The organism is Thermus kawarayensis JCM 12314 (assembly GCF_055393575.1).
Map to the genome: position 1 here is coordinate 112,172 of NZ_AP043757.1, position 110,474 is coordinate 222,645.

The 110,474-nt window shown below is 67.8% G+C and carries 104 protein-coding genes and 10 pseudogenes (2 of these 114 running past the window's edge); 61 read left to right on the forward strand and 53 right to left on the reverse strand.

Annotated features, from left to right (window positions below):
- The 5 genes from ACZ5RK_RS11810 to ACZ5RK_RS11830 form a co-directional block, all read right to left on the reverse strand.
- Positions 1-540 carry the beginning of a hypothetical protein gene (locus ACZ5RK_RS11810; RefSeq protein WP_464910185.1) on the reverse strand. The gene continues 642 nt to the left of window position 1, outside the view, so 540 of the gene's 1,182 nt are visible here — the first part of the coding sequence; the start codon lies at positions 538-540; the stop codon falls past the left edge of the window.
- Positions 537-1,925: a hypothetical protein gene (locus ACZ5RK_RS11815; protein ID WP_464910186.1), complete on the reverse strand. Its 1,389-nt coding sequence runs from the start codon at positions 1,923-1,925 to the stop codon at positions 537-539. The genes ACZ5RK_RS11810 and ACZ5RK_RS11815 overlap by 4 nt, the downstream gene beginning before the upstream one ends.
- A 115-nt stretch (positions 1,926-2,040) precedes the next feature.
- Entirely contained in the window at positions 2,041-2,403 is a 363-nt protein-coding gene (locus ACZ5RK_RS11820) for a DUF5615 family PIN-like protein (RefSeq protein WP_464910187.1), read from the reverse strand.
- Between the two features lie 8 nt (positions 2,404-2,411).
- Positions 2,412-2,630, reverse strand: coding sequence for a DUF433 domain-containing protein (locus tag ACZ5RK_RS11825; RefSeq protein WP_054647619.1), 219 nt, complete (start codon positions 2,628-2,630; stop codon positions 2,412-2,414).
- A gap of 381 nt (positions 2,631-3,011) precedes the next feature.
- Positions 3,012-3,851, reverse strand: a complete 840-nt coding sequence (locus ACZ5RK_RS11830; protein ID WP_464910188.1) for a metal ABC transporter substrate-binding protein — start codon at positions 3,849-3,851, stop codon at positions 3,012-3,014.
- Between the two features lie 128 nt (positions 3,852-3,979).
- Between ACZ5RK_RS11830 and ACZ5RK_RS11835 the strand changes: the two genes are divergently transcribed.
- The 7 genes from ACZ5RK_RS11835 to ACZ5RK_RS11865 all read left to right on the forward strand — a co-directional run bounded on the left by ACZ5RK_RS11835 (position 3,980) and on the right by ACZ5RK_RS11865 (position 10,122).
- Positions 3,980-4,726 (forward strand): sugar phosphate isomerase/epimerase family protein, encoded by a 747-nt coding sequence (locus ACZ5RK_RS11835; protein ID WP_464910189.1) that lies wholly within the window; start codon positions 3,980-3,982, stop codon positions 4,724-4,726.
- A gap of 79 nt (positions 4,727-4,805) precedes the next feature.
- On the forward strand, positions 4,806-5,456 hold the full coding sequence (locus ACZ5RK_RS11840) for a hypothetical protein (protein ID WP_464910190.1): 651 nt from the start codon (positions 4,806-4,808) through the stop codon (positions 5,454-5,456).
- A 97-nt stretch (positions 5,457-5,553) separates the two neighbouring features.
- The gene (locus ACZ5RK_RS11845; RefSeq protein WP_464910191.1) at positions 5,554-6,456 is read left to right on the forward strand and encodes a carbohydrate ABC transporter permease; all 903 of its coding nucleotides are present in this window, start codon (positions 5,554-5,556) and stop codon (positions 6,454-6,456) included.
- Complete coding sequence (locus ACZ5RK_RS11850; protein WP_464910192.1) at positions 6,449-7,264, forward strand: carbohydrate ABC transporter permease; 816 nt, start codon at positions 6,449-6,451, stop codon at positions 7,262-7,264. The genes ACZ5RK_RS11845 and ACZ5RK_RS11850 overlap by 8 nt, the downstream gene beginning before the upstream one ends.
- Before the next feature lie 8 nt (positions 7,265-7,272).
- A complete protein-coding gene (locus ACZ5RK_RS11855) occupies positions 7,273-8,586 on the forward strand; it encodes an ABC transporter substrate-binding protein (protein WP_054647445.1) in 1,314 nt (437 codons plus the stop codon).
- An 83-nt stretch (positions 8,587-8,669) separates the two neighbouring features.
- Positions 8,670-9,404: a 5'/3'-nucleotidase SurE gene (gene surE, locus ACZ5RK_RS11860; RefSeq protein ID WP_464910193.1), complete on the forward strand. Its 735-nt coding sequence runs from the start codon at positions 8,670-8,672 to the stop codon at positions 9,402-9,404.
- Positions 9,397-10,122: a glycosyltransferase family 2 protein gene (locus ACZ5RK_RS11865; RefSeq protein WP_464910194.1), complete on the forward strand. Its 726-nt coding sequence runs from the start codon at positions 9,397-9,399 to the stop codon at positions 10,120-10,122. Before surE ends, ACZ5RK_RS11865 begins: the two co-directional genes overlap by 8 nt.
- A 142-nt stretch (positions 10,123-10,264) precedes the next feature.
- Here the strand turns inward: ACZ5RK_RS11865 and ACZ5RK_RS11870 are convergent, their stop codons facing one another.
- From ACZ5RK_RS11870 to ACZ5RK_RS11885, 4 genes are read right to left on the reverse strand one after another with little or no spacing between them, the layout of a single operon-like run.
- Positions 10,265-11,509, reverse strand: a complete 1,245-nt coding sequence (locus tag ACZ5RK_RS11870) for an esterase-like activity of phytase family protein (protein ID WP_464910195.1) — start codon at positions 11,507-11,509, stop codon at positions 10,265-10,267.
- A 9-nt stretch (positions 11,510-11,518) separates the two neighbouring features.
- On the reverse strand, positions 11,519-12,220 hold the full coding sequence (locus tag ACZ5RK_RS11875; RefSeq protein ID WP_464910196.1) for a CHAD domain-containing protein: 702 nt from the start codon (positions 12,218-12,220) through the stop codon (positions 11,519-11,521).
- The gene (locus ACZ5RK_RS11880; protein WP_464910197.1) at positions 12,217-12,702 is read right to left on the reverse strand and encodes a SixA phosphatase family protein; all 486 of its coding nucleotides are present in this window, start codon (positions 12,700-12,702) and stop codon (positions 12,217-12,219) included. The genes ACZ5RK_RS11875 and ACZ5RK_RS11880 overlap by 4 nt, the downstream gene beginning before the upstream one ends.
- Before the next feature lie 4 nt (positions 12,703-12,706).
- Entirely contained in the window at positions 12,707-14,224 is a 1,518-nt protein-coding gene (locus tag ACZ5RK_RS11885; RefSeq protein ID WP_464910198.1) for a Ppx/GppA family phosphatase, read from the reverse strand.
- Between the two features lie 12 nt (positions 14,225-14,236).
- Here ACZ5RK_RS11885 and ACZ5RK_RS11890 point away from each other — a divergent pair, with 12 nt between their 5' ends.
- The 12 genes and pseudogenes from ACZ5RK_RS11890 to ACZ5RK_RS11945 all read left to right on the forward strand — a co-directional run bounded on the left by ACZ5RK_RS11890 (position 14,237) and on the right by ACZ5RK_RS11945 (position 29,156).
- Positions 14,237-16,054 (forward strand): polyphosphate kinase, encoded by a 1,818-nt coding sequence (locus ACZ5RK_RS11890; RefSeq protein WP_464910199.1) that lies wholly within the window; start codon positions 14,237-14,239, stop codon positions 16,052-16,054.
- Between the two features lie 54 nt (positions 16,055-16,108).
- Positions 16,109-17,059, forward strand: a complete 951-nt coding sequence (locus ACZ5RK_RS11895) for an extracellular solute-binding protein (protein WP_464910200.1) — start codon at positions 16,109-16,111, stop codon at positions 17,057-17,059.
- A complete protein-coding gene (locus ACZ5RK_RS11900) occupies positions 17,056-18,519 on the forward strand; it encodes an ABC transporter permease family protein (RefSeq protein ID WP_464910201.1) in 1,464 nt (487 codons plus the stop codon). The genes ACZ5RK_RS11895 and ACZ5RK_RS11900 overlap by 4 nt, the downstream gene beginning before the upstream one ends.
- Positions 18,513-19,442 carry an ABC transporter ATP-binding protein gene (locus ACZ5RK_RS11905; RefSeq protein ID WP_464910202.1) on the forward strand — a complete coding sequence of 310 codons (930 nt, stop codon included), beginning with the start codon at positions 18,513-18,515 and terminating at the stop codon, positions 19,440-19,442. Before ACZ5RK_RS11900 ends, ACZ5RK_RS11905 begins: the two co-directional genes overlap by 7 nt.
- Positions 19,443-19,479: 37 nt before the next feature.
- Complete coding sequence (locus tag ACZ5RK_RS11910) at positions 19,480-20,748, forward strand: ABC transporter substrate-binding protein (protein ID WP_464910203.1); 1,269 nt, start codon at positions 19,480-19,482, stop codon at positions 20,746-20,748.
- Positions 20,736-21,650 carry a carbohydrate ABC transporter permease gene (locus ACZ5RK_RS11915; protein ID WP_464910204.1) on the forward strand — a complete coding sequence of 305 codons (915 nt, stop codon included), beginning with the start codon at positions 20,736-20,738 and terminating at the stop codon, positions 21,648-21,650. Before ACZ5RK_RS11910 ends, ACZ5RK_RS11915 begins: the two co-directional genes overlap by 13 nt.
- On the forward strand, positions 21,643-22,455 hold the full coding sequence (locus ACZ5RK_RS11920; RefSeq protein ID WP_464910205.1) for a carbohydrate ABC transporter permease: 813 nt from the start codon (positions 21,643-21,645) through the stop codon (positions 22,453-22,455). The genes ACZ5RK_RS11915 and ACZ5RK_RS11920 overlap by 8 nt, the downstream gene beginning before the upstream one ends.
- Positions 22,452-23,243 (forward strand): YmdB family metallophosphoesterase, encoded by a 792-nt coding sequence (locus tag ACZ5RK_RS11925; protein ID WP_464910206.1) that lies wholly within the window; start codon positions 22,452-22,454, stop codon positions 23,241-23,243. The genes ACZ5RK_RS11920 and ACZ5RK_RS11925 overlap by 4 nt, the downstream gene beginning before the upstream one ends.
- Positions 23,244-23,304: 61 nt before the next feature.
- Positions 23,305-23,954: pseudogene (locus ACZ5RK_RS11930) on the forward strand (IS607 family transposase).
- Positions 23,932-24,360: pseudogene (locus ACZ5RK_RS11935) on the forward strand (IS200/IS605 family accessory protein TnpB-related protein); the annotation flags it as partial. The pseudogenes ACZ5RK_RS11930 and ACZ5RK_RS11935, both read left to right, overlap by 23 nt.
- 670 nt (positions 24,361-25,030) lie before the next feature.
- Complete coding sequence (locus tag ACZ5RK_RS11940; RefSeq protein WP_464910318.1) at positions 25,031-25,312, forward strand: transposase family protein; 282 nt, start codon at positions 25,031-25,033, stop codon at positions 25,310-25,312.
- The gene (locus ACZ5RK_RS11945; RefSeq protein ID WP_464910207.1) at positions 25,299-29,156 is read left to right on the forward strand and encodes a choice-of-anchor U domain-containing protein; all 3,858 of its coding nucleotides are present in this window, start codon (positions 25,299-25,301) and stop codon (positions 29,154-29,156) included. The genes ACZ5RK_RS11940 and ACZ5RK_RS11945 overlap by 14 nt, the downstream gene beginning before the upstream one ends.
- A gap of 57 nt (positions 29,157-29,213) precedes the next feature.
- On the opposite strand, the gene ACZ5RK_RS11950 is transcribed toward ACZ5RK_RS11945, so the two are convergent.
- Positions 29,214-29,927 carry a hypothetical protein gene (locus ACZ5RK_RS11950; protein WP_464910208.1) on the reverse strand — a complete coding sequence of 238 codons (714 nt, stop codon included), beginning with the start codon at positions 29,925-29,927 and terminating at the stop codon, positions 29,214-29,216.
- A gap of 109 nt (positions 29,928-30,036) precedes the next feature.
- On the opposite strand from ACZ5RK_RS11950, the gene ACZ5RK_RS11955 reads away from it, so the two are divergent.
- Together ACZ5RK_RS11955 and ACZ5RK_RS11960 are read left to right on the forward strand one after the other, a co-directional pair.
- Entirely contained in the window at positions 30,037-30,327 is a 291-nt protein-coding gene (locus ACZ5RK_RS11955; RefSeq protein WP_464910209.1) for a CopG family transcriptional regulator, read from the forward strand.
- A complete protein-coding gene (locus ACZ5RK_RS11960) occupies positions 30,324-30,770 on the forward strand; it encodes a type II toxin-antitoxin system VapC family toxin (protein ID WP_464910210.1) in 447 nt (148 codons plus the stop codon). The genes ACZ5RK_RS11955 and ACZ5RK_RS11960 overlap by 4 nt, the downstream gene beginning before the upstream one ends.
- Before the next feature lie 30 nt (positions 30,771-30,800).
- Here ACZ5RK_RS11960 and ACZ5RK_RS11965 read toward each other — a convergent pair.
- A pseudogene (locus tag ACZ5RK_RS11965) lies at positions 30,801-31,056 on the reverse strand (IS701 family transposase); the annotation flags it as partial.
- A 110-nt stretch (positions 31,057-31,166) separates the two neighbouring features.
- On the opposite strand from ACZ5RK_RS11965, the gene ACZ5RK_RS11970 reads away from it, so the two are divergent.
- Positions 31,167-33,395, forward strand: a complete 2,229-nt coding sequence (locus ACZ5RK_RS11970; RefSeq protein WP_464910211.1) for a COG1470 family protein — start codon at positions 31,167-31,169, stop codon at positions 33,393-33,395.
- 16 nt (positions 33,396-33,411) lie between these two features.
- Here ACZ5RK_RS11970 and ACZ5RK_RS11975 read toward each other — a convergent pair whose 3' ends face one another.
- Positions 33,412-33,657, reverse strand: a complete 246-nt coding sequence (locus ACZ5RK_RS11975) for a hypothetical protein (protein ID WP_464910212.1) — start codon at positions 33,655-33,657, stop codon at positions 33,412-33,414.
- A gap of 151 nt (positions 33,658-33,808) precedes the next feature.
- Between ACZ5RK_RS11975 and ACZ5RK_RS11980 the strand changes: the two genes are divergently transcribed.
- Together ACZ5RK_RS11980 and ACZ5RK_RS11985 are read left to right on the forward strand one after the other, a co-directional pair.
- Positions 33,809-34,930, forward strand: a complete 1,122-nt coding sequence (locus ACZ5RK_RS11980) for a DUF1800 domain-containing protein (protein ID WP_464910213.1) — start codon at positions 33,809-33,811, stop codon at positions 34,928-34,930.
- 9 nt (positions 34,931-34,939) lie between these two features.
- Positions 34,940-36,097, forward strand: coding sequence for a DUF1501 domain-containing protein (locus tag ACZ5RK_RS11985; RefSeq protein ID WP_464910214.1), 1,158 nt, complete (start codon positions 34,940-34,942; stop codon positions 36,095-36,097).
- A gap of 3 nt (positions 36,098-36,100) precedes the next feature.
- On the opposite strand, the gene ACZ5RK_RS11990 is transcribed toward ACZ5RK_RS11985, so the two are convergent.
- Both ACZ5RK_RS11990 and ACZ5RK_RS11995 read right to left on the reverse strand, forming a co-directional pair.
- Positions 36,101-36,301, reverse strand: a complete 201-nt coding sequence (locus ACZ5RK_RS11990; protein ID WP_054647865.1) for a Sec-independent protein translocase subunit TatA/TatB — start codon at positions 36,299-36,301, stop codon at positions 36,101-36,103.
- 41 nt (positions 36,302-36,342) lie between these two features.
- Complete coding sequence (locus ACZ5RK_RS11995) at positions 36,343-36,456, reverse strand: response regulator transcription factor (RefSeq protein ID WP_464910215.1); 114 nt, start codon at positions 36,454-36,456, stop codon at positions 36,343-36,345.
- 196 nt (positions 36,457-36,652) lie between these two features.
- Between ACZ5RK_RS11995 and ACZ5RK_RS12000 the strand changes: the two genes are divergently transcribed.
- The 4 genes from ACZ5RK_RS12000 to ACZ5RK_RS12015 all read left to right on the forward strand — a co-directional run bounded on the left by ACZ5RK_RS12000 (position 36,653) and on the right by ACZ5RK_RS12015 (position 39,532).
- Complete coding sequence (locus ACZ5RK_RS12000) at positions 36,653-37,171, forward strand: sigma-70 family RNA polymerase sigma factor (protein WP_054647863.1); 519 nt, start codon at positions 36,653-36,655, stop codon at positions 37,169-37,171.
- Positions 37,168-37,800, forward strand: coding sequence for an anti-sigma factor (locus ACZ5RK_RS12005; protein WP_464910216.1), 633 nt, complete (start codon positions 37,168-37,170; stop codon positions 37,798-37,800). Before ACZ5RK_RS12000 ends, ACZ5RK_RS12005 begins: the two co-directional genes overlap by 4 nt.
- Before the next feature lie 632 nt (positions 37,801-38,432).
- Positions 38,433-39,206, forward strand: a complete 774-nt coding sequence (locus tag ACZ5RK_RS12010; protein ID WP_464910217.1) for a cupin domain-containing protein — start codon at positions 38,433-38,435, stop codon at positions 39,204-39,206.
- Entirely contained in the window at positions 39,203-39,532 is a 330-nt protein-coding gene (locus tag ACZ5RK_RS12015) for a cupredoxin domain-containing protein (RefSeq protein WP_054647849.1), read from the forward strand. Before ACZ5RK_RS12010 ends, ACZ5RK_RS12015 begins: the two co-directional genes overlap by 4 nt.
- 825 nt (positions 39,533-40,357) lie before the next feature.
- Here ACZ5RK_RS12015 and ACZ5RK_RS12020 read toward each other — a convergent pair.
- Positions 40,358-41,311: an IS110 family transposase gene (locus ACZ5RK_RS12020; protein WP_464910218.1), complete on the reverse strand. Its 954-nt coding sequence runs from the start codon at positions 41,309-41,311 to the stop codon at positions 40,358-40,360.
- Positions 41,312-41,506: 195 nt separating this feature from the next.
- Here ACZ5RK_RS12020 and ACZ5RK_RS12025 point away from each other — a divergent pair.
- Positions 41,507-41,662: pseudogene (locus ACZ5RK_RS12025) on the forward strand (IS701 family transposase); the annotation flags it as partial.
- 209 nt (positions 41,663-41,871) lie between these two features.
- On the forward strand, positions 41,872-42,798 hold the full coding sequence (gene speB, locus ACZ5RK_RS12030) for an agmatinase (RefSeq protein ID WP_464910219.1): 927 nt from the start codon (positions 41,872-41,874) through the stop codon (positions 42,796-42,798).
- On the opposite strand, the gene hutH is transcribed toward speB, so the two are convergent.
- From hutH to ACZ5RK_RS12175, 29 genes and pseudogenes are all read right to left on the reverse strand, one after another.
- On the reverse strand, positions 42,790-44,310 hold the full coding sequence (gene hutH / locus ACZ5RK_RS12035) for a histidine ammonia-lyase (RefSeq protein ID WP_464910220.1): 1,521 nt from the start codon (positions 44,308-44,310) through the stop codon (positions 42,790-42,792). The two genes, speB and hutH, sit on opposite strands and share 9 nt — an antisense overlap.
- Complete coding sequence (hutI, locus tag ACZ5RK_RS12040) at positions 44,301-45,479, reverse strand: imidazolonepropionase (RefSeq protein WP_464910221.1); 1,179 nt, start codon at positions 45,477-45,479, stop codon at positions 44,301-44,303. Before hutI ends, hutH begins: the two co-directional genes overlap by 10 nt.
- Complete coding sequence (gene hutU / locus ACZ5RK_RS12045) at positions 45,476-47,131, reverse strand: urocanate hydratase (protein ID WP_464910222.1); 1,656 nt, start codon at positions 47,129-47,131, stop codon at positions 45,476-45,478. The genes hutI and hutU overlap by 4 nt, the downstream gene beginning before the upstream one ends.
- A 3-nt stretch (positions 47,132-47,134) precedes the next feature.
- On the reverse strand, positions 47,135-47,833 hold the full coding sequence (locus ACZ5RK_RS12050) for an ABC transporter ATP-binding protein (protein ID WP_464910223.1): 699 nt from the start codon (positions 47,831-47,833) through the stop codon (positions 47,135-47,137).
- Positions 47,820-48,569, reverse strand: a complete 750-nt coding sequence (locus tag ACZ5RK_RS12055) for an ABC transporter ATP-binding protein (RefSeq protein ID WP_464910224.1) — start codon at positions 48,567-48,569, stop codon at positions 47,820-47,822. Before ACZ5RK_RS12055 ends, ACZ5RK_RS12050 begins: the two co-directional genes overlap by 14 nt.
- A complete protein-coding gene (locus ACZ5RK_RS12060; RefSeq protein WP_464910225.1) occupies positions 48,566-49,378 on the reverse strand; it encodes a branched-chain amino acid ABC transporter permease in 813 nt (270 codons plus the stop codon). The genes ACZ5RK_RS12055 and ACZ5RK_RS12060 overlap by 4 nt, the downstream gene beginning before the upstream one ends.
- Positions 49,379-49,391: 13 nt before the next feature.
- Positions 49,392-50,255, reverse strand: coding sequence for a branched-chain amino acid ABC transporter permease (locus ACZ5RK_RS12065; protein ID WP_464910226.1), 864 nt, complete (start codon positions 50,253-50,255; stop codon positions 49,392-49,394).
- 9 nt (positions 50,256-50,264) lie between these two features.
- Positions 50,265-51,386, reverse strand: coding sequence for an ABC transporter substrate-binding protein (locus tag ACZ5RK_RS12070; RefSeq protein WP_464910227.1), 1,122 nt, complete (start codon positions 51,384-51,386; stop codon positions 50,265-50,267).
- Complete coding sequence (locus tag ACZ5RK_RS12075; RefSeq protein WP_054647232.1) at positions 51,383-52,090, reverse strand: GntR family transcriptional regulator; 708 nt, start codon at positions 52,088-52,090, stop codon at positions 51,383-51,385. Before ACZ5RK_RS12075 ends, ACZ5RK_RS12070 begins: the two co-directional genes overlap by 4 nt.
- 66 nt (positions 52,091-52,156) lie before the next feature.
- Positions 52,157-52,981: pseudogene (locus ACZ5RK_RS12080) on the reverse strand (IS3 family transposase); the annotation flags it as partial.
- A gap of 656 nt (positions 52,982-53,637) precedes the next feature.
- Positions 53,638-54,582, reverse strand: a complete 945-nt coding sequence (locus ACZ5RK_RS12085) for an IS3 family transposase (RefSeq protein ID WP_464910228.1) — start codon at positions 54,580-54,582, stop codon at positions 53,638-53,640.
- A 5-nt stretch (positions 54,583-54,587) separates the two neighbouring features.
- Positions 54,588-54,869, reverse strand: coding sequence for a transposase (locus ACZ5RK_RS12090; RefSeq protein WP_464910229.1), 282 nt, complete (start codon positions 54,867-54,869; stop codon positions 54,588-54,590).
- A gap of 42 nt (positions 54,870-54,911) precedes the next feature.
- Positions 54,912-55,454: a hypothetical protein gene (locus ACZ5RK_RS12095; RefSeq protein ID WP_464910230.1), complete on the reverse strand. Its 543-nt coding sequence runs from the start codon at positions 55,452-55,454 to the stop codon at positions 54,912-54,914.
- 3 nt (positions 55,455-55,457) lie between these two features.
- Complete coding sequence (locus ACZ5RK_RS12100; protein WP_464910231.1) at positions 55,458-56,012, reverse strand: LemA family protein; 555 nt, start codon at positions 56,010-56,012, stop codon at positions 55,458-55,460.
- Positions 56,013-56,218: 206 nt separating this feature from the next.
- Positions 56,219-58,924, reverse strand: coding sequence for an ATP-binding protein (locus tag ACZ5RK_RS12105; RefSeq protein ID WP_464910232.1), 2,706 nt, complete (start codon positions 58,922-58,924; stop codon positions 56,219-56,221).
- A 12-nt stretch (positions 58,925-58,936) separates the two neighbouring features.
- Entirely contained in the window at positions 58,937-59,320 is a 384-nt protein-coding gene (locus tag ACZ5RK_RS12110; RefSeq protein ID WP_054647064.1) for a HepT-like ribonuclease domain-containing protein, read from the reverse strand.
- Positions 59,317-59,640: a nucleotidyltransferase family protein gene (locus tag ACZ5RK_RS12115; protein ID WP_464910233.1), complete on the reverse strand. Its 324-nt coding sequence runs from the start codon at positions 59,638-59,640 to the stop codon at positions 59,317-59,319. The genes ACZ5RK_RS12110 and ACZ5RK_RS12115 overlap by 4 nt, the downstream gene beginning before the upstream one ends.
- Positions 59,641-59,698: 58 nt before the next feature.
- Entirely contained in the window at positions 59,699-62,491 is a 2,793-nt protein-coding gene (locus ACZ5RK_RS12120) for a DUF1156 domain-containing protein (protein WP_464910234.1), read from the reverse strand.
- On the reverse strand, positions 62,484-62,921 hold the full coding sequence (locus ACZ5RK_RS12125; RefSeq protein ID WP_464910235.1) for a hypothetical protein: 438 nt from the start codon (positions 62,919-62,921) through the stop codon (positions 62,484-62,486). Before ACZ5RK_RS12125 ends, ACZ5RK_RS12120 begins: the two co-directional genes overlap by 8 nt.
- 60 nt (positions 62,922-62,981) lie before the next feature.
- The gene (locus tag ACZ5RK_RS12130; protein WP_464910236.1) at positions 62,982-64,679 is read right to left on the reverse strand and encodes an ATP-binding protein; all 1,698 of its coding nucleotides are present in this window, start codon (positions 64,677-64,679) and stop codon (positions 62,982-62,984) included.
- Between the two features lie 32 nt (positions 64,680-64,711).
- Positions 64,712-68,023 carry a helicase-related protein gene (locus ACZ5RK_RS12135; RefSeq protein ID WP_464910237.1) on the reverse strand — a complete coding sequence of 1,104 codons (3,312 nt, stop codon included), beginning with the start codon at positions 68,021-68,023 and terminating at the stop codon, positions 64,712-64,714.
- Positions 68,024-68,288: 265 nt separating this feature from the next.
- Entirely contained in the window at positions 68,289-68,435 is a 147-nt protein-coding gene (locus ACZ5RK_RS12140; protein WP_464910238.1) for a hypothetical protein, read from the reverse strand.
- A 25-nt stretch (positions 68,436-68,460) separates the two neighbouring features.
- On the reverse strand, positions 68,461-69,675 hold the full coding sequence (locus tag ACZ5RK_RS12145) for a hypothetical protein (RefSeq protein WP_464910319.1): 1,215 nt from the start codon (positions 69,673-69,675) through the stop codon (positions 68,461-68,463).
- Between the two features lie 59 nt (positions 69,676-69,734).
- Positions 69,735-70,612: pseudogene (locus ACZ5RK_RS12150) on the reverse strand (ParB/RepB/Spo0J family partition protein).
- Complete coding sequence (locus ACZ5RK_RS12155) at positions 70,609-71,574, reverse strand: ParA family protein (RefSeq protein WP_464910239.1); 966 nt, start codon at positions 71,572-71,574, stop codon at positions 70,609-70,611. Before ACZ5RK_RS12155 ends, ACZ5RK_RS12150 begins: the two are co-directional and overlap by 4 nt.
- 56 nt (positions 71,575-71,630) lie before the next feature.
- A complete protein-coding gene (locus ACZ5RK_RS12160; RefSeq protein WP_464910240.1) occupies positions 71,631-72,086 on the reverse strand; it encodes a hypothetical protein in 456 nt (151 codons plus the stop codon).
- Positions 72,083-73,138, reverse strand: coding sequence for a DUF3137 domain-containing protein (locus ACZ5RK_RS12165; protein WP_464910241.1), 1,056 nt, complete (start codon positions 73,136-73,138; stop codon positions 72,083-72,085). Before ACZ5RK_RS12165 ends, ACZ5RK_RS12160 begins: the two co-directional genes overlap by 4 nt.
- A 3-nt stretch (positions 73,139-73,141) precedes the next feature.
- Positions 73,142-73,696 carry a LemA family protein gene (locus ACZ5RK_RS12170; protein WP_054647877.1) on the reverse strand — a complete coding sequence of 185 codons (555 nt, stop codon included), beginning with the start codon at positions 73,694-73,696 and terminating at the stop codon, positions 73,142-73,144.
- A 42-nt stretch (positions 73,697-73,738) separates the two neighbouring features.
- Positions 73,739-74,227 (reverse strand): annotated as a pseudogene (locus ACZ5RK_RS12175) (ParB/RepB/Spo0J family partition protein); the annotation flags it as partial.
- Between the two features lie 572 nt (positions 74,228-74,799).
- Here ACZ5RK_RS12175 and ACZ5RK_RS12180 point away from each other — a divergent pair.
- The 11 genes and pseudogenes from ACZ5RK_RS12180 to ACZ5RK_RS12230 all read left to right on the forward strand — a co-directional run.
- Positions 74,800-75,384: pseudogene (locus ACZ5RK_RS12180) on the forward strand (transposase); the annotation flags it as partial.
- A 141-nt stretch (positions 75,385-75,525) separates the two neighbouring features.
- Entirely contained in the window at positions 75,526-76,569 is a 1,044-nt protein-coding gene (xylF, locus tag ACZ5RK_RS12185; protein ID WP_464910242.1) for a D-xylose ABC transporter substrate-binding protein, read from the forward strand.
- A gap of 58 nt (positions 76,570-76,627) precedes the next feature.
- Entirely contained in the window at positions 76,628-77,836 is a 1,209-nt protein-coding gene (locus ACZ5RK_RS12190) for a sugar ABC transporter permease (protein ID WP_464910243.1), read from the forward strand.
- Positions 77,833-78,582: an ATP-binding cassette domain-containing protein gene (locus tag ACZ5RK_RS12195; RefSeq protein ID WP_464910244.1), complete on the forward strand. Its 750-nt coding sequence runs from the start codon at positions 77,833-77,835 to the stop codon at positions 78,580-78,582. Before ACZ5RK_RS12190 ends, ACZ5RK_RS12195 begins: the two co-directional genes overlap by 4 nt.
- Before the next feature lie 178 nt (positions 78,583-78,760).
- Positions 78,761-79,825 (forward strand): ROK family protein, encoded by a 1,065-nt coding sequence (locus ACZ5RK_RS12200; protein WP_464910245.1) that lies wholly within the window; start codon positions 78,761-78,763, stop codon positions 79,823-79,825.
- Positions 79,826-80,989, forward strand: coding sequence for a xylose isomerase (xylA, locus tag ACZ5RK_RS12205; RefSeq protein WP_464910246.1), 1,164 nt, complete (start codon positions 79,826-79,828; stop codon positions 80,987-80,989).
- Positions 80,986-82,455, forward strand: coding sequence for a xylulokinase (gene xylB, locus ACZ5RK_RS12210; protein WP_464910247.1), 1,470 nt, complete (start codon positions 80,986-80,988; stop codon positions 82,453-82,455). The genes xylA and xylB overlap by 4 nt, the downstream gene beginning before the upstream one ends.
- Entirely contained in the window at positions 82,452-83,453 is a 1,002-nt protein-coding gene (locus tag ACZ5RK_RS12215) for a M24 family metallopeptidase (RefSeq protein ID WP_464910248.1), read from the forward strand. Before xylB ends, ACZ5RK_RS12215 begins: the two co-directional genes overlap by 4 nt.
- Complete coding sequence (locus ACZ5RK_RS12220; protein WP_464910249.1) at positions 83,447-84,487, forward strand: Gfo/Idh/MocA family protein; 1,041 nt, start codon at positions 83,447-83,449, stop codon at positions 84,485-84,487. The genes ACZ5RK_RS12215 and ACZ5RK_RS12220 overlap by 7 nt, the downstream gene beginning before the upstream one ends.
- Positions 84,480-85,202, forward strand: a complete 723-nt coding sequence (locus tag ACZ5RK_RS12225) for an SDR family oxidoreductase (RefSeq protein ID WP_464910250.1) — start codon at positions 84,480-84,482, stop codon at positions 85,200-85,202. The genes ACZ5RK_RS12220 and ACZ5RK_RS12225 overlap by 8 nt, the downstream gene beginning before the upstream one ends.
- Before the next feature lie 140 nt (positions 85,203-85,342).
- A complete protein-coding gene (locus ACZ5RK_RS12230; protein WP_464910251.1) occupies positions 85,343-85,957 on the forward strand; it encodes a bifunctional 4-hydroxy-2-oxoglutarate aldolase/2-dehydro-3-deoxy-phosphogluconate aldolase in 615 nt (204 codons plus the stop codon).
- On the opposite strand, the gene ACZ5RK_RS12235 is transcribed toward ACZ5RK_RS12230, so the two are convergent.
- Positions 85,935-86,702 (reverse strand): IclR family transcriptional regulator, encoded by a 768-nt coding sequence (locus ACZ5RK_RS12235; RefSeq protein ID WP_464910252.1) that lies wholly within the window; start codon positions 86,700-86,702, stop codon positions 85,935-85,937. The genes ACZ5RK_RS12230 and ACZ5RK_RS12235 overlap by 23 nt on opposite strands.
- An 86-nt stretch (positions 86,703-86,788) precedes the next feature.
- On the opposite strand from ACZ5RK_RS12235, the gene ACZ5RK_RS12240 reads away from it, so the two are divergent.
- The 18 genes and pseudogenes from ACZ5RK_RS12240 to ACZ5RK_RS12325 all read left to right on the forward strand — a co-directional run bounded on the left by ACZ5RK_RS12240 (position 86,789) and on the right by ACZ5RK_RS12325 (position 101,522).
- Positions 86,789-87,754 carry a C4-dicarboxylate TRAP transporter substrate-binding protein gene (locus tag ACZ5RK_RS12240; protein WP_464910253.1) on the forward strand — a complete coding sequence of 322 codons (966 nt, stop codon included), beginning with the start codon at positions 86,789-86,791 and terminating at the stop codon, positions 87,752-87,754.
- A gap of 38 nt (positions 87,755-87,792) precedes the next feature.
- A complete protein-coding gene (locus tag ACZ5RK_RS12245; RefSeq protein WP_054647035.1) occupies positions 87,793-88,254 on the forward strand; it encodes a TRAP transporter small permease in 462 nt (153 codons plus the stop codon).
- A 2-nt stretch (positions 88,255-88,256) separates the two neighbouring features.
- Entirely contained in the window at positions 88,257-89,540 is a 1,284-nt protein-coding gene (locus tag ACZ5RK_RS12250; RefSeq protein ID WP_464910254.1) for a TRAP transporter large permease, read from the forward strand.
- Positions 89,537-90,241 carry an SDR family oxidoreductase gene (locus ACZ5RK_RS12255; protein ID WP_054647036.1) on the forward strand — a complete coding sequence of 235 codons (705 nt, stop codon included), beginning with the start codon at positions 89,537-89,539 and terminating at the stop codon, positions 90,239-90,241. Before ACZ5RK_RS12250 ends, ACZ5RK_RS12255 begins: the two co-directional genes overlap by 4 nt.
- Positions 90,238-91,272: an Ldh family oxidoreductase gene (locus ACZ5RK_RS12260; RefSeq protein WP_464910255.1), complete on the forward strand. Its 1,035-nt coding sequence runs from the start codon at positions 90,238-90,240 to the stop codon at positions 91,270-91,272. Before ACZ5RK_RS12255 ends, ACZ5RK_RS12260 begins: the two co-directional genes overlap by 4 nt.
- A complete protein-coding gene (gene kdgK / locus ACZ5RK_RS12265) occupies positions 91,265-92,194 on the forward strand; it encodes a 2-dehydro-3-deoxygluconokinase (RefSeq protein ID WP_464910256.1) in 930 nt (309 codons plus the stop codon). The genes ACZ5RK_RS12260 and kdgK overlap by 8 nt, the downstream gene beginning before the upstream one ends.
- Before the next feature lie 9 nt (positions 92,195-92,203).
- A complete protein-coding gene (locus tag ACZ5RK_RS12270; RefSeq protein WP_464910257.1) occupies positions 92,204-92,923 on the forward strand; it encodes an SDR family NAD(P)-dependent oxidoreductase in 720 nt (239 codons plus the stop codon).
- Between the two features lie 92 nt (positions 92,924-93,015).
- Positions 93,016-93,591, forward strand: coding sequence for a TetR/AcrR family transcriptional regulator (locus ACZ5RK_RS12275; RefSeq protein WP_464910258.1), 576 nt, complete (start codon positions 93,016-93,018; stop codon positions 93,589-93,591).
- Positions 93,578-94,714 carry an acyl-CoA dehydrogenase family protein gene (locus tag ACZ5RK_RS12280; RefSeq protein WP_464910259.1) on the forward strand — a complete coding sequence of 379 codons (1,137 nt, stop codon included), beginning with the start codon at positions 93,578-93,580 and terminating at the stop codon, positions 94,712-94,714. Before ACZ5RK_RS12275 ends, ACZ5RK_RS12280 begins: the two co-directional genes overlap by 14 nt.
- Positions 94,715-94,724: 10 nt before the next feature.
- A complete protein-coding gene (locus ACZ5RK_RS12285; RefSeq protein WP_054647037.1) occupies positions 94,725-95,180 on the forward strand; it encodes a MaoC family dehydratase in 456 nt (151 codons plus the stop codon).
- Positions 95,177-95,530: a PaaI family thioesterase gene (locus ACZ5RK_RS12290; RefSeq protein ID WP_464910260.1), complete on the forward strand. Its 354-nt coding sequence runs from the start codon at positions 95,177-95,179 to the stop codon at positions 95,528-95,530. Before ACZ5RK_RS12285 ends, ACZ5RK_RS12290 begins: the two co-directional genes overlap by 4 nt.
- Positions 95,531-95,565: 35 nt before the next feature.
- On the forward strand, positions 95,566-97,170 hold the full coding sequence (locus tag ACZ5RK_RS12295) for a long-chain fatty acid--CoA ligase (protein WP_464910261.1): 1,605 nt from the start codon (positions 95,566-95,568) through the stop codon (positions 97,168-97,170).
- Positions 97,170-97,931 carry an SDR family oxidoreductase gene (locus tag ACZ5RK_RS12300; RefSeq protein ID WP_054647038.1) on the forward strand — a complete coding sequence of 254 codons (762 nt, stop codon included), beginning with the start codon at positions 97,170-97,172 and terminating at the stop codon, positions 97,929-97,931. Before ACZ5RK_RS12295 ends, ACZ5RK_RS12300 begins: the two co-directional genes overlap by 1 nt.
- A gap of 491 nt (positions 97,932-98,422) precedes the next feature.
- A pseudogene (locus ACZ5RK_RS12305) lies at positions 98,423-99,007 on the forward strand (transposase); the annotation flags it as partial.
- Between the two features lie 78 nt (positions 99,008-99,085).
- On the forward strand, positions 99,086-99,691 hold the full coding sequence (locus ACZ5RK_RS12310; protein WP_464910262.1) for a TAXI family TRAP transporter solute-binding subunit: 606 nt from the start codon (positions 99,086-99,088) through the stop codon (positions 99,689-99,691).
- Between the two features lie 20 nt (positions 99,692-99,711).
- Positions 99,712-100,956, forward strand: coding sequence for an IS256 family transposase (locus tag ACZ5RK_RS12315; protein ID WP_464910263.1), 1,245 nt, complete (start codon positions 99,712-99,714; stop codon positions 100,954-100,956).
- A gap of 88 nt (positions 100,957-101,044) precedes the next feature.
- Positions 101,045-101,206, forward strand: a complete 162-nt coding sequence (locus ACZ5RK_RS12320; RefSeq protein WP_464910264.1) for a hypothetical protein — start codon at positions 101,045-101,047, stop codon at positions 101,204-101,206.
- Between the two features lie 103 nt (positions 101,207-101,309).
- On the forward strand, positions 101,310-101,522 hold the full coding sequence (locus ACZ5RK_RS12325; RefSeq protein ID WP_464910265.1) for an integrase core domain-containing protein: 213 nt from the start codon (positions 101,310-101,312) through the stop codon (positions 101,520-101,522).
- A 38-nt stretch (positions 101,523-101,560) separates the two neighbouring features.
- Here ACZ5RK_RS12325 and ACZ5RK_RS12330 read toward each other — a convergent pair whose 3' ends face one another.
- The gene (locus ACZ5RK_RS12330) at positions 101,561-102,514 is read right to left on the reverse strand and encodes an IS110 family RNA-guided transposase (RefSeq protein ID WP_464910266.1); all 954 of its coding nucleotides are present in this window, start codon (positions 102,512-102,514) and stop codon (positions 101,561-101,563) included.
- Between the two features lie 188 nt (positions 102,515-102,702).
- Between ACZ5RK_RS12330 and ACZ5RK_RS12335 the strand changes: the two genes are divergently transcribed.
- Both ACZ5RK_RS12335 and ACZ5RK_RS12340 read left to right on the forward strand, forming a co-directional pair.
- Complete coding sequence (locus tag ACZ5RK_RS12335) at positions 102,703-103,053, forward strand: hypothetical protein (RefSeq protein WP_464910267.1); 351 nt, start codon at positions 102,703-102,705, stop codon at positions 103,051-103,053.
- A 117-nt stretch (positions 103,054-103,170) separates the two neighbouring features.
- Positions 103,171-103,990 (forward strand): annotated as a pseudogene (locus ACZ5RK_RS12340) (IS1634 family transposase); the annotation flags it as partial.
- On the opposite strand, the gene ACZ5RK_RS12345 reads toward ACZ5RK_RS12340, so the two are convergent.
- The 7 genes in view from ACZ5RK_RS12345 to ACZ5RK_RS12375 are tightly spaced (at most 53 nt apart) and all read right to left on the reverse strand, a layout consistent with a single transcriptional unit that may run on beyond the window.
- Positions 103,975-105,444 (reverse strand): NAD-dependent succinate-semialdehyde dehydrogenase, encoded by a 1,470-nt coding sequence (locus ACZ5RK_RS12345; RefSeq protein ID WP_464910268.1) that lies wholly within the window; start codon positions 105,442-105,444, stop codon positions 103,975-103,977. The pseudogene ACZ5RK_RS12340 and the gene ACZ5RK_RS12345 overlap by 16 nt on opposite strands.
- A 53-nt stretch (positions 105,445-105,497) precedes the next feature.
- Positions 105,498-106,622, reverse strand: coding sequence for a zinc-dependent alcohol dehydrogenase family protein (locus ACZ5RK_RS12350; protein WP_464910269.1), 1,125 nt, complete (start codon positions 106,620-106,622; stop codon positions 105,498-105,500).
- Entirely contained in the window at positions 106,594-107,283 is a 690-nt protein-coding gene (locus ACZ5RK_RS12355) for an ABC transporter ATP-binding protein (RefSeq protein ID WP_464910320.1), read from the reverse strand. Before ACZ5RK_RS12355 ends, ACZ5RK_RS12350 begins: the two co-directional genes overlap by 29 nt.
- Positions 107,283-108,026 carry an ABC transporter ATP-binding protein gene (locus tag ACZ5RK_RS12360; RefSeq protein WP_464910270.1) on the reverse strand — a complete coding sequence of 248 codons (744 nt, stop codon included), beginning with the start codon at positions 108,024-108,026 and terminating at the stop codon, positions 107,283-107,285. Before ACZ5RK_RS12360 ends, ACZ5RK_RS12355 begins: the two co-directional genes overlap by 1 nt.
- Positions 108,010-108,948: a branched-chain amino acid ABC transporter permease gene (locus ACZ5RK_RS12365; protein ID WP_464910271.1), complete on the reverse strand. Its 939-nt coding sequence runs from the start codon at positions 108,946-108,948 to the stop codon at positions 108,010-108,012. Before ACZ5RK_RS12365 ends, ACZ5RK_RS12360 begins: the two co-directional genes overlap by 17 nt.
- Positions 108,945-109,844, reverse strand: coding sequence for a branched-chain amino acid ABC transporter permease (locus tag ACZ5RK_RS12370; protein WP_464910272.1), 900 nt, complete (start codon positions 109,842-109,844; stop codon positions 108,945-108,947). Before ACZ5RK_RS12370 ends, ACZ5RK_RS12365 begins: the two co-directional genes overlap by 4 nt.
- Positions 109,841-110,474: the end of an ABC transporter substrate-binding protein gene (locus ACZ5RK_RS12375; protein WP_464910273.1), read on the reverse strand. The gene runs 638 nt beyond the window's last position; 634 of the gene's 1,272 nt are visible here — the last part of the coding sequence; the start codon falls outside the window, past its right edge; it ends in the stop codon at positions 109,841-109,843. The genes ACZ5RK_RS12370 and ACZ5RK_RS12375 overlap by 4 nt, the downstream gene beginning before the upstream one ends.

The following is a 110,474-nucleotide window of genomic DNA, read 5'->3' on the forward strand; positions in this document are numbered from 1 at the left end:
GTAGCCCAGGAAGCGGGTCCCGCCCGTGTCGGCGACCCCTCCCGGGGCGTACCACTCCAGGAACCGGGAGGGGTAGAGGCCCGCGCTGGCCAGGCTGTGCATGGTGAACCCCGCCAGGAGGAGGAGGGCCAGGCTCACGTACCCCACCCCCGCCACGTTGCCCCTGAGGTAGAGGACGTAGAGGAGGAGGTAGGCGAGGGCCACCACGGGGATGAAGAGGGTGGTCCAGAGCCCCATGAGGGTGGTGGCGGTGTACCAGGCGGGGTCGTAGATCACCTGCACAAAGAGCAGGGGGGCGATGCCCATGGTGATGCCCAGGCCCGTGGCCTGCACCGAGAGGCGCACGGCCACCTGGGCGAGCCTCCGCCAGTTCTCCTCGGGGCGGCGGAGGCCGTAGAGGCCCAGGAAAAGGCTCCCCACGGCGGCGGTCACGAAGAAGATGTGGAGGACATAGGTCACCACCAAGAGCACCTGCAGGACTGCCGGGTGAATGGGGGCCCCCAAGGGGTCCCGCATGGCGAGAAGGGCTTCCGGGCTCATCGCTTACCTCCCTCGGCCTGACCGTAGTACTGGCGCACGAACTGCTCCAGATAGGCGGCCATGTAGTCCCGCTCCTCCGGCGTGCCCACCACGGGGTGCATGTAGGGGAAGCCCCCTATGGCCTCGAGGTAGGCCCGGATCTGCTCCTTGCTGGTCATCCCCCGGCGGGCCAACATGACCGCCAGGGGGCGCATCCCGCCCAGGAAGGCCGTCTTCTGGCTCACCGTGTGGCAGCTGGAGCACTCCAGGACCACCAGGGCCCGGCCCGCCTCCACCGGGTTCACGCCCCCGGCCTCCATCCCCGCGGCCAGGGCGGCGGGGGCCACGGCGAAGGGCAGGTGCTTGAGCACCCCTTCCTGGTTGAGGAGGGGCTCCTCCGCCTTGATCCCCCTGGCGGGGAGGTCGGCGTAGCGGATCTGGTTGGAGGCCATGTAGCCGTAAATGATGTCGGGCTTGCGGAGGACCTCCCGCGTCCGCTCGGCGCCGAAGAGGCCCAGGAAGGCCAGGGCCAAGGCGGCGTAGGCCACCGGGGGACGGGCGGCCAGGTGGGGCCGGACCAGGGCCAGGACCAGGACCAGGAAGGTGGCCAGGACCCCCACCGCCATCTTGACGAAGAAGACGGGCTGGATGGCCTGGGGCAGGCGGAGGAGGGTCTTGGCGTGGTCGTGCAGGCTCGGCACGTACCAGAAGAGGACCAGGGCCACCCCCGCCACCAGGCCCACCAGGCCCACCCGTCCCGCCAGGGGCACCACCTCCTTCCTGGCGGGGTGGTCCTTGGGGAGGCTACCCGCCACCAGGAGGGCGTACAGGGCGGTGAGGGCGAACATGAGGCCGAAGCGGGCGAAGAGCATGGGCCAGAAGGAGGGGTTGTAGAAGCCATCCAGGCTCACCCCGGTTTGCAGCCAGGCCCCCGGGGTCAGCTTGAAGCCCAGGATGCCCACGATGATGGCCAGGGTGCCGCTGGCGGCCAGGGCGAGGATGAGGCCGATGCGGGCGTGGGTCTTGGGGCTCACCCGGCCGAAGGTGTAGTAGTAGACGGCGATGCCGAAGACGTCTATGATGAACCAGAACCACTCCGAGGCCCAGTAGAAGACGAAGTTGTGGATGAGGGTGGAGATGCCCCGGGGGTTGCTGGCGGTGACGGAGAACCAGATGCCCACCCCGAACATGGCCCCCAGGGTGTAGGCGAACATGAGGAGCCTCAGGGCCGAGGCCTTCAGATAGTCCGTGAGGTAAGGCTTGCCTTCCAAGAGGGCCTTCCGCTCCACCCACCAGTTGAACCAGGTGGCGGCCACGGTGACGTGGGAGAAGAGGACGTGGGCCACGGCGATGAGGGCGACGATGAAGGCGGAGTGGATGACGAACCCTTCCCAAACCGGATACACTCCAGGACCTCCTTTCCGGGGCCAAACCCCCGAGGGGCAGGCCCCTCGAGGACCATGGTGGGACAGGGGGGAGGGACATCCGTACTTTACCGTGGCCCCGGGAACGAACCCGGGGCTACGAGGAGGGTTGGTCCAGAGGCAGACGCCGCACCCGCACCCTCCGGTCTTCCACCACCACCAGGGCCCCGGCCAGAAGGTCCTCCTCTAGGCCCCTTAGGACGGCCAGGAGGCGCGGTCCCACCGCCTGAGGCCGCAGGTCCCCGGTGGAGAGGACAACGCTAGGGCGGCGGCCCTTGCCCAGGGCGAGCAGGGTGCCCATGTCTTGGTCGTGGGTCAGGAGCACATAGCCTCCCTCGGCGGCGGCCTCGAGGAGCCTCTCGTCCGGGGCCGTGAGGGGGCCCAGGGCCGACCAGTGCACCGTCTCCACCCCCCGCTCCCGGAGGAACTCCACCCACCTCGGCGTGAGGTTCACGTCCACCAAGAGCTTCAGACGGCCACCCCCCGCTCGTCGGCGAGGTAGGCGGCGTACTCCAGGGCGGCGTCTATGTCCTCCCGCTCCAGGTAGGGGTAATCGCGGAGGATCTCCTCGGGGGTCTGGTGGCGCAGCAGGGTAAGGATGGTCCCCACCGTGATCCGCATGCCCCGGATGCAGGGCCTTCCCCCCATGACCTGGGGGTCAAAGGTGATGCGCTCGCGCCAGCCCACGGCCCCATTGTAACTGCGCGAGCCACGGATGGCCGAAGCCGTCAGCTTCCCCGAGATACGGGCTTCGCCCCTGACACGGGCACGGCACTGGCGGTCTTCCCCCCGCCGACGCCCCGTAGGCCCGCTGAAGGACCACGCGGGTGAAGGGGTTTTGCTGCCCCGGCGGTGCTACGGGAGCTGTGGTAGAGCTGAGGAAAGCGGTGGCCGAGGCCCTTGAGAGGCTGCGGGAGCGGATGGGGCAGGGGGTGTCGCAAGGTCTATGCGTGGGCACTTAGCTTAACCGGGCGTCCCCCGCGCCCAGCTTTCCACGGTGGGACGGGGGGGAGGGACATCTGTACTTTACCCTGGCCCCGGGAACGAACCCGGGGCCACGGGTGGCCCTCAGGGCAGGCTCCGGGCGAAGGCCTCCGCCACCCTGCGAAGGAGGGTGGGGTAGTCCCCAGCCCCCTCCCCCAGGACATCCACCAGCACGGGCTCGAGCCCCAGGTTCCGGGCCACGGCCACCCCCTGCTCCTTGGCGGCCAGGGGGATCAGGAGGTGCCGCACCCCGGCCTCCCTGGCCACCCTTTGGGCCTCGGCCACCGCCCTGGCGCTGATGTCCGGGGAGTCCGGGTTGGGGACGATGTTGTAGAGGACCTTCACCCCGTACCGGGAGGTGAAGTAGCGCAAGGGGTTGCGGAAGGTGATGACCCCCGGCCCCTTGCGGCCCTGGAGCAACCCGGCCACCTCCCGGTCCAGCCGCGCGAGCTCCGCCTCGAGGCGGGCGGCCCGGGCGCGGTAGACCGCCCCGGCCGCGGGGTCGGCCTGGGACAGGGCCTCCACCAAGGGGGGAAGGGCCTTGGCCATGAGGAGGGGGTCCAGCCAGAAGTGGGGGTCCGGGCCGGCGGGGGTCTTTATGAGGCCGCTTCCCAGGGCCTCGGCCAGCACCACCACCGGGGTCTTCAGGCTGTTGGGCCGCACCACCTTCTCCAGAATCCAGTCGTCCAGCCTGGCCCCGTTGGCCACCACCAGGCGGGCCCCGGCCACGGCCTGCACCTGGGAGGGGGAGGGGTTGAAGACGTGGGGGTTGGCGGAAGGGGGCACCAGGACGCTCACCCCCACCCGGTCCCCCACCAGGGACCGCAGGAAGAGGCCGTGGGGATGAATGGTGGCCACCACCGCGGGCTTCTGGGCCAGGGCCAGTCCCAAAGCCATCAGGAGCGCAGGAAGCGTTCTCCGCATGCTTCACCTCCGCCCGTTACCCCGTGGGGGTATAGGGCGGTCCGATGATAAAGCAGATGAAAACGCATTGTCAATATCCTTGGCCCGCCCCTGACCCCCCCATGACGGAAGGGCCCTAGGGTGGGGGCATGGACCTCCGCGTCGCCCTCCCCTTGGGGCAGGTCCTGGACCGGCTTCCCCGCCTTAAGGCGCTGGGGCTGGGCCTGGAGGTTTACCTGGAGCCCGCCCTCCTGGAGGAGGACGCCCTCTTCACGGAGCTGGCGGGAAGGCTTTCCCTCCCCCTCTCGGCCCACCTCCCCTTCTGGAACCTGGACCTGCTCTCCCCGGACCCGGAGGTGCGGGGCCTCACCTTAAGGCGTCTCCTCTTCGGCCTGGACCGGGCGGCGGAGCTCGGGGCGGACCGGGCCGTCCTCCACTCCGGCATCCCCCACGGGCGCACCCCGGAGGAGGCCCTGGAGCGGGCCCTGCCCCTGGCCGAGGCCCTGGGGCCGGTGGTGCGGCGGGCCCGCGCCCTGGGGGTGCGCCTCTTCCTGGAGAACACCCACGAGCCCCACCCCGAGGCCCTGAGGCCCGTGCTGGAGGCCTACCCGGGGGAGTTGGGCTTCTGCTTTGACGCCGCCCACGCCCGGGTCTTCAGCCTGGCCCGGGACCCCGAACCCTGGCTCGCCCTCTCCCCCGGGCACCTGCACCTCAACGACACCGACGGGGTCCACGACCGCCACTGGAACCTGGGCCGGGGGGTGCTGGGCCACGGGGCGTGGCTCGGCCCCTACCTGGACCGGACCCTGGTGCTGGAGGTGAGGGAGGAGCCGGAAGCCTCCCTGCTCTTCCTGAGGGAGATGGCGGGGGCGGCCCCCGGGGAGAGGGCAGGGTGAGCCGGGCCACTTTTACCCTACCCGGGTAAAGTATATGGTGGAAATGGGGACAAACGTCCCCGCGAAAAAGGAGGAACCCATGAAGCGCGTTATCGGACTGCCCATAAGCCTGTTGCTCATGGCCTTCGGCGGCGCCCAGGCCCAGGGCCTCTCCCTGGGCGAGCACCTGGTCCTCCGGGGCTACACCGGGCAGGCCTTCGGCAAGGCCATGGCCGAGGTCCTGGGCCTGAAGAGCGTCCACGTGCTCACCAACAACACCTCCATCTGCGCCGCCCTGGTGGGGGCCATGGGGGCGGGCTACCTGGACGCGGAGAACAGGCGGCGCATGGCGGCCACGGTCCTCTCCGCCCCCGCCGAGGTGCCCCCCCTCTCCCCCAAGGAGGAGGCCGTGGCCCTCATCTACGGTGGCCAGGCCACCCCGGAGACCAACTACGGCCTCACCCTGGAGTCCCTGCGGGCCCTGGCCCGGGCCAACTACCCCGGGGCCCTCTTCTTCCACCTCCGCATCTGGGCTCCCGGCTTCGTGGCCAAGGCCGCCCAGGAGGACGCCCAGGTGGCCCGGTACCTGGCGGGCAAGAGCAACCTCTACGCCGTGACGGCGGACCTGAACGCCAAGGTGGTCCGCCTGTGGCAGGTGGAGGTGAAGGAGGGCAAGCAGACCCCCGTGAAGGAGCTCGGGGCCATCCCCCTGAACCCCGTCTGGGAGGACCTGCTCCGCCGCTCCCTCTGAGCCCCACGGGCCACCCCCCCGGGGCCCGTCCCCGGGGGCTTTCCCTTTTGGGCCCATGACGCCCCTCTGACAGCGGGCCCCTAGGGTGGGGGACGGTATGGCCGTGGCCCTGAGCAAGGTCCGCCTTCGGGGAGGAGGGGCCTCCCTCGAGGCCCTCCCCTTCCTCCTCCCCGCCTACGGCCTCTTCCTCCTCTTCATGATCCTCCCCGTGCTGGAAGCCCTGTGGCTCTCCCTGCACCGCGAGGACCTCTTCGGGCGGGGCCGGGAGTGGGCGGGCCTGGGGAACTACCTCGAGGCCCTCTCCCGCCCGGAGTTCTGGAAAAGCGCCCTCCTCACCCTGAAGTTCGCCGCCATCGTGGCCCCCCTGGAGCTCCTCCTGGGCCTCCTCGCCGCCCTCCTAGTCTACCGGCCCTATCCGGGGGTGGCCCTCTTCCGCACCCTCTTCTTCCTCACCACCGCCGTGCCCACCGCCGTGGCCGCCGTGGCCTGGGGCTGGTTCCTGCACCCCGTGGGGGGGTGGGCCAACCAGGCCCTGAAGGCCCTGGGGCTTCCCCCCCAGCCCTGGCTCACCTCCACCGAGCTCGCCCTCCCCACCCTGGCGGTGATCACCGCCTGGGCCGGGGTGGGCTTCACCGCCATCCTCCTCACCGCCGGGTTGCAGAGCATCCCGGAGGAGGTGCTGGAAGCGGCCACCGTGGACGGGGCCGGGCCTCTCACCCGCTTCTTCCGCATCACCCTGCCCCTCCTCTCCCCCACCCTCTTCCTGGTGGGCCTCCTCCTGGTCCTCAAGAGCCTCACCGCCTTCGGCCAGATCCACCTCCTCACCCGCGGCGGCCCGGCGGAAAGCTCCACGGTCCTCATCTACCGGGTCTACCAGGACGCCTTTTTCAACTTCCAGGTGCCCCTGGCGGCGGCGGAGGCCCTCCTCCTCTTCCTGGTCCTCCTCCTCCTGGCCGCCCTGCAGTTCTGGCTCCTGGGCCGGAGGGTGCACTATGCGTAGCCTCAGGAAGCTCCTCCCCACCTACCTCCTGGCGGGCCTCTACGCCTTTCTCCTGGTCCTCCCCCTCCTCACCCTCCTCTCCGCCAGCCTGCGGAGCGAGGCCGACCTCTACGCCCCGGGCCTCCTTCCCCCTGAACCCAGCCTGGAACCCTACCGGGAGGCCCTGACCAAGTACCCCCTGGCCCGCTTCCTCCTCAACAGCCTCCTGGTCTCCACCGCGGTGACCCTGGGGGTCCTGGCCACCAGCCTCCTCGCCGCCTACGCCCTGGCCCGGATGCGCTTCCCCGGCCGGGAGGCCCTCTTCGGGCTGGCCGTGGCCCTCCTCCTGGTGCCGGGGGAGGCCACCTTCCTCCCCCTCTACCTCCTGGTGGACCGGCTGGGCTGGCTGGACACCTACCTGGCCCTGGCCGTGCCCTTCCTGGCCAGCCCCCTGGGGGTCTTCCTCCTCCGCCAGTTCCTCAGGACCATCCCCGAGGACTACTTCGACGCCGCCCGCATAGATGGGGCGGGCCACTGGCAGATGCTCCGCCACGTGGCCCTGCCCCTCACCGCCCCGGCCCTGGGGGCCCTGGCCGCCCTCACCTTCATCGGCACCTGGAACATGTACCTCTGGCCCCTGGTGGTCACCAAAAGCCGGGAGATGCAGACGGCCCAGATCGCGGTGAACTTCATCCTCAACGAGGAGGTGGCCCGCTGGAACGTGGTGGCCGCGGGGGCCATCCTGGTCCTCCTCCCCACCCTGTTGGCCTTCCTGCTCGCCCAAAGGGCCTTCGTGCGCGGCATCGCCCTGGGCGGGCTGAAGGGTTAGGAGGTTATATGGCGAGGCGAATCTGGCTAAAGGCGGCTCTTTTCCTGGCCCTCACCCTGGGCGCGGCCCAGGCCCAGAGGCTCACCGTGGAGTTCTGGCACTCCATGGGCGGGGTCCTGGGGGAGGCCACCGAGGCCCTGGTGAAGGACTTCAACGCCAGCCAGGACCGGGTGCAGGTCAAGGCCCAGTACGTGGGGAGCTACGACGACGGGATCAACAAGCTCCTGGCGGCCCTGCGGGCGGGGCGGGGCTACCCCCACGTGATCCAGATCTACGACATCGGGGCCCGCATGATGGCGGACTCCGGCGCCGTGGTGCCCCTGGAGGACCTGGCCCGCAAGGACGGGTTTGACCTGGACCGCTTCCTGCCCCAGCCCCGGAACTACTACACCATAGAGGGCAAGCTCTACGGCCTCCCCTTCAACTCCTCCAACCCCATCCTCTACTTCAACATGGCCGCCTTCCAGGAGGCGGGGATCCCCTTCAAGCCCACCTGGACCCTGAAGGACCTGGAGGAGGCCGCCCGCAAGCTCACCAAGAAGGACGCCCAGGGGCGCACGGTGCGCTACGGGCTCTCCATTCCCATTGATTCCTGGTTCGTGGAGCAGATCTCCTACAACTCCGGGGAGTACTTCTGCAACAACGAGAACGGCCGAAAGGCCCGGGCCACGGCGGTGACCTTCGACAACCCCGCGGCGGTGGCCTTCCTGGACATGTACGCCCGGCTGGTGCGGGAAGGGGTGGCGGCCAACACGGGCCGCACCTGGGCGGACTCCCAGAGCCTCTTCGCCCAGGGACAGGCGGCCATGGCCAGCTACTCCACCGCAAGCCTCACCGGGGTCCTGCGCCAGATCGGGAACCGCTTCCCCTTGCGCACCGCCTACTTCCCCTACCTGAAGGAGCGCAACGGGGTGGCCATCGGCGGGGCCGCCCTCTACGTCCTCAAGGGCTTCCCTGAGGCGGAGACCCAGGCCGCCTGGAGCTTCGTCCGCTTCCTCCTGGAGCCCAAGACCCAGGCCAAGTGGCACCTGGCCACGGGCTACTTCCCGGTGGTGAAGGGGGTGGCGGAGCTCCCCGAGGTGCGCCAGGCCCACGTGCGGCAACCCAACTACACCACCGCCATCCAGCAACTGGCCACCAGCAAGGTGAACTACGCCAGCGCGGGCTGCCTCATGGGCTCCTTCCCCGAGATCCGCCAGTACGTGCAGGCGGCCTGGGAGGAGGCCCTGAAGGGTAAGCCCGCCGGGCAGGCCCTTAAGGAGGCCAAGGCCAAGGCGGACGCCGCCCTGGAACGGTACAACCGGAGCGCCTCCACCCGCTAGGGGTCCCGGGGCGGCAAGGCCCCCCTTCCCGGGGGGCTTCCTTTCTTGACCCCCTCCTGACGGGGAGGGTTTAAGGTGGGGGCATGCGGATCCTGGTGACCAACGACGACGGCATCTACAGCCCCGGCCTTTGGGCCCTGGCCGAGGCCGCCTCCCAGTTCGGGGAGGTGGTGGTGGCCGCCCCCGACACGGAGCAGAGCGCCACGGGCCACGCCATCTCCATCGCCCACCCCGTGCGGGCCTACCCCCACGCCTCCCCCCTGCAAAACCCCTACTTCCCCGCCTACCGGGTGCGGGGGACCCCCGCGGACTGCGTGGCCCTGGGCCTCCACCTCTTTGACCCCGTGGACCTGGTGCTCTCGGGGGTGAATCTAGGGAGCAACCTGGGCCACGAGATCTGGCACTCGGGCACCGTGGCCGCCGCCAAGCAGGGGTACCTCTTCGGCCTCCCGGCGGCGGCCTTCAGCCTGGCCTTGAACGGGGAGAACCCGGACTTCCAGGCCCTCCGCCCCTGGCTTCTGCGCACCCTGGAAACCCTCCTCCGCCTGGAGCGGCCCTTCCTGGTAAACGTCAACTTCCCCCCGAGGCCCAAGGGCCTCCTCTGGACCCGCCAGTCGGTGCGGACCTACGAGGGGGTGGTGGTCCCGGGGGCGGACCCCATGGGCAGGCCCTTCTACTGGTTCGCCGCCCGGCCCGTGCGCCAGGCGGAGGAGGGGACGGACCGCTGGGCGGTGGAACAGGGCTTCGTCTCCGCCACCCCTTTACGGCTGGACCTCACCGACGAAACCCGCCTCCAGCCCACCCTGGCCCATGATTAGCCTGCTCATCCCCACCCGGGGGAGGCCGGCCCTCCTCCGGGAGGCCCTGGCCTCCCTGGGGCGCCAGACCTTTTCCCGGTTTGAGGCGGTGGTGGTGGACGACGGGGCGGGGGAGGGCCTAGAGGTGGTGGCCTCCTCGGGGGACCCCCGCTTCCGGGCCTTCCCAAACCCGGGGCGGGGCCAGGTGGAGGCGCGGCAGAGGGCCCTGGAGGTGGCCCGGGGGGAAGTGGTCCTCTTTCTGGACGACGACGATCTCCTCCTGGACCCCGCCTACCTGCACCGGGTCTGGCGGGTCCTCTCCCGGGAGGAGGCGGTGGTCTACGGGGAGGGGGCGCTCCTCCTCCCCCAGGAGGAGCTCCCCTTCCGCCCCGGGGAGGTGGGGGGGTGGCTTCTGAGGGAAAACCGCCTCCTGGCCTCGGGCACTGCCCTCCGGAAGAAGACCCTTCTGGACCTGGGGGGCCTGGACGGGGAGATGGGGGACTACTGGGACTGGGACCTCTGGCTTAGGGCCTACCAGGCGGGGCTTCCCTTCCGCTACCTGCGGGGCCGGAACCTGGGGATCAGGGTCCACGGGCAGAACCAGAGCTACGGGGCCCGCCGGGAGGAGCGGGCCTTCTTCCTGAAAAGGCTCGAGGCGAAGCACGGGCTGGGCCCCCTGGTCCTCAAGGACCACCTCTCCTTGGCCTTGGAGGGCTTGGGGGAGCGGCCGGGGTCCTGAGTACCGAAAGCCAGAGCGGGGGCCCCAAAAGGGCTTTCCTGGGCATTGGGGTAGGGGCTTGGTGGCAAAACCAAAGGGCCCCAAGGGGGGCCCTTCATGTTGCAGAGCCAGGGCGCGGGCCTCTGGGCGCCCGCCAGGGCGTCTAGCGAAGCCTCTGGGGGAGCCGCACCAGCCAGAGGCGGTTCGGGCCCTCCTGGCCGGTGATGGCGAAGTCGTTGTCGTCCATGAGGGCCATGGTCTGGCCGTCCTCCAGAAGGGCCAGGCCCTCCAACTTGTCCGTGTCCACCTCGGGAAGCCCCCAGGTTTCCAGGAGGAGACGCCGCTCGGGCAGGGCGATCCCCTTGGCGGCGTAGTCCACCCCTGCCTTGTCCAGCTCGGGGCTTTCCCCCTCGGGGTGGCCCAGGAGGTTGGTGGCCCGGGCGAAGTCCACCACGAAGATGCGGGCCCCGCCCTCGGCCCGCTCCAGGAGGAGGATCCGCTCGTCCCCGAGCCAGGCGGCGGCGCTGAACTTCATGTCCCGAGGGCGGTTGGGCTTGGGGTAGGCCTTGGGGTCGGAGAAGGGCACCAGGTACATCCCCGTGACCCGGACCCGGAGGGGGTCGGCCACGTCCAGGCGGACCGCCCGCGCCACCAGGCTCCGGTCAAAGCCGGGGTCGGAGGTGGGGCCGATGGGGCTTTGCAGGAGGGCCCAGGCGGTCTTGCCGTCCCCCGAGAGGGCCAGGTTCTCCAGGCCCCGGTTGTTGCGCCGCAGGGCGAGGACGGAGGGCAACACGTCCCGCACGGGATAGCTGGCCCCCGGGCGGAGGCCCTTGGGCGTGTAGCGCATGAGGACCCGGCCCCAGGGGTCGGCATACACCAGGGAAGGGGAATGCTCCTCCACCAGCCAGAAGCCCCCACCGGGGGCCACCGCCACGTCCTCCGTGTCCAGGCCGTCGGGGTCCAGGGGGAGCCGCTCCCGGCAGGCCTTGTCGGCGAAGGGGATGTCCTCGCTGGGGCGGTTGGGCAGCCCGGTAAGGGGCTTGCCCCCCAGGTTCCTGAGGAAAAGGGTCTTCTCCAGGAGGATGGCCCCTTCCCCCAGGCGGAAGAAGGCCAGGGTGGGGGCGAAGCGGGGCAGGGGGAAGAACTTGCCCCCGGGGCAGTCCCCGTTGGGGCCGCGGTCGGTAAGGCCCACGAAGCGCCCGTTCCCCAGGTAGAAGAGCCCGGAGCCCAAGGAGGGCCGCTGGGCCGTGGGCCAGCCCCCCTTCAGGGCCGCCTCCACCTCTTGGGGGGAGAGGAAGGGGTTCAGGGCCTGGATGGGCGTGGGGGGCAGGGTGTGGACCCCCACCACCCGGGGTTCTTGGGCCAGGGCCAGCCCTAGGAGGAGAGAAGCCAGGACAAAACGCCTCATGCCCGGAGGCTAGAGGGCTTCCGTCAGCTCAAGGTCAAGGGCCTCGAGGGCCCGGCGCCAGGCCTCCTCCCGGGCCCTCTCCACCTCGGCCAGGAAGCGCCGGGCCTCGAGGTCCCGCCCACCTCCCAGGTAGGCCAGGAGGAGGCTTCGCAGGACCTCCAGGTCCCCGAAGGCTCCCAGGGCCTCCTGTGCCGCCTTTTCCCACCGGGTGGGGGCCCCCAGGAACTCCTTGGCGTAGCGCACCCGCCGCAGGGCCCGCCGGTAGGCGTGGAGGGCCTCCGGGCCGGGATTCCGGGAAAGCTCGCGGAACCTCTCCCCAAGCCGCGCCTCCAGGCGGGCAAGCCGCTTCCGGGCCCGCCCCCGGTCCAGGGGAGGGAGAACCCCTAAGGCCCGCACCAGGGCCTCGAGCCAGGGGGAGGCCAGGAGGCCGGAAAGCTCCCCCCGGGCCCTCCGGAGCTCCTCCCGCAAAAAGGCCGAGAACCCCTGGGGAAGGGGCCTGGACAGGGCCACCTCCAGGTCCCGCACCCGCCCCGCCCCCCGCACCAGGAGGCGGAGGTCGTCCCGCAACACCCGGAAGCCCAGGAGGTAGAGGTAGACCTCCAGGCGCCGCCCCGCCACCCGCACCTGGTGCACCCCCTCGGGGTCCTCCCCGGAGAGGGCCAGGGGAAGGTGGCGGAGGAGGTGGTCCAGGAGGGGGCCAGGACCCTTCACCGCCGGAAGACCTTGGGGGGGATGAGGGCCTTCAGGGCCATGCCCCCGGGCCTGGGCACCCCCTCCAGCCAGGCCACCCCTCCCTTCTTGAGGACGAACCGCCCCTCCCCCCCGGCCGGGGCGGGGTCCCCCAGGAGGAGCCAGGCCAGGAGCTGGGAGAGGTAGGGCTCGTGCCCCACCAGGGCCACCCGGCCCTCCCCCGGGATCTCCCGCAAAAGCTCCTCCGAGGGCGGAAGGGCCAGGTGGGGGGTCACCCGGCTCTCCCCCTCCAGAAGGTCGGCCAGAAGCTCCGCCGTCTCCAGGGCCCGGCGCTTGGGGCTGGTGAGAAGAAGGGTGAACTCCACCCCCAGGGCCTCGAGGCCCCGCACCACCTTGCGGAAGCGGCGCACCCCCTTGGGGGCGAGGGGCCTCCGGTCGTCCGCCTCCTCCCCCTCACCCTCCGGGGGCAGGGCCAGGGCGTGGCGCACCAGGAAGAGCTCCACGGGTTCATTCTACCCCGGCCCAGGCCACCTCCAGGGGCCGCCCGAAGGCCTCCTGGAAGAGCCCTGCCTGCTTCTCCGCCTCCAGGCGCTCGGCCCAGGGATCGGCCTCCGCCTCCAGGAGGAGCCTCACCCGCTCCCCCACCTCCACCCGTACCCCCCGCACCCGCCCCGAGCGGGTGCGCTCCAGCATCTCGGCCAGGCGCAAGAGGGCGGAGAGGCGCTTCAGGCGCTTGCCGTCCCCCCTCTGGAAGAGGGCCCGGAAGGGGCCCGCCTCGGGGTTTCCCCGGCGGTGGTAGCGCACCAGGAGGGCGAGAAGGGCCTGTTCCCGGTGGGAGAAGCCGAAGAGGGCCTCGGAGAGGACCAGGTAGGCCCCGTGCTTGTGGTGCTCGTGGTAGCCGATGTGCATGCCGATGTCGTGGAGGTGGGCGGCCTCCAGGAGGAGCCTTTCCTCCTCCGCCCCGTAGCGGTGGAGGGGGGAAAGGCCCCGGAAGAGCGCCTGGGCCAGGGCCTTAACCCGGTCGCGGTGGGCCTGGGAAAAGGGGTAGCGGAGGAACAGGTTCTCCACGGCGAAGGCCCTGGGGTCCTGGAGGAGGTGGGGCTCGGGGAGGAGGCGGGTGAGGAGGACCCCCTCGCGGAGGCCCACCCCGCTCACCCAGAGCCCGGGGGCCCGGAGATGGCGGAGGAGGGCCCGGAGGAAGGCCAGGGTGGCGGGAAGGGTGCGGGCCCGGTCGGGCTGCAGGCCCGGAAGCTCCTGCCTCGCCCTCTGGGGAAGGCGGAGGAGGTCCCCGGCCAGCTCCTCCACCGCCTCCCTGGGCAGGTAGTAGCCGTGGAGCAGGTCCAAGGGGTACCCGCGGCGCCTCTGGTGGAGGCGGGCCACGGCCCGCAGGTTCCCCCCGAGGCCCACCAGGGGAAGCCCCCTTTCCAGGGAGAGGGCCCTCAGGTACCCTTCCACGGCCCGCTCCAGGGCCCGGACCTCCTCCCTGCCCGGGGGGTCGGAGACCAGGAAGCCCTCGGTGAGCCGGAGGGCCCCCAAGGGAAGGGCCCGGCCCCAGAGGAAGCGGCGTCCCGCCATGAGGGAGACCTGGGCGCTCCCGCCCCCCTGGTCCACCACCAGGGCCTCCCCCAGGGGGAGGGCGTTGGCCACGGCCAGGACCCCGAGGCGCGCCTCCTCCTCCCCGGGAAGCACGCGGGGAGCCAGGCCCAGGCGGGAGGCCTCCTCCGCCACCAACCGGCCGTTGTCCGCATCCCTCACCGCGCTGGTGGCCAGGACCACCACCTCCTCGGGGGCCACGGCCCGCAGGAAGTCGGCGAAGGCCCTAAGGGCTTTCCTCCCCCGCTCCAGGGCGGCCTCGGCGATGCGGCCCCGGGCCAGTCCCTCCCCCAGGGCCACAGGCTCGCGGAGCTCGTCCAGAATCCGGAAGGAGCGCCCCGGCTCGTACCCGTAGAGCACCAGGCGGAAGGTGCCCGAGCCCAGGTCCAGGACCCCCAGGGTCCTGACCGTCCCCTGACTTTCCCCCGGCATATCCTTGAGCAAATGCGCCTCCCTCCCGAGCAGAGCTGGCTCCAGTTTAACCGCCGGGTCCTCCTCCAGAGCACCCGGCCGGACTTCCCCCTCCTGGAGAGGATGCGCTTCCTCGCCATCTGGAACCGAAACCTGGACGAGTTCTTCGCCGCCCGCATCGCCAAGCCCTTCCTGAAGGCCCGGGGAAGCCCCGAGCACCGGGCCCTCCTGGCCGAGGCCAAGGCCCAGGCCCTCCTGGCCCAGGAGCGCTACGAGGCCCTATTGGAAGAGGCCTCGCCCCGCCTCGAGGTCCTGCCCCCCGAGAAGCTGGACGAGCTGGACTGGCTCTACTTCCGGGTCTACCTGGCAGAGGTGGTGGCTCCCAAGACCGACCTCATCCCCTGGGAGGTGGCCGCCGACCTCAGCCACGGGGCCCTTTACTTCGCCTCGGAGGACCACCTGGTGCGCCTGCCCCAGGAGCTTCCCCGCCTCCTGCCCGTGCCGGGGCGGGAGGGCACCTACGTGCGCCTGGGGGCCCTCATGCGGGCGCGGAGCGACCTCTTCCTGCCAAAGCCCGCCCCCCTCTACGAGTTTCGGGTTCTGAGGCTCTTGGAGAGCGAGCGGGCCCGGGCGGACTGGGACGAGCTGGCGGAGAGCCTCGAGGCCCGCCAGGAGGGGACCCCTACCCTCCTGGTGGCGGAGCGGGGCTTTCCCCAGGCCTGGCTCCGCCGCCTCCGGGAGGCCCTGGGCCTGGGGGAGGAGGAGGCCCTCACCCTTCCCCCGCCCCTGAACCTGGCCCTGGTGGAGCGCCTGGTGGCCGAGGGGCCCCCCGAGTGGCGCTTCCCCCCTCTGCGCCCCTCCCGGCCCAAGGCCTTCCTCAAGAACCCCCTGCATCGCCTCAAGAGGAAGGACCTCCTCCTCTACCACCCCTGCGAGGACTACGGGGCCGTGGAGCGCTTCGCCCAGATGGCCCTGGAGGCGGAGGAGATCTGGGCCACCCTCTACCGCATCGGGGAGGAAAACGCCCTGGCGGAGGCCCTCCTCGAGGCCGCCCGCCTGGGCAGGAAGGTCCACGTCCTCCTGGAGGGCCGGGCCCGCTTTGACGAGCTCTTGAACCTCTCCTGGTACCTGCGCTTCCTCCGGGCCGGGGTGAGGGTCCTGCCCCTCCCCGAGCGCAAGGTGCACGCCAAGGCCCTCCTCCTCCTCACCCGGGAAGGGGGGTACGCCCACCTGGGCACGGGCAACTACAACCCGCAAAACGGCCGCCAGTACACCGACTTCTCCCTCTTCACCGCCCGGGAGGAGGTGGTTCGGGATCTCCTGGCCTTCTTCCAGGCCATGGCCCGGGGAGAGGCCCCCAGGCTCCACCTCCTGGCCACCGGGGAGGCCATCCGGCGCCTCCTCCTGGAGGCCATAGAAAACGAGGCCCACCCCGAGGGACGGATCCTCCTCAAGTTCAACCACCTCACGGACCCTGGGGTGCTGGAGGCCCTGGCCCGGGCGGCGGAGAAGGGGGCCCGGGTGGACCTCCTGGTCCGGAGCACCCTCACCCTCCTGCACCCCCGCTTCCGGGTGAGGAGCCTGGTGGGCCGCTTCCTGGAGCACGCCCGGGTGGCGGCCTTCCGGAACGGGGGGAGGTGGCGGGTCTACCTCACCAGCGCCGACGCCATGCCCCGGAACTTCCAAGACCGTTTTGAGCTCCTCTTCCCCCTGCTGGACGAGGAGGCCAGGGGGAAGACCCTGCGGGTGCTGAAGCGACAACTCCGGGACGGGCGGAACGCCTTCCTCCTGACCCCCGAAGGGGCCGAGCCCCTCTGGGACCAGGGGAAGGACGGGCAGGGGTGCCGGTGAGGCCGCCTCAGGGGGGATGACCGTCCCCTGACACCGGGGCCGTATGCAGGAGGCGTGCGCGCCTGGGCCTTTCTCCTCCCCACCGGCCTTTTCCTCCTGGCCTTCACCTACCTTCCCGCCCTCAGGATCCTCGTGGAGGGCTTCCCCGCCCTCCCCCGGCTCCTCATCCCGGAGAACGGGAACGCCCTCCGCGTAACCCTTCTCTACACCCTCCTCACCGTGCCCCTCTCCGTCCTGGTGGGCCTCCTCGCCGCCTTGGCCCTGGAGGGGGAGGGCCGCCTCCGCCAGGCCGTGCGGGCCCTGGTCTTCCACCCCGTCCTCCTGCCCGCCCGGGGCCTCCTTCGGCGGGTACCCCTCACCACGCCGGGCTATCCCGCCCAGCACGCCCCGGGAGGCGGGCTCTACTACGAGGTCCGCCTCCTCTACAACGCCCTCGGGATAAACCGGAACCGGGTGGCCAGGCCCCCCGCAACCTGGCAGGACCTCCTCAGGCCCGAGTGCCGGGGCCTCGTGGCCATGCCCGACCCCAACTTCTCCGGGGCCGCCCTGGCCACCCTGGGCACCCTCTCGGCCCGCTACGGGCTGGGCTTCTTTGGGGGGCTCAAGGCGAACGGCCTCCGGGTGGAGCAGTCTAACCCGGTGCTCCAGCAGAAGCTCGCCCGGGGGGAGTACGGAATCGCCCTCACCACCGACTTCGGCCTCCGGCAGGAGGTGGCTAAGGGAGCCCCCTTGGAGGTGGTCTACCCCAAGGACGGGGCCATCCTGGTCCCCACCCCGGTGGCCGTTCCCACCTGGGGCAAGAACCCCGAGCTGGCTGTGCGCTTCCTCGGCTTCCTCCTCTCCCCCGAGGGACAGCGGATCTTCGCCGAGCGGGGCTACTACCCGGTGATGCCGGACGCGCCCAGGCCCAAGGGGGCCCCGGAGCGGGTGGTGGGCCTCAGGGCCCGCTTTGCCGACGCCGCCACCCTGGAGCGCTTCAACGCCCTCTTCGGCCTGAGGCGATGAACCCGGGAAGGGCCCTTGCGGGGCTGGGCGTCCTCCCCCTAAGCCTCCTCTTCCTCCCCTTCCTCGCCCTCGCCCTGAGGGGAGCGGCGCACCTGGAGGAGGCCCTGGCGGTCCGGGACGTGATCCTCGGGAGCCTCCTCCTGGCCGGCCTGGGGGCCCTGCTCGTCCTGGGGGCGGGCCTCCTCCTGGCCTTTCTGGGCTTCCTGGGCGGGGTGGGGCGGGGCCTCGAGGCCCTCCTCCTCCTCTCCTTCTACATCCCGCCCTTCGTCACCGGGATGGGCCTCCTCTTCACCTTCCAGTCCCTGGGGGTAGGGCTTTACGGGGCGAAGGGCATCCTCCTGGCCTGGGTCCTCCACTACGCCCCCATGGCCTACGTCCTTCTCCGCCCCTCCCTGGAACCCCTCACCCCCCTCCTCCGGGCGGCCCGGGCCCACGGGGTGGTGGGGGGGAAGCGGCTTCGGGCCCTCCTCCCTCCCCTTCTCCCCGGCCTCCTCTCGGCTGGGGGTCTGGTCTACCTGGCCCTTCTGGGCAACTTCGGCGTCCCCGCCGTCTTGGGCCTGCCCGAGCGGGTCTACACCCTGCCCACCCTGGCCTACGCCCGCCTCACCAGCCCCCTCAGCCGGGACCCCCTCGGGGAGGCCGCCGCCCTGGGCCTGGTCCTGGGACTCCTGGCCCTGCCCGCCCTCCTCCTCAGGCCCAGGCCCCTGCTGGAGGCCGCCCCGGAGGCAAGCCCCGCCCCGAGGCCCCTTCCCCGCCTGGGCTTCGCCCTCTACGCCCTCCTGGCCTTGGCCCTCACCTCCTGGGGCCTCCTCCGGGAAGCCCTCCTGAACCCCTACACCGGGGCCCTGGAGCCCGCCTTCGGCGCGGCCCTGGAGCTTCCCCTGGTGCGAAGGGGGCTGGCCAACTCCCTCCTCCTGGCCCTAGGGGCCGCCTCCTCCCTCCTCCTCCTGGCCCTCCTCCTCCGCCCCTTCCCGGGGGTCCTGGCCCGGGCGCGGGCCTTCCTGGACCTGCACTACACCCTCCCCGGGACCCTCCTCGGCCTCGGGCTCATCCTCCTCCTGGCCCCCACCCCCCTCTACGCCACCGTCTGGCTCCTCCTCCTGGCCTACCTCCTCCACTTTGCGAGCCTGGCCCTGCGCTCCCTGGAGGCCGGGGTCCGGGTGGAGTCCGGCGTGGCCGCGGCCCGGGTTCACGGCCTCCCCTTCCCCAGGGCCTGGCTCCGGGTGGGCTACCCCCTCCTCCTGCCCCAGGCGCAAGGGGCCTTCGCCTTGGTCTTCCCCCTGGCCCTCTCGGAGATCACCCTCTCCGCCCTGCTCTACGCCCCGGGGGCGGAGACCGTGGGGGTGGCGGTGCTCGGGGCCCTGAACGGGGGGCTTTACCGGGAGGCGGCGGCGGTGGGGCTCCTTCTCGCCCTCCTCTCCACCGTGGCCCTCCTCACCCCGGGAGGCAGGCGATGGTGAGGCTGGAAGGGCTAACCAAGGCCTTCGCCCCCGGGACGGGGGTCTTCGGCGTGGACCTGGAGGTGGCCCCGGGGGAGGTCCTGGTCCTCCTCGGGGCCTCGGGGAGCGGCAAGAGCACCCTCCTCAACCTGGTGGCGGGCCTTCTCCTGCCCGACAGGGGCCGGGTCTTTCTCGCCGGCCGGGAGGTGACCCGGCTTCCCCCCGAGCGGAGGCAGGTGGCCTACGTCTTCCAGGACCTGGGCCTGTGGCCCCACCTCACCGCCTTGGAGCACCTCCTCCTGGTGATGCCCAGGCCCGACCGCAAGGAGGCCCTGGCCCTCCTGGAACGGGTGGGCCTCGGAGGCCTGGAGGGGCGGAAACCCCACCAGCTTTCCGGCGGGCAGCGCCAAAGGGTGGCCCTGGCCAGGGCCTTGGCCCGCAGACCCCAGGTGGTCCTCCTGGACGAGCCCTACAGCGCCCTGGACCCCGTGCTCCGGGAGGGGCTTCGCCTCGAGGTGCGGGCCCTCCTCAAGGCGGCCGGGGCCACGGCCCTGCACGTGACCCACGACCCCGAGGAGGCCATGATCCTGGGAGACCGGGTGGGGGTGATGGCGGGAGGGCGGCTCCTGGAGGTGGGGCCTCCCCGGATGCTCTACGAGAACCCCCGCTCCCTCCCCGGCTTCCTGGCCTTCGGCCGGGCCAACCTCCTCCCCGAAGGGGAGGCCCTCCTCGCCTTCCGCTACGAGGAGGTGGCCCTGGGGGGCCCCCTCCCCGCCACCGTCCTGGAGAGGCGGGAGGTGCGGGGAGAGGTGCTCTGCCGGGTCCGCCTGCCCCAAGGGGAGGCCTGGGTGCGCCTGGAGGCCTGGCCGGGAGAGGAGGTGGGGCTGGCCCTGCTTAGGCCCCGGCGCTTCTCCAAGGCGGACGGGGCCCTGACTCTGGCCTGACGGGAGGGGCTTAGCCTGGCCTCGGGGGTGATCTGAGGTGAAGCGCTTGCTCTTGGCGCTCCTGCTGGCGGCCCCGGCCTCGGCCCAGGAGCTTACCCTCCAGTACTGGCACATCAACACGGAGGCCTTCGGGCTCCCCGCCCTGAGGCAGCTCCTCCGGGAGTTCGAGCGCCGCAACCCGGGCATCAGGGTGGAGGAACGCTACCAGCCCAACGCCTACACCGGGCTTCTCCAGAACCTCCAAGCGGCCCTGGCGGCGGGCAACCCGCCCGATGTGGCCCAGATCGGGTACCTCTACACCCGGTACGTGGCCGAAAACCTCCCCTTCGTCCCGGCCGACGAGCTGGACCGCAAGTACACCGCCGGACGCCTCCTCGGGGGCTACGCCCCCAACATCCGCGCCCTGGGGATGGCCAAGGGGCGGATGGTGGGGGTGCCCTACTCCCTCTCCAACATCGTCACCTACTACAACGCGGACCTCTTCCGCCGGGCGGGCCTGGACCCCGACCGACCCCCGGCCACCTGGGAAGGCTGGCGCCGGGCCGCCCGGCAGATCAAGGCCAGAACCGGCAAGTACGGCCTATACCTCATCCTTCTGGACGACAACTGGGCCGTGGAGGCCCTCATCCGCTCCAACGGCGGGAGCCTTCTGCGCTGCGAGGGGGGCTTCTACCGCACGGGGGTGGACGCCCCCGAGGCGGCGGAGGCCTTATCCACGTGGGCCGGCCTGGTACGGGAGGGCCTAGCCCTGGGGGTGCCCCTGCAGCAGGGGGAGCAGGCCTTCCTGGCGGGGGAGGTGGCGGCCTTCATGACCACCATCGCCCGACGGGCAGGCCTCCAGGAGCAGACCAGGGGGCGGTTTGAGCTCCGGGGGGCCCCCTTCCCCACCTTCGGGGCCAAGAGGCCTGCCCTCCCGGGAGGGGGCAATGTCCTCGCCGTCTTCTCCAGGGATCCCAGGCACCAGGAGGCTTCCTGGAAGCTGATCCAGTTCCTCACCTCCCCCGAGGGGTTCACCCTCTGGACCAAGGGGACGGGCTACGTCCCCCTCCTCCCGGGCCTCACCCAGGACCCCCGGTATCTAAAGGACTTCGTGGAACAGAACCCCATCCAGAGGGTGGCGATTCGGCAGCTCCCCTTCACCATCCCCTGGACCAGCTTCCCGGGTAAGAACGGCCTGGCCGCCAGCCAAGCCCTTTTCCGGGCCACGCAAAAGGCCTTGAGCGGCCAGGCCACGGCGGAGAGCGCCCTGAAGGAGGCCGCCCAGGAGATCAACCGCCTCATCGGGGGCGAGCGGTGCAGCGAGTAGGGCAGGCCCGCCTCTCTCCCAAAGCCGCCTTGGGGCAAGGGCGGGAGGCCTTCCTCTACTTGGCACCCGCCCTTCTCCTCCTCGGCCTCTTCGTCTACTTTCCCCTCCTCGCCAACCTCGGGCTCAGCCTGCTGGACTGGAACCTGGTCCGGCCCGAGGCCTCCTTTGTGGGCCTGGAAAACTACAGGGCCCTCCTGGCTGACCCCCTCCTTGGCCAGGTCCTCCGCCAGTCCCTGGCCTACACGGGGCTGGCCCTGGTGGGCAACTTCCTCCTGCCCCTCGGCCTCGCCCTCCTCACCCTCCAGGTCCGGGGACGCTGGCCCGAGGTGTACCAAAGCCTCCTCTTTGCCCCCACGGTGGCCGCCGTCTCGGTGGCGAGCCTGGTCTGGCTCTACCTCTACCTCCCGGCGGCGGGGCCCCTGGCCCACCTCTTCCGGGCCCTCGGCTGGGAGGCCCCCCCGCTCCTGGCGGACCCCCGCACCGCCCTGCCCGCGGTGGCCCTGGTGGCCAACTGGAAGTTCCTGGGGTTCCACTACCTCATCGCCCTGGCGGCCCTCCGGTCCCTGCCCAGGGAGGTCCTCGAGGCCGCCCGGGTGGACGGGGCGGCGGGGCTCTCCCTCCTGCGCTTTGTCCTCCTCCCCCTGCTGGGCCCCGTCCTCCTCTTCCTCTTCCTCAGCGCCATGGCCAGCGCCCTGGAGTACGCCTTCGTGCCCGTGGAGGTGATGACCCAGGGAGGGCCTTTCGGCCACACCAACCACCTCATGTACGCCGTCTACCAGGAGGCCTTCCGCTTTTTCCGCATCGGGGTGGCCGCGGCCCAGGCCACCCTCCTCACCCTTGGGCTCGGGGCCCTTATCCTGGGCCAGCTCTGGCTCCTGGAAAGGAGGGTGGCCCATGGTTAGGCAGGCCCTGGCCCACGCCCTCCTCGGCCTGGCCAGCCTCCTCATGCTCCTGCCCTTCGTTTACCAGATAGGGCTAAGCCTGACCCCGCCCGAGCGCGTCTTCGCCTCCCCTCTTCCCTTTTCTCCCCCCTTCACCCTGGACAACTACCGGGTGGTCCTGGAAAAGCTCCCCATGGGGCGGTACGCCCTCAACACCATGGTCTTCGCCCTGGGGGCTACCCTGGGGCAGCTCCTCTTGGCCCTCCTGGCTGCCTACACCTTCGCCTTCCGGCGCTTCCCCCTGAAGGGCCTGCTCTGGGGCCTCTTCGTGGGAAGCATCCTGGTGCCCTTCGTGGTCACCTATCTTCCCAACTACCTCCTGGTGGCCCGCCTTGGCCTCCTCAACACCTTCCCGGGGCTCATCCTGCCCATGCTCACCGCGGGGTACGCCACCTTCCTCCTGCGGCAGCACTTCCTCACCTTCCCCCGGGAGGTGCTGGAGGCGGCCCTGGTAGACGGGGCCACCCCCCGGCAGGTCCTTTTCCGGATTCTCGCCCCCGCCAGCCTCCCCACCCTGACGGCCCTGGGCATCGCCCTCTTCATCGGGGCCTGGAACCAGTTTGTCTGGCCCGCCCTGGTGGCCAACCACCCCGACATGTACGTCCTCACCGTGGCGGTACAGCGGTTCGCGGGCGGGGAGGGGTCCAACGCCTGGGGGCCCCTCATGGCCGCCTCGGTGCTGGCCACCCTTCCCGCCTTTGCCCTTTACGCCCTGTTCCGCAGGTCCATCCTGGAAACCCTCATGGAAGGAGGCGTGCGCGGATGAAGGTGCTCTTCTTTGGGGACATCGTGGGCGAACCCGGACTCGAGGCCCTGGAGCGGGAACTCCCCGCCCTGCGGGAGCGCATGAGGCCCGACTTCGTGCTGGCCAACGGGGAAAACCTGGACCTCACCCGCCCCGAGGCGGGGAAGGCGGGGATGACCCTCCCCTCCCTAGAGCGGCTCTTCCGCCTGGGGGTGGACGCGGTCACGGGGGGGAACCACTCCTTCGATCCCGAGAACCTGGAAGAGGTGCTGGCCCACCCCCGGGTCCTCCGCCCCCTGAACTACTCCCCTTACGCCCCCGGCCGGGGGAGCCTCCTCCTGAGGAAGGGAGGCCACCGGCTCCTCGTGGTCAACCTGGCCGGGAGGAGCGCCCTCCCCCACGCGGGGGATCCGCTGGAGGCCCTGGAGGCGGTCCTGGACCGGGAAGAGGGCTGGGACGCCGTGCTGGTGGACTTTCACTCCGAGTCCGTTTTTGAGAAGATGGGGACGGCCTTCGCCTTTGACGGCCGGATCGCCGCCCTGCTCGGCACCCACACCCACGTGGCCACCGCCGACGCCCGCATCCTCCCCGGGGGGACGGCCTACGTTTCCGACGTAGGCATGGTGGGGGCGGACGGGGGGATGCAGGGCTACGATCCCGCCTTCCTGGTGGAAGCCCTCCGCAGACGCCTCCTCCCCAGGGGCAGGGCCCTGGCCTACGCCGAGGGCCCCCTGCGCCTCTCCTACGTCTTCCTGGAGCTCAGGGGGAACCGGGCCGAGAGCCTCCTCCACGCTTCGGAGGTCATCTAAGCTCCCGGGAGGTACAAACAGTTGAAAAAAGTAGCAAACTCCAGGTTACACTACCTTCTGGATGACTCCGCTTCTCCTTACGGCATACCAGATCCGGGAGCGTTACGGTCTGCATCGCAACACCCTGTAAAAGTGGGAGAAGCAGGGCCTTCTCCACCCCGTCCGCACACCGGGCGGCCCCAGGCGGTACCGGAAGGAAGAGACAGAACGGCTGCTTTCCTTGGGGGTCGGAGCCCCTTCGGAAAAACCCAGACCCTGTACCGTGCACAAGATACGCTTCGCGTGACCTACGCCCGAGTGAGCACCAAAAAGCAGGAAGCTTTTCTCAGAAACCAGATCGCTCGGCTGGAAGCCTTTGCCAGGGAGCGGGGTTGGGAGTTCGAGGCCGTCGCCGAAGTCGCCAGCGGGGTAAACGAGAACCGGCGGGGCCTCGCCAAGCTCCTGAACCGGGCCAAGAAGGGGGAGCTGGACCGGGTGGTGGTGGAGTACGAGGACCGCCTGGCGCGGTTCGGCCTGGGGTACATCCGCCGCTTCCTGGAGGCCTTTGGCGTGGAGCTGGTGGTCCTGAACGGGAAGGAGAGTCGGGAGGCACATGAGGAGCTGGCCGAGGACCTGGTGGCCATCGTCTCCAGCTTCGCGGCGCGGATCTACGGGAAGCGGGGCTCGCGCTCCCGTAAGGGGCGGAAGGATGCTCAAACACAGAACCCCTAGCCACTTCCAGGGCGTCCACGCCAGGCTGGCCTTCCCCACGGAGAAGGACAGGCGGGACACCCTGGACCTCATGCGCCGGGGCTCGGCCGCCGAACGCTTCGCCTTCAACCGTCTTCTGGAGGGCCGGTCCCGGGAAGAGCTCAAGCGCCAGGACGGCCCCCTCTGCACCCTCTTCCGCCTGAACACCCGCTACGCCGACGACATCGTCCTGAGGGCCCAAGCCCTCATAGAGTCGGCCAGGGAGCGGGGTGTAGATCCCCACAAAGTGGTCTTCGGGGGGAAGAAGCGGTTTGAACAGCTCAAGGGAAGACACCTCTCCGGCAAACGCCGGGAACTCCTCAAACGGGAGTGGTGCGAGGCCCGCCAGGGCCACCTCTACTCCCGGGGGGACGCCTCCAAGGGAGGCCAGGGAAGTCAGGGAACCTGGGCAGGTAAGGTGTCCTGGTGGGCACTTTACCTGACCAGGGGCACCAGTACGGGAATCTCCGGCCTCTGCTCGGAAACCGGGAGCGTCTACATCGCCCGAGATACCCCTGAGCAACTCTTCCTCACCACCGCCATCGCCGCCCCGAGGGGAGCCTTCGGCCCGAGGCCTACCCCACCCGGACGAGCATCGGGAAACTCTACACTTTTGGGGAGCTTCCTGACCCAGAACTACCGCCCCTTCCTCTCCCCTGACGGCACCTCGGGGGTGGCGCCCGCTCTTCGCCCACGACCCCCGCTTCATCCGAGGACTGGCCCCTCCGGGATGGTCCGTCCTCCCGCGACGGGTGTGGGGGATCACGGTGGTCTACGTGCGGAAGAGCGCTCTGTAAACCCGAAACAGAAACCCACGGGCGTTAGAGAGAAGAGGGGGTGTGGGGGCTATAATCCCCCGCCTCTTCAGAGCAGGGATACATGGGTCAGCGAAGCTACATGCGACCGAAGGGAGCTTGGCTCCCCCACGCGCTCCGAAAGAGCGCACAGCACGGTGGGCGGTCGTTTTGTGGTATCATGTGCATGTGCCTATCCTCGCCTGCAAAGCGGAAGCTAACCGCGTAAGCGGTAGCGTTTTAGCTGGTGGGCGGGTCGTGGAAGTGGACCCCGGGCACACGAGCCAGGTTTGCCCGGTGTGCGGCCACAGACAGAAGCACCCCCTCCGGATACGGGTGTACACTTGTTCCCACATGTGGAACGCTTCTACACAGAGATGTGGCCGCCGCACTGAACGTCCTGGCGAGGGCTCGGGTCAGCCCCGTAGGGGCTACCTTGTCGGAGCCTTCGGGAACGGGGACGGCGAGAGCCGCTCCGTGAGGCCCGAGAAGCACCGTTCTTCGGAACGGGGAGTTGTCACAATACTCTCGTATGGGAAAGGGTAAGTTCTTTAGCTCGTTCTTGCTGGCCTTCCTGGCCGCCCCCTTCGTGGCCTGCAACAACCTTGGCTCCAACACCCCAGCACCGAGGACTTTCCTCCTCTCCCTCTCCCCCACGAGCCTGACGGTCCAGCAGGGGGCCCAGGGCCAGACCACCCTCACCCTCACGCCCCGGAACGGCTTCCAGGGCACCGTTTCTCTCTCCCTCGTAGCGGGTCAGGACGGGGTGCCCCAGGGGCTCTCCCTCTCCCCCACGAGCCTCCAGGTCACGGGCTCCAACCCGGTGAGCCAGACCCTCACCCTCGCGGCCTCCCCCGCCACGCCCACGGGCACCTACCGCCTGAAGGTGCGGGGAGTTTCGGGGAGCCTCACCGGGGAGGCGGATCTCACCGTGACGGTGAACGCCCCCCCTGGCGGGGGCGATACGGCCACCGTGGAAACCCCCGGGGGGCAGGTGAGGCTGGCGCTGCAGGAAGGCACCTTTGCACGGGACCCCACCTCCCAGAGCGTGGCCCCGCCTCAAGACTTCCAGGCACCCTACGGGGCCATCGCCTTCACGGCGCAGGTACCCCAGGGCGGCAGGCTCACGGTGACCCTGACCTTCCCCGGCCCCGTCCCCCCAGGGGCGGTCCTGAGGAAGCACCTGAACGGAACTTGGCAGGAGGTTCCCGGGGCCCAAGTATCCGGCAACACGGCCACCTACCAGGTGGAGGACGGTGGGCCCCTGGATGCCGACGGGCGGCGGAACGGCCAAGTGGAAGACCCGGTGGTCCTCCTCGCCCCGGCCCCCACCTTCACCCTCTCCGGCCCTAACCCGACCGTCCTCCCCGTTCCCCAGGGGGGCACGGGCACCTTCCAGCTGACCTTGGTCTCCCAAAACGGCTTCCAGGGCCAGGTCGCCCTGAGCCTGGCGGACGGCCAAGACCCTGTGCCCCAAGGCCTGGGCATGGACACCGCCCCCCCTTCCCCCATCCGCCTCCAGGCGGAGGGAAGCGTGGACGTGACCGTCACTCTGGGCGTGGGCCGAGAGGTGCCCCCTGGCACCTACCGCCTGAAGGTGCGGGGAGTTTCGGGGAGCCTCACCAGGGAGACGGACCTCGCCCTCACTGTCACCACTCCGCCTCCACCGCCAGGCTTCACCCTCTCGCTCACCCCCACGAGCCTCATGGTCCAGCAGGGGACTAGCGGCACCATCGCCCTCACCCTCACCCCGCAGAACGGCTTCACGGGGCAGGTCAGCCTCTCCCTGGTGGACGGGAGCGGCAACCCCGTTTCCGGGATCGGCTTCACGCCCGTGAGCGTGGATGTCTCCGGCCCCAATCCTGTCACCCAGACCCTCACGGTGAGCGTGGGCACCGGCGTCAACCCCGGGACCTACGCCCTTAGGGTACGGGGCACCTCGGGGAACCTCACCCGGGAGACCGACCTGAACCTGACGGTGACCCCGCCCCCCTCCTTCGCCCTCTCTCTCTCCCCCGCGAGCCTCACGGTGCAGCAAGGAGGACAGGGCCAGACCACCCTCACCCTCACGCCCCGGAACGGCTTCACGGGGACGGTGAACCTCAGCTTGGTGGGTGCCCCCAGCGGGGTCGCCCTCTCGCCCACCAGCGTAGCCGTTTCCGGCTCCGGTCCCGTGGCCCAGACCCTCACGGTGAGCGTAGGCGCCGGCGTCAACCCCGGGACCTACGCCCTCAGGGTACGGGGCACCTCGGGGAACCTCACCCGGGAGACCGACCTGAACCTGACGGTGACCCCGCCCCCCTCCTTCGCCCTCTCTCTCTCCCCCGCGAGCCTCACGGTGCAGCAAGGAGGACAGGGCCAGACCACCCTCACCCTCACGCCCCGGAACGGCTTCACGGGGACGGTGAACCTCAGCTTGGTGGGTGCCCCCAGCGGGGTCGCCCTCTCGCCCACCAGCGTAGCCGTTTCCGGCTCCGGTCCCGTGGCCCAGACCCTCACGGTGAGCGTAGGCGCCGGCGTCAACCCCGGGACCTACGCCCTCAGGGTGCGGGGCACCTCGGGGAACCTCACCCGGGAGACCGACCTCGCCCTGCAGGTAGTGGCCTCCCAGACCGGGGACTTCTCCCTGATCCTGGAAAGCTCCTCCCTTTCCATCGCTCCGGGAGGCACGGCCTATGTGCGCCTCTCGGTCACGGGAAACTACGCGGGGCAGGTGAACCTCTCCTTGGTGGACGGAAGCGGCAATCCCTTTCCCGGGGTAAGCCTCTCCCCCTCCAGTACCCCTGTGCCCTCGGCGCCCATGCTGGAGCTCGTTGCCTCCCCTTCCTTGTCCCCAGGCACCTACAACCTCAAGGTGCGGGGCACCGCAGGAAGCCTCATCCGGGAGGCCAACCTCACCCTCACCGTCACCGCCCCGCCCACCAGCCTCAACCTCCGCATCGCCAAGGCCGAATGGGGGCAGACGGTCCTGAAGGAAACCCTCCGCCTGGTGGCGGGTAAGCCCGTCCTCCTGCGGGTCCATCTGGTGGCCGGACCCAGCCCCATTTCCCTGACGCAGGCCCTTTCGGGGGCGGTCTACCTGGGAAGCACCCTCCAGGGCAACCTGGCCTTCACCTGCCCCAACCCCGTCCCCACGGGTACCGTCCCCGGGGACCTCGCCACCACCTGCAACGCCACCCTGCCCGGCTCCTGGGTGGCCCCCGGGCTTCGGGTGGAACTCCAGGCCGACCCCAACGACCAGGTGGCGGAAACGGACGAGGGCGACAACGCCCTCACCCTGACCCCCCCCGTGGGCCAGGGAACCACCCTCCACCTCACCGTGGTCCCCGTGGTGCACCAGGGGCAGACGCCCTCCGTACCCGGCTTCAGCCAGACCCTCTGGCGTGTCTGGCCCTTAAAGGAAACCCCCTACACCACCCGGGCCCCCTACACCTTCTCCGGCACCCTCTCAAGCCAGGACGCCAGCGCCTGGGGCCAGCTCCTCAACGAACTCCGCCTCCTGCGCCAAGCGGACGGGAGCGGGCGTTACTACTACGGGTTCGTAAAGGTAAGCTACACCTCCGGCATCGCCGGGATCGGCTACATCGGTTTCCCCGTGGCCGTAGGCTGGGACTACCCCCAAAGCGCTCCGGCGGTGATGGCCCACGAGCTCGGGCACAACTTCGGGCGGGACCACGCCCCTTGCGGTGTGAGCGGGGACCCGAACTACCCCTACCCGGACGGGAAGATCGGCACCTGGGGCTATGACCTGGCCGACGGGACCCTGAAAGACCCGGGCCAACGCTACGACCTCATGAGCTACTGCGGCCCGCAGTGGGTTTCCGACTACACTTACGAGGGCGCCCAGTCTTTCCTGGAGAACAACCCCCCCTCGCCCCAGTCCCTCCCCCAGGAGGAAGGCCTCCTCTTCTCCGGGTACCTCCTCGGGGACCGGGCGGTCCTCAACCCGCCCCTGAGGAGCGCGGCCTCCCCCGAAGGCCGCCCTTCCCCCTACCGCCTGGAAGTGGACGGGAGGGAGTACCAGGTTTTCGTCCTGGAGGACTCCCTGGGCGCCCTCCACTTCCAGGCCAAGGTGCCCCTGGGAAGCTGGAGCCGGGTGACCCTGAGGGAGGGCGGAAGGGTCCTGGCGGAGAGGGCGCGGGGGCTCACCCCCCTGGCCGAGCCCCAGGTGTCCCTCCGGGAGGAGGCGGGCTCCCTCCTCGTCAGGTGGACGGGCTACCCCTTCCTCTCCCTCGTCTACGTGGCCCCGGACGGGGAGCGCACCCCCTTGGGCCTCTGGCACAGGGGCGGGGAGAGCAGGTTCTCCTTGGAGGGGCTTCCCCCGGGAGGGGAGTTCGAGGTGGAGCTCTCCGATGGGCTAGGGGTCCGCGTCCTCCGCTTCCCCCGCTAGGGGGGCGAGGAGCGCCGAGGGGCGGGAGGGGGCCAAGGCGGAAGAGCCCAAGAAGGGCTAGGCCCTAGACCGGGGGGATGGGGGCCGGGCCCGGGGGGTGAAGAAGCGGAGGAAGTCCCTGAAGGCCACCTCCCGGCCCCGGGGCACCTCCAGGGTTTCCAGGAACTCGCGGAAGGAGAGGAAGTCGGCCTCCTGGTAGGGGTTCTCGTAGCCGTGGGCGAAGTAGAGGCGGCGGGCCTCCCGGGCCAGGAAGGGGCTCAAGGTGGCGTAGAGGACCTGCCCCGCCTGTTGCCGGAGCTTTTCCAGCACCAGGGCGGTCTTGCCCGAGCCCGCAGGCCCCAGGAGGAGGAGGGGAAGGGGGGCCTTCAGGACCGCCTCCTGCGCCTGGTCAAAGGTGAGGGGCTTGTCCAGGAGGTGGAAGCGGGGCGCCCTGAGGTCCAGGTGGCGCACGGCCTCCGCCTGGGCGAGGAGGGCCTCCGGGGAGGGCAGGTCCTCCTCCCGCACCTCCGCCCCCCGCAGGAAGCGGGAGCGGTGGTAGGCGTGGTTGGGGATGACCTCCAGGACCAGCCACGCCCCTTCTCCCCCCACCCGCACCGGCTTGAGGAGGAGGCGGTCCTTGTCGCTGAGCTTGGCACGGAAATAGGGGGTAGGCGTGAGTTTTTTCAGCTCCGCCTGGGCCAGGTGTCCGGAGCGCAGGGCCTCCAGCACCCGCTCCACGCGGGCTTGGAGATGGGGAGGCACCTCGAGGCCCTCGTAGAGCAAAACCCGCATGGGACCACAATAGCGTCAGGCCTCGGCGCCGAAGACTTGGTCCTTCTCCCGAAGGGCCCGCAAGCCCTCTAGGGCATTAAGCCAGAGGGTTGATGTATAATCACGACGTATGCTCCGCAAGCAAGTCTACCTCACCCCCGAGGAGGAGGCCAAGCTCAAACGCCTGGCCCGCACCACGGGGCGCACCGAGGCGGAGGTCCTCCGCCTGGCCCTGGACCTCCTCCCGGAGGAGGAGGCCCCCCTGCTCCTGGCCCTGGCGGAAGAAGGCCTCCTGGAGGTCCCCCACCGGGCCGTGACCCCGGCCCGGATGGAGGAGGCCTACCGCCGCTACCTGGAGCGGGTGGCCGGGCGCAGGCTCGGCCTCTCCGAGGCGGTCCTGGCGGACCGGGAGGGGCGGTGATCCCTCCCTACCTGGACACCTCGGCCCTGGTGAAGCGCTACGATCCGAAGGAGCCGGGGGCGGAGGAGGTGAGCGCCCTCTTCGGCCGGGTGGGGGCGGTGCTCACAAGCTCCCTGGCGGTGGTGGAGGCCATGTCCGCCTTCCGCATCAAGGAGAGGCAAGGGGTCCTCACCCCGGAGGAGGTGCGCCTGGCCGTGGAGGCCCTGGAGGCTCACGCCGCCCTGCAGTACCGCCTGGTTCCCCCGAAGCCCCCGGTTCTCCGGGAGGCCAAGCGGCTCCTCCTGCGCCACAAGCTCCGGGCCTACGACGCCCTGCACCTGGCCACCGCCCTGGTGGTGGCCCGGGTGGCAGGGGTAGAGCCGCAGGAGCTTCCCTTCTGGACGGCGGACGAGGAGCAGGCGCGGGCGGGGGAGGCCGAGGGGCTGGCGGTGAAGCGGGTGTGACCGGAGGCGGGTTCGTGAGAGGCTAGGTGCCAACCCGGAGTTCCACCACCCCTCCCGATCCGTCCCGTAAAACTTCCCCCCGCGCTTGAGCACCCCCATGGCAAAGGTTAGGCCCCTTAGCCTCCCCGCCTTCACCCAACGGGTACCCCCATGCCTCCGCAGCTGGATACCATCCAGCACACGGTTAGACCTGAGCCTCGTGACAAAGTCACGCCGTAGGCGTAGCTTGTGGCCAGCCCTGGGCATGGAGCCACTCCAGGACCCGCCGCGCCGCGTACCAGGCATCGCCAGAGGGGAAACCGAGGAAACCCCCCACCTCCCCCGTTAAGGTTTTTGTAAGCCCCCCTGGGGAGGATGGAGGTAGGGACCCCAGGGGTCCCGGAAAGGAGGCGGCGCATGAGCGGCAAGCGGCCTTGGCTTTTGGCGGGCCTCGCCCTCCTCCTCGCGGCCTGCGGCGGGGGGGCACCTCCCCAGGACCTCACCCTCTCGGCGGTGAGCCCGGACAGGCCCACGGTGGCCCAGGGGCAGAGCGTCACCCTCACCCTCACCTTCACCTCGCAGAACGGCTTCCAGGGGCAGGTCTCCCTGAGCGTCACGGAGAACGGCCAGCCCCCCTCCTGGCTCAGCCTGTCCCCTACCAGCAAGAGCCTGAACGTGCCCAAGGGGGGGCAGGTGCAGGAGACCCTCCAGGTCCAGGTGACGCAGGACGCCCCCACGGGGACCCACAGCCTGAAGCTCAGGGCCGCCTACGGGGACAGGACGGCGGAGAGGGACCTCGCCCTCACCGTTACCGCTCCCCCTCCCCCGCCCGACTTCGCCCTCTCCCTGGACCCCGCGAGCCTCACGGTAGAACAGGGGTCCAGCGGCACCACCACCCTCACCCTCACCCCCCAGAACGGCTTCACGGGGACGGTCAGCCTCTCCCTGGCGGCGGGGCAGGAGGGGGTGCCCCAGGGGCTTTCCCTCTCCCCCCAGAGCCTCCAGGTCTCGGGGGCGAACCCCGTGACCCAGACTCTCACCCTCAGCGCCTCCACCACTATCCCCACGGGCACCTACCGCCTGAGGGTGCGGGGGACCTCGGGTAGCCTCACCCGGGAGGCGGACCTCACCCTCACGGTCACCGCCCCGTCCCCCAGCCTGGTTATGGTGCTGGAACATGACCTATGGCGTTGTCCTTCCAGCCCGACCTTCACCGGCACCCTGGAGGGCACGCCTACTGCGCCTCTGCGCCTCCAGTACGCCCTTAAGCCCAAGGGAGCGCAGGACTTCGGGCCGTGGCAGGACGCCGGGGAGATGCAGGTGAGCGGGAACCAGGCCACCCTGGTCCTTTCCCAGCCGCCCTACCCGGAAGGTATAGAAGGTACTCCATGGCAAATAAGGATCCGCGTCCTCATGGGGGATCAGCCCGTGGGGCTCCGGTCCCGGCCCAACAACCCGGTGGTGCCCTTCTTCCAACTCACCGAGTATTGTTTCTTCCCTATATGGGTTTATAGCCTTTCGGAAGAGTACATTGCGGATATTGCCCAATCATCTGACCTTCTTTGCGCAATCACAAACCGCAAACGTCTTTACTGTCTGGACGGAGAGACTGGAAGTTTACGTTTCATTCATGACGCAAGTTCGGTGTTCAACGGGGGTCTGCATGATGTGACCGTGGCTGGGGATGGCCGGGTCTTCTTGGCGGGGACACAGCGCTCTGGAAATAGTGAGAGGGCAATAGTCCAGGTTCTTGGCCCAGACGGAAGCCCACATGCTCTCTACGACCTTTCTGGAGAGTTTGAGTTTGTTACCGCCTTATCTGTGGAAGGTGACACTATGTACGCCGGGGGCGTGCGCTGGGTTAGCCGGGCCTGTGCTGAAAGGGATCGGTCCGGTGTTTACAGGATGCGTGTGGCCAAATACCGCTTATCGGGCGGAGTGCCTCAGCTCGTGGCTATTTTTGACCCACAGCCCCAGGATGTGGCCGAAGACACCGACCCATACTGTTTCTACGGATACTCCTCTGTGGCAGCCCTTCGCCTCGTAGAGGGTAAGCTCTATGTGGCTTTCTCCGCCGGAGGATATGCTTGGTATTGGGAACCAGATGGGAAGTGGTATATTGCTGCTGGATACCCCGGTTTGGCCCGTCTGGACGGTGAAACCCTGGCAAAGGACTGGCTATACCCACCCCATAGGTTGGGCAACCCTCCAGACCAGAGATCTTGGGACCCAAGATGGGGGGGACGGGGTTCGTACCTCTTCTGGTCTTCGAATTCTGGGGAAGGTCCGGCTTTCCAGTACAGTGCTGCTGGCTTTGACATAGGAAACACATACCTTTATTTCCACGCGATGCAGGGCTGTAGCATCTGTCCTTTTACGACAGGGGTGGTGATTGCTGACCGGGAGAACGGCACGCTTACCACAGTCTTTCCTGAAGAATCTGATAGGTACTTACCTAACATGCTGTTTCTGCCGGATGGAAGGGTAGTAGGGATTGTAGGGTATGGGCTGGTACTTTATGGGCCATTTTCCGGTCCTTTAGAAAAGGCACACGCGGTGATCCCAGGAGATGCCTTCTTCGTCCTTAAGGACGGGCAAGGCCGGGTTTATGTGGCTGGGGGTGCTTTCCTCGCCCGCTACCGCTAAGCTTTCGCCCCGGCGGTTAAGTCCGGCGTAACGTGCCGGGGCCAAGAAAAGAGGTGATGATGAAGAGGGAGGCAGAAGCCACGGGCGGGACCCCTAGGTCGCCGCGTTGGGGCGGCTGCCTGGGCCGGAGGCCAAACATGTTCCCGTTGTAGATGCGGGCGAGTTCCACGAGGCCCTTCTCCCCCTTGATCCCCAGGGCTCCCGGGGTCGCGCCGAGGGCGTGCGTTGGCCTTTGCGGAGATACCGCCTTGGGCTTCTTCATCTCGGCCCTCTGGATGGGGTCATTCCACATCATCGGCGTCTGGCCCAGAGGGGTCCTATCCACCGAGGGGTTGGCCTTAAGCTCCGCTTAAGGAAAGGCCCCTTGTTCCCTTTAGCCTGCGGGCTTAGGCTTCCCTGGCAAGGAGGCGAGCATGGAGTTCACCCCCCTCGAGGCCGCCCACCTCCTGCGCCGGGCCGCCGCCCGGGGCCGGAAGGAGGAGGCGGAGGCCTTGGCCGAGCTGGGGCTCAAGGGGGCGGTGGAGCGGCTCCTCGCCCCGCCCGCCCTCCCCCCCGACCCCGAGCTCCCGGAGAAGCCCGGGGAGGCCTGGGAGCCCCTCACCGCCTGGTGGCTGAACCACTGGCTCACCACCCCCACCCCGGCCGCGGAAAGGCTCGTCCTCTTCCTCCACGGCCACTTCACCAGCGAGCTAAGGAAGGTGCGCTCCCCCCAGGCCATGGCCCTGCAGAACCAGACCTTCCGCGCCCTCGCCTACGGCTCCTTCCGGGACCTCCTCTTCGCCGTGGCCCGCGACCCCGCCATGCTTCTCTACCTGGACAACGCCCAAAGCCGCAAGGAGCACCCCAACGAGAACTGGGCCCGGGAGCTTCTGGAGCTCTTCACCCTGGGGGTGGGCCAGTACGGGGAGGAGGACGTGATGGCCGCCGCCCGCGCCTTCACCGGCTACTCCGTGGACGAGAAGGCCCTCAAAGCGGGGAAGCCCCGCTTCCTCTTCCGCCCGGCCTGGCACGACCCGGGCAGGAAGGGCTTCCTGGGGAGGGAGGTGGAGAGCGGGGAGGAGGTCCTGGAGATCCTGACCGACCACCCCGCCACCTACGAGCGCCTCGCCCGCAGGCTCCTCGCCTTCTACCACGCCCCCGACCCCGAGCCCGCCCTCGAGGCCGAGGTGGCGCGGATCCTCAAGGGGATGGGCTTCCGGGAGGCCCTCGCCTACCTCTTCCAGCAGGAGGCCTTCTACCGGGCGCGGGGCCGCTTGGTGAGGAGCCCCGTGGAGCACGTGGTGGGCCTGGCCTACGCCGCCTCCTTGCGGGAGGTGCCCAGGGCCTGGATCCGGGCCCTTCCCGCCATGGGGCAGGCCCCCTTCAACCCCCCAAGCGTCAAGGGCTGGGAGGGGGGCCGGGCCTGGCTCGGGGACACCGCCCTCCTCGTCCGGCTAAATCTGGCGGCGGGCCTGAAAGGGCCCCTGGACCTCTTCGTCTTCGCGGAAGGGGAAGGCCTCGAGGCCCTCGTCCGCCCCGAGGCCCAGCTCCTTTAGGAGGTGAGTGTGGATCGGCGCGAGTTCGTCAAAAGCGGCCTCTTGGGCCTTGCCCTGAGCCAGGCCCCAACCCTTTTCTGGCGCACCGCCCTGGCGGCGGGGGCCGGGGGGAAGATCCTGGTGGTGGTCCAGCTCTCCGGGGGGAACGACCAACTCAACACCCTGGTGCCCTACCGGCAGGAGCTCTACTACCGCCTGAGGCCGAGGCTTGCGGTGCCCGCCCGGGAGGTGCTGGACCTGGACGGGCGTCTGGGCCTGCACCCCGCCCTTAGGCCCCTCATGCCCCTCTACGAGGCGGGGGCCCTGGCCCTCCTTCCCCAGGTGGGCTACCCGAACCCCAGCCGGAGCCACTTCGTCTCCATGGCGGTCTGGCACACCGCCGATCCCGAGCGGAAGGCCTCCTCGGGCTGGCTCGGGCGGCTTTTGGACCAGGGGGCGGACCCCCTGTGCGAAACCTACCTGGGGGCCAGCACCCCCTTAGCCCTCACCGGGAGCCAGGCCCTGGCCCCCAGTGTGGAGAGCCTGGAGGGCTTTGAGCTCAGGCTCCCCCCTCCCTTGCGCACCCGCTGGGAGGAGGCCCTCCTCCGCCCCAGGCAGGGGGAGGCGGAGGAGGTGCGCCAGGCCTTCCTGAGGCTCAAGGCCACCCTGGCCCAGGTGGGGCGGGCCCGGGGGGTGAAAAACCGGGTGGACTACCCCAACCACCCCTTCGGCAGGGCCCTGGCCGACGTGGCCCGCATGATCGCCGCCGAGCTACCCACCCGGGTCTTCTACGTCTCCTTGGGGAGCTTTGACACCCACGCCGACCAGCCCAAGCGGCACGAGGAGCTCCTCGGCCTCCTGGCCCAGGGGCTTGCCGCCTTCCACCAGGAGATGCGCCTCCTGGGAAGGGAGCGGGAGGTCTTGGTCCTGGGCTTCTCCGAGTTCGGGCGGCGGGCTCAGGAGAACGCCTCCTACGGCACCGACCACGGCAAGGGAGGGCTGATGTTCGCCCTGGGGCCGGTGCGGGGCGGGGTCTTGGGCTCCGAGCCCGACCTCGAGGACCTGGACGAGGGAGACCTCCGCTTCCAGCTGGACTTCCGCAGTGTCTACGGGGCCGCACTCCGCTTCCTGGGCCTCGAGCCCGCCTCCATCCTGGGCCCGGGTCCGGCCCCCATCCCCCTGGTCTAGGGCCTAGCCCTTCTTGGGCTCTTCCGCTTTGGCCTCCGGGGGCTTGGCCTCCTCCTTGACCTCCTCCACCACCCCCTCCACGCTCCGCTTGAACTCCCGCACGGACTGGCCTAGGCCCCGGGCGAGCTCGGGGAGCTTCCGGGGGCCGAAGAGGAGGAGGGCCACCACCAGGATAGCGATGAGCTGGGCCGGGCTATCGATCATGCCCTGAGTCTGCCCGGGCAACCTGAAGGGAGGCTGAAGCCCTAGATGAGGCGGTTCCTCAGGGCCTTGACCGCGGCCTCAGTCCGGTCCCTGGTCCCCAGCTTCTCCAGAAGGCTTTCCACGTGGCCCTTGACCGTGCTGGGGCTGATCCCCAAGGCCTAGGCCATCTCCCCGAGGATGAGCCAGGCCACCGGAGGGTCCAGGTGGGCGGTGCCTAGGGCGGCGGCCCGCACGGCCAGGAGGAAGCCCTGGGGATCCCCCCAAGGCCGCCCGCACCACCCCCCCGCCGGAGCCCAGGTGCGGGGTGTGGAGTGATCCAGAAGCTCCCGCCCGGAGGTATAGCCTAGAGGGATGGGCGAGGAAGAAGAGGAGATCCACCTACTGCGCCGGGTGGCCCTGGGGGACGAGGAGGCCCTCCTCGCCCTCTACCGCCGCTACGCCCCGAGGGTCCACGGGCTCGCCCGGCGCATCCTCCGGGACGGGCACGAGGCCAAGGACGTGGTGCAGGAAACTTTCTTGCGCATCTGGAACAAGGCGGAGCGCTTCGACCCCGCCCTGGGCCGACCCGTCACCTGGATCCTCACCATCGCCCACAGGCTGGCCTTGAAGCGCCTCAAGGCCATGGAGCCCCTCGCCCTCCTCCAGGAGGACGGGGCGGAGGAGCGCGTGGGCGGGGACGATCACCTGGACCGGCTCCGGGTAACCCAGGCCCTGAAGGCCCTTTCGCCCGAGGACCGGAAGCTCCTGGAGTTGGCCTACTACCAGGGCTATTCCCACAGCGAGCTGGCCGTGCTCTTGGGCTGGCTCCTCGGCACCGTGAAGAGCCGGCTCCGCCGCGCTTTGGCCAAGCTGGAGGAGAAGCTCAAATGACCCACCCGGATCCGGACGACCTGGTGCGCCTGGCCCTGGACCTCCTGCCCGAGGGGGAGAGGAGGGGGGTTTTGGCCCACCTGAAGCGCTGCCCCTCCTGCCGCGCCGCCTACCGCACCCACCTGGAAACCCTGAGCGCCCTGGCCCCCGAGGCCCCCGTGCCCCCCTCCTGGGAGGCGGAGCTAAGGGAGCGCCTCCGCCCGAGGCCCCATTGGGCGCGCAGACGGGTTCTGGCCCTGGGGCTTGCCGCCCTCCTCCTGGCCCTCCTGGGGTCCTTTGGGCTCCGAACCTGGCAGAGGGCGCTCGCCGAGAGGCGGTTCCTCGCCCTGGCGGCCGAGCCCGGGGCCCGGCTCATGCCCCTCCTCTCCCCCACGGGCCGCCAGACGGGCTGGGCCCTGCGCACCGCCAAAGGGGAGGTTCTGCTCCTCCTCAAGTCCCCCCCGCCCCCGGGCCGGGTCTACCAGGCCTGGCTCATCCAGGACGGGGGCCGGAAGAGCCTCGGCCTCTCCCCCACCCCCCTCCTGGAGGTAGGCCCCCTGCCCGAGGGGAGCCTGGTGGGGGTCTCGGTGGAGCCCCCAGGGGGCAGCCCCGCCCCCACCACCCCCTCGGTGGGCCGGGCGCAGCTCTAGGCCCTGGGAAGAAAGGTGGCCATGAAGGGATGGGAAGCGGGACTCATCGCCTCAGACCTAAAGAAAGCGGTCTGCCCCTCCTGGGCCAGGAAGGCCTCTACCAGGTTTCCAAGAACCTCCCCTCGGACCCCGGGCTCCGGGGCCGCCCGCACCGCCTGGAGGCGGGAAAGACCCTCGGGCACTGGGCCGAGCGGGGATGGAGCCAGGAGGCCCGGGTGCGGCCCATGAGCCGGATAGACTGGCCCCGTCCCGGGGCCTTCCTAAGGGTGGGGGAGGCCCTCGAGGTCCGGGGCATCGCCTTTGCCGGAGGGAAGCCGGCGCTGGCGGTGGAGGTCTCGGTGGACGGGGGGAAAGGGCCAAGCTTCTCCCCTTCCCGGGACCCTACGCCTGGCGGCTTTGGCGCTACCCCTGGCGCCCGGAGGTCCCGGGGCGCCACACCCTCCTGGTGCGGGCCTGGACCCTGCCCCGAGGGACCCCCTCCCGGATGGGGCCACGGGGCTCCACCGGGTGGAGGCCGTGGTGCGCTGAGGCCGCCCCGGGGACCGGAGGTGGGAAAGAAGGGGCAGGAAATCCGAGACCAAAGGGGATCCGCTTCGCCCCCTTTCGGGGTATTACCGGGTGGAGGTGAGGGTATGGAGCGTAGGGCGTTTTTGCAGGCCGCAGGTGGGGTTCTGGTTTCGGCCTTGGCCGGCCGGGCCTGGGCCCTGGTTCAGGCCACGGGGGAGGGGGTCTTCCGCCGCTACCCCGCGGAGTTCACCGGGTTCTCCGTGCCTCCCGGTCGGCCCTTCGCCGTCCAGGGGGTGGGGGAGACGCCCCTTGGCACCTCGGTCCTCATCCGCACCGTCAAGGAGCAGCCCCTCCACTACCACCGGGAGCGGCTGGAGGCGGCCCTAGTCCTCAGGGGAGAGGGGGTTCTGGTGGCCGGGGGCCGGGAAACCCGCATCGCTCCCGGGCAGGTGGTCCTCATCCCCCCCATGACCGCCCACGCCTTCCTCGGGGAGCTGGACCTCCTCTCCCGCTTCAGCCCCAGGCTCATGGGCGACGTGGTCTTCGTGGACCGGGGTCCCGGGCCCCAGGAGGGGGTTCCCCTCCTCCTCACCCCCAAGCCCCCAGCGGTGCCCCAGGACCGCCCCTTCGCCGCCCAAGGCCTGGCCAACCACCCCCTGGGCACGGTGGTGGCGGTGGCCACCCGCACCGGGCAGCCCTGGCACTACCACCGCGCCCGTGACGAGGCCATCTACGTGCTGGAGGGCGAGGGAACAGCCCAGGTGGAGCTCAAGCGGGAGAGGGTGGGCCCGGGGAGCCTCATCCTGGTTCCGGCCGGGGCCATCCACCAGTTCCAGGGGACCTTGAGCTTCCTTTCCGTCTTCGGACCGGCCCTGATGGGGGATGTGGTCTTCCTATGAGGGGAGCGCTTCTCCTCCTCCTGCTTACCGCCTGCGCCCCCATGCCCCTCACCGCCCCCCAGGCGCCCGGGGGGACCGAGGTGCGGGTAAGCCTCGTGGACTTTGAGTTCCAGCCTAAGGCCCTGAAGGTCGCCCCGGGGACCACCCTGGTCTTCGTGAACCAAGGCCAGGCCCCCCACACCGTGACCGACAACCAGGGCCGCTTTGACAGCGGCGTACTGGCCCCGGGAGCCGAGTTCCGCCACACCTTCACCGGGCCCGGGGCCTACGCCATCTACTGCCGGATTCACCCCTATATGGTCTTCGGCCTCGAGGTGGGGCCCTGAGGGCCAAGGTGCCCTAAAGGGGACCCCCGCGGCCGCCACCCACGGACACCTTCCCGACCGGACTTCCGGCAAGGGGGCTGGTGGGGGAGTTCGCTTAGCATCGGAAACGCATAAGGGGGGACACCGTTTTATGCCGTTTCCCTCACCCTAGGCCACCGGTGGAAGAGGGCAAGAAGACCGGGCGGACCCTTTTCCGGTACCTCCACCCTGGAGGGCGTGCGCCACCTCGCCCGGTCCGTCACGGGCGAAGCCCGTAGCTTGGGCGCTACCCACGCCTCTTCTCGCTCCCCAAGCCAGGCGCAAAGTCCCCTCAGAATCCGGCCCATCACCGAGGGGCACCCGTAGGGCGAACCCCATCTTGTGGCTGCTTCCCCGTAAGGGGAACACGTTGAGGAGGCGGTAGATGGGGTAGAGGGAAAGCCTCTTCCCCAGCTCCACCCAGTCCCGCATGGGCCCCGCCGGGAGGATGAGGATGACCCCGCAGGGCTTCAAAAACCCTCTCCTGTTCCTCCGGGGAGAGCTTGGGCTTCTGTCCCGGGTTCTGGTGCCACCTGTCCTTCAGAGCTTCGGGGCTTTGCTGGTTGTAGCGCCGCACCGCCTCCTGCACCCAGCGGGGGGTGTTCAGGGTGATCCTGCTTGGCGTGATAGACGGCCAGGAGGCGGAGTCTCTCTACCGGGTCCTTGGCCTTCTTAGCCCTACGCCGTAGCCCGTTCAAGGTCAGGTGGTCGGCTACGATCATAGGGGGATGACACAGCAAGAAAGGTCATCACACGGGAGGCAGGGTGAAAGTGTCTAAGTTTGGGGGGCTGATACTGTCTTGAGCGTCAAGCCACCCCCTGGGCCCACCGACCGGCGTAGTACTCCCTGAGCCTCCCCATCATCCGCCTGAGGAGCTTGTGGGCCACGGCCACCAAGGCCTGCTTCTTCCTCTTTCCCCGCGAAAGCAGGCGGTGGTAGAAGGCCCGCATCTCCGGGTCATGCCGCACCGCCACCAGGGCCCCCATGTAAAGCTTCCGCCGCAAGAGAGGAGGTCCTTTCCTGGAGAGCCGGCTCCTCTCCACGCTCTTCCCCGACTCCTCCCGCTCGGGAATGAGCCCCGCGTAGGAGGCCGCCGCCTTCGCCCGGCCCCAGAGCTCCGGGGGCAGGAGGGCCAGCACCGCCGCCGCCACCTGGGGCCCCACCCCGGGCAGGCCCATCAGCACCTCCGCCTCAGGGAGGGTGGCCAGGAGGGCCTGGATCCTGGCCTCCACCTCCCCAAGGAGCCCCCTCACGCAGGCCAGCTCCCTCTGGAGGAGGGCGAGGACCCCCTCACTCCCCGCCCACTCCACCGCCTCCATCTGGTTCAGGATGGCCCGCTCCCGCCCGGCTAAGTCCTCCCGGTAGCCCACCAGGGCCCTGAGCTCCCAGAGGGCTTCTGGGGGGAGGGTGTAGGCCCGGAGCTCGGCGTGGTAGACCTGGGCGTAGCGGGCGAGGAGGAGGGCGTCGTGGCCGTCCGTCTTGTTGCGTTCTCCCTTAGCCTTGCGGAAGGCGGCCAGGTGGTAGGGGTTGACCAGGGCCACCTGGAGGCCCTTCTCCACCAGGAGCTTGAGGAGAGGGAGGTGGTAGGCGCCGGTGGGCTCCAGGGCCACCCAGACGGGGTGGAGGTGGGCGAGGGCGGCGAGGAGGGCTTGGCGGCCTTCAGGGGTGTTGGGGAAGCGGAGGCGGGTGGGCTTGGCGGTGCCGGAGGCCAGGGCCAGGTCCAGGTGGGGCTTGCTGACGTCAATGCCTGCGCAGAGCATGGTCTTTCTCCTTTGGGTAGACTGAGGGAGGTGGCCACCCGACCCTGTGGGCCTTCCATGTGGATGCGGTCTTTCACGACCGGGATACTGTGCGGCGGGGAGGCCAGGGCGGGTGGCTACCCATCAGCCCCGCGGGCGTGGTGGCCCGGTGATCAGAGCGGTAGGGCCTACCTCAGGAGGCAAGATACATGGATCACCCATCTGGCCTTGGGGTTGGTGGCCTATAGGCTCATTGAGTGTCAGCGAGAGCGGCTGAAGTTGAGTTTCTGCCAATGCCGACGGAGACTCATCGCGGGTAAGCTGAGCCTGGATTTGAGCCCCCTGTTACCGGTGCAAGTGGAGGCCGCGTAAGTCCAGCTCAAAGAAGAGTACCAGGGGTTGGTTGAGGGCGCGGTAGAGGGTGTCGTGGATTCCCTAGCGGGGAAGCAGCTTCATCGGGCCTCCCTAGTCACCGGCTGCTCTCCCGTAGGGAAACATCTTGAGGCCCATTCTTTGGGAACCATAAGCAGGGCGTAAGTCCGGTATATGAGGACAGCTTGGGTTAATCTGTGGGCGTGCACATGCGCGCAGGTGAATTGACCTTCACTGGCCCCCATACCTTCTTTAAGGCCCCCTACCTTCCCCTCGAGGCCACCTGGGAGGCCGACGTGGCCCTCTTGGGCCTACCCTACGACTTCGCCGTGGGCTTTCGGCCAGGCGCCCGCTTCGCCCCGAGCGCCATCCGGGAGGCCAGCGCCCGCTACGCCTTCCATCCAGAGGAGGGCCTTTTCGACCCCGAGCGGGGTCCGCGCCTCCGCGAGGTCCGGGTGGTGGACGCCGGGGACGTGGACCCGGCCCAGCTGGAGTACCAGGAAAGCTTTCGCCGCATCACCGAGGCCGCCCGGGCTCTCCGGAGCAGGGTTCGCCTCCCCGTCTTCGTGGGGGGGGACCACTCCATCACCCTGCCGGTCCTGCGCGCCTACGCGGGCGAACCCCTCTATGTCGTCCAGTTGGACGCCCACTTAGACTTCAGCGACCAGCGCCACGGAACCCGCTACTCCAACTCCAGCCCCTTCCGCAGGGCGGTGGAGGAACTCCCGGGCCTCCAGGGCATCACCTGCATCGGCCTCCGCGGCCTTCGCGTGAGCCCCGAGGCTTACCGGGCGGCCAAGGAGCGGGGCCACGTCCTGGTGTCGGCCCAGGAGGTCCGCCGGAACGTGGAGGCGGTAAAACCGCTTTTGCCCCGGGGCCAACGGGTCTACGTGAGCGTAGACGTGGACGTGCTCGACCCCGCCCTACTTCCTGGGACCAGTAGCCCCGAGGTGGAGGGGTTGAGCTACGGCGAGACCCTGGCCCTCCTCGAAGGGGTGATAGAGCGGAACGAGCTTATCGGTGTGGACCTGGTCGAGCTGGCCCCCAACCTGGACCCCACCGGCCTTTCCTCCTTGGTGGCCGCCCGCCTTCTGGCCGAGGTCCTCGCCCTCTGGTGGGCCAGGGCCTCAGGCTAAGGGGCCCACCGCTGCCTCTACCCGGGCTAGGAGGTCGCCGCTGAAAAGCAGGGCGTGGACCCTGGCGTGGTCCGGGGCCAGGAAGCGATCTTCCGTGAGGGGCGGGATTGCGTCCCGCAGGGCCTGGCGGGCCGCCTCCACCCCCCTTCCCGCCCGGAGGGGTCGGTGGTACTCCAAGGCTTCCAGGGCTACCCGGACCTCTATGGCCAGCACGTGGCGCAGGTTCTCCAGGACCATGCGGGCGTGGCGGGCAGCCGTGGTACCCATGGAAACGTGGTCCTCCTGGTTGGCGCTGGTGGGGATGGAGTCCACGCTGGCCGGGTGGGCCAGCACCTTGTTTTCGGAGACCAGGCTGGCTGCGGTGTACTGGCTGATCATGAGGCCAGAGTGGAGCCCTCCCTGGGCCGCCAGGAAGGCGGGCAGGCCGGAGAAGGCCGGGTCCAGCATCTTCTCCGTCCGCCGCTCGCTGATGCTGGCCAGCTCCGCCAGGGCTATCTTGGCGTAGTCCATGGCCAGGGCCACAGGCTGCCCGTGGAAGTTGCCCGCGGAGAGCACCAGGTCCTCCTCCGGGAAGAGGAGGGGGTTGTCCGTTACGGCGTTGGCCTCCCGGAGCAGCACCTCCAAGGCGTGCTCCAGCGCATCGCGGCTAGCACCGTGGACTTGCGGGGCAGCGCGGAAGCTGTAGGGGTCTTGGACCTTAGGGCAGTTCTCGTGGGAGCGCATGATCTCGCTGCCCTGGCAAAGCTTTAGCACGTTCTCCCCCACGCGCGCCGCTCCGGGGTGGGGGCGCAGGCGGAACACCTGGGGAAAGAAGGGCCGCAGCGAGCCCTTGATGGCCTCTAGGCTCATGGCTAGGGCCACGTCCGCCACCTTGATCGCGCTCAAGCCATCGGCCAGGGTCAAAAGCCCAAGGGCAGTCATGGCCTGGGTGCCGTTGATGAGGGCCAGCCCCTCTTTGGCCTCCAGCCCGATGGGAGAGAGTCCTGCTCGGCGAAAAGCTTCCCCGCCAGGGAGGACCTCTCCGGCGTACTCGGCGAACCCCTCCCCGAGGAGGGGAAGGGCCAGGTGGGCCAGGGGTGCCAGGTCCCCGCTGGCCCCCACCGAGCCCTGGGCAGGAACCACAGGGTGAACCCCCCGGTTCAGCATCTCCAGGAGGAGCTCCACCACCTCGGGGCGCACCCCGCTGTTCCCCAGGGCCAGGCTCTGGGCCCTTAGGAGAAGCATGGCTCGGACCACGTCCTGGGGCAGATTTTCCCCGACCCCCATGGCGTGGGAGAGGAGGAGGTTACGTTGCAAGGAGCGGGCCTCTGAGGGGGGGATCCGCACCTGGGCCAGGCGGCCGAAGCCCGTGGTGACGCCGTAGACCCTCCGCCCCTCCCGCAGGAGGCGCTCCACGTAGGCCCGGCACCGCTCCAGCCGCTCCCGCGCCCCTTGGGCCAGCCCCACGGTCCGTCCGTCCCGGGCCACGGCGATGATGCTCCCCAGGTTCAGGGGCTCGCCCACTAGAACCATACCCGCTCCCCTCCGATGTAGACGGCGAGGGGCGGATGCTCGCCGAAGCGGTAGATGGGATCCAGGGGCGGCGCCTCGAGGGCCACAAAATCGGCCATGGCCCCGGGCTCGAGCCTTCCCAGCTCCGGACGGCCTAGGGCCAGGGCAGCGTGAGTGGTGTGGGCTACCAAGGCCTCTTCCGCACCCAACCCTACCACGTGCACCGCCAGGGCCATGGTGAGCCAGGGGTTGAGGAGGGGACTCGTCCCCGGGTTGTGGTCGCTGGCCAGCGCCACCCTCACCCCGGCCTGGCGCAGAAGAACGGCTTGGGGAAGGGGTTTTTTCAGGGAGAGCGCAGCCCCGGGCAGGAGGACCGCCACCACCCCCGCCTCTGCCAAGGAGGAGAGATCCTCCAGCGTGGCCATCTCCAGGTGGTCTGCGGAAAGCGCCCGTAGGCGTGCGGCCAGCTGGGAGGCCCCGGTCCGGGCGATCTGTTCCGCGTGGAGCCTCACCCCAAGGCCGTAGCCCTTCGCGCTGGTCAAAAGGACCTCTGCCTCCTCCACGGTGAAGGCTCCCTGGTCGCAGAACACATCGGCCATGAGGGCCAGGTGCTCCCGGGCCACCTGGGGTAGAACCTCCTCCACCAGCGCCCGCACGTAGGCCTTCCGCGCCCACCCTCGGGGCACCGCGTGGGCCAGCAGGGTGGCGAAGACCCGCTGCGGCACCCTCTCCTTTAGTCGGCGGATGAGCCTGAGGAGCCGCAGCTCCGCCTCGGGCTCCAGCCCGTAGCCGCTCTTGATCTCCAGGGAGGTTACCCCGTGGGCCAAGAGGCTCCTGGCCCGCGCCTGGGCCGAGGACAAGAGCGCCTCATCTTCGGCTTGAACCGTGGCCCGGACGGTCTCGTAGATGCCTCCCCCAGCCTGGAGGATGGCCTCGTAGGGCTCGCCCCGCGAACGGCGCAGGAACTCCTCGTAGCGGTCGCCCGCGTAGATCAGGTGGGTGTGGGGGTCCACCAAGCCCGGGACCACGCTGGCCCCGGCGAGGTCCTCCTGGGGCCAGGAGGCGAAGGCCTCGGGAAGCTCGCCCTCCGGCCCCACCCAGGCCACCCGCCCCTCCCGCACGACCAGGGCCGCCTCCCGGTAGCGGGCGAAGGGGGAAAGAAGCTCGCGGATGCCCCGGAACACCTTCACGGCTCTTCCCAACCGCAGAGGTCTACCCCGCGCTCCCTGGCGATCCGCTTGGCCTTCTCGTAGCCGGCATGGGCGTGGCGCATGATCCCGGTTCCGGGGTCGTTGGTGAGGACCCGCTCCAAGCGGAAGGCGGCCTCCTCACTGCCGTCGGCCACCACCACTTGGCCTGCATGCAAGCTATAGCCCATGCCCACACCTCCCCCGTGGTGGAAGCTCACCCATCCGGCCCCGGAAACGGCATTGAGGGCGAAGTTGAGGAGGGGCCAGTCCGCGATGGCATCCGATCCGTCCCGCATGGCCTCGGTCTCGCGGAAGGGGCTGGCCACACTCCCAGCGTCTAAGTGATCCCGGCCGATGACAATGGGAGCCTTGAGTTCCCCCTTCCGCACCATCTCGTTAAACCGGAGCCCCGCCCTATCCCGTTCCCCGTACCCCAGCCAGCAGATGCGGGCTGGGAGCCCCTGGAAACGGAACCGCTTAACCCCTTCCGTGAGCCACCGCTTCAGGCCCTCGTCCTCCGGAAACAGCTCCAGTACGGCCCGGTCGGTCCGGTAGATGTCCTCGGGGTCGCCGGAAAGGGCCACCCAGCGAAAAGGCCCCTTGCCCTCGCAGAAGAGATCCCGAATAAAGGCAGGAACAAAGCCCGGATAGCTGAAGGCATCGGCGAAGCCTCCCAACTTGGCCATCGCCCTCAGGTTGTTGCCGTAATTGAAGGCCACCGCTCCCCGGCGCTGCATCTCCACGATGGCCTGGCAGTGGCGGGCCATGGCCTCGAGGGCCCGGGCCTTGTACCCCTCGGGATCTTTCTGCCGCAGCTCCCCGGGGTCCTCATCGGGCTTCAGGGGCGGGACGTACCCGTAGAGGGGATCGTGGGCTGAGGTCTGGTCTGTGACCAAGTCGGGAGTGAAGCCCAGGCGGACCATCTCCGGCAGCACTTCGGCAGCGTTTCCCAAAAGGCCGATGGAAAGGGCCCTACCCTGTCTCCGCGCCTCCTCTGCCCAACGGAGGGCTTCCTCAAGATTGGCCGTCCAGGTGTCCAGGTACCCCGTGTCCAGGCGGCGGCGGATTCGCTCGGGGTCTACCTCCACGATGATGGCCACACCCTCGTTTAGGGTTACGGCCAAAGGTTGGGCCCCCCCCATCCCTCCCAGGCCAGCAGTCACGGTCACGGTGCCGCGCAGGCTGCCCCCAAAGTGCTTTCGCGCTGCCGCCAGGAATGTCTCGTAAGTGCCTTGCAGGATGCCCTGGGTGCCGATATAGATCCAGCTTCCCGCCGTCATCTGGCCGTACATGAGGAGGCCCTGCCTCTCCAGCTCATCGAAGACCTCCCACGTAGCCCAGCGCGGGACCAGGTTAGAGTTGGCGATGATCACCCGTGGAGCCAGCTCGTGGGTGCGAAAAACCCCCACGGCCCGACCCGACTGCACCAGAAGGGTTTCGTCGTTCTCCAGGCGGTCCAAGACGCGAACGATGCGGTTGAAATCCTCCCAGCTCCGGGCCGCCTTTCCCCGCCCCCCGTACACGATGAGCTCCTCAGGCTTCTCGGCGACCTCCGGATCCAGGTTGTTCATCAGCATCCGCTTGGCCGCTTCCTGAATCCAGCCTTTAGCTGTACGGACACTACCTCTTGGCGCGCGCACCAACCGACTCATACGTCACCCTCCTATGTACGCTTCCAAAACCCGCGGATGCCGCCTCAGCTCCACCGCAGGCCCCTGGAGGACCACTCGGCCCAACTCCAGGACATAGCCGCGTTGGGCGTACACCAGTGCCTTGCGGGCGTTCTGCTCCACCATGAGGATGCCCATCCCCTCCCGATGAAGGTAGGCCAGGGTGGCGAAGACCTGGGCTACCATTTTGGGCATCAGCCCCCAGGAGGGCTCGTCCACGAGCAGCAACCTCGGCCGGGGCACCAGCGCCCTCCCCAAGGCCAAAAGCTGTTGCTCCCCCCCGGAAAGGGTTCCCGCCAGCTGCCAGCGCCGCTCAGCCAGCAGGGGAAGGATGGCGTAGACCCAGCCCAGCCCTTCCTGGAGGGCCTGCCTGCCCAGGCGGTAACCGCCCAGCCGGAGGTTCTCCTCCACCGTGAGATCGGCGAAGATACCGCGCCCCTCGGGCACATAGCCGATGCCTAGGGCGCTCCGGTGCCAGGGGGGAAGGCGATCCAGGCGCATCCCCTGCCAGAGGATCTTCCCCGAGGTTTGCGCCAGGCCCATGACCCCTCGCAGGAGGGAGGTCTTCCCCGCCCCGTTGGCACCGATCACCGCCACCCACTCTCCAGGAGCCACCTGAAGGTCCACGCCGCCCACGGCTTGGACCATCCCGTATTGCACGGAAACACCCTCAAGCTGGAGCATCCTCTTCCCCTAAATACACCTGGATCACACGGGGATCCGAGCGCACGGCATCGGGCCCACCCTGGGCGATGACCGTACCCCGGTCCAGCACCAGGGCCCGGTCGCAGACCGGCAGGGCCAGGTGGACATGGTGTTCCACCAAGATCACGGCGATGCGCCCTCTTAAGGCGGTTACCACCCCCAGCACCTCCTCCGCTTCCTTGAAGGTAAGGCCCGCCAGCGGCTCGTCCAAGAGCAGAACCTTGGGTTCCAGGGCCAGGGCCCGGGCCACCTCCAGCCGCTTCAAAACCCCTAGCGGCACCTGGGATACGTTCCTATGGGCGAAGTCTGCGATCCCCACCTGATCGAGCAGGGCCAGGGCCTTGGCCTGCCGCTCCCGGGTCGCCAGCCTGCCGAGGGGCAGGAGCCTGCGGAAGCTGTCCCTGGCCAAGGCCACCAGGACATTCTCCAAGGCGGTCAGGGAGCGGAAAGGCTGGACGATCTGGAAGGTCCTGGCGAGGCCTAGCTGAGCGCGCCGGTAAGCGGGCAGGTGGGTGACCTCACGCCCCTCCAGGTAGACCTGGCCTTCCGAGGGGGGGATGGCCCCCGCCAGAAGGTTGAAGAGAGTGGTCTTACCTGCGCCGTTCGGGCCGAAAAGGCCCAAGACCTCCCCTTGGCGGACCTGGATGTCCACCCGGTGTACCGCGACGAGCCCCCCGAACCTCCGGGTCAGGCCACGTCCTTCGAGCACGGTCACGAGACCCTCCCCAAGATCCCCTGGGGGCGGTAGCGCATGACCAAGGCTAGGAGGAGGCCGTAAAGGACGGCCTGGTAGTCGTGAACGAAGGCGAAGGCTTGCGCAAAGCCCCCGAGGAGGAAGGCGCCGAGAATGGGTCCCCAGAGACCGCCCATTCCGCCCACCACCAGCATGGCCATCAGCGTTACGGAAAGCGGAAACCCAAAGTCTTCGGGTCGGAGGGTGCCAATGTAGGCCGCATAGAACACACCGGCCACCCCGGCCAGGGCGGTGGACAAGGCAAACGCCACCAGCTTGAACCGGGCCACGCTAAGGCCAAGCGCTTCGGCTGCCACTTCCGAGTCGCGCAAGGCCACGAGGGCGTAGCCGCTCTCCGAGTTTCGGACCCGTTCGTGAATGAAGACGGCGAGACCGAAGGTGGCCAGAAGGGCCAGCACGTAGGTGCTTGGCGCCAGGCCTCGCGGGATGCCGCTTAAGCCGTAGGCTCCACCGAAGTAAGGGGTATAGAGGAAGGCCGCCACCACGGCGAAGTTGAAGGCGATGGTGGCGATGGCCAAGTAGTCCCCCCGCAGACGGAGGCTGACCGCTCCCAGCACCAAGCCCAGGGCCGTGGCGGCCACCGCGCCGGCCGCAAGGGCTAAGAGGAAGGGGGCCCCCGCCTTCAGCAGGGTACCCCCCACATAGGCCCCGATCCCGAAGAAGGCCGCGTGCCCCAGGTTGACCTGACCGGCGAGCCCGACCACCAGGTTAAGGGAAAGGGTAAGGAGGGCATAGATCAGCAGGAGCTGGAGGATGGTCGCCACGTACATGCCCGCACCTCCCTTATCGCCGTGACCGGCTGAAGAGCCCTTGGGGCCGAAAGAGGAGCACCAGGATCAGGGCTACGAAGGCCACGCCCTCCGGCGGAAAGCGGTGGCCCAGATAGGCCACCGCCAGTGACTCCAAAAGACCCAGGAGAAGGGCGGCAGCCACCGTGCCCCAGAGGTTCCCCAGCCCACCCAGGACCACAATGGCCAGGCCCTTGTAGGCCAGCACGGCCCCCATGGTGGGGTAGACCTGGTTGTAGTAGGCGCCCACCAGCACCCCTGCCAAGCCCGCCAGGAGCGAGGCGGCCAAAAAGGCCAAGCGGCTCATCAGGGGAAGGTCCACGCCCAAGGCGGCCGCAGTCGGGGCGTCCTGAGCCATAGCCCGCCAGCCCAGGCCCAAGCGGGTCTGCTCCACGAGGAAGTAGACCCCGAGCAGGAGGACCGCCGTTGCCCCCACCACGACCAGCTGGGGTGTGGTGAGCATGCCTACCACGGGGGTGGGGGCTAGGGCGGGAAGGCTTTGCTGGTAGGGTCCGAAGAGGATGCGCAGGAGATCACCCACGGCCAGGAAAAGACCTATGGAGCCGATGAGGGCCACGTGGGGGGGGCGGGACAAGAGGGGCCGGTAGAACCACGTCTCCAGAAAGAGGCCGAGGAAGGCTGCCGTCACAGCGCCCGTGCCCAGGGCCAGCCCGAAGCTCCCCGTCTTTTGGAAGGCCCACCACCCAGCGTACGCCCCTACCGCGTAAACCCCCGCATGGGCCACGTGGAGCACCCGGAGAAGGCCGTAGACCAGCGTGAGTCCCAGGGCCGTTAGCGCATAGATGGAGCCCACCGCCAGCCCATCGCCCAAGAGAGCCGTCAGCGTGAAAAGGTCCAAGGTTCCCCCTTAGGGTTTCAGGAGGGTCAGGTCGGTTACGTTGAGGAAGCGGCGGAACTGACCGTTTTTGACCACCTGAACGGTGGCCGACTTGACGGGGTCGCCCTGGCTGGTGAAGAAGAAGATCTTGCCCACGGTGGTCTCAAGGTTGATAAGCCCCAGGAGCCCGCGACGGAGGGCCGGCCCGTCCAAGCCTCCGGCTCGCTGTACCGCCTGGGCCATCACCTTCAAAGCCGCGTACCCAGAGGCCCCTACCATATCCGCGGGGAGACCTGTCCGCTCCTGGTACTTGCGAAGAAAGCCCCGGACCTCGGGGCTCTGGTTGTCCCGGTCCAGGGTGGTGGTGATGTACACCCCTTCAGCTGCCGGGCCTGCCAGCTCGATGAACTTGGGCGAGTCGTAGCCCTCCTGCCCGATGATCGGGATGTCCAGCCCGAGGGACCTGGCCTGGCGCACCAGGTTGGCGGCCTCGGCGTAGTAACCGCTGGCATAGAGGGCCTGGGCACCGCTGGCCTTGAGTCGGGCAAGAAGAGGGGAGAAGTTCTGGTTCCCAGGGGGGTACACCTCGCTGAAGACCACCTCGAGGCCCAGCTTGGCCGCCTGGTCCCTAAACCCCTGCTCCAGGGAGCGGCCGAAGTCGTTCTGGATGCTCAGGACGGCCACCCGCTTGGCCCCCAGGCGATGGGCCAGAAACGCCCCCACACGTCCCTGAACGGGCCCGAGCAGGCCCATGCGAAAGGCGTAAGGTTTCCCGTTGGTGATGTCAGGATGCACCGCGTAAGCCGCGATGAAGGGCACCTGGGCCTCGTTGGCCACCGGGCTCGCGGCCAGACTCGCTCCGCTGTAGGACCCGCCGATAATAAAGGCCACCTTGTCCAGCTCGATCAGCCGCCGAACAAAGTTCACCGCCAGGCGGGGGTCGGCCTGATCGTCGTAGACCACCAACTCGATCTTGCGCCCGAGAAGGCCCCCGGAGGCGTTGATTTCCTCGGCGGCAATCTGAATCCCCGAGAGGACACTCTTCCCGTCCGCCGCCGCCGGACCCGAGAGGGGCGCGAGCACCCCCACCTTGATCCCCTGGGCCAACGCCGCGCCCAAAAGCCAGAACAGCACGAACCCAACTCGCCTCATTCCTGCACCTCCCTTTGGGGGGAAAAGACATCCTCAAAGTAGTACCGGTCCCCCCTCATCCGGTACTCAACCCAGGTAACGGGTGTGTCGAAGGTGAAGGTCACCCGTTCCAGCCGAAAGCCGGGGGTTCGGTTGGGAACGCCCAGAAGCCGGGCCACCCGGCCCCTGAGGGAGGTGGCCTCGAGGCGCTGCCAGACTTGGGTAAGGGGCAGGTTAAGGTTACGAACGAGAATCTCGTGGATGGACTCCGCCTCGAGATCGTGCTCGAGGATGCTACTGCAAAGGTCCGTCCGCAGGTAGCGGACCTCCAGTATCACGGGGTCATCGTTAAGGAAGCGGAGCCGCTCGATGCGGATGGTGTCCGAGGTGCCCAGTCGTTCCTGTACAGTGGCCGGAGGCTTGGCCGGCCCAGCCGCCAGGAGGCGGGTGGAGGGTCGGGCCCCCACGCTCTCTGCAAAACGGTAGAAAGGGCGGACACGGAAAAACCCCTGTCCAAAACGCAACTCCGCGAGGCGGCTACGGCGGCCCCTGCCCCGCTCCAACCAGCCTTCCGCGGCCAGCTCCTCCAAAGCCCTACGGGCGGTCATGCGGCTAACGGAGAAGCGCCAGGCGAGGGCCTCTTCCGAAGGGAGTTCGCCGTTGAGCTTGCCCGCTCTGATCTCCCTAAGCAATGCCTCCTTGACCTCCACGTACTTGTGCGCCATGATCCGTTTAGTTGTATATACAACACCACAGGCCACCCCCGCCTGTCAAGTCCTTGGGGCTTGCCTCTGCACCCCCCGGTCCGAATGGTGCACCTCGGGGCATCCCTCCCTAAGGGCCATCTCCAGCACCGCGAGAGCAAGCCCCTGGAACAGCCTCGGCCCCAGGGCCACCCCCAGGATCTTGCGGGTGTGGAGGTCCATCACCACCGCCAGATAGGCCACACCCTCCCCCAGGACCACGTAGCTCAGGTCCGCCACCCACACCTGGTGGAAGCCGGTCACCTCAAGCCCCAGCAGAAGGTTGGGCACCCCCTCCGGGAGAAGCTCTTGCGGGAGAGTGGTCCTGGGCTTGAGGGGCTTCCGGGTAAGGAGCAGGCCTTCCCTCCGCATCAGGGAGCGCACCCGCTTCTCCCCCACCCCGAAGCCCTCCCCCCGCAAGAGGGCGGTGAGGCGCCGGTAGCCGTACCGGGGCCAGGCCCCCGCCAGCTCCCGCAAGCGGCCTCGGAAGACCGCCTCCTCGGGAGGGGGGTCCTGGGGCCGGTAGTAGAGGGTGCTCCGGGGCACCCCAAGGGCCCGGCACAGCAGGCGGAGGGGGTAGGGCCCTCACCAGCTCCCGCCTTTCCTTTGCCGGTAGAGTCCCGAGGCTTTTTTTAGGACCTCCAGCTCCAGGGCCATCTGGCCGACCAAGCGTTCCAGTTCGCCGACGCGGGCCTCTTGTTCTGCGCAGCTATGGGAGAAGGCGGCATGGGCGTTATCCAAGAATTCCCGTTGCCACCTGTAGAGTACGGACTCTGCGACCTCGTGAGCTCGGCAGGCTTCGGCCACGGTCCTTTGACCCGACAAGACCTCCAACACAATTTTTACCTTTTCCTTCGCTGACCACCTGCGCATCTCGCTACCCCTTCAGGCTACACCCCTCGGTCTCTCTCTTGGGGTGGTCCAAATTTGGGGCAGCACTTCAGCCATACTTACCGTCCACTCCCAGAAAGGGAGCCACGTGAAGTTCCTTAGGAAAGGGCTGGACGGCCTTCGCAGGGTCATCGTCTCTGCCCGCCGGGAGGCCAGGGGAGCCAACCCGCGCGAAGACGCTTGTCTTTGCCAAAAGGAAGCCCTCTCAGGTATCGGTCTCCAAGCGCAATCCACTTGGGTCAACGTCAAGCTCGCGCAGGCTGGGATCGGGGGTAGTTCTTCAATAACTCCCCTCGCATAGCCAGAGGGGAAGCCGAGGAAACTCCCCCACCTCCCCCGTTAAGATTTTTGTAAGCCCCCCTGGGGAGGATGGGGATAAGGATCCCAGGGGTCCCGGAAAGGAGGCGGCGCATGAGCGGCAAGCGGCTCTGGTTTGTGGCGGGCCTCGCCCTCCTCCTCGCGGCCTGCAGCGGACAGACGGGCAACACCGGCGGTGGCGGCTCTAACCCCTCCTTCACCCTCTCCCTCTCCCCCACCACCCTCACGGTGCAGCAGGGGTCTAGCGGCACCACCACCCTCACCCTCACCCCGCAGAACGGCTTCACGGGGCTGACCCAGCCCCCCAAACTTAGACACTTTCACCCTGCCTCCCGTGTGATGTCCTGCGTGCTTTGCCCTAGCGCCTCCTCCATCACCTCCTTTGGCGTCCGATAACCGAGCCCCGAGTGCAACCGGCTCTCGTGGTAGTAGCGTAGGCGCTCCTTCACCACCTCCTTTAGCTCCCCAAGGCTTCTGGCCTCCAAAAACTGGTCTCCCCCCTCCCCCTTGAACCGGGCAAAAAAGCTCTCCACCACAGGGTTGCCCTTAGCCCCCATCAGGCTGTAGGAAAGCCTCTGCCCGTCCTTCAGCAGCAGCGTCCCCACCCAGTCGTGGCTCAGGAAAGGACCCCCCTGGTCGTGGTGCACCAGGGCCCTGGGGAGCCTCCCCACCTGGGCCTGGAGAAAGGCCTTGGCCTCCTCCCACGCCTCCAGAGCCAGCTCCGCCGAAGGGGACGGGCCCAGGCCGAAGGCCACCACCGTCCGCGTCCTGTGGTCCAAGATGGGTACGAACCAGGCCTTCCCTCCCCGGTAGGGCAGGAGGGTGAAGTCGGTGTACAGGAGCTCGAAGGGCTCAGGCTCCCTTTGCTTCAGCAGAAAACCCCGGAGGTCGGCCTTGTCCCCCGCCAGGAGCACAATCTGCAGCAGGGGGTTGGGCTTGGGCCTCCGGACAGCGCGCTTCAGGGAGAGGTGGAAGTCCTGCAGTAGGCGGTGAATCCGTTTGTGGTTGACCGGGATTCCCTTCCTGTGGAGCTCCTCGGTGACCCGGCGGTAGCCGTACTCGGGGTGCTCCAGCAGGATCTCTTCAATGGCCCTCTTGAGGCGGAGTTCCTCTTCCTCCCTCTTCCTGTCCGCCTCCACCTTCTGCTTCCGGTAGTAGTACCAGGTGGCCCGGGGGATCTCCAGGGCACTGAGGACGATGGGCAGGGGAGCCAGACCCTGGGCCAGCGCCTCGCGGGCCAGGTTGATGCGCTCGCCCAGGGTCATCCGCTTTACCTCCCCTGCCCTAGGAAGTTTTTTAGGAGGGCGATCTCCACTTCCTTCTTGCCGATGAGCTGCTCCAGGTCGCGGATCTTCTTCTCCAACTCCTTTTCCTGGGTCTCGTTGGAGAAGATGGTGGCCCCCTTTTCCATGAGCTCCGCCTTCCACTTCACGATGGTGTTGGGGTGGACGTTGTAGATGCGGGCGAGTTCCACCAGGCTCTTCTCCCCCTTGACGGCCTCCAGAGCGGCCTGAAACTTAACCTGTGGGGGTACCGCTTTGGGCTTCTTCATCCTGACCTCCCAGATGGGGTTATCCTACATCAAAATTAGCGTCTAGTCTAGGGGGTCCACATCCCCCCCCGTGAGCCCCCCCACCCTGCTTCCCCTCCCCTGGGGCGCGAGGCGCACCTCCCCCTCCACGGCGAAGGGCAGGGTGAAGCGGTAAAGCGTGCCCACGAAGAACCTCTGGTAGTAGGAGCCCCGCCTAGTCCGGACCTTGCGGTAGAGGGCAATGTCCGAGGCCCGGAAGGGGATCCCCTCCACCTTCCCCTCCACCAGGTCCTCGGCCTCGTAGCGGTCGGGGGAGGGAAAGAACCCCGAGGCCAGGGCCTCCTCCAGCGGGAAGCCCGCCAGGGGCTCGTAGCGGAAGCCCATGGCCTCCACCAGGGGAGCTACCAGGGCCCGTTTGGCCTGGGCCTTGTAGGCCGCCGGGAGGATGTAGATCCCCGTGAGGGCCAAGGAGGACAGGAAGAAGAGCGGCCCCCTCCCCGCTTCCCAGAGGAGAGCCCCGAGGGAAAGGACCGCCGTCAGGAGAATGAGGAGGTCTGAGAAGAGGAGGGCCCGCCTCCTCCCGCTTTCCAGAGCCTCGAGCCCCATCCCCTACCCCCGGAAGAGCTCCTCCAGGTCGGGCCTCTCCCGCTCCTCCTCGGGGAGGGTGAAGACGGGCCTGCGCTTCAGGCCCATGGCCCTGGCGAAGAGGAGGAAGGGAACCTGCTCCAGGGCGTTGTTGTAGTCCGTCACCGCCTGGTTGTAGAAGCGCCTGGCGGCGGCGATGGAATCTTCCACTTCGGTGAGGGCGGCCTGGAGCTGGAGGAAGTTCTCGCTCGCCTTGAGGTCGGGGTAGGCCTCGGCCCGGAGGCGGAGGGCGGCGAGGGCCCGGGAGAGCTCCCCCTCGAGGCGGAAGGCCTCCTCCCCCACCGCCCCCTCCAGGCGCTCCCTCAAGGCCACGAGCCTCTCCAGGAGCTCCCGCTCGTGGGCCATGTACCGCTTCACCGCCTCCACCAGGTTGGGGATGAGGTCCCGGCGCTTCTTGAGCTGGACCTCTATGCTTCCGAAGGCGTTCTCCACCTGGTTCTTGCGGGCCACCACGGTATTGTAGGCCCAGGCGAGGAAGAGGAAGAGGACGGCCAAAAAGAGAAGGGCAAACAGGCTCATGGTCTTTACTTCCATGCTTACTATACCTAGAAGCGAGGGCGAGTTGATAAGAAATCCCCCTGATCCATGTCCCTCAGCATCCTCCCGGCCACCAGTGAAAGAGGGTATGGCTCCGAATCAGGCCCGGCTGGGTCTGCAGGTAGGCGCAATGGGCCTCCACCTCTTCCCAAAACTCCTCCTCCGAATCCGGGCCCTGCCCCGGAAGCTTAACGTTCCTCCAGCACTTCGCCCCCCAGTTGCTTGAGCGTTTCCCGCACCTTGTTCTCTAGAGTGGCTTGGGAGATCCCCCTTGAAGAGCGAGCCCTAAGGTCTATCAGAAGCTCTATCTCGGCACCTTCCCCCTGCAAGGGGATCAACACCCCGCGCAGGAAGTCGGAAAGCCTGTTCCAGGGGAGGCGGACCTTGAGCGCATAATCCCGCACCCGTTCCGCTTCATCGCCCATGTCCACAAGGGAGTCCCCGGTAGCCCTCGTTCCAGAAGTCCCTACGGTGTATGTCCCCGCGTCAGAAGCGCTCCCGAGCGAAGAAGCGCCCTCGGCGCCACCCCCAGCCGCGTTGGGCGTTCCACCAGAAGGAAGGGCCTCCTTGCGGACGAGGACCGCATCCTCCCAAGCGACCCCGAGCACGGGCTCCTGGAAATGGTGGCGCCCGCCCACCCGCAGGCCAAACGTCCCCTCCTCTACCCCCTTCCGCACTGCCTCCTCGAGGACCTCCCAACCCTTCAGGACCGGAAGGTGGGGGTAGCGCAGGAAAGCCTCGTACACCTCCGAGAGGGGCTTCTCCATTTCTCCCTGGGCCAGGGCCGAAAGCAGGTGCCGGGGGGCGATGCGTTCCAGGAGGAGTTCCCGGGCCTTCAGGTAGTCGTAGACCCGCTTGGCCAGGGTGGCTGCCTCCCCCACGGTGGGGATGCCCATGTCGTAGGTTTCCGGCCCCTGCCGCCCGGGCTTCGTCAAGCGGCGGTACGCCATGAGGAGCTTCTGGGTGAGCCCCCCATCGGCATCCCGAAGGAGCTCGTCCAGGCGGCGGCGGTTCTCCTCGGAAAGCTGAGCGTAAAGGGTGCGGTCGTCGCGGACGGACCGCAGGGCTAGGTAGCGCCGCACCGAGCGGTGAAGGTCCCCTAGGCTGTTGGGGTCGGGCGAGAGGAGGAAGAGGGTGTTCCTGTAGGTGCGGAAGGTGGTGCCCGCCTTCTCCAGAAGCTCCTCGGCGAGCCCCCCGGAGGGCTCCGGGAGGACGGCGAGCTTGAGCTCCTTGGTATCGGGCACGTCCTCCGGGGAATGGGGCTCGAGGTAGACCCTAAGCTCCCGCCCGGCAAGCCTCTCAAGCCGCTCCCTTAGCGCCTGCCTGACGTGTTCGGGGTCAACGGCGCTCTCGCGCTCCACCACGATGCGGTTGAGGTTGGGCTGGCTGGAGAAGTAGTAAAGACCGGAGGCCTCGTGCAGGTACCAGAGGAGGTCCCGCAGGCGCCCTAGGGTGTCACCCACCAGGGGGGGCGGAACCTCGGGGTGCAGGGAGGCGAGCCGGAGCTCAGCGGGGCCTGCCCCCTTGCGCTCGCCGCCGCTGAAGGAATAGAGGAAGATGGCCGTGGCGAGCCCAGAGGCCACCTGGAAGCGGGCGTACTCCGAGCCCATCTCCCGGTCCAGGCGCTGGGCCTTGGCCTCCCCCTGCGGGTCGGCGATGTCGGCGGCGATCACGCTGTCAAACTCGCTTCCGATGTGCTTCACCAGCTCTCGCCGGACGCTCGGGTTCGCCAGGTTGACGTGGGCCGGGTGGATCAGGGGGGCCGGGTGTTGGCGGCCGTAGAGGTCGGCCACGATCTCCGCCAAAAGGCGCAGCACCCCCCGCGTCCGCTGGAAGGTGGGGAGGGTTCCCCACCGCTCGTAGAGCGCGTCTATGAGCTCGGGATGGAAGGGGTAGGCCCTTCGCAGGCGCTCGCGGTAGGCCGGGTCGCGGGCCTCGTCGGGCACCTCGGCCCCCAGGCGGCGATAGAGCTCAAAGTAGCCCTCGGCCACCCTCCGGACCGCCTCCTCATCCCGGATTCCCTCAAAGAGGCGCGTGCGGATGACGTTGTAGATCTCCCAGCCCTTGACGGGCTCGTAGACCGCCTCCAACCGCCCGGCGATCCGCTGGAGCTGGAGGAGGGCCCGCTCCCCCTCCTCGCCGTAGGGGGCGCTGGAGGGAATGGTCATGACCAGGGCCACCCGGGGCGCCACCTTGACCGCCTCGGTGAGCTCCTGGAAGAAGGCGAGCACCTGGGTCTGGTAGGCCCGCCCCCCCTCGAGGCTCCCCCCCGCCCTGTGCAGGGCCTGGGGGTCCACGGTGCGGGCCACGTACTCCGCCACCTCGTCCATGAGGATGAGGACCGGGCCGCCCACCACCCTGAAGAGCTCGTGCAACTTCTCCTTGCCAGGGGCCTTCTGGGCTTTGTCATGCTCTTCTAAAAGGCCGTAGTGGCCGAGCTGGGAGGCGAGTTCCCCCCAAGGGGTGCGGCCCTTCAGGGGGTCTGCGGCGGTGCCTACGAAGACGGCCACCTGGGCCTCCGGGATCTCCTCCACGCCCGCCTCCTCGAGGACCCGGGCGTAGAGCTCCGTCCCCCTCGCCTCCCCGCTCGAGCGGAAGAGGTGGTAGAGGGCCACGAGGCTGTGGGTCTTCCCCCCGCCGAAGGGGGTCTGGATCTGGACCACGGGCTCGCCCCCCTTCTCCCCGGAAAGCCGCCGCACCATGGCCCCGAGGAGCCTGACCATCCCCTCGGTGGGGTAGGTCTTGCGGAAGAAGGTCGGGGGGTCGCGGTACTCCAGGGGCCCGCGGCCCGCCTGCACATCGGCCAGGTCCGCCGCGAAGGCGGACTCGTCAAACCTGCCCCGGCGGATGTCCTCGTGGGGCACTGCCACTTCTCGCCACGCCGGAAGCGCCATTATGCTCCCTCCTCACTTTCTCCCTCGGTCCTTCTTAGGCTCGGGACGCTCCCTCGCTCTTTCCTCGGCAAGCACCTTCTCAATCCGCGGGAGCAGCGCAGGGACGTCCTCTTGGACCGTCCTCCAGACGATTTCAAGGTCCACGCCGTGGTATTCGTGGATGAGCTTGTCCCGCATCCCCGCAACGTCTCGCCAGGGGATGTCGGAATGCCTGGCCCGAACGCCCCGCGGAATCCTCTTGGCGGCCTCGCCCAATACCTCCAGCGAGCGGAGGACCGCGTTGATCGTCTTGCGGTCTCGCAGGAACTCCTCAAAGGTCATCCCGCGGGTGAAGTCCAGCACTTCCAGGGCGGAGGCCTGCATATCTTCCAGATAGTCCAAGAGGGTGCGCCTCATACCTCGATAATCTCCTCGAGGACCCGCCTGCCGATGTGAGGCTTTAGGGCATTTGGCGTGACCAGTTCAACCTTCACGCCCAAAAGCTCGCTCAAGTGGCGCTCAAGCTCGACAAACTTGAGCAGCCCCGGAGGGGGGGAGAACTCCACCAGAAGGTCCAAATCGCTCTCGGGCGTGGCCTCCCCCCGGGCGTAAGAGCCGAAGACGGCGATTCGCCGCACACCGTATCGGGCCGCCAGCTCCGCCTTGTGCGCCTCCAAGATCCGGCAAATCTCCGCCAGTGTCTTCGGCTGCCCTTTCCCCTTGACCTTCGTTGCCATGGCGACTCCCGTTTTCCACTCATCTCAATCCTAGCGGTTCCAAGCCCGCATCGCCATCTCAGTCCTGCTCGGACTCAAAGAGGCCCCCCTGGCCGGGGGACCTGCCGCCCGTAGCGTCCCGCCAGCCGTAGAGGAGCCCCTGCAGGAGCTGTTTCTCCTTGTCCCCATTGGGGAGCACATCGGCTACTGCCTGGGCCACCTTGCGCAAAGCGCCATGGGGGAAGGGGCTTCCGCTTAGGAGCTTCTCCAGGCCCCGTTGGTCGCCCTTCTCCCAGAGGAGGACCGCTCTGTGGAGCACGTCCACCATGTTCTCAAGGTACGCTTGCGCGTGACCCTGGCGGTCCCGCTCCAGAAAGCCCCGGCCCCGCTCCTTGGGGCCCAGGACCCAGACGAGCCCCTTTTGCCTCTGGACGAAGCCCCGGCCGTCCCAGTACTCGGAAAGCTCTATGCCCACGCTCTGGGCGAGCTTCCTCGCCTCGTCAAAGGGAATCCGGGCGTGGTTGTAGGCGAAGCGCCAGAGGACGTAGAAGCGGGCGGCCAGGTCAACCCCCCCGAGCTCGCTCTCCTCCAAGATCCGCTCCAGGGCGAACTCGGCCACCACCTTGCGCACGTACTCCAGAAGCTCACCCACCGTCACCTCTTCCCCAGAGAGCTTCTCCACCCGGGCGTACTTCCCGAAGGCCTCCACGGCGGGGCCGATGGCGCTCATGAAGAAGTCCGCCCCCCGTATGCCCTCGTCCCAGAACTGGGCGAGCTTCTCCCGCACCCGTGCCTCAATCTCCCGCTGCACCTCGGGGTAGAGGCCCACCTCGTCCGTGGTCCGCTTGCGGCAGACCATGTAGATGGAGGAAGCCAGCGCCGCCGACTCCTGGGCCCTCAGGCGGGACTGCATCTCGGTATGAATAGGCCAGGAGGCGGTCATGTAGAGGCCAGCCTTCAAAAGCGCTTGGAGGATCGCCTCCCAGGCCTCGGTGGTCTTGTGGGCGAAGACAACGACGGCGATGCCGTCGTCTTTGAGCACCCGGTGGATCTCCCGGAAGGCCTGGGTAAGCCCCTCTTCAAAGCGCTTCTTGGCCGCCTCCATGTTGCCCGCCTTGCTGGCATCGGCCACGAGTTCCTCTGACTTGGGCGTCAAAGGCGTAGCAAAAAGCTCCGGGTAGAGTCCCCCTATGGTGCGCTTGAGCCAGACGTAGAAGAAGTCTGAGAGGTCCGAATAGGGCACGCTATCGTAGTAAGGCGGGTCGGTGAAGACAGCGTCAAAGTGGGCGTTGGGGAAGGGAAGGGAGGTGGCGGAGGTGTGTAGCGCTCGGCCAATTCTTGAATAACCAGCAGAATAAGAGCGATGCTGTACCACTCGAAGCAAATAATCCATTGAGTCCCGCCAGTTGCCGGTAGACTCGCTTAAGGGATTTATTTCAATATAATCCCAAACCATGGGCAAAGCTTGTCTACCGAACGTGTGCGCTACCAGCTCTTTTGGAGTATGCCAAACACAAATCGTGGAATTATAATCCGCTAACCTGTCAACAGCAAGCCCCAAATACGTCCCCACCGCCTTCGCAAACTCCGGCTCCCCGCCTTCTTCCAGCATCCTGGCGTGAGCCCGGCGGACCTTCTCGGCGAAGGTGACGAGCGCCAGCTTCTGCCTGGGGTTGAAGAGGTCGCCCCAGCGGGTGAGGCCGTACCGTTGCACGCGGAAGCCAAGGGTTTCCTTCGGAGGTAGCGGCTCATCCGGCACCGGGTCCATCCCCCACTCGGCCCAAAGCTCCTGGCGCTTGGCCTCGAGCGCCTCCCGGGCAGCGCGGAAGGCCTCCAGGTCCCGCTCGGTGCTCAAGCGGTAGCGCTTGCCCGGGGTGCCGGGTCTGTGGAGGACCACGGCCACCATCCGCTCGCCCGCCTTGCCCTCGCGGAAGAGCCTGCGGGTGGTGTTGTCGTTGATGGTGCCGCCGCAGAGAGGGCAACGGACGTTAGCCCGGGAGACGGTGCCCTCCTCGGGGTCAAAATCTATGGCGCTTCCCTCCACGATGGCGAAGTCCACCCGCTTGGCCTCAAGGTTGGGCATCATCTTGAGGGCCACCCGCTTGTTCGCCTTCTTGGCGAGCCAGGTCTGGCGCATGAGGGGGATCTCGGCGCCGCAGGCGGGGTTCTGGCAGGGAAGGGTCCGGGCCCAGATGTAGCCCACCGGGATGGAGCCGTCCTCGTCCTTGGGATAGAAGCGCTCGAGCTCCTTGCGGGCCTCCTCCAGCACCCACTCGCCCCAGGCCCTCACCCCCTCCACGAGGGGCGAGGCCTCCCTTCGGGAAACATCGGTCGGCCCCAAAGGGGTGAGGATCGCCTGTCGCCCCTCCTCCTTCCCCCGACCGGGCGGCAGGGGGACGGAGGGGACGGAGCCCGGCCGCCCGAACCTCTGCGGGTACTCCAGCACCGCCTTATTGAGGAGCACGGCCACGGGGTTGTAGTCCACGGCGTAGGTCTCGCAGCCGAGGCGCAGGGCCTCCAGGGGAATGGCCCCACCCCCGGCGAAGGGGTCCAGCACCCTGGGGGGCCTGCCGCCATGGGCCTCGAGGATGAGCCTGCGGGCCTTCTCGAGGTCCCGGTTCTCCCCCTGGATGGCCTCCCAGGGGGCGAGGCGCTTCACCAGACCCAAAAACTCCTGCCTGCGCCGGGGGTCGTCCGGGAGCAGGGCCGCCAGGGCCGTGGCCCTCGAGGCGGCCAAGGGCCTGCGGGCCCACCAGATGTGGAGGGTGGAGATGTGGCCGTGGCGGATGTTCTTCTCGCGAACGGAGTGCTCGGAAACCTCCCGCAAGGGGAAGTCCACCTCAATGAGCCGGGGAGCATCGGGTTTAGCCATCTTCCAAAGCCTCCTTCAAAGAAGCGATCCGATGGGGCAGGCCCACCGGGGTCTTTGGCCCTAGGTGCCTGATCTGCCCGTCTCCGCCCACGAAGAGGACGTGAATCCCTAGGCGTGCGAGGGGCGGGTGGACCTTTTGCGCAAGGCTACGGAACCCACGGGTGTTGGGCAGGGCAATGACGCACACCGAGGAACCATCGTAGAGGGAGAGGATCTGCAAGAGGGCCTCGCCCAAAGCCATGCGCCGCTGGGCCCCCTCGTGGCCGCCAAGCCGTTCGCCCTTGGCCTCCACGTAGAGCTTACGCCCAGAAACGGGGAACTGGGCCTCGATGTCAACGCCGCGCTCGTTGCCGTAGCGCACCGTCAGGTTCATGAACCCCTCCGCCTGGAGCTTCTGGGCCAGGAGCTGCTTGACTTCCCGTTCACGCATTCAAGTTGTCTTTTCCGCGTTAAAATACACATTGTTCATTTGTAACACATACTCTGCGTTTTATGCGTTGGCCAATCGATAATAAGCTCCCCTTCCCTTGCTACCTGCGGGCTTAAGCTTGCCTGCTTTTACAAGCTTCTTCAGAAGGTAATATGCCTGATATTCCTTCAAGTGACAGAGTGTCGCAGCTTCTTTTCGAGTAATTCTCCCATGAGAACGCGCATAGCTCAGGATCATTTCTTCCATCTGCTGATGCTCGAAGCCCTTCATGCGCACGTAGGCCGCCTCTTCCCCCAGCCGGCGATACGTGGCAGCCGAGAGGTGATACGTCCGCCCTCGCCCCGTGCCTCGGGCCTCGATCAAGCCCGCTTCCACTAGGCGCTCCAGCACAGCCCGGGCTGCGGCCTCCGGCTTCTGGATAAGCCTCGCGGCTTCTTGCGTGGTCAACCGTCGCTCCTGCCAGAGGCCGTTGAGAACCAGCAACTCGTCAAGTCTTAAGGGACGGTGTGCTTGACTCTCCTCCACGATGAGGCGCACGAAGTTGAGGTTGGTCTCTCCCCCGGGAAGCACGAGCACCACACTCTCGGGCGTGCTCTGCTCGTAGGAAGGGGCCGGACGCCCGTTGCGGAGCTGCTCCTCAAAGATGATGTCGATCCCACGCCCAGTCCGTTCAACAACCCCAGCCCGCTTGAAGGCATCGGCCAGCAGAGGATTGCGTGGCCGCGGCGGAGCGACGAGCAGGTTGTCCAAGCGAATCCCCTCCGGGAAGCCGCCGGGGTTCGAGATCTCGATGCGGTCCTCATGCCACTGAACGTGCACCGCGCCCAAACGGGTGTAATCGCGGTGAATCAAGGCGTTAGCAAGCCCTTCGCGGAACGCTCGTTCGGAATAGTTCGGCACACCAATCCTCATGAGCCCAAAGGATACTTCCTCCTCATGATTCCGTGCTCGAAAACGGGTTAGAAGCTCCTCCATGGTCCGCAAGAGTGGCCAGCGGAAGAACTCGTTGACCTCCACGAGCGTTCCCCTAAGCACCTGGAAGGCCACCTCGTGGGTCGGGATGAACCGCTGCAGGGCCTCCTCCTTGCCGAAGAGCAGGAGACCCAACACGCGAACCGTCTTTACCTCGTGATTGGCCTCCACGGCACCGAGGGCCTTGGCCAGCTCTACATCAGGCAAGCCCAGAAGGCTTTTGTCGCCTTGGCCGCGGCTTTCCCGGATGAAGCGCCGGAAGCGCTCAAACTCCAGGGGATCCAAATCGCTCCAAGAAGCCCCCTCGACCGGTAACACCGAGTAATCCAGGGCTCCGCGATGGGCCAACGCCGCCTGCATTTCGTGGAAGTGGTAGGGCAAGCATTCCGGCCTTCCCGTGCCCCCAATAGCCCGCCGTTTGTAGATGCCCTCGGCCGTCCCTACGGGCATTGTTGCCGGTGGCACCTCGATCACGAGCACAGGCTTGCCTTCAAATTCAACCACCCAAACGCGGCAACTGAGGGAAGGACGCGTCCGGTTCGCGATCAAGGCCTGAATGCGCGGGGGATCTATACCCCCGGCATGCCGGGGGCGGGCACCCGTCACCCGGCCATCGTCCTCGACGCCGATGAGGACGTAACCCATCTCTTGCGTAGGACGATTGGCCATACATACGACCGTTTCCAACAGCTCGTTGTCGGAGAGCTGCTTTCTCTCTTCCCCCTTGAACTCAACGGTCAGGGCCTCCCCCAGTGCGATGAGTTCTCGGACTAATTCCGGAGTCATTGGATCGATTACCCTCCCCTGGTTCCATTGGATCAGCTGCCCTCCGCCGCCTTCTTCCAGTCGGTGACCACGTAGCGCACCACGTCCACCACCTCCTTGGGCACGAGCTTGGCCGCCGGGTTTTGCACCCGGTGGAGCACCGGGCGGGTGGCGGCGTGCTCCACGACATAGAGCCAGTAGTCGTCCCCCAGGCGCTGAGCCATCACCCACTCGTTGGGGGTCAGTGCCACGGGGCCCGTGGCGGCCCGCGCCTTGACCTCGATGTAGCGGACGGCCCCCTCGGGGGACACGGAACGGATGTCGTAGCCCAGGTTCTCGCGGGAGATGTCCTCGGGCGCCCACCCCGCTTCCCGCTCGTACCGCAAGGCCACCTCCATGCCGATGGCCTCCACCTCGGGGTCGGGGCGCGTGACCGCTTCCCCCTTGGTCAGGGGCACCACCCGGGCCACGCCGAGGATCCGGGGAGCGGCCGGGGTCAGGTTGAGCTCCCGCCGTATCGCCTCCTCCAGCTTCTTCTTGCGGGCCTCCAGCTCCTCCTTCCGCCGCCTTTCGTTCTGGAGGGTCGCCTCGGGGATGTTTTCTCCCTGGGCCCGGCGGGTCTCGTACTCCACCAGCTTGGCCTCGGAGTCCAGGAGCATCCGCTCCAGGGAACGCAGGCCGTAGCGGCGCTTCACCTCGGCGTCCCGTTCCCGCCAGGCCAAAAGCTCCTGGCGGTAGGGCTCGAGGGCGTTCTGGATGGCGAAGCCCACCACGCGCCCCTCGTCCAAAGCGCTTCCGTCCAAGGAGGCCCCCTCGGGGGGGAGAGGCTTCAGGTCCCAAAGGACCGAAGGGTGAACGAGGCGGAGCTCCCCCGCTTCGGACTGGTAGACGGTGAAGAGGCGCTTGCCCGCCACCTGGTTCTCTCCGTCGCGGACCTCCACCTCCAAAAACCAGAGGAAGCCCTCGAGTCTCCCATCGGGGTCGGCGAAGAGGGCCCCACGCCTCAGCTCCTCCTCGGACCGGGCCAGAAGCCGCTCAATGAGGGCCTCCAAAAGGGGATGCCCGGGGGCCACGAGGACCGCCTGGTGCCTCCGGGCCAAGTCCTTGGAGAAGGCCAGCTTCCGGTACTCGGTGAAGACCTCGCCGTAGCGGTCCTTGAACTCCCGGGGGAGGTCCCGTAGCTCATGGGGAACGCGCGGCACACGCCACAAGCCGTCCTCGCGCCGCTCCAGGGGCACGCCCAAGAACCTGCAGGCTCGCTCAAAGAAGCGCTCAATGTATTCCGGCACCAGGCGGTTCTCCCGGGCCCTCCGCTCCTCCCCCAGAACCCGGGTGAGGTCAATGTGGCGCACCGCCAAGGCCTCGAGGGCCGCCTCCCGCACCCGCTGGACCGCCTCTTGGTCGGGCACGGCCTCAATCTCGCGGACGATCTCGTCCAGGGTGCGCCGGTTGGCGATGGCCTCCACAATCAGCTCCTTCAGGCTCTTCCCGAGAAGCACCTCCCCCACCACGTCAAAGACCCGATCGCTCCCCAGGGCTTCCTGGATCTCCCTGAGCTTGCGGAAGAGGGCCTCGAGGACCTTCCCCTCGCGGGTGTCCATGGCCACCAGGTTGTAGATGTGCACCTCCTTGGTTTGGCCGTAGCGGTGGACCCGCCCCATCCGCTGCTCCAGGCGGTTGGGGTTCCAGGGGATATCGTAGTTGACCATGAGGGAGCAGAACTGGAGGTTGATGCCCTCCCCGCCCGCCTCGGTGGACACCATCACCTGGGCCCGTTCGCGAAACTCGTGCTCGGCCCGGATGCGGGCGTCCAGGTCCATACCCCCGTGGAGGGAGACCACGGAGTAGCCCCACCCCCGAAGCTTCTCCACGAGGTACTCCAGGGTTTCCCGGGACTCGGTGAAGATGAGGAGCTTTTCGCCCGTCTGCTGGAGCCTTTCGTCCTCCATGACCTCCCGGAGCTTGCGCAACTTGGTCTCAATCTCCAGCCGCTCGGCCCGCCGGGCCAAGGCGATGAGCTCGTCCAGCTGGGCGATCTCGCGCTCCAGCTCCTCCCGGGTCTCGGCCGCGGTGAGTTGCTCCACCAGATCCTCTTCCCGCCTGAGGCGCTCCAGCTCCTCCAGGTCCTCCAGGGCCTCCTCGTCCACCTCGCCCCGCTCCGCAAGCCACCGGCCCACCTCCAAAAGCTGGGCGAGCCGCTCCCGGCGCCTTTCCAGGGAGCGGCGCACGGCCCGCACGCTGGAGGCCAGCCTCCGCTGCAGGATGAGAAGCGCGAAGGCCACGTTCCGCTTCTCCCTGGCCAGGGCCTTGTTGTAGGAGGCCTCCACGTAGCTGGTGACGGCGTTGTAGAGGAGCTTCTCCTCGTCGCTCAGGTAGTAGGTCACCGTAGAGACCTTGCGAGGCGGGAAGAGGTGCCTCCCCTGGAAGTCCCTCAGGTCTTCCTTCAGCCGACGCAGGAAGAGGGGGTTGTCTTTCCTGGAAATGGATTCAAGAAGAAGCTCCCGGGAGGCAAAAAAGCCGGGCTCCAGCAAGTCCAGAAAGAGGCGGAAGTTCTCCGGGTCTCCCCGGTGGGGCGTGGCCGTCAGGAAGAGCAGAAACTGGCTGGTGCGGGAAAGGAGCTCCCCAAGGCGGTAGCGCTCCGTCTTCTGGGTCTTCTCCCCGTAGCGGTAGGCGGTCATCTTGTGGGCCTCGTCCACGATCACCAGGTCCCAGTGGGCCTCGGCCAAGGAGGCGAGCACCTCGTCCCGCTTGGCGAAGTCCATGGAGGTGATCGCCTGAGGGTGCTCCCGCCAGACGTTACGGCCCCAGTTGGCCTCCACCAGCCCCCGGTCCACCACCAGGAAGGTCTCGGCGAAGCGCTCTTTCATCTCGCGGCGCCACTGGTCCTTGAGGTGGCCAGGCGCCACGATCAGGGTGCGCTGGACCAGGCCCCGGTACTTCAGCTCCTTGAGCAAAAGCCCCGCCATGATGGTCTTGCCCGCCCCCGGATCGTCGGCGAGCAGAAAGCGCACCCGCGGGTTGCGGAGGATGTAGAAGTAGACCGCCTCGATCTGGTGGGGCAGCGGGTCAATCTGGGAGACGTTCACGGCAAAAAGGGGGTCAAACTGCTGGGCGAAGCGGATGCGGTGCCCCTCCACCGCCAGGAAAAAGCCCTCGGCCTGGCCCCGAAAGTCCCGTCCTACGCTTGCCCGGAACCGCCGGAGGCTCCCCAGGTCCTGGACGGAGAGGACACGGTCGTAGTACTCCCGGGTGCGAAGGCCCACGGCCTCGAGGCGGAAGAGGTTGTCCCACACTTGGACCTGGAGAACGCGGACGGGCTCGGGAAAGCAATCGCCCTCCAGGATGTCCCCGGGGCGGAGATCCATTGGGTCTAAAGCGGAACCCATTGCACCTACTCCCTCTGGAAAGAAGTATATATAACGCTTTTTTCTTATAACCCCCCCTCCACCCTGCGCTTCCTGGGGTTCTATGCAGAACTACTTTTGCCCCAGGCTCCGCAGAGGGGCCGCCCCGTCCCGGAGGAGAAGCCTGGAGGCCTGGAGGAGGCGGAACTCCTGGGGGAGGCCAGGGACTCGGGGGAGGGGGGCGGGAAGGTGGAGGGGGCGAGGTCCTCGTGGGGAAGAACCTCCCTCAAGGCCGTGAGGAGGTCCAGGCGCACGGGGAGGAGGTCCTCGTCGTGCCGCCCAGGGGACGGAGGGAGAGGAGGTTCCCTTCCTTGTCCGCCAGGACCCAGGTGCGGTGGCGGTAGGTGACCAGAGAACCGAGGCGGTAGTCCATACCTTCCCCTCTCTGCGCGAAGCGGTCAGAAAGACCCTCCACTCCCCAAGACGAAGGAGCCCGTGAGGGACGATGCGCCGTAGGCCAGGCCCCTGAGCCTCGTTTCCAACAGGAGCGCCGGGGCGTGAAGGTCGCCTAGCTTCCCCCAGGCCATTGCAGAGACGCCGAAATTCACCTCGCCCTGTGTGGGGTAGCGGAACCCGAAGAGCGGCTCGAGGTCGGGTAGGACCAGGGTGGACGAGGTGGTCCAGGCTCCCACGGTCTTCGCATCTGGCGGGAAGAGGGTAAGCCAATAGCCCAGGGCACCCGGGAAACCCAGGCTCCAGGTGCGCCCGTCAGGGGAAACCGAGAGGCTTCCCCTGGGCCAGGGAGCGGGGAGGGTGGGGGTCCAGTTCTCCCCCCGGGTGTCCTCCAGGAGAAAGGCCTGAAGATGGCACCCCGAGTTCCCACAGACCTCTCCCCGGGCGTTTCCGTAGGAAACGCTCATCGCGCCCAGGTACACCCCGCCTCCAGGGAAGAGGGCGTATCTCCCCGCTTTCGTTTCTCCCGGGCCGAGGGAAGTGGAGGGGGAAGCGGCGAAGAGGCGGCGCATCCCGTCCCGGAAGTGGTAAACCCAAGCGTTCGCCGAACCCCCGAAGGGAGCGGAAACAGCCCACAGCCTGGAGCCCACGGCGTCCCCCTCCGAGAGGAGAACGAGGACGGCCCTGCCTTCCTGGGCCACCAGGTCGAAGACCTTACCCCCGAGGAACCTCGTATCCCTTCCTTCCGAGCGGTACACCAGGACGGAGGCCTTCTGAGGGCCAGGGGGGAGACCGATGCGAAGGGTGGCCGTGCCCTCGGGGACGACTGTCCCAACCCCAGAGCCGTCGAAGGTGAAGAGGTCGGTGGAAAGCAAGGGGGTTTCTCCCAGGGTCCTCGGGAAGCTCACCGCCACGGGAACGGAGACCTCGTTGCTCCCGTAGGGGTGGGGAAGGGAACAGGGAAAGTGGGGATCTTCCCCAAGGCGGTCGCCCTCCGCCCGGACGAAGAGGATCAGCCCCCGCTCGTAGTGGTACGAGGGGGCGCACTCGGCGACCACTTCAAAGGCGGCGGTGGAGGAGGGCAGGAGGAGTCGGAGCGTCTTGCCTTCCAGGGGCGCAAGCCGCCAGGCTCCCCCTGGGAAGCGGTAGTAGACCCCCCTCAAGGCGTTCTCGGGGTCATAGAAGTGGAGCTTCACCTCCAGGGGAGAAACCGGGTTCACGACCTCCTCGAAGCCGCATCCGCCAAACAGACCAGCCAAGGCCACCCAGAAGAGCCGCTTCATAGCACCTCCTCGAGGACTCTCCGCAACCTGGCGAGAAGCCCCTCCACCTCCTCCCGCTTCCCGGGGGGAGGGCCTCGAGGTCCAGGCGGGCAAGCCTCTCCCCCACCTCCCGGTGCCAGGGCTTGGGGGCCTTCTCCTTCCTGAGGGCCTCCCGCACCCTGGCCTTGAGGTCCCTGAGGGAAAGCCCCGCCCTCGCCTCCTCCAGGAGGGCCCGCCTCTTGTCCTCGTCCCTCACCTTCTTGAGCTCCAGGGCGGCGGTGTAGGGGATGGCCCCCTCCTCCAGGGCCGCCCTCAGGTCCTCGGGGAGGGAGAGGAGGGGGAGGCGGGCCTGGACGAAGCTTTCCCAGGTCATCCGCCCCAGGGCCTTGAAGACCTCCTCCACCCTCTGGGCTTCGGGGGAGGCCAAAACGTTTTGGCCTGCTTCTCCCCTTTTCTCCTTCCGCATCCGGCGGAGGAGCCCCACCACCTCCTCCACCGGCCTCCCCAAGTCTTCCGACAGGAGGACGAGGACCCCTGTGGTCTCCTCGTAGGGGTTCAGGTCCTCCCGCTGCAGGTTCTCCACCAGGGCGAGGAGGCGGGCCTCCTTCTCCGAGAGCTCCACCACCCGCACGGGGACCTCGGAGAGCCCCGCCATCTTGGCGGCCCGGTAGCGCCTCTCCCCCGCCACGATGGCGTACTTCCCGTCCCCTAGGGGCCGCACCAGGAGGGGCTGGAGGAGCCCCTTCTCCCGGATGGAGTGGGCGAGGGCCTCGAGCCCCTCGAAGCGCCTCCGGGGCTGGAACTGGGGGACGAGGGCGTCCAGCGGGAGGGCGGAAGAGGCCGGGCTCTTGGCCTCCTCCACCAGGCCCTTAAGGTAAGCGCGGATGGCGCTCACGCCATCACCTCCTCAAAGCGGAAGACCTTCCTGAGCAGGAAGTCCGTGAGCCGGGCCACCTCCTCGGCGGCCTCCCGGTCCCCCGTGAGCTGGATGGGGACCTGTCCCTCGGTGGCCCGCCTGTGAGGACCGGGACGGTAAGCCACCTGAGGGGCCACGGGGGCGATCTCCTCCAGCTCCCCAATGGTCTGGAGCACCCTGTTGTCCCCCTGAGTCCTGGCGTCGTACTTGGTGGGGATAAAGGCCGAGATGATGTGGCCCCTTCCCGAAACCCGCTCGGGGTCCACCTTCCTCAGGGCCTCGCGGTACTCCTTGGCCACCTGGACCACCGCCTTCAAGGCCTGGACCCCCTTGGCCCCCGTTTCCACCGGGACCAAAAGCCCGTCCCCCGACAGGGCGGCCATCACCGCCAAGGAACCCAGGGAGGGCAGGGAGTCCACCAGCACCAGGTCGTACTCCCCTTCCACCCTCTCCAAGGCCGTGCGCAGGGCCAGGGCCCCCAGGGGTTTGCGGTCCAGCTCCAGCTCCCCCACGGCCAGGTTCACGGAAGCGGGGACGAGGTGGAGGTTCCGGCCCACCTGCCGGGGACGGGGGAGGACATCCTGGCGAATGACCTTGAGGAGGGTTTCCTCGTCGGCCACCGAGCCAGGATCCACCCCGAGCCAGGCGGTGAGGTTGGCCTGGGGGTCGGCGTCCACCAGGAGGACCCGGTAGCCCCTCGAGGCCAGCTCAAACCCGACATCCCTGGCCAGGGAGGTCTTCCCCGCCCCGCCCGCGTGGGTGAAGAGGGTGTAGGTCTGGGTCCTCTGCTCGGGGCCGTCCACCACCTCGGGGATGTACCAGTAGTGGCCGAGACGGACCGCCTCCACCCGGCCCTCCTTGATCCACTTGCGGGCCAGGCTCTCCGACATCCCCTCTCTGCGCGCCCACTCCAGGAGGGGAACCAGCCGCTCCCTTTGCATAGCGGAAGTTTACCGGAAAGGTGCGCCCCGGCGCAAGGTGGGCGTGAGGAGAGCCGCTACACCTCCTCCACGAGCCCCTCGAGGAGCCCCTCCACCAGGAGCCGCCCCGCCAAGGCGAGGGCAAGCCCAAAGAGCACAAAAGCCCCCCTCCCGGCCAAAAGCCCCGCCCAGAAGAGGGCCACCCCCACAGCCCACGGCAGGCCATAGAAAGCCCCCCAGCGGAAGCGCCAGTACTCCTTGCTCCCGAACGGCAGAGAGGTGAGGCTCTCCAGGGAAGTCCCTTCCCCGGGGAAGGGCCTTTCGGAACGCTCCGCCCCCTTGCCCGAAAGGTAGCTGGCGAAGAAGGCAAAAGGCGCCGCCACCGCCACCGCCCACCAACCCCGCAAGAGCACCAGAAGGAAAAGGGCCAGGGCCCCGAGGTAGGCCTCCCGAAGCCTCGCCCAGGACAGCCCCAGGAAGAGGGGCAGAAGGGGCGGGACCAGGCAGGAGAGGAGCCAGGCGAAGGCCTTCACCCGCCCTCCGGGAAGACCCCCCGCTTCCTCGCCGCCTCCTCCAGGCGGAAGGCCTCCACCACCCGCTCGGCCTCCAGAAGCTCCCGCCTGGCCCGGTGGGCGAGGGCGGCCACCGTGCCCGGGGTGAGGGGCCGGAAGAGGGAGGGCTCGAGGCGGTCCCTCCCCTCCACGGCGAGCCACAGGACATCCCCCTTCACCGCCGCCCAGACGGGCCTTGCCACCCGCCTCCGGAACCGCGCCAGGGCCTCCTGGATAGCCGGGGTGAGGAGCTTCCTCGCCCCCACCTGGTCCTCGCCGTAGGCGTCAAAGAGGCGCTCGAACTCGGGACTTTCCAAGGCCACCCGCCCGAGCCTCCCCCTCCCCAGAAATCGCAAGAGGAGGGGCGTGAGGGCGAAAAAGGCGAGGAGGGCGTAGATGGCCCACCAGGGGCCGTCCCGGTTTTCGGCGGGTACCAGAGAGGCGAAGAGGGCGAAGAAGGCCAGGAAGCCGTAGAAGAGGAGGAGGCTTCCCCCCGTGAGCCCCTCCACCCTGCTTCCCCTCCCCTGGGGCGCGAGGCGCACCTCCCCCTCCACGGCGAAGGGCAGGGTGAAGCGGTAAAGCGTGCCCACGAAGAACCTCTGGTAGTAGGAGCCCCGCCTAGTCCGGACCTTGCGGTAGAGGGCGATGTCCGAGGCCCGGAAGGGGATCCCCTCCACCTTCCCCTCCACCAGGTCCTCGGCCTCGTAGCGGTCGGGGGAGGGAAAGAACCCCGAGGTCAGGGCCTCCTCCAGCGGGAAGCCCGCCAGGGGCTCGTAGCGGAACCCCAAAGCCTCCGCCACGGGCCCCACCAGGGCCCGCTTCACCCTTCCCTTGAAACGGGCCACCCGCAAGAACACCAGCCACAGGAAAACCGCCGCCAAAAGCCGCGCCAAGGGGGCGAAGGGGTCCTCCAGAAAGCTCCACGCGAGGAAGAGGAGGGCGGCGAGGAGCCCGAGGGAGGCGAGGAAGAGGGTAAGCCTCCGCTCCCCCTCCAGGGCTTCAAGAGGCGGGCTTTGGCCGTGGCCGAGGTCCACCCGCTACCCCCGGAAGAGCTCCTCCAGGTCGGGCCTCTCCCGCTCCTCCTCGGGAAGGATGAAGACGGGCCTGCGCTTGAGGCCCAGGACCTTAGCGAAGAAGAGAAAGGGAACCTGCTCCAGGGCGTTGTTGTAGTCCGTCACCGCCTGGTTGTAGAAGCGCCTGGCGGCGGCGATGGAGTCCTCCGCTTCGGTGAGGGCGGCCTGGAGCTGTAGGAAGTTCTGGCTCGCCTTGAGGTCGGGGTAGGCCTCGGCCCGCAGGCGGAGGGCGGTGAGGGCCCGGGAGAGCTCCCCCTCGAGGCGGAAGGCCTCCTCCCCCACCGCCCCCTCCAGGCGCTCCCTCAAGGCCACGAGCCTCTCCAGGAGCTCCCGCTCGTGGCCCATGTACCGCTTCACCGCCTCCACCAGGTTGGGGATGAGGTCCCGGCGCTTCTTGAGCTGGGCCTCTATGCTTCCGAAGGCGTTCTCCACCTGGTTCTTGCGGGCCACCACGGTGTTGTAGGCCCAGACCAAAAGCGCCACCGCCGCCAGAAAGAGGAGCCCCCATAGGGTTGCCATACTTAGGCCAGTATACGCCTTCTTTAAGGCGGTCAGGGGGCCCTCGAGACCCAGGCGGGCAAGCCTCTCCCCCACCTCCCGGTGCCAGGGCTTGGGGGCCCTCTCCTTCCTGAGGGCCTCCCGCACCCTGGCCTTGAGGTCCCTGAGGGAGAGCCCCGCCCTCGCCTCCTCCAGGAGGGTCCGCCTCTTGTCCTCCTCCCTCACCTTCTTGAGCTCCAGGGCGGCGGTGTAGGGGACCGCCCCCTCCTCCAGGGCCGCCCTCAGGTCCTCGGGGAGGGAGAGGAGGGGGAGGCGGGCCTGGACGAAGCTTTCCCAGGTCATCCGCCCCAGGGCCTTGAAGACCTCCTCCACCCTCTGGGCTTCGGGGGAGGCCAAAACGTTTTGGCCTGCTTCTCCCCTTTTCTCCTTCCGCATCCGGCGGAGGAGCCCCACCACCTCCTCCACCGGCCTCCCCAAGTCTTCCGACAGGAGGGCGAGGACCCCCACCGTCTTCTCGTAAGGGTTCAGGTGCTGCCATGAGAGGTTCGCCACCGAGGTGGCCCTTACTGTCTGGCATGGCCTCCGCCGGAACCTAGGCCTGGGTTTCCTGCTCCGGCGCGCCCACTTGCCCACCGGGGCGGCGAAACCCTACCCGCCGCACAGAGCGGCTGGGCTTGCCTTGCAAAGGTCGGGACGACGGACGTATACTCGCGCCCCGATGGGCAAGCGCGGCTTTGTTCGCAGGGAGGCAAGCCCCAAGGAGGTCCTGGAACACTGCCTGCGCCTGGCCCAGGAGGTGGCCCCACCCACCCCCAAGGGCAAGCGGGGCCGCCCCTGGCGCTACGACCACGCCCTATACCTGGCCCTCCACCTTTACCGCGCCTTCTTCCGCCTCACCTACCGCAAGACGGAGGCCTTCCTCCAGGACCTCATGGAAAGGCCCTTCCCCTCCCACCAGTCCCTGGCCCGCTACGCCGTGCATCACCTGGACCCCAAACTCCTTGAGGCCCTCCTGGAGAGGCTTTCCCGGGAACTGGAGGCCCACCTGGCCTCCTTGCCTTCCCCTGAAGAGGAGGGTCAGGAGCCAGGGCGCCCCCAGGCCTCTTCCCCGGGAGCCCCTCCCGGAGCGCTTTCCCCCCCTCTACCTCATGGACACCACGGGGCTGGCCTACAGGAGCAAGGACCGGCTTCTCCGCTTCCGTCGGGGGAAGGAGGTGCGGCGGGTGCGGGGGCACGCGCGGCTTCTGACCCTGATGCGGTGGGATAAGGGGAGGCGGCTCTTGTGGCCCTGGGGTGGGGTGGCCGGGGAGGGCTACGCCCCGGACCCTCGGCTTGGGGGGAAGGCCCTGGGGCGGTTTGCCCTTACTGGGGGGTGGCTTTTGGCGGACGCGGGGTTTGACGGGAAGGAGGTGTGGGGGGCTTTGGGGGAGGCGGGGGTGCGGCCGGTGATCCGGCTTCGGGGCGGGGGCGAGGCCAGGGACGAGGTGCGGGTGCGGGCGCGGGAGGGGTGGGACCCCGAGGTGTACCGGTTTCGCGGGGTAGTGGAGGGGGTGTTTGGGGGGATGAAGACGCGGCTGGGTGGGGGATACCTCATGGAGCGGAAGCCTTGGACGGCCATGGCGCGGGCGCTTTTGGAGCTCATCGCCTACGGCCTTAGGGTTCTTCTCTCCCTTCTCCCACCCCCTCCGGGGTACAAGGCGATTTACTAGGCAAGCCCAGAGCGGCTTGACAAACCGCGGGAAACCGGTATACTTAAATTTGAGTCGGGAAGAAAATAAATTAGGGGGCCACGAGGAATTTCCACCCGTTTCTCGCTTCCTAGCAACTTCCCGGCTCATTGGGAGGTAGCCATGAAAAAGGCTTGGCTGGCAGTGGGGTTCTTGGCGTTCGTGCTACCCGTATGGGGGCAACAACGACCCACCGTGGTAGGGGTGAGCTGGGCTAACTTCCAGGAAGAGCGGTGGCGGCGAGACGAAGCGGCTATCAAGGAGCAGCTCGCCCGTATGGGGGCCCAGTACGTTAGCACGGACGCTCAGAGCTCTGCGGAAAAACAGCTAAACGACATCGATAGCCTCATTGCCCGTGGTGTGAACGCCCTCATCATCCTCGCTTGGGACAAGGACGCCATCCTGCCTGCGGTGCAGAAAGCGCGGGCGGCGGGGATCCCTGTGGTGGCCTACGACCGCTTGATCGCCGATCCCTATGCCTTCTACCTCTCCTTTGACAACGTGGAGGTGGGGCGGCAGCAGGCCCGGGCTGTATACCAGGTGCGCCCGCGGGGAAACTACGTCTTTATTCTCGGCTCCCCCACGGATCCCAACGCCGACCTCTTGCATCAAGGACAACTTGAGGTCCTTCAAGCAGCCATTAACCGTGGGGACATCAAAGTGGTGGGTAAGCAGTACACCGAGGGTTGGCGGCCGGAGATTGCCCAGCGCAACATGGAACAAATCCTGGCAGCTAACCGTAACCAGGTGGACGCTGTGGTAGCCTCCAACGATGGCACAGCCGGAGGAGTGATCGCAGCCCTGGCCGCAGTAGGCCTTGCGGGCAAGGTACCGGTCTCCGGCCAGGATGGGGACTGGGCTGCGCTGAACCGGGTGGCCCGTGGACTCCAGACGGTGAGCGTGTGGAAAGATGCGCGGGAACTGGGCCGTAGGGCCGCGGAGATCGCCGTTCTGCTTGCTCGGGGTACGCTTCCTGAACGGATTCCTGGGGTTCAGAAGTTCCGCGTGCCGGGAGACCCCCGCAACACTGTGGTAAATGCCGTGCTCCTGAGGCCAATCCCCATCACCCGCGACAACCTCAACGTGGTCCTCGAGGCGGGCTGGATCACCAAGGAGGCTCTCTGCCAAGGGGTGTCGGGACCCCAGGCACCCCAAGCCTGCCGCTGAGGAAAAGGGCCCAGGGAAAAACCCCTGGGCCTTTTTCCAAGGAGAGGCTATGCAATCCATGCGCGCTTCACAGGAAAATCCAGCGGAAGGGAGGCTCGGCTTTCATGCCCAGAACCTTTACCTGCTTTTGGTTTTGGGGATTCTGTGGCTGGGGTTCCATCTCCTCACGCTAGGTCAGCCAGGCCAGTTCCTCAGCCCACAAAACCTCTGGAACCTATCCGTCCAAACTGCCGTGGTGGCCATCCTGGTAGGGGGTATGGTTCTGGTCATCGTAGCCCGGCAGATCGACCTCAGCGTGGGGTCCCTCCTAGGCCTTACCGGAATGGTTATGGCCGTACTGCAGGCCGTCCCCCCACTGGGACAGGGCTACCCTTGGCCCTTGGCCCTCCTCGCCGGCCTCGCCCTTGGGGCAGGCGCAGGGCTCCTCCAAGGCTATCTCGTAGCCCACATGGGGGCGCCCTCCTTTATCGTCACCATGGCCGGTCTCCTTGTTTTTCGCAACGCCGCCTACCTCCTGGCAGAAGGCAAGACTATCGGCCCCTTGCAAGAGGGTTTTCTGGTCCTAGGTGGTGGGCTCCAAGGGTCCATCGGCCCCATCTGGACCTGGGCGCTTACCCTCCTGGCCTGGAGCTATGCCCTGTGGCTGGTGTGGTGGGGACGGAAAAGCCGCAGGAGACACGGCCTGCCTGTGCGCGAGCTGTGGGCGGATGTGGCCCTGACCCTCTTCCTCACCGCGGTCTTCGGAGGATTCGTGTGGGTCATGAACAGCTTTCCCCACCCGACCACCGGACAAGGCCGGGGGATCCCTGTGCCGGTGCTGGTGGCCGTGGGGGTTCTGGCCTTCCTCCACTGGCTTTCCCAGCGCACCCGCTTCGGAAGGTACGTGTACGCCATCGGGGGCAATCCCGAGGCGGCCCTGCTGGCTGGCATCCCCGTGCGCCGCATGCAGGTGCTGGTCTTCGGCCTGATGGGGCTGCTCGCAGGGCTGGCGGGAGCGGTCCAAGCCGCCAGGCTAGCCTTTGTGCCCACGGGTATGGGTACCCTTCTAGAGCTTTACGTGATCGCTGCCGCCGTGGTGGGCGGGACCTCCTTGGCTGGGGGAAGCGGCACCATCCTGGGGGCGGCCCTCGGGGCCCTGATCATGTCCAGTCTGCAAAACGGCTTGGTCCTCCTGGGTGTGCCCACCGAGTGGCAGAACCTCATCCTGGGGGTGATCTTGGTGGTGGCGGCCGTGTGGAACGCCCGTTTCTATCGGAGGCCGGGATGAGCGTACCCTTGCTGAGGGCAGAAAAGGTTTCCCTTCGCTTTGGAGGCCTGCAAGCTTTGGACCAGGTTTCCTTCGATCTTCACGAGGGTGAGGTGCATAGCCTGGTAGGGCATAACGGGGCAGGGAAGACCACCTTTATCCGGGTTTTGTCAGGAGTCTACCAACCGCAGGAGGGTCGGATTTTTCTCCGAACAGGCCAGGAGCTTCGGGAGGTGCGCTTCACCTCCCCACGGGATGCCCAACGCCACGGGATAGAAACCATTCACCAGAACCTGGCCTTGGCCGATAACCTAGATGTGGTGGCCAACGTATTTCTAGGACGGGAACGCCTCCGTAACTACTCCCTAGACGAAGAAGCTATGGAGGCCGAGGCCCACAAGGTGCTGGACCGGGTTGGGGCTAGGCTTCCTTCCCTTCGGGTCCCTGTACATCGCCTTTCCGGCGGGCAACGCCAGGCAGTGGCCATCGGTCGGGCGCTCCTTTTCCAGGCCCGGGTCCTCATCATGGACGAACCCACGGCAGCGCTCGGTCCAGGGGAGACCGCCAGGGTCAAGTCCCTCATCCGAAGCCTGCGCGACCAGGGGCTGGGCATCATTTTGATCAGCCATGACCTTCACGATGTGCTGGACTTGAGCGACCGGATCACGGTGATGAAAGGAGGGCGGGTGGTCGGTACGGTGCGGGCTGAGGAGAGCAACCAAGAAGAACTCCTGAGCATGATCCTCACAGGGGGGCGTCAGGTCTGAAGAGCCTTGGGAGCCGGTCAGCCAGTGCTTGGGAAGCATTGCCTTTTCTGATCCCTTCGCTTTGCGCCATGGTGAGGAATCTGAAATGAAGAAACTTTAGGATAGGCCAAGCTACGCCATGCTACGAACCCTAGAAAAAACCCCTAAGGGCAGCACGAAGAATCTACGCCGTTGGCACATGACTGCGATTCTGGAGGTTTTGCGGAGAATTCCGGGGCTTCCCAGAAGTCGTCTCGCCCGTTTACTTCGCCTTTCCCCCTCTGCGGTGACCGAGGCGGTGGGAGAACTCTTGGCAGAGGGGCTTCTTGTGGAAAGGCCCCTGCCTCCCAAGGGCCAGGGCAGGCCCTCCATCGCCCTCGAGGTGGAGGGGGAACGCAACCTCGTCCTGGCGTGGGAGATTGATGTGGACCGCATGGCCGTGGCCCTGATGAGCCTCGTGGGGGAGGTTCGGGCGAAGACCCTCCTTCCCCCCGCCCCCGAGCGCCCGGAGGAGGCCCTCACCCTTTTGGTCAGGGCCACGGGCCCCTTGCTCAGGGGAAAGCGGCTCCTCGCAGCCGCGGTCACCGTTCCCGGCCTCTTGGAGCCAGAGGAGGGGCACCTGACCCTGGCCCCTAACCTGGGCTGGAAGGACCTGCCCTTTGGGCAGATGGTCCGGGAGGCCTTGGCGGAACTCGGCTTGGAGGGCCTACCCCTGGTGGTGGAAAACGAGGCCAACGCCGCCGCCTACGGCCTGTACGCCCTGGGGAGGTGGGAGGTGGACCACTGCCTTTACCTGAACCTCGGGGTGGGCGTGGGCGGCGGGGTGGTGGTGGACCGCAAGGTCTACCACGGGGCCCGCTTTCACGCAGGGGAGGTGGGGCACATCCCCCTGGACCCCGAGGGGCCCCCTTGCGGCTGCGGCAAGCGGGGGTGCGCGGAGGTGTACCTGAGCTACAGAAGGTGGCAGACAGGAGCCTCTGAGGCCCTCCTCGGAGAGGTGGCGGAAAGGCTCGCCCAGCTTTGCGCCATCGTCCTGAGCACCTTAGACCCAGGACTCGTAGTCCTCGGCGGCCCCCTGGCCGAGGTGGCGGGGGAGGGGCTCCTTGGGGAGGTGCGGCGCCGGCTCCCCCGCTATGCCCTAAGGGTGCATAGCCCCGAGCAGGTGGTCCTTTCGCCCTTTGGGCGGGAAGCGGCCCTCTTGGGGGCCGGCGCTCTGGCAGCTACGCGGTTTATAGAACATCTGGCGTTTGCGGAGGTGGTGTAGGTGTACGAGCCCAGACCAGAGCACAAGTTCACTTTTGGCCTTTGGACCGTGGGCAACGTGGGCCGGGATCCCTTCGGGGACGCCGTTCGCGAAAAGCTAGACCCGGTTTACGTGGTCCACAAGCTGGCGGAGCTTGGGGCTTACGGGGTGAACCTCCACGACGAGGACTTGATCCCGCGGGGCACGCCCCCCCAGGAGCGGGACCAGATGGTGAAGCGCTTCAAGAAGGCCCTGGAGGAGACCGGCCTCAAGGTCCCCATGGTCACCGCTAACCTCTTCTCGGACCCCGCTTTCAAGGACGGGGCCTTGACGAGCCCCGACCCCTGGGTCCGGGCCTACGCCTTGCGGAAAAGCCTGGAAACTCTGGACCTGGGGGCCGAGCTCGGCGCCGAGATCTACGTGGTCTGGCCGGGCCGGGAAGGAGCAGAGGTGGAGGCCACAGGCAAGGTCCGGAAGGTATGGGAGTGGGTGCGGGAAGCGTTGAACTTCATGGCCGCCTACGCCGAGGAGCAGGGATATGGGTACCGCTTCGCCCTCGAGCCCAAGCCCAACGAACCCCGGGGGGACATCTACTTCGCCACTGTGGGGAGCATGCTGGGCTTCATCCAGACCCTGGATCGCCCCGAACGCTTTGGGCTGAATCCCGAGTTTGCCCACGAGACCATGGCCGGGCTCAACTTTGTGCACGCGGTAGCCCAGGTCCTGGATACAGGGAAGCTCTTCCACATAGACCTCAACGACCAGCGCATGAGCCGGTTTGACCAGGACCTCCGCTTCGGCTCGGAGAACCTCAAGGCGGCCTTTTTCCTAGTGGATCTACTGGAAAGCTCCGGTTACCAGGGCCCCCGCCACTTTGACGCCCACGCCCTGCGCACCGAGGACGAGGAAGGGGTGTGGGCCTTCGCCCGGGGGTGCATGCGCACCTACCTCATCCTGAAGGAAAAGGCCCAGGCCTTCCGGGAGGACCCCGAGGTACAAGCCCTCCTCGCCGAGTACTACCGGGAGGACCCCAAGGCCCTGGCCCTCCTCGGCCCCTACAGCCGGGAGAAAGCCGAGGCCTTAAAGCGAACCGAGTTTCCCCTGGAAGCCAAAAGGCACCGGGGCTACGCCCTGGAGCGGCTGGACCAGCTCGCTGTGGAGTACCTTTTGGGGGTCCGCGGATGAGGGCAGCCATCGGTCTAGACCTGGGGACGAGCGGCCTTAAGGCCTTGGTGCTGGACGAGGAGGGCAGGAAGCTTGCGGAGGCCCGGGCCGCCTACCCCCTTTACACTCCAAGGCCGGGCTGGACGGAGCAGGACCCCCAGGACTGGGCCCGGGCCTTGAAGGAGGTGTTCCGGGCCCTGGCGCCGAAGCTTGCGGGCTTGGAGGTGGTGGGCCTGGGGCTTTCCGGGCAGATGCATGGGGCGGTGTTCCTGGACCGGGGGGGCCATCCCCTCCTTCCCGCGCCCCTTTGGAACGACCAGCGCACGGAAGCGGAGGCCCGGTGGATTGAGGAAGTCCTTCCTCGGAAGGAACTCATCCGCCGCACGGGGAATCCAGCGGTCACCGGCTTCCAGCTTCCCAAGGTCCTCTGGCTCAAGCGCCACCACCCGGATCTCTTTGCCAGGGTCCACCGGGTCCTCCTGCCCAAGGACTACCTGGGGTTCCTCCTCACAGGGGTCCAGGCCGCGGAGTACTCGGACGCCTCGGGGGTGGGGGCCATGGACATCGCCCGGCGGGTCTGGGACGAAGAACTTCTTCGTGCCTTGGGCCTCGCCCCCGAACTTTTCCCGGAACTCGGGGAAAGCCACCGGGTGGTGGGACGCTTGAAGCCGGAGTGGGCCGAGGTCTTGGGGGTGAAGGCGGGGATCCCCGTGGTGGCGGGGGCAGGGGACAATGCGGCGGCGGCCTTGGGCTTGGGCCTTTCCCGCCACCGAAAGGGCTTGGGGAGCGTGTCCTTGGGGACGAGCGGGGTTATCTTCCTCCCCTTGGAAACCCCGACCCCGGACCCCGAGGGCCGCGTCCACCTTTTCTGTCATGCCGATGGGGCCTACCACCTCCTGGGGGTCACCCTGAGCGCGGCCGGGAGCCTGGAGTGGCTGCGGAAGCTCTTTCCCGAGGCCGGGCTGGAGACCCTTCTCCGGGAAGCCGAGGCCGCTCCCCTCGGGGCCTTGGGCCTCTACTTCCTCCCCTTCCTCGCCGGGGAGCGTAGCCCCTACCTCGAGCCCCGGCTCCGGGGGGCCTTCCTGGGGCTTTCCCTGGCCCACACCCGCGGGCACGTGGTGCGGGCGGTGCTGGAGGGGGTGGCCCTGAGCCTCGGGGTGGTCCACCGGGTCATGCGGCACTTGGCCCAGGCCGAGGCCTACCTGGCCACCGGGGGTGGGTCGGCCTCGGACCTCTGGCTGGCCCTCCTCGCCGGGGCCCTAGAGGCCCCCGTCCTCCGGGTGGTGGGCGAGGAGGGGGCGGCGCGGGGCGCGGCGATCCTGGCCCTGGTGGGGACAGGGGTCTACCCCAGCCTGGAAGAGGCCCTCCGGGCCACCCGGCCGGAGGCGGTTCCCGGGCCACCGCCCGTGGAAGGGGTTGGGGCCTTGCTCCCAGATTACGAGGCCTGGGTGGAGCTCCTCTTGGAGCGCTACCGGAGGTCGCCGTGAACCTCGAGGCCCTAAAGCGCCTTCGCCGCTTCATGGAGGAGCGGGGCTTCCCCCACTTCTACGTGGCCCGCCCCGAGAACTTCGCCTGGCTGGTAGGCGGGGAGAACACCCTGGGGATGGGGGAAGGTGTGGCCTACCTGGAGGTGGGGGAGGAGGTGGTCCTCCACACCAGCGCCATAGAGCACCCCCGGATGGTGGAGGAGGAGGCCCCGTGGCTTCCCGTAAGGGTCCACCCCTGGTACGCCTTCCCGCTCCCAGGAAGCCCCAACGACCTGGAGCACGACCTCACCCCCCTCCGCCTCGTCCTTTCCCGGGAGGCGCAGGAGGCCTTTTCCCACCTCGGACGGGAGGCGGCCATGGCGGTGGGGGAGGTGGTGCGCTCGGCCCGGCCGGAGTGGACGGAGTACGCCCTCGCCGGGGCCTTGGCGGAGGCCCTCTGGGCCAAGGGCATCCGGCCCCTCCTCCTTTTGGTGGCGGGGGAGGGGAGGCTCTTCCGGCACCGCCACCCCCTGCCCAAGGAGAAGCCTTTGGGGCGGGCCTTCATGGCGGTGGTGTGCGCCGGGCGGGGGGGCCTGGTGGCGAACCTGACCCGGATGGTCTCCTTGGGCCATGCTGAGGTGGAGGTCAGGTACCGGAAGGTTTTGGAGGTGGAGGCGGCGGCCCTATCTGCTTCTCGGCCTGGGGCGACTTTGGGGGAGGTCTTCGCCGCCCTCCAGGGGGCCTATGCCCGGGTGGGCTTTCCCGGGGCCTGGGAGGAGCACCACCAGGGGGGCGTGGGGGGGTACCGGTCCCGGGAGGCCATCGCCACGCCGGGGCATCCTTTGGTTCTGGAAGCGGGGATGGCCCTGGCCTGGAACCCGAGCCTTTCGGGGGCCAAGGTGGAGGACACCTTCCTCCTCACGGAGGGGGGCCTCCTGAACCTCACGGAGGACCCCTTCTGGCCTGTGGTGGAGGTGGGGGGGAGGAGGCGGCCAGATCTTTGGAGGGGAAAATGGTGAGGCTAGGTCTAGTGGGCGCAGGTTGGTGGGCAGGTGAGGTACACGCCCCGGCTTTCCACGGAGCGGGAGCGCGGATCCAAGGGGTGTACGCCCAAGGGAGCCCCCGGGCCAAGGCCCTGGCCGAGGCTTACGGGGGGAAGGTGTACGAGGCTTACGAAGCTCTCTTAGAAGAAGTGGACGCCGTGGCCATCTCTGCGCCCGATACCGCCCATGTGCCTTTAGCCCTCGAGGCAGTCCGCCGGGGGAAACACATCTTCCTGGAAAAACCCGTGGCGGTGAACCTCGGGGAAGCCCTTGCCTTGCAGAAAGAGGTGGAGATGAGGGGGGTGGTGGCCATGACCGCCCTCACCGCCCGGGCCGACTGGGGAGCGGAAACCGCCTTCCGCTACCGGGACCGCCTTGGGGAAGTGGTGGCCTTCCGAGGTGCCTTCCTCGCCGACTATCTGGCGGACCCCAAAGCCCCCATTCCTTGGCGGGCGAGGCTTGCCGGCGGGGGCCGGCCGGGAGTGGTGGGTGACCTCGGGGCCCACCTCTTTGACCTCGCCGCCTGGTTTTTGGACCAGCCCCTGAAGGCCGTCTTCGCGCGGACAGCGATCCTTTTCCCCGGAAGGGAGAACCCGGACTGGGCGGGGGTTCTCGCCCAAGCAGGCCGGGCCCAGGGCACCTTGGAGCTATCCCGCGTCCATCCCGTGCGTCGTCAGGCGCTCTTCCTGGAACTCGAGGGAGAGCGAGGGGCCTTGAAAGTGGTTCCGGCCCTGGCGGGAAGGGCGGGGGAAACCCAGATCCTTTGGTCAGAGCGCCCCGGGGTCTGGGAACCCCTTCCCCTAGACCCAGGCCTCCTGAGGGGCCGGGACCCCAGGGAGCCCTGGGGCCTTTTCCACTTCCGCGAGCTCGCGCGGCGCTTCCTTGGGGCCGTGGAGCAGGGGGAGAAGCCCACGCCTTCCCTCCGGGAGGGGATCCTGGCCCAAGCGGTGATCCAGGCGGTGGTGGAAAGCGCTGAAGAAGGGACGGAAAAGGAGGTGGAACGTGTTTGAGGGCAAGGTGGCGGTGATCACGGGGGCGAGTCGAGGGATCGGCCGGGCCATCGCCCTAGCCCTGGCAAGGCGGGGAGCGGACCTGGTGCTTGCAGCCCGGGACCAAGAGCACCTTTTGGCTGGGGCCCGGGAGGTGGAGGGCCTGGGCCGGAGGGCCCTTGTGGTGGCCGGGGACCTACGCCGTGAGGAAGCGGTGGAAAACCTCCGCCAGGCAACCTTAAGGACCTTCGGTACGGTGGACATCGTAGTGAACAACGCCGGAGTGGGGAAGTACGGACCTCTTCTGGACTTCACTCCGGCAGACTACGACTGGATCATGGACACCAACATGCGGGCGAGCTTCCTGGTCACCCGGGCCTTCCTGCCCACGCTTTTGGAGAAAGGGTCAGGGGATCTGGTCTTCGTAGCCTCCGTGGCAGGGCTCAAGGGGCTTCCCCAAGAAGCGGTTTACTGCGCCAGCAAGTTCGCCCAGGTGGGGTTTGCCCAGGCCTTGGACCACGAGCTTCGGGAAAAGGGGATCCGGGTGAGCGTGGTGGCCCCCGGGGGGGTGAAAACCGAGTTCGCCTTGGGCACCGGGAGGGTTCCGGGAGACCCCCGCCTGGAGCACTTCCTCAAGCCCGAGGAGGTGGCGGAAGCTGTAGTCTTCGCCCTAGCCCAGCCTCCCCACGCCCGGGTCTTCCTGATAGGCATGCGCCCCATGGCGGAGCCCCTCTAGGCCCCAGGTCCTTTCCGGGCACCGGGCAGTACCGGCTGTTTTGGGTTCTCGGCACCCAGTCGGGATAAGCCCGCCCACCTCCGAGAGGGGGTGTTCCGGCGCTTCCAAGCCAGGGGCCTGTAGCCTTTTACCATAGGGTCATGGACCCGATCCTTGCCCTCGCGGAGAGTCGGCTCCTGCCCCTCCTCACGGTCCGGGGCGGGGAGAATCTCCAGGGCCTCGCCCGGGCGCTTTGGGAGGAGGGGGTGCGGTGCCTGGAGGTCACCCTGCGCACGGAGGCGGGGGTTACCGCCCTAAGGGCCCTAAGGGAAAGCGGCCTCCTCCTGGGAGCAGGCACGGTGCGGAGCAGAGCCCAGGCGGAGGCCGCCCTGGAGGCCGGGGCCCGGTTTCTCGTCTCCCCCGGGCTGAAGGAGGAGGTGGCCCGTCTGGCGCGGGAGAGGGGTGTCCTCTACCTCCCGGGCGTTCTCACCCCCATGGAGGTGGAGCATGCTCTGGACCTGGGCCTTTCGGCCCTCAAGTTCTTCCCCTCGGGGGCCTTCCACGGGGAGAGGGTGCTCAGGGCCTACGCCGAGGTCTTCCCCGAGGTGCGCTTCGTGCCCACGGGGGGGATCGCCCAAGGCGACCTCGAGGCCTACGCCCGGCTCCCCAACCTTTTGGCGGTCGGGGGAAGCTGGCTCGTCCAAGGAAGCCTGGAGGAGGTGCGGGCCAAGGTAAGGGCAGCCCGGGCCCTCCTTAAGCCCCAAGCTCCTGGCTGATCCTTTGGGCTACCTTCTTGACCTGTTCGGCCACCTCGGGGATCCGCGCCTCGTCCAGGTAAAGGGCAGCCGTGGACACGCTCACCGCCGCCACGGGCTCGCCGCGACCGTTGAGGATGGGTGCAGCCACACACCGTACCCCGGGCTCGTTCTCCTCGAGGTCCAGGGCGTAACCCCGAGCCCTTGTGGAGAGGAGCTCCTCCCGGAAGCGGGCATAGTCGGCGATGCTCCTCGAGGTCCGGGCGAGGCCCGGGTGGAAGGCCTCACGCCACCTTTCCTCGGGCAGAAAGGCTAAAAGGGCTTTTCCCAAGGCCGTGGTCTGGGCGGGAAAGCGGCTTCCGATCTGGCTGGCGAGGACGAGTTCCCGCTTGCCGGGAACCTTGTCCACGTAAACCACTTCCTTGCCGTCCAGGACGGCCAGGTGTACGGTCTCCAGGGTGGCATCCCGCAGGGCCTCGAGGTGGGGACGGGCGAGGCTGGGCAGGTGCAGGCTTCCGTAGGCCTTGAACCCCAGGCGGATGAGCTTAGGCCCCAGGAAGTAGCCCTTCCTGGGCTCGTGCCGCAGGTAACCCTGCCGCACCAAGGCGGAAAGAATACGGTGGGCTGTGCTCCGGCTTAAGCCCAAGGCCTGGGCCAGGCCCGGGAGGTCGTGGACGCCCTCGGCCACACGTTCCAAAAGCCAAAGTCCCCTGAGGAGGGTCTGGGCCCCGCCGGTCCCGGCAGCCCTCCCGCCGCGCCCCTTCATGGCTCCCATTATATGGGATAAGGTCAGAGCTTGACAATATATGGGATCAAGGTGTATATAGTGGGACGAAAGGAAAGGTGGTGAAGATGAAACGGATAGCGGCGGTCTTGGTGGCGGTTCTGGGACTGGGACTGGCCCTGGCCCAGACCTACACCCTGCGCTTCAACCACGTTCTGGGCCCCAACCACCCCTACCACGCGGGCTTCCAAACCTGGGCGGAACGGGTGGCCCAAAGGACCGGCGGGGACCTCAGGATCCTGGTCTTCCACAGCTCGCAGCTTGGAATTGAAGAGGACATCATTGAACAGCTTCGCCAAGGCATCCCCCTGGGCCAGAACACCGATGGAGCCCGGCTTGGGAACTACGTGAGGGAACTCGGCGTCTTCAACGGGCCTTACTTCGTGGAGGACTACGCCGCGGTGGAAAGGCTCGCGAGCCTTCCCGTGGTCCAAGGCTGGATTGAGCGCCTGGCCCAGCAGTACGGGATCCGCGTGGTCTGCTTCAACTGGGTCCAGGGCTACCGCCACTTCATGACCAACAAGGCCGTGCGCCGCCCCGAGGACCTTAAGGGCCTTAGGATCCGCACCCCGCCCGCGCCCGTCTGGCAGGAGTCGGTGCGGGCCTTGGGGGCGACCCCGGTGGCCCTCCCCTTCGGGGAGATCTACTCCGCGCTCCAACAGCGGGCCATTGATGGGACCGAACTGGTCTACGCCAACATCCCTGACATGAGCCTGTGGGAGGTGCTGAGGTACGTCAACGAGACCAAGCACTTCCTCCTCATCAACTTCCAAGTGGTGGGGGAGGCCTGGTACCAGCGCCTGCCCGCCAACTACCGGCAGATCCTGCGGGAGGAGTGCGTGCGCGCCGGACGGGAAACCTCCATGCGGATTCAGCAGGAGGAAGCCCGGATTAAGCAGCTCGCTCAGCAACGGGGCATGACCATCGTGAGCGACGTGGACCTCGCCGCCTTCCGCAAAGCGGCGGAGACCGCCTATGAGCGGCTCGGCCTTAAGACGGTGCGGGATGCTCTCTACCAGGCCCTGAGGAAGTAGTCCTCTGGCCCCCCGCAGCCCGGGGGCTATTTCCGCTCATGAACGGACCAACGAACGCCCTCCAGCGCCTGGAAGAGTTTCTGGCCAAGACCTTTCTCCTCGCCTCCACCCTCATCGTCTTCGCCGGGGGGGTGGGGCGTTTTCTTGGGCATCCCCTGGACTGGTCCATAGACCTGGCCACCTTCACCTTCGCCTGGGCGGTGTTCCTGGGCGGGGACCTCGCCCTAAGGGAGAACCGGCACGTGGCCGTGGAGAACCTGCTTCACCTCCTGCCCCCGGGGGGGAGGCGGTGGGCTAGGGTGGGGGTCTGGCTCCTCGTCGCCCTCTTCCTGGCCCTCCTCTTGGTCTATAGCCTTCAGGCGGCTTACCAGACCCGCTTCCGGAGCTTCCAGGGGATCCCTGGCTTCAGCTACGCCTGGGTCACCTTGAGCGCGAGCGCGGGGAGCCTCCTCATGCTCCTCACCGCCTTGGGGAGGCTCCGCCAGGCCCTGAAGGGGTAGCCATGCTGCTGAGCTTCGCGGTGTTCCTCCTCCTCCTGCTTCTGGGGATGCCCGTGGTCTTCGCCATCGGGATCGGGGGGCTCGTCTTCTTCCTCACCCAGCCCGGCCTCCAGCTCACCATGCCGGTGCAACTGGCCTTGGCGGAGACCCAGAACTTTTCCCTCCTGGCCATCCCCACCTTCATCCTGGCCAGCAACCTGATGAACGAGCTTGGGGTTACCCGGAGGCTCCTCCGCTTCGCCCACGTGGTGACGGGGTTCGTGCGGGGCGGGCTCGCTCAGGCGAGCGTCCTCCTGGGTTTCCTCATGGGGGGGGTTTCGGGGTCCGCCATCGCCGACGCCACCATGCAGGCGAGGCTCCTGGGCCCGGAGATGGTGCGCCGGGGGTATGCCCGGGGGTTTATCGCTGCCCTGCAGGGGTTCTCGGGGCTCCTCGCCGTGGCCATCCCCCCCAGCATCGGCCTCATCCTCTACGGGAGCATCGGCCAGGTGTCCATCGGCCAGCTCTTCGCGGGGGGGATCGGGTTAGGGGTGCTCTTGGCGGTGGCCTATATGTTCACCGTGGCCCTCCTAGCCCGGAGGCGGGGGTACCTTCCCGAGGCCCCCCCGCCCACGGCCAAGGAGGTTTGGGCGGCCCTCCGGGAAAGCTTCTTTGCCGTGCTTTTCCCCTTCCTGCTCCTTGCCGCCCTGCGCTTCGGGGTCTTCGTCCCCTCGGAGGTAGGGGCGGCGGCGGTGGTCTACGCCCTCTTGGTGGGGCTCATCTACCGGGAGCTTTCCCTTGAGGGAGTGAACCGGGCCCTGGCCCACTCGGTGCGGGACGTGGGCATAGTGGCCCTCCTCATCGCCATGGCCGCGGTTTTGGGCTACGGGATGAAGTGGGAGATGTTTCCCCAGCAGGTTTCGGCCTTTCTCCTGGAGACGGTGCAGAACCCCCAGGTGGCCCTCCTCCTCATCCTTCTGGCCCTCCTGGTCCTGGGCACCGTGCTGGACTCCACGGTGATGATCATCCTCCTCACCCCCATCCTGGTCCCCGCGGCTAAGGCCTTGGGGATTGACCTGGTCTACTTCGGCGTGCTCATGGTCATGACCTGCGCCGTGGGGCTCCTCACGCCCCCCGTGGGGCTTTCCATGTACTCGGTCTGCTCGGTGATGGGGTGCGGCATCGGGGAGTACGTGCGGGAGGGGTGGCCCTTGCTGGTTGCCACCCTTTTGGTCCTTCTTCTCGTGTACCTCTTCCCCGGGGTGGTGCTTTTCCTGCCCCGGTTGCTCTTTGGAGGTGGGGTGTGAAGCTCAAAGGGAAGAAAGCGCTGGTCATCGCGGCGGGCCAGGGGATCGGCCGGGCCATCGCCGAGGCCTTCCAGAAAGAGGGAGCGGAGGTCCTAGGGGCCACCCTCCACCCCGAGAAGCTTCAGGGGGTGGTGCCCGCGGTGCGCTTGGATGCCCGGGACAGGGAGGCGGTCTTCCGCCTCATCCAGAGCCTGGACCGCCTGGACATTTTGGTGAACGCCCAGGGGGTGGTGCCGGTGGGAGGCCTTCTCGAGGCCACGGACCAGGACTGGGAGGAGGCCTTCCTCCTGAACGCCAAGAGCGTGTTCTGGGCCATGCAGTCCGCCCTCCCCAAGATGGCCGCCCAGGGCGGGGGAAGCGTCATCAACATCGCTTCGGTGGCGGCCTTCAAGATGGTGCCCGGCCGCTTCGTCTACAGCGCCACCAAGGCCGCCTTGGTGGCCATGACCAAGGCCGCGGCCCTGGAGTTTGCGCCCAAGGGGGTACGGGTCAACGCCATCTGCCCGGGGACAGTGGACACCCCATCCTTAAGGGAGCGAGCGGGAAGTGAGGAAGGCCTAAAGGCCTTCGCCGAGAGGCAGCTTCTTGGGAGGCTCGGTCGGCCGGAGGAGATCGCCGCTTTGGCGGTCTACCTGGCCTCGGACGAGGGGGCCTTCGCCACGGGGAGCGCCTTCGTGGTGGACGGGGGGATGAGCCTGTGAGGTGGCGGGCGGACTTCCTCTCGGCCTGGGCGGAGGCCCTCTTGCGAAAGGCGGGAGCAGACGAACCCTCCGCCAAGGCGGTGGCCTGGGCCCTCGTGGAGGCGGACCTCAGGGGGGTGGGAAGCCACGGGCTCTTGCGCCTCCCCGTTTACCTGCGCCGCCTCGAGGCCGGTCTGGTGAACTCCAGGCCCACCCTTCCCGTGGAGGAGCGGGGCCCCGTGGCCCTCCTGGACGGGGAGCACGGCTTCGGACCCCGCGTGGCCCTAAAGGCCGTGGAGGCGGCCCAAAGCCTCGCAAGGAGGCACGGCCTCGGGGCCGTGGGGGTGCGGCGGAGCACCCACTTCGGCATGGCGGGCCTCTACGCGGAGAAGCTCGCCCAGGCAGGTTTCCTGGCCCTCGTCACCACCAACGCCGAGCCCGACGTGGTGCCCTTCGGGGGGCGGGAGAAGGCCTTGGGCACCAACCCTCTGGCTTTCGCCGCCCCGGCCCCTCAAGGGATCCTCGTGGCCGACCTGGCCACCTCGGAAAGCGCCATGGGCAAGGTCTTCCTAGCCCGGGAGAAGGGGGAGAGGATCCCCCCAGGCTGGGGGGTGGACCGGGAGGGGAACCCCACCGAGGACCCCGGCCGGATCTACGCCTTAAGACCCATGGGAGGGGCCAAAGGGTACGCTTTAGCCCTTATGGTGGAGGTTCTCTCCGGCGTCCTCACGGGGGCAGGGGTGGCCCACGGGATCGGGCGGATGTACGACGAGTGGGACCGGCCTCAGAACGTGGGCCACTTCTTCCTAGCCTTGGACCCTGGCCGCTTCGTGGGAAAAGAGGCCTTCCTGGAGCGGATGGGGGCCCTTTGGCAAGCCCTAAAGGCCACTCCCCCGGCGCCGGGGCACGAGGAGGTCTTCCTCCCCGGGGAGTTGGAGGTTAGGAGGCGGGAGCGGGCCCTGGCGGAAGGGGTGGCCCTTCCGGAGCGGGTGGTGGCGGAACTTAAGGCCTTGGGGGAGCGCTACGGCGTGCCTTGGAGGGACGATGCTTGAGGTGGTGACGGCGGGGGAGCCCCTGGTGGCCCTGGTGCCCCGGGAGCCCGGACACCTTCGGGGAAAGCGCCTTCTGGAGGTGTACGTGGGCGGGGCCGAGGTGAACGTGGCCGTGGCCCTGGCCCGGCTTGGGGTCAAGGTGGGCTTCGTGGGCCGGGTGGGGGAGGACGAGCTTGGGGCCATGGTGGCGGAAAGGCTCCGGGCCGAGGGGGTGGACCTCACCCACTTTCGCAGGGCGCCGGGGTTCACGGGGCTTTACCTGCGGGAGTACTTGCCTTTGGGACAGGGAAGGGCCTTCTACTACCGAAAGGGCTCGGCGGGAAGCGCCCTCGCCCCCGGGGCCTTTGATCCCGACTACCTGAAGGGGGCCCGCTTCCTGCACCTAAGCGGCATCACCCCGGCCCTTTCTCCTGAGGCCCGGGCCTTCAGCCTTTGGGCCATGGAGGAGGCGAGGCGGCAAGGGGTGCGGGTGAGCCTGGACGTGAACTACCGTCAGACCCTATGGCCCCCCGAGGAGGCCCGGGGCTTCCTGGAGAGGGCCCTTCCCGGGGTGGACCTCCTCTTCTTGAGCGAGGAGGAGGCGGAGCTCCTCTTCGGCCGGGCGGAGGAGGCGTTGCGGGCGCTTTCCGCCCCCGAGGTGGTCCTGAAGCGGGGGGCCATGGGGGCCTGGGCCTTCGTGGACGGGAGGCGGGTGGAGGGAAGCGCCTTCGTCGTGGAGGCGGTGGACCCCGTGGGCGCGGGGGACGCCTTCGCCGCCGGTTACCTGGCGGGGGCGGTGTGGGGGCTACCGGTGGAGGAGAGGCTTCGCCTCGCCAACCTCCTCGGGGCCTCGGTGGCGGCGTCCCGGGGAGACCACGAGGGGGCGCCTTACCGGGAGGACCTCGAGGTCCTCCTGAAGGCAACCCAGACCTTCATGCGCTAGGGGGAGAGGATGGAACGGAAAGCCCTGGTTACCGGTGGAAGCCGCGGCATCGGCCGGGCCATCGCCGAGGCCTTGGTGGCCCGGGGCTACCGGGTGGCCATCGCCAGCAGGAACCCGGAGGAAGCGGCCCAGAGCCTCGGGGCCGTGCCGCTTCCCACCGACTTGGAGAAGGACGACCCCAAAGGGCTCGTCAAGCGGGCCCTCGAGGCCCTAGGCGGCCTCCACGTCCTGGTCCACGCCGCGGCGGTGAACGTGCGCAAGCCCGCCCTGGAGCTCTCCTACGAGGAGTGGCGCCGGGTGCTCTACCTGCACCTGGACGTGGCCTTTCTCCTGGCCCAGGCGGCGGCCCCCCACATGGCGGAGGCGGGCTGGGGACGGGTGCTCTTCACCGGCTCGGTGACCACCTTCACCGCCGGGGGGCCCGTGCCCATCCCCGCCTACACCACGGCCAAGACCGCCCTCCTGGGCCTCACCCGGGCCCTGGCCAAGGAGTGGGCCCGCCTGGGGATCCGGGTGAACCTCCTCTGCCCGGGCTACGTGGAGACGGAGTTCACCCTCCCCTTGCGGCAGAACCCCGAGCTCTACGAGCCCATCACCGCACGGATTCCCATGGGACGCTGGGCGAAGCCCGAGGAGATCGCCCGCGTGGCCGCGGTCCTCTGCGGGGACGAGGCGGAGTACCTCACGGGGCAGGCGGTGGCGGTGGACGGAGGGTTCTTGGCCTACTGATCCCCCTCCCTCGGAGAACCCCGGATGGCGCCCGGCCCTTGACGGGAAAGGGGCCGCGGGGTAAAGTGGGCTTACCGACCGGTCGGTGAGCTATGCTGACGACCACGAGAGACCGCATCCTGGAGGAGGCCGCCAGGCTCTTCACCGAGAAGGGCTACGAGGCCACCAGCGTCCAGGACATCGCCCAGGCCCTGGGCCTTTCCAAGGCCGCCCTCTACCACCACTTCGGGAGCAAGGAGGAGATCCTCTACGAGATCAGCCTCTTGGCCCTGAGGGGGCTGCTGGCGGCGGGGGAGGAGGCCCTCAAAGAAGAAGACCCCAAGGAGGCCCTCCGCCGCTTCATGGAGGCCCACGCCCGCTACTTTGAGGAAAACTACCCCTTCTTTGTCACTATGCTCCAGGGGATAAAAAGCCTGTCCCCGGAAAACCGCCTAAGTACCATCGCCCTCCGCGACCGGCACGAGGAAAACCTCCGGGCCATCCTCAGGCGGGGCGTGGAGGCCGGGGTCTTCCGGGAGGTGGACGTGGCCTTGGCGGGGCGGGCCATCCTCTCCATGCTCAACTGGATGATCCGCTGGTTCCGGCCAGAGGGGCCCATGCGGGCGGAGGAGGTGGCCCGTGGGTACTACGACCTGATCCTGAGGGGGTTAGAGCGTGGAAATCCCTGAGCACAAGGAGATCCGGGAGCTTGCCCGGAGGTTCCTCTCCGAGCGGGGTGGGGAGCTTAGGGCCTACGAGGAGAAGGAAGCCTTCCCCTGGCCCCTGGTGGAGGGGATGGCGGGGCTTGGCTTCCTGGGGGTCTTCGTCCCCGAGGAGCTGGGCGGGGCGGGGCTAGACTTCTTCGCCTACCTCGCCCTCCTGGAGGAGATGGGGGGGTGGGCCTCCCTGCGCTCCATCCTTTCCGTACAGCAGAGCCTGGTCCTCACCCCCCTCCTCGCCTACGGCACCGAGGCCCAGAAGGCCCGCTACGTGCCCCGCCTCGCCCGGGGGGAGGTCCTGGGGGCCTTCGGCCTCACGGAACCGGAGGCCGGGTCGGACGCGGGAAGCCTCAAGACCCGGGCCTACCGCGATGGGGACTTCTACGTGCTGGAGGGGCAGAAGACCTTCATCTCCCACGCCAACGTGGCTCAGGTCTTCCTCGTCTTCGCCAAGACCGACCCCGAGAAGGGGGCCAAGGGGATCACCTGCTTCCTGGTGGAGCGGGAAGACGGGGTGAAGACGAGCCCCTTGAAGGGAAAGCTGGGCCTAAAGGCGGCGGACACGGGGATGGTCTTTCTGGACGGGGTCCGGGTGCCCAAGGACCGGGTCCTGGGGAAGGAGGGGGAGGGGTTTAAGATCGCCCTCTCCACCCTGGACACGGGGCGCATCTCCCTGGCGGCGGGGGCGGTGGGGCTCATGCAACGCGCCTTGGACCTCTCCGTGGCCTATGCCCGGGAAAGGAAGCAGTTCGGCCGCCCCATCGCCCAGTTCCAGCTGGTGCAGGAGCACCTGGTCTCCATGAAGCTGGACCTGGAGGCCAGCCGGCTCCTCGCTTACCAGGCCGCCTGGAAGAAGGTGAGGGGGGAGCCCTACACCCTCGAGGCCAGCCTGGCCAAGCTCTTCGCCTCGGAAGCGGCCAACCGGGTGGCCTACCGGGCCATCCAGGTCCACGGGGGGTACGGGTTCTTTGAGGAGTACGAGGTGGCGAGGCTCTACCGGGACGCCCGCATCCTCACCCTCTACGAGGGGACGAGCGAGGTGCAGAAGCTCATCCTCGGGGCCCACCTGACGGGGATGCGGGGCTTTCAGTGAGGTGAGGGAAATGCCCATGTACTTTGAGGACTTCGAGGTCGGCCAGAGGTTCGTCACCCCGGGGCGGACGGTGACCGAGGCGGACGTGGTGAACTTCGCCGGGGTCTCCGGGGACTACAACCCCATCCACACCGACGCCGAGTTCGCCAAGAGCACCCCCTTCGGCCAGCGCATCGCCCACGGGCTTTTGGTCCTCGCCATGCTCACCGGCCTCAGGCAGCGCACCGGCCACCTAGAGGGCACGGTCATCGCCTGGCTGGAGATCCGGAACTACCGCTTCTTGAAGCCCGTCCTCATCGGCGACACCGTCCACGGGGAGACGGAGATCGTGGAGAAGCGGGAAACCTCCAAACCGGACCGGGGGGTTGTGGTCCAGAGGGTGCGGGTCCTGAACCAAAGGGGCGAGGTGGTGCAGGAGGGTGAGTTCGTCACCATGATCCGCAGGCGCCCCCAGGAGGAGGCTTGAGCCCCTTCGCCCGCTGGTTCCAGGCGCAGGTGGTAAGGAAGGGGGCGGGGGAGGCGGAGCTTCTTTTGGAGGTGCGGGAGGAGTTCCTCCAGGGGCAGGGGCTCGTCCACGGGGGGATCCTGGCGGCCCTTCTGGACAGCGCCCTGGGCCAGGCGGTGGAGAGCCTGGGGGCGAAGGTGGTGACCGCCGAGCTTTCCGTAAGCTACCTGAGGCCCGTGCGGGAGGGGGTGCTCCTCGCCCGCGGTTGGGTGGTCCACCCAGGGCGCCACCTCCTCCACGCCGCCGGGGAGGCCCTCCTGGAGGGAAAGCGGGTGGCCTTCGCCAAGGGGGTCTTCTACCGGGTGGGGTAAGGGCTTATACTGAGTCCAAAGGCAAGGAGGTGCGCATGTTCCCGAGCACCATGATGGAGGAGGAACTCAACCTTTGGGACTTCCTGGAGCGGGCGGCGGAGCTTTTTGGCCGGAAGGAGGTGGTCTCCCGCCTCCACACCGGGGAGGTCCACCGCACCACCTACGCCGAGGTGTACCGCAGGGCCAAGAGGCTCATGGGGGGGCTTAGGGCCCTCGGGGTAGGGGAGGGGGACCGGGTGGCCACCCTGGGCTTCAACCACTTCCGCCACCTCGAGGCCTACTTCGCCGTCCCCGGCATGGGGGCGGTCCTCCACACCGCCAACCCCCGCCTCTCCCCCAAGGAGATCGCCTACATCCTGAACCACGCCGAGGACAAGGTCCTCCTCTTTGACCCCAACCTCCTCCCCCTGGTGGAGGCCATACGGGGCGAGCTCAAGACCGTGCGCCACTTCGTGGTCATGGACGAGAAGGCCCCCGAGGGCTACCTGGGCTACGAGGAGGTCCTGGGGGAGGAGGTGGACCCCGTGCGGGTGCCGGAGCGGGCCGCCTGCGGCATGGCCTACACCACCGGCACCACGGGCCTGCCCAAGGGAGTGGTCTACAGCCACCGGGCCCTGGTCCTCCACACCCTCTCCGCCAGCCTCGTTGACGGCACCGCCCTTTCCGAGAGGGACACCGTCCTCCCCGTGGTCCCCATGTTCCACGTGAACGCCTGGTGCCTGCCCTACGCCGCCACCCTGGTGGGGGCCAAGCAGGTCCTGCCTGGGCCCAGGCTGGACCCCGCCTCCCTGGTGGAGCTCTTTGACGGGGAAGGGGTCACCTTCACCGCCGGGGTGCCCACGGTGTGGCTGGCCCTGGCGGACCACCTGGAAGCCACGGGCCACCGCCTGAAGACCCTGAGGCGGCTCGTGGTGGGGGGCTCGGCCGCGCCCAGGAGCCTCATTGAGCGCTTTGAGCGCATGGGCATAGAGGTGCGCCAGGGCTACGGCCTCACCGAGACCTCCCCGGTGGTGGTGCAGAACTTCGTGCAGAGCCACCTGGAAGCCCTCCCCCAGGAGGAAAAGCTCACCCTAAAGGCCAAGACGGGCCTCCCCATCCCCCTGGTGCGCCTAAGGGTGGCGGACGAGGAGGGCCGCCCCGTGCCCAAGGACGGGAAGGCCCTGGGGGAGGTCCAGCTCAAGGGCCCCTGGATCACCGGGGGCTACTACAAGAACGAGGAGGCGAGCCGGGCCGCCCTCACCCCGGACGGCTTCTTCCGCACCGGGGACATCGCCCTTTGGGACGAGGAGGGTTACCTGGAGATCAAGGACCGGCTCAAGGACCTCATCAAGTCGGGCGGGGAGTGGATCTCCAGCGTGGACCTGGAAAACGCCCTCATGGGCCACCCCAAGGTGAAGGAGGCGGCGGTGGTGGCCATTCCCCACCCCAGGTGGCAGGAGAGGCCCCTAGCGGTGGTGGTGCCCAGGGGCGAGAAGCCCACCCCGGAGGAGCTGAACGAGCACCTCCTAAAGGCCGGCTTCGCCAAGTGGCAGCTCCCCGACGCCTACGTCTTCGTGGAGGAGATCCCGAGGACCAGCGCGGGCAAGTTCCTCAAGCGGGCCTTGAGGGAGCAGTACAGGGGCTTTTACGGAGGCGCCTGATGTTCCCAGAGATGTTCCGCTTGGACGGCAAGGCGGCCCTGGTCACCGGAGGCTCCCGGGGGCTCGGCCTCGAGGCCGCCCTGGCCCTGAAGGAGGCGGGGGCCAGGGTGGCGGTGGTGGCCCGGCGGGCGAGCTTCTTTGAGGAGGCCCGCAAGGTTCTGGGGGAGGAGGCCCTCTACCTGGAGGGGGACGTGCGGGACGAGGCCCGCCTGGAGGAGATCGCAGAAGAGGTGGAGGAGAAGCTTGGACCCTTGACCGTCCTGGTGAACGCCGCCGGGATCAGCTGGGGCGCCCCTTCCCTGGAGATGCCCGTGGAAAAGGTCCGGGAGGTCCTGGAGGTGAACCTGGTGGGGGCCTTCCTGGCGAGCCGGGTGGCGGCCCGGCGCATGAAGGAAAGGGGCTACGGCAAGATCATTCACATCGCCTCCGTGGCCGGCCTCAAGGGGGAGTACCCCGAGGTCCTGGACGCCGTGGGCTACTCCGCCTCCAAGGGAGGCCTCATCGCCCTCACCCGGGACCTGGCGGTGAAGTGGGGGAGGTGGGGCATACGGGTGAACGCCCTCGCCCCGGGCTTCTTCCCCACCCGGATGACGGAGAAGGTCCTGCCCAAGGCCGAGCCCCTCCTCAAGGCCACCCTGCCCCTGGGCCGCCCCGGGAGGCCTGGGGAGCTTGGGGGGGCGGTCCTGTTCCTGGCCTGCCCCGCCTCGGACTACATTACCGGGGCCGTCCTCCCCGTGGACGGGGGGGCCACCGCCCTCTAAACGTCGGGAAGAGGAGCTACGCCAAGCACCCGCTACTGGGCTTGCCTTGCAAAGGTCGGGACGACGGACGTATACTCGCGCCCCGATGGGCAAGCGCGGCTTTGTTCGCAGGGAGGCAAGCCCCAAGGAGGTCCTGGAACACTGCCTGCGCCTGGCCCAGGAGGTGGCCCCACCCACCCCCAAGGGCAAGCGGGGCCGCCCCTGGCGCTACGACCACGCCCTATACCTGGCCCTCCACCTTTACCGCGCCTTCTTCCGCCTCACCTACCGCAAGACGGAGGCCTTCCTCCAGGACCTTATGGAAAGGCCCTTCCCCTCCCACCAGTCCCTGGCCCGCTACGCCGTGCATCACCTGGACCCCAAACTCCTTGAGGCCCTCCTGGAGAGGCTTTCCCGGGAACTGGAGGCCCACCTGGCCTCCTTGCCTTCCCCTGAAGAGGAGGGTCAGGAGCCAGGGCGCCCCCAGGCCTCTTCCCCGGGAGCCCCTCCCGGAGCGCTTTCCCCCCCTCTACCTCATGGACACCACGGGGCTGGCCTACAGGAGCAAGGACCGGCTTCTCCGCTTCCGTCGGGGGAAGGAGGTGCGGCGGGTGCGGGGGCACGCGCGGCTTCTGACCCTGATGCGGTGGGATAAGGGGAGGCGGCTCTTGTGGCCCTGGGGTGGGGTGGCCGGGGAGGGCTACGCCCCGGACCCTCGGCTTGGGGGGAAGGCCCTGGGGCGGTTTGCCCTTACTGGGGGGTGGCTTTTGGCGGACGCGGGGTTTGACGGGAAGGAGGTGTGGGGGGCTTTGGGGGAGGCGGGGGTGCGGCCGGTGATCCGGCTTCGGGGCGGGGGCGAGGCCAGGGACGAGGTGCGGGTGCGGGCGCGGGAGGGGTGGGACCCCGAGGTGTACCGGTTTCGCGGGGTAGTGGAGGGGGTGTTTGGGGGGATGAAGACGCGGCTGGGTGGGGGATACCTCATGGAGCGGAAGCCTTGGACGGCCATGGCGCGGGCGCTTTTGGAGCTCATCGCCTACGGCCTTAGGGTTCTTCTCTCCCTTCTCCCACCCCCTCCGGGGTACAAGGCGATTTACTAGGCAAGCCCCCCGCTACTTGACTTCCAGGATGGGTGGGGTTAGCTTGGAGTTAACCGACCGGTTAGTAAGGGGGTTGAAATGAAGAGGGTGATGGTGATCGGGACGCTTCTTTTGGGTTTGACATGGACCTTGGCCCAGGAGGCTCACCGCTGGCCTAGGCAGATCCTCTTCGGTTCTACTGAGGTAGGTACGGCCGGATACTCCCTCCTCGTGGCCTGGTCGGCGGAGTTTACCGCAGCCACGGGGGTCCAGGTGCGGGTGGCACCCGAGGCCACGCCCACCATCACAGCCTGGCTTTTGGAACGCCGTGTGGACTTCACCTCTGCCCCCCTCACCGTTCTGGTGGAGGCCTTGGACGGGGAGCGGGGGTACCGGCCCGGTCCCTTACGGGTTGTCTACCCCGCCATCCTCACCCCCTGGGGTCTCATGACCCGGGGAGACACCCCCTACCGACGGGTCCAGGACATTGGCCCAGGGGTCCGCCTTTCTTGGCCCCCCTTTTCCTACTTCCATCGGATTTTGGACGGACTCCTCGCCTGCAGGGGGCTCACACGGGAACAGGTGCGCCTGGTGCCGGTGGCCAACTACAGCGCCAACTCCCGGGCCATTGCCGAAGGAAGCGCCGATCTGGCCTTCACTTCTCCCGTTTCGGACGTGAACGTGGAAGTGGAGGGGGTCGTGTAAGGATTTATGTGTAAGGGTCCGTGTTTAATAGGGGGGCACACCTTAGCACGAGGAGGTGCCCCGTGGACCAGGATACCTTGCGAATCTTGCTGAGGGAAGCGGTGCGGGAAACAGTGACCGAGGTTTTGCAGACGGTTCTGGAGCTGGACCGGACGGCCTTCCTGCAGGCGCACGGGGGCCGCAGGAACGGCTACTACCCCCGCAAGCTGGAGACCACCTTCGGCCAGGTGGACCTGAAGGTCCCTAGAGATCGGGAGTCTCGGTATTACCCGGCTTTCCTTAAGCCCTACGCCCGCCGCCTGGTGGACGTGGGAGAGGTGGCCGTGGCCTTGTACGCCGCCGGGGTCAGCCAGCGCAAGGCGGCCGAGATATTGAGCCTGCTCTTAGGCCACCGCTACTCCCACGAGACCCTAAGCGCTCTGACCGACCAAGTCCTGGAGGCGGCAGGAGCCTTCCGCACCCGGCTTTTGCCCGAGGAGATGGCCTTCGTCTACCTGGACGGGCTTTCCCTAAAGGTCTTCAGGGAAGGAGAAGGGATCGTGCGGGAAAGCGTGTATGTGGCCCTGGGCATCGCCCCTGATGGGGAGAGACGGGTCCTGGGGTTCTGGCTTTTGCCCACGGAGAGCGCCCTGGGATGGGAGGGGGTCCTGGGGGAGCTTTGGCAGCGGGGCCTGCGGCGGGTATTGCTCTTCATCACCGACGGGCTGCCCGGGCTTCCCGAGGCGATCCGCAGGGTCTACCCTCAGGCGGAGTGGCAGCGGTGCGTGGTGCACGGGGTGCGGTGGAGCCTGTCCCAGGTGCGGGCGCGGGACCGGGCCCTGCTGGCCGAGGACCTGAGGCGGGTGTACGGGGCGGAGAGCCGGGAAGAAGCTCTTGGGGCCTTGGAGGAGGTGAAGGCCGCCTGGGGTTCGCGGTACCCGGGGGTGGTGGGGCTGTGGGTGGGAGACTCCGGGGCCTTCCTACGCTTCTACGGGTACCCCAAGGTGCTTTGGCCGTACTTGCGGAGCACCAACCTGATGGAGCGGTTTATCCGGGAGGTACGGCGGGGGACGAAGGTGCGGGACCACAAGTTTCCTAAGGAAGAGGCGGTGTACAAGCTTCTTTACCTGGAGTCGGAGAGGCAGGCTGCTTCGCGAAGCGAACATCTTGCAGGGAAGTGGGCAGAACGGAAACTAAAGGGGTTCTCGGAGGTGAAGGAGGTGCTGGAGAAGATGCTTCAGGAGCGGTATGCCCCCCGTACACAGACTCTTACACAGAGTCCTTGACACGACCCCTACCGGGGAGGGAAGGCCTGGTTCGTACCCATCTTGGGTCAGCCGCCTTGGCGGCTACGTTCCCCACAGGACGCGGACGGTGGTGGCCTTCGGCCTGGGCCCGTCCCCTTCGGCGGAGCTGGCTCTGGAGGCGTGGGAGGAGGCCAAGGCCTTTCTCCGGGCCCAGGTGGGGAGGCTCCCCAGGGCCCTGGTGCACCACGACCGTCAGCCGAAGGCTACGTTCCGGGGGGTCCTTTCCTGAGCCACGACTGGGTGGGGACGCTGCTGCTGAAGGACGGGCAGAGGCTTTCCTACAGCCTGATGGGGGCCAAGGGCGTCACGCGAAGCGTACATTTTCTCCTGTGGTGGAGAGCTTTTTTGCCCGGTTCAAGGGGGAGGGGGGAGACCAGTTTTTGGAGGCCAGAAGCCTTGGGGAGCTAAAGGAGGTGGTGAAGGAGCGCCTACGCTACTACCACGAGAGCCGGTTGCACTCGGGGCTCGGTTATCGGACGCCAAAGGAGGTGATGGAGGAGGCGCTAGGGCAAAGCACGCAGGACATCACACGGGAGGCAGGGTGAAAGTGTCTAAGTTTAGGGGGCTGATACTGTCTTGAACGTCAAGCCACCCCCTGGGCCCACCGACCGGCGTAGTACTCCCTGAGCCTCCCCATCATCCGCCTGAGGAGCTTGTGGGCCACAGCCACCAAGGCCTGCTTCTTCCTCTTTCCCCGCGAGAGCAGGCGGTGGTAGAAGGCCCGCATCTCCGGGTCGTGCCGCACCGCCACCAGGGCCCCCATGTAAAGCTTCCGCCGCAAGAGAGGAGGCCCTTTCCTGGAGAGCCGGCTCCTCTCCACGCTCTTCCCCGACTCCTCCCGCTCGGGAATGAGCCCCGCGTAGGAGGCCGCCGCCTTCGCCCGGCCCCAGAGCTCCGGGGGCAGGAGGGCCAGCACCGCCGCCGCCACCTGGGGCCCCACCCCGGGCAGGCCCATCAGCACCTCCGCCTCAGGGAGGGTGGCCAGGAGGGCCTGGACCCTGGCCTCCACCTCCCCAAGGAGCCCCCTCACGCAGGCCAGCTCCCTCTGGAGGAGGGCGAGGACCCCCTCACTCCCCGCCCACTCCACCGCCTCCATCTGGTTCAGGATGGCCCGCTCCCGCCCGGCTAAGTCCTCCCGGTAGCCCACCAGGGCCCTGAGCTCCCGGAGGGCTTCTGGGGGGAGGGTGTAGGCCCGGAGCTCGGCGTGGTAGACCTGGGCGTAGCGGGCGAGGAGGAGGGCGTCGTGGCCGTCCGTCTTGTTGCGTTCTCCCTTAGCCTTGCGGAAGGCGGCCAGGTGATAGGGGTTGACCAGGGCCACCTGGAAGCCCTTCTCCACCAGGAGCTTGAGGAGGGGGAAGTGGTAGGCGCCCGTGGGCTCCAGGGCCACCCAGGCGGGGCGGTGGTGGGCGAGGGCGGCGAGGAGGGCTTGGCGGCCTTCAGGGGTGTTGGGGAAGCGGAGGCGGGTGGGCTTGGCGGTGCCGGAGGCCAGGGCCAGGTCCAGGTGGGGCTTGCTGACGTCAATGCCTGCGCAGAGCATGGTCTTTCTCCTTTGGGTAGACTGAGGGAGGTGGCCACCCGACCCTGTGGGCCTTCCATGTGGATGCGGTCTTTCACGACCGGGATACTGTGCGGCGGGGAGGCCGGGGCGGGTGGCTACCGATCAAAACTGCGGGCGTGGGGGCCCGAGTGTAAGGGCGGTAGGGCCTCCCTCAGGAGGCAAGATACATGGATCAGGCAGCGAGCCTCGAGGCGGTACGCCTGGGCCTCGCCATCTACTTCCTCCCCTTCTTCTTCCTCTTTGAACCCTCCCTGGCCTTGCAGGGGGATCCCCCTTCCGTGGTCTACCACGTGCTTCTCGCTACCTTAGGCCTTTTCCTCCTGGTGGGGGGATTAGAGGGCTACTTCTGGGGCTTGGGGCCCTTGCCCCTCTGGGCCCGCATCACCTACGGCGTGGGAGGGATCCTGCTGGCCGTACCGGAGTCGGTTTCCAGTTTCCTAGCCGTGCCCGTACTGCTCCTGGCCACCTCAGGAGTCCTATACGGTCGGAAGAGGGCCGCACATGAAAGCCGGAGGTAAAGGGTGAACGCCCGGGAAAGCGCCCACAGGTGGCTTCGGGAAAGGGAGATCCCCTTGGTGTTCGGCAACCCCGGCTCCACGGAGATCCCCCTGCTTTTGGGGTTAGAAGAGGTTTCCGGCTACCAGGGGCTGGAGGTGGAGAGCGAGTACGGGGGTGTGCGGCAGCGCTGGCTGTTGGTGGAGAGCCAGGAGCGGGCCAGGATGGAGGAAGCGAGCCTCCAGCAGCGGATAGCGCGGGGCGAAGGGGAGGCGCAGGTCAGCGAAGCTACCTTGAAGGTCCTGGGCCAGCTGACGGCTCGGACCTTTGCCTGTGAGGCGGACGCCCGGCGGGCCCTGGAGGGGGTGAGCCGGGGGCTTCCCTACCACCGCCTGGTGTACCTGGGGGTGCGGGAGGAGAGGCGGCGGGGGAGGGTGGGGCGTCCCAGGAAGGGGGAGGCCCCGGTGGCGGTGGGCTACCGTCTCCTGGCCCGGGTGGAGGTGGACGAGGGGAAGGTGAAGCAGGCGAGGCGGGGGCTGGGGCGGTTCCTCCTGGCCACCAACGTGCTGGACCGGGAGGGGCTTCCCCCTCAGGAGGTGCTGAGGCGGTACAAGGACCAGACCCGGACGGTGGAGCGGGGGTTCCGGTTTCTGAAGGACCCCCTATTCTTTGCGGAGAGCACCTTCTTGAAGCGGCCCGAGCGGGTGATGGCCCTGGCCCTTCTGGTGTACGCCCTGGGGGAGTGGGCGCTGAGGCGGAGGCTGGAGGGGACGGGGTCCAGCCTGCCGGACCAGAAGGGGAGACCCACAGCCAAGCCCACCTTGCGCTGGGTGTTTCAACTGTTCAATGTGGGTTCGCCTGGTGGAGCTGGGGGGCAGGTGGCTAGTCCTCAACCTGGCTCCCCATCACGAGACCGCGGTGCGCCTCCTGGGGGCCGGGCGATATTACCTGCTGGAGTGAAGGGGTGCGGAATGTGGGTAAAGGCCTAGGGACACGTACTTTACCTCCAGGTACTCCAGTAGGCCCCACTTCCCCCCTTCCCGCCCTAGGCCCGAGCGCTTTACGCCCCCAAAGGGCGCCTGCGGGGTAGAAGGCACCCCATCGTTCACCCCCACGATCCCGTACTCCAAGGCCTCCGCCACCCGGAAGGCCCGGGAGAGGTCCCGGGTGAAGACGTAGGCGGCAAGCCCCACCGGAAAGCCGTTGGCCCACCGCACCGCCTCCTCCTCCTCCCGGAACAGGGTGAGGGGCGCCACCGGGCCGAAGGTCTCCTCCCGGAAGAGGAGGCTATCCGGCTTCACGTCCAGAAGCACCGTGGGGGCGAAGAAGAGCCCCCTGGCCTCCCCTCCCGCCACGAGCCTCGCCCCCTTGGAGAGGGCGTCCTCCACGTGGGCCTGGACCTTCCGGAGGGCGGCCTCGTTCACCAGGGGGCCGATGTCCGTCTCCTCCAAGAGGGGATCCCCCACCCTGAGGGCGGCCACCCGTTTGGCGTAGGCCTCGGCGAAGGCCTCGGCGATGGGCGCCTCCACGAAGATCCGGTTCGCCGCCACGCAGGACTCCCCGGCGTTCCGGAACTTGGCCCGCAACGTCTCCTCCACCGCCCTCTCCAAATCGGCGTCGGCGAAGACCAAGACGGGCGCCCCACCCCCGAGCTCCAGGGAGACCCGCTTCAGGGTCCTCGCCGCCTGCTGGTAAAGCCTGACCCCCACCTCGGTGCTTCCCGTGAAGGTGAGCTTGCGGACCCTTTCGTCCTCCAGGAAGGGGCGGGAAACCTCCTCGGGCCTCGAGGTGGGAAGGACCTGCAAAACCCCAGGAGGCCCCCCCGCCTCCTGGAAAAGCCGCGCCAGGTAGAGGGCGGTGAGGGGGCTCTCCTCCGCGGGCTTCAGCACAAAGGTGCACCCCGCCGCCAGGGCCGGGGCCGCTTTCCGGGTCACCATGGCCGCCGGGAAGTTCCAGGGGGTGATGCCGTAGGCCGGCCCCACCGGCTCGTAGCGCACCAGGATCCGCTTGTGGGGGAACTGGGAGGGCACCGTCTCCCCGTAGACCCGTTTGGCCTCCTCGGCGTACCACTCCACGAACCCCGCGGCGTAAGCCACCTCGGCCCTTCCCTCCTTGAGGGGCTTCCCCATCTCCAGGGCCATGAGCCGGGCCAGAGCCTCCTGGTGCTCCAGGATGCGCTCGTACCAGCGCCTGAGGACCTGGGCCCGCTCGTAGGCCGTGGCGCGGCTCCAGGCGGGGAAGGCCAAAACCGCCTCCTCCAAAGCCTCCCGCGCCTCCTCCTCCCCGCAGTCCGCCACCTCCGCCACCACCTCCCCCGTGGCCGGGGAGACCACGGGGAACCTCCGCTCCAAGCGCCGCCACGCCCCGCCAATGAGGGCCTCCGTGGGCACCGCCATCCCCAGCACCTCTGCCATAATCATCTCCTACTTCTTCTTCCAGGTTACCCCCGCGCGGTCCAGGCCTCCCCTTAGGGGATCACTATCTGGCGCACCACCTCTCCCTGGGCCAAGCGGTCAAATCCCTCGTTGATGGCACTGAGAGGAAGAGTTCCAGTCAGTAAACTCTCTGCTGGCAACTTTCCAGCCATATGAAGCGCCAGGAATCGGGGTAGGTCTCGCCGTGGGTTAGAGGAACCCATGTAGCTTCCCCTTAAAGTCCGCTCCTCGGCAGTAAGACTGACAGCTGGCAGAGAGAGGGTCCGCTCCGGGTGGGGAAGCCCTACTGTCACGGTCATTCCTCCTCGGCGGGTAGCCCTGTAAGCTAAGAGCATGGCCTCGGGGGAACCTGCTGTTTCGAAAGCGTAGTCCGCCCCGCCCCCCGTGATCTCCCTCACCGCTTCTACCACATCTCCCTCTCCCACAACTAAACCGTGACTCGCTCCCAGACTCTTGGCCATCTCCACCTTGTGGGGAAGGAGGTCCACCGCTACGATGGGATGGGCTCCGGCTAGCACCGCTCCCATCACCGTTGCTAGCCCCACACCCCCGAGACCGAAGATTGCCACGCTTGCACCCTCTTCCACTTTTGCGGTGTTCACCACGGCCCCTACTCCGGTGGCGATGGCGCATCCGAAAAGGGCAGCCTTTTCCAGAGGGATGTCCTTAGGGATGGGTATTAGGGACTCCTGGGCCGCCACCGTGAACTGGCTAAAGGCCGCGACTCCGAGGTGATGATTCAAGGGTTTTCCCTTTAGGGAAAATCTGCGTCCTCCCGTGAGGAGTCTACCCTCTCGGTTAGCTTGTACTCCCCGTTCGCATAGGTGAGGCCTACCTGCCGCGCAATAACGGCAGTTACCGCACATGGGCACGAAAGAGAAAACCACGTGGTCTCCTTCTGCTAAATTCCTTACCCCCGGACCCACAACCCGCACAATACCCGCTGCCTCGTGGCCTAGGACAATGGGCAGGGGCCAAGGCCGGGTGCCGTCTATGGCAGAGAGATCGGAGTGGCAAAGCCCAGCGGCTTTTACTTCCACCAAGACTTCGCCAGGGCCTGGTTCTTCCAGGTCAACCTCCAAAATCTCGAGAGGTTTGGAATCACGGTAAGGCCTGGGCTTCCCCATCTCAAAAAGCACCGCCGCTTGGGTCTTCATGGGTTCTCACCTCCTTTATCTCCCCACGCTCTATCTGATAGAACCGGTCGGCCAGTTTCCGAAGGAGCCGGGGGTTGGACTCTGTGACCAAGAAGGCCACGCCCTGCTTCTCCCTACGCACGCGGGTCAGGGTTTCCGCGTACCGCTGGGCCAGGGCCGGGGCCAGACCCTGGAAAGGTTCGTCCAAAAGAACAACCCGAGTTCCCACCATCAGGGCCCGACCCAAGGCCACCATCTTCCCCTCCCCCCCAGAAAGGGCTGCCGCCGAACGGCTCCTCAACCGCTGTAGTTCCGGTAAAAGAGCGTAGACCTCTTCAAGCCGCCTCCGCACCTCTCCTGCAAGTAGCCGCAAGGCCCAGGCGGGTAGAAGAAGGTTGTCCTCCACGGTTAAATGCCCAATAAGACGCCGGTCCTCAGGGGCGTACCCAAGGCCCAAAGCGGCTCGGCGATAAGCTGGTAGGGGGTTCAGAGGTGTACCGTCCAGGAAGATATGCCCTCCCTTAAGGGGTACTAAACCCATAATGCTCCTCAAGGTGGTTGTTTTGCCTGCTCCGTTCCGGCCTACTAAGGCTACTGCCTCCCCGGGGTTTAGGGCCAGGTTTACCCCCCTTAGGACCTCAAAGCCTTCCAACACCACCCGGACCCCTTCCAGCCGGAGGATCATTCCTCTACCCCCACCACGCTGGCCAGGACCTGGGGGTCCTGCAGAACCTCCTCGGGCTTCCCTTCTGCCATGATCCGCCCCTCGGCCCAGACTGCCACCCGATCCGCGTAACGCCGCACCACCTCCATGTCGTGCTCCACAAAAACCGCAGTCACTTCCTGGGCCTTCAACGCCCGGACCAAGGTATCCATTACCGAAAGTTTCTCCTCGGCGGACACGCCACTTGTGGGTTCGTCCAAGAGGAGTAGCCTGGGCTTGAGGGCCAAGGCCATAGCCACATCCAGGAGTTTCCGCACCCCCTCCGGTGCCTCAGCCACCGGGGTTGACGCCAAGCCCTCCAGACCCAGGAGGGCCAGAAACCCCTTGGCCTCGTGGCGACGCCTTTCTTCCCGTAAGGTGGTCCAGCGCCAAAACCCTTCCCGAGCAGCCAAAGCGAGCAGGAGATTTTCCTCCACCGTGTGTTCAGTAAAGAGTTGAGAGATTTGGAAGGCCCGGGCCACACCCAAACGGGTGATGACCCGGGGGGGCAGGCCCGTGATCTCCCGCCCTTCCAGCAAGACCCGTCCCCTTTCCGGCTTGAGGTAGCCGGTGCAGAGGTTGAGGAAGGTGGTCTTCCCAGCTCCGTTGGGACCGATGATGGCCAAAACCTCTCCGGGATAGACCTGAAGGCTAATCCCCGCAGCCGCCACCACGCCGCCAAAGCGGATGTGCAGATCCTGGGCTTCAAGAAGTGGGCGCACGTCGCCTCCTTTCTCCCAGGAGGGCCCAGAGTCCTCCGGGGAGGAAGAAGATGACCAGAAGCATAGTCGCTCCCAGGATGAGTTGCCAGGAGTAGGCTAGGTACTTGAAGGCGAAGGTGCGGATTAGTTCGTAGGCTAAGGCCCCGAGAAAGGGCCCGAGAGCCCCTCCGGTACCTCCAAGGAGGGCAATGTAGACAAACTCACCGGAGGCCACCCAGTAGGCCAGTTCCGGCACCACGTGGCCCACAGCAATGCCCGCTAAGGCCCCTCCCAAACCCGCCAGGCCTGCCGAAAGAACGTAGGCCAAGAGGACTACCCTCTGAACGGGGATCCCTAGGTACTCCAGGCGTACCTCATTGGCTCGAATCGCCGCGAGGGCCTCCCCCATGGGGGTTCTCAGGAAGAAGCTCACTCCTGCCCCTAGAAGGAGGACAAGGCCAAGGGAAAGGTAGAAGAGGGCCTCCCCAAAAAGGGTTCGGTCCAGGGTGAGTCCGAAAAGGGTAGGGGTGGGCACTCGTAGGCCGTCCGTGCCCCCTGTCAGATAGTAGAACTTGGCCAAAAGAGCGTAGAACACCATGGAGAAGGCCAGGTTCAGCATGGCGAAGAAGATCCCTCGATAACGGCTTACGAAGAGGCCCACTAGGAAACCCAGGGCTAAGGTAACCAGTAAGGCCACGGTGAGTAGGAAAAAGGTGTCTAGAAAGGCGCTTCGCAAGGCAAACGCCACCGCATAAGCCCCAGCCCCATAGAAGAGGCCATGCCCAAAGGAGACGAGGCCGGCCCGAAGAAGCAGGGCGATCCCTAAGGCGGCCAGCCCCTTGGCCAGAGCCAGGGTGAACACGAAGCTCAGCCAGGGGAAAAAGAGGGGGAGGGTGGCCACAAGGAGGGCAAGGACAAGGGAAAAGAAGAGGCTCCGCCTCATATCCGCCGCACCTCCACCGACCCAAGGATTCCCACAGGCCGGAACAGGAGCACCAAGACCATGACCAGATAAGGCACCACCACATCCAGCTCGGGAAGGAGGTACACGGCCAACGAACGTCCCAAACCGATGAGCAGGGCCCCAATGGCTGCTCCCTCGATCTGCCCCAGTCCCCCCACGGCCACCACTGCGAAGGAAAGGACGATCGCCTCCGCCCCAAGCCCTGGGGCAATGGTGACCGTGGGCGAGGCCAGGGCTCCCCCGAGGGCTGCTAGCCCTGTGCCCAGGCTGAAAGCTATAAGGTAGATCCGCCTGGCGTCCACGCCAAGGGCTTGGGCCATCTCCCGGTCTGCCACCACGGCCATCAAGATCTTCCCAAGAGGAGTGCCCCGCAGAAGGACCCGGAGGCTAAGGAGCACCAGCGTAGCCACCAGGATGAGGAGAAGCTGGTACCAGGCGTAAGGCACGCCCCCAAGTTCCACGGTCCCCAGAAGTTGAAAGGGCATGTCCAGAAAGTAGGGTTGAACGCCGAAGAGAAGCTTCTGGACATCCTCCAAAATGAGGAAGAGGGAAAAGGTGATCAACAGCTGAAGCGCCTCCGGGCGGTCGTAGGCCCAGCGCAGGATAAACCGCTCGACCACAGGACCAAAGCACCCTCCCACCAAAATCGCCGCAAGGAGAAGGGCCGGGTAGCTAAACCAGGGGTTTCCCAGAGCTTGCGCCGCCGCCAGCCCCAGGACTACCCCCAAGTACGCTCCCAAGGCATAGAAGCTCCCATGGGCGATGTTCAGGATCCTGAGAACGCCAAACACCAGGGTAAGGCCCACGGCCACCAGGAAGAGGAGGCTGCCGTAGACCAAGCCGTCCAGAAGGGCTAGCGCGAGGAGGCTGCTCATCGGGGATCGGGAACCCGGCGGAGGAGCTCAGGCCGCAAGGTCTTCACCCAGTCCAGGGATTTGACCCCCACGGGCGGGTTCACCAGCTCCGCCGGGAAAAGGATCACTCGCTCCAAGATCGCAAAGGGATACTGGGAAGTCTGGACCGTTGTACCGTAGAGAGCATCCTCCACTGCTTGGTGATCCTCACGAATGCGAATGGTGCCCGTGAACGTTGGGACCTCGAGCCCCACCAGGGCCCGGACAAGTTCTTCCTTGGTAGGCCAACGTCCCCCAGTGGTCCTGAGGGCCCTCTCGTAGCCAGCCCGCAACGTCAGGAGAGCCTGGGTCATGTGGTAAGCGGGATAGACCGGGTAGCGGTTGAAGCGTTGACGATACTCCTCCACAAAAGCCCTGTGCTCAGGGTTGTCCTTGGCCTTGGGGTGTAAGAACCAATGGTCTCCCCGGGCTCCGATGGCAACTCCGTTGGGCAAGGTGCGTCCCAATTCTTGGAGCATGTGCTCCCCCGCGGTGAGGACCACCCGGCTCCTGCTGAAGAGGCCCCGCCCGAGTCCCTGGCGAACGAAGCTCACCAAATCGCCTCCCCAGAAGCTGGAGTGAATGACGTCGGGCCGCAAAGCGAGCAGGCGG

What these genes read in the sequence shown, in the direction of transcription:
- kdgK (WP_464910256.1), top strand. Translation starts at nt 91,265, where the DNA reads ATGCTTGAGGTGGTGACGGCGGGGGAGCCCCTGGTGGCCCTGGTGCCC.
- ACZ5RK_RS11990 (WP_054647865.1), bottom strand. Translation starts at nt 36,301, where the DNA reads ATGATCGATAGCCCGGCCCAGCTCATCGCTATCCTGGTGGTGGCCCTC.
- speB (WP_464910219.1), top strand. Translation starts at nt 41,872, where the DNA reads ATGCGCGCAGGTGAATTGACCTTCACTGGCCCCCATACCTTCTTTAAG.
- ACZ5RK_RS11870 (WP_464910195.1), bottom strand. Translation starts at nt 11,509, where the DNA reads ATGAGGCGTTTTGTCCTGGCTTCTCTCCTCCTAGGGCTGGCCCTGGCC.
- ACZ5RK_RS11845 (WP_464910191.1), top strand. Translation starts at nt 5,554, where the DNA reads ATGGCCGTGGCCCTGAGCAAGGTCCGCCTTCGGGGAGGAGGGGCCTCC.
- ACZ5RK_RS12170 (WP_054647877.1), bottom strand. Translation starts at nt 73,696, where the DNA reads ATGGCAACCCTATGGGGGCTCCTCTTTCTGGCGGCGGTGGCGCTTTTG.
- ACZ5RK_RS11945 (WP_464910207.1), top strand. Translation starts at nt 25,299, where the DNA reads ATGGGAAAGGGTAAGTTCTTTAGCTCGTTCTTGCTGGCCTTCCTGGCC.
- ACZ5RK_RS12010 (WP_464910217.1), top strand. Translation starts at nt 38,433, where the DNA reads ATGGAGCGTAGGGCGTTTTTGCAGGCCGCAGGTGGGGTTCTGGTTTCG.
- ACZ5RK_RS11830 (WP_464910188.1), bottom strand. Translation starts at nt 3,851, where the DNA reads ATGCGGAGAACGCTTCCTGCGCTCCTGATGGCTTTGGGACTGGCCCTG.
- ACZ5RK_RS12335 (WP_464910267.1), top strand. Translation starts at nt 102,703, where the DNA reads ATGGATCAGGCAGCGAGCCTCGAGGCGGTACGCCTGGGCCTCGCCATC.
- ACZ5RK_RS12310 (WP_464910262.1), top strand. Translation starts at nt 99,086, where the DNA reads ATGAAGAGGGTGATGGTGATCGGGACGCTTCTTTTGGGTTTGACATGG.
- ACZ5RK_RS12345 (WP_464910268.1), bottom strand. Translation starts at nt 105,444, where the DNA reads ATGGCAGAGGTGCTGGGGATGGCGGTGCCCACGGAGGCCCTCATTGGC.
- ACZ5RK_RS12115 (WP_464910233.1), bottom strand. Translation starts at nt 59,640, where the DNA reads ATGGCAACGAAGGTCAAGGGGAAAGGGCAGCCGAAGACACTGGCGGAG.
- hutH (WP_464910220.1), bottom strand. Translation starts at nt 44,310, where the DNA reads ATGGTTCTAGTGGGCGAGCCCCTGAACCTGGGGAGCATCATCGCCGTG.
- ACZ5RK_RS11885 (WP_464910198.1), bottom strand. Translation starts at nt 14,224, where the DNA reads ATGCCGGGGGAAAGTCAGGGGACGGTCAGGACCCTGGGGGTCCTGGAC.
- ACZ5RK_RS12195 (WP_464910244.1), top strand. Translation starts at nt 77,833, where the DNA reads ATGAGCGTACCCTTGCTGAGGGCAGAAAAGGTTTCCCTTCGCTTTGGA.
- ACZ5RK_RS12330 (WP_464910266.1), bottom strand. Translation starts at nt 102,514, where the DNA reads ATGCTCTGCGCAGGCATTGACGTCAGCAAGCCCCACCTGGACCTGGCC.
- xylF (WP_464910242.1), top strand. Translation starts at nt 75,526, where the DNA reads ATGAAAAAGGCTTGGCTGGCAGTGGGGTTCTTGGCGTTCGTGCTACCC.
- ACZ5RK_RS12110 (WP_054647064.1), bottom strand. Translation starts at nt 59,320, where the DNA reads ATGAGGCGCACCCTCTTGGACTATCTGGAAGATATGCAGGCCTCCGCC.
- ACZ5RK_RS12135 (WP_464910237.1), bottom strand. Translation starts at nt 68,023, where the DNA reads ATGGATCTCCGCCCCGGGGACATCCTGGAGGGCGATTGCTTTCCCGAG.
- ACZ5RK_RS11950 (WP_464910208.1), bottom strand. Translation starts at nt 29,927, where the DNA reads ATGCGGGTTTTGCTCTACGAGGGCCTCGAGGTGCCTCCCCATCTCCAA.
- ACZ5RK_RS12240 (WP_464910253.1), top strand. Translation starts at nt 86,789, where the DNA reads ATGAAACGGATAGCGGCGGTCTTGGTGGCGGTTCTGGGACTGGGACTG.
- ACZ5RK_RS12155 (WP_464910239.1), bottom strand. Translation starts at nt 71,574, where the DNA reads ATGCAAAGGGAGCGGCTGGTTCCCCTCCTGGAGTGGGCGCGCAGAGAG.
- ACZ5RK_RS12365 (WP_464910271.1), bottom strand. Translation starts at nt 108,948, where the DNA reads ATGAGGCGGAGCCTCTTCTTTTCCCTTGTCCTTGCCCTCCTTGTGGCC.
- ACZ5RK_RS12140 (WP_464910238.1), bottom strand. Translation starts at nt 68,435, where the DNA reads ATGGACTACCGCCTCGGTTCTCTGGTCACCTACCGCCACCGCACCTGG.
- ACZ5RK_RS12075 (WP_054647232.1), bottom strand. Translation starts at nt 52,090, where the DNA reads ATGGCGCACAAGTACGTGGAGGTCAAGGAGGCATTGCTTAGGGAGATC.
- ACZ5RK_RS12235 (WP_464910252.1), bottom strand. Translation starts at nt 86,702, where the DNA reads ATGAAGGGGCGCGGCGGGAGGGCTGCCGGGACCGGCGGGGCCCAGACC.
- ACZ5RK_RS11855 (WP_054647445.1), top strand. Translation starts at nt 7,273, where the DNA reads ATGGCGAGGCGAATCTGGCTAAAGGCGGCTCTTTTCCTGGCCCTCACC.
- ACZ5RK_RS11900 (WP_464910201.1), top strand. Translation starts at nt 17,056, where the DNA reads ATGAACCCGGGAAGGGCCCTTGCGGGGCTGGGCGTCCTCCCCCTAAGC.
- ACZ5RK_RS12130 (WP_464910236.1), bottom strand. Translation starts at nt 64,679, where the DNA reads ATGACTCCGGAATTAGTCCGAGAACTCATCGCACTGGGGGAGGCCCTG.
- ACZ5RK_RS11955 (WP_464910209.1), top strand. Translation starts at nt 30,037, where the DNA reads ATGCTCCGCAAGCAAGTCTACCTCACCCCCGAGGAGGAGGCCAAGCTC.
- ACZ5RK_RS12120 (WP_464910234.1), bottom strand. Translation starts at nt 62,491, where the DNA reads ATGGCTAAACCCGATGCTCCCCGGCTCATTGAGGTGGACTTCCCCTTG.
- ACZ5RK_RS12125 (WP_464910235.1), bottom strand. Translation starts at nt 62,921, where the DNA reads ATGCGTGAACGGGAAGTCAAGCAGCTCCTGGCCCAGAAGCTCCAGGCG.
- ACZ5RK_RS12050 (WP_464910223.1), bottom strand. Translation starts at nt 47,833, where the DNA reads ATGCTCCAGCTTGAGGGTGTTTCCGTGCAATACGGGATGGTCCAAGCC.
- surE (WP_464910193.1), top strand. Translation starts at nt 8,670, where the DNA reads ATGCGGATCCTGGTGACCAACGACGACGGCATCTACAGCCCCGGCCTT.
- ACZ5RK_RS12200 (WP_464910245.1), top strand. Translation starts at nt 78,761, where the DNA reads ATGACTGCGATTCTGGAGGTTTTGCGGAGAATTCCGGGGCTTCCCAGA.
- ACZ5RK_RS11925 (WP_464910206.1), top strand. Translation starts at nt 22,452, where the DNA reads ATGAAGGTGCTCTTCTTTGGGGACATCGTGGGCGAACCCGGACTCGAG.
- ACZ5RK_RS12270 (WP_464910257.1), top strand. Translation starts at nt 92,204, where the DNA reads ATGGAACGGAAAGCCCTGGTTACCGGTGGAAGCCGCGGCATCGGCCGG.
- ACZ5RK_RS12245 (WP_054647035.1), top strand. Translation starts at nt 87,793, where the DNA reads ATGAACGGACCAACGAACGCCCTCCAGCGCCTGGAAGAGTTTCTGGCC.
- ACZ5RK_RS12070 (WP_464910227.1), bottom strand. Translation starts at nt 51,386, where the DNA reads ATGAGGCGAGTTGGGTTCGTGCTGTTCTGGCTTTTGGGCGCGGCGTTG.
- ACZ5RK_RS12090 (WP_464910229.1), bottom strand. Translation starts at nt 54,869, where the DNA reads ATGAAGAAGCCCAAAGCGGTACCCCCACAGGTTAAGTTTCAGGCCGCT.
- ACZ5RK_RS11840 (WP_464910190.1), top strand. Translation starts at nt 4,806, where the DNA reads ATGAAGCGCGTTATCGGACTGCCCATAAGCCTGTTGCTCATGGCCTTC.
- ACZ5RK_RS12230 (WP_464910251.1), top strand. Translation starts at nt 85,343, where the DNA reads ATGGACCCGATCCTTGCCCTCGCGGAGAGTCGGCTCCTGCCCCTCCTC.
- ACZ5RK_RS11905 (WP_464910202.1), top strand. Translation starts at nt 18,513, where the DNA reads ATGGTGAGGCTGGAAGGGCTAACCAAGGCCTTCGCCCCCGGGACGGGG.
- ACZ5RK_RS12020 (WP_464910218.1), bottom strand. Translation starts at nt 41,311, where the DNA reads ATGCTCTGCGCAGGCATTGACGTCAGCAAGCCCCACCTGGACCTGGCC.
- ACZ5RK_RS12100 (WP_464910231.1), bottom strand. Translation starts at nt 56,012, where the DNA reads ATGAGCCTGTTTGCCCTTCTCTTTTTGGCCGTCCTCTTCCTCTTCCTC.
- ACZ5RK_RS12220 (WP_464910249.1), top strand. Translation starts at nt 83,447, where the DNA reads ATGGTGAGGCTAGGTCTAGTGGGCGCAGGTTGGTGGGCAGGTGAGGTA.
- ACZ5RK_RS12060 (WP_464910225.1), bottom strand. Translation starts at nt 49,378, where the DNA reads ATGTACGTGGCGACCATCCTCCAGCTCCTGCTGATCTATGCCCTCCTT.
- ACZ5RK_RS11865 (WP_464910194.1), top strand. Translation starts at nt 9,397, where the DNA reads ATGATTAGCCTGCTCATCCCCACCCGGGGGAGGCCGGCCCTCCTCCGG.
- ACZ5RK_RS12190 (WP_464910243.1), top strand. Translation starts at nt 76,628, where the DNA reads ATGCGCGCTTCACAGGAAAATCCAGCGGAAGGGAGGCTCGGCTTTCAT.
- ACZ5RK_RS11890 (WP_464910199.1), top strand. Translation starts at nt 14,237, where the DNA reads ATGCGCCTCCCTCCCGAGCAGAGCTGGCTCCAGTTTAACCGCCGGGTC.
- ACZ5RK_RS12005 (WP_464910216.1), top strand. Translation starts at nt 37,168, where the DNA reads ATGACCCACCCGGATCCGGACGACCTGGTGCGCCTGGCCCTGGACCTC.
- ACZ5RK_RS11835 (WP_464910189.1), top strand. Translation starts at nt 3,980, where the DNA reads ATGGACCTCCGCGTCGCCCTCCCCTTGGGGCAGGTCCTGGACCGGCTT.
- ACZ5RK_RS11975 (WP_464910212.1), bottom strand. Translation starts at nt 33,657, where the DNA reads ATGAAGAAGCCCAAGGCGGTATCTCCGCAAAGGCCAACGCACGCCCTC.
- ACZ5RK_RS12370 (WP_464910272.1), bottom strand. Translation starts at nt 109,844, where the DNA reads ATGAGCAGCCTCCTCGCGCTAGCCCTTCTGGACGGCTTGGTCTACGGC.
- ACZ5RK_RS11920 (WP_464910205.1), top strand. Translation starts at nt 21,643, where the DNA reads ATGGTTAGGCAGGCCCTGGCCCACGCCCTCCTCGGCCTGGCCAGCCTC.
- hutU (WP_464910222.1), bottom strand. Translation starts at nt 47,131, where the DNA reads ATGAGTCGGTTGGTGCGCGCGCCAAGAGGTAGTGTCCGTACAGCTAAA.
- ACZ5RK_RS12300 (WP_054647038.1), top strand. Translation starts at nt 97,170, where the DNA reads ATGTTCCCAGAGATGTTCCGCTTGGACGGCAAGGCGGCCCTGGTCACC.
- ACZ5RK_RS11980 (WP_464910213.1), top strand. Translation starts at nt 33,809, where the DNA reads ATGGAGTTCACCCCCCTCGAGGCCGCCCACCTCCTGCGCCGGGCCGCC.
- ACZ5RK_RS12295 (WP_464910261.1), top strand. Translation starts at nt 95,566, where the DNA reads ATGTTCCCGAGCACCATGATGGAGGAGGAACTCAACCTTTGGGACTTC.
- ACZ5RK_RS12350 (WP_464910269.1), bottom strand. Translation starts at nt 106,622, where the DNA reads ATGAAGACCCAAGCGGCGGTGCTTTTTGAGATGGGGAAGCCCAGGCCT.
- ACZ5RK_RS12095 (WP_464910230.1), bottom strand. Translation starts at nt 55,454, where the DNA reads ATGGGGCTCGAGGCTCTGGAAAGCGGGAGGAGGCGGGCCCTCCTCTTC.
- ACZ5RK_RS12015 (WP_054647849.1), top strand. Translation starts at nt 39,203, where the DNA reads ATGAGGGGAGCGCTTCTCCTCCTCCTGCTTACCGCCTGCGCCCCCATG.
- ACZ5RK_RS12285 (WP_054647037.1), top strand. Translation starts at nt 94,725, where the DNA reads ATGCCCATGTACTTTGAGGACTTCGAGGTCGGCCAGAGGTTCGTCACC.
- ACZ5RK_RS12105 (WP_464910232.1), bottom strand. Translation starts at nt 58,924, where the DNA reads ATGGCGCTTCCGGCGTGGCGAGAAGTGGCAGTGCCCCACGAGGACATC.
- ACZ5RK_RS12000 (WP_054647863.1), top strand. Translation starts at nt 36,653, where the DNA reads ATGGGCGAGGAAGAAGAGGAGATCCACCTACTGCGCCGGGTGGCCCTG.
- ACZ5RK_RS12275 (WP_464910258.1), top strand. Translation starts at nt 93,016, where the DNA reads ATGCTGACGACCACGAGAGACCGCATCCTGGAGGAGGCCGCCAGGCTC.
- ACZ5RK_RS12085 (WP_464910228.1), bottom strand. Translation starts at nt 54,582, where the DNA reads ATGACCCTGGGCGAGCGCATCAACCTGGCCCGCGAGGCGCTGGCCCAG.
- ACZ5RK_RS11850 (WP_464910192.1), top strand. Translation starts at nt 6,449, where the DNA reads ATGCGTAGCCTCAGGAAGCTCCTCCCCACCTACCTCCTGGCGGGCCTC.
- xylB (WP_464910247.1), top strand. Translation starts at nt 80,986, where the DNA reads ATGAGGGCAGCCATCGGTCTAGACCTGGGGACGAGCGGCCTTAAGGCC.
- ACZ5RK_RS12250 (WP_464910254.1), top strand. Translation starts at nt 88,257, where the DNA reads ATGCTGCTGAGCTTCGCGGTGTTCCTCCTCCTCCTGCTTCTGGGGATG.
- ACZ5RK_RS11970 (WP_464910211.1), top strand. Translation starts at nt 31,167, where the DNA reads ATGAGCGGCAAGCGGCCTTGGCTTTTGGCGGGCCTCGCCCTCCTCCTC.